The sequence below is a fragment of the Tessaracoccus lapidicaptus genome, from assembly GCF_001693815.1.
GTDB classification, from domain to species: Bacteria; Actinomycetota; Actinomycetes; order Propionibacteriales; family Propionibacteriaceae; genus Arachnia; species Arachnia lapidicapta.
Genome location: NZ_MBQD01000020.1, coordinates 54,194 through 168,761, shown reverse-complemented (window position 1 = coordinate 168,761; position 114,568 = coordinate 54,194). Strand labels below are relative to the sequence as shown.

Sequence of the window (114,568 nt, the reverse complement as noted above, 5' to 3'; positions counted from 1 at the left end):
CGCGGTGGAGGTCAAACGCCGCGGCGAGATCGACGGTGTCGAGCAGCTGACCCGCTATCTCGAGCTCATGAACCGCGACCCCCACCTCGCCCCCGTCCGCGGCATCTTCGCCGGCCAGCAGATCAAGCCGCAGGCGCGCACCCTTGCCAGCGACCGCGGCATCGAGTGGCGGCTCATCGACTACGACGCCCTGCGCGGGCTCGACAACGCCGACGAGCGGCTCTTCTAGTGGCCCGCCGTCCGTCCAAGCACCTCCGTGCGCCGCGCCCCCTCCTCTCGGGCGGCTCGCAGCGGCGGGAGAGCCGGGGCGGCCGCACCTGGATCGTCCGCGACGTCCCCGCGCACCGGGCGGTCAAGGAGTACCGGTGTCCGGGCTGCGACCAGCGCGTTGCTCCGGGGACCCCGCACCTGGTCGCGTGGCCCGACACGCCGCCACTCGGCGCGGAGTCCGGGCTGGAGGTCCGGCGCCACTGGCACCCACACTGCTGGCGGCTGCCGCGATGACGCTGCACGAGATGGTCGTCGGCTCCGGCCCCGCGCACGCCGTGTTCCTCCACGGGCTTTTCGGGCAGGGCAAGAACTTCGGCACCGTCGCGGCACGGCTCGGCGATGTGGCCACCTGTCACCTCGTCGACCTGCCGAACCACGGCCGGTCGTCGTGGACCGAGACGTTCACGCTGGACAACCAGGCCGACGTCGTGGGCGACTGGCTCGAGCAGCGGTTCGGCCATCCGGTGGCGCTGATCGGTCACTCGCTGGGCGGCAAGGTCGCGATGCGGCTGGCGCTGCGGCGGCCCGAACTCGTGGACCGGCTCATGGTGGTCGACATCTCGCCCGCCCGCAACGTCGCGGCCGCGCAGTTCGTCAACCTGGTCGCGGCGCTGCGGACGCTGGATCTCGACTCGCTGACCAGCCGCACGCAGGCCGACGAGGAACTCTCCGAACTCATCCCCGACGACGTCGTGCGGCGCTTCCTGCTGCAGAACCTGCGGCGCAAGGGCGACACCTGGTTCTGGCAGGCCAACCTCGACCTGATGGGCGACTCCCTGCACGCCGTCGGCGGCTGGCCCGCCATCGACGGCCACTTCGACGGCCCCGTGCTCTGGGTCAACGGCGGGCGCTCCCCCTACGTGCAGCCCGAGCACCTGGAACCGATGCGCCGGCTGTTCCCGCGCGTGCTGCAGGTGACGCTCAAGAAGGCGGGGCACTGGGTGCACGCCGACGACCCCGACGGCTTCGTCGCGGTGGTGCGGCACCTCCTCGCGGACGCCTGAGGCGGGCCGCCGTCAGCCCAGGGACACCGACTCGATGCGGGCCTCGGCGTTGGGCGATGTCTGGTCCGTCCCGTCGACGCCCTGCGCAGCGATCCCTGCCACCACGTCGAGTCCGGCCTGATCCATGGTGCCGAACACCGTGTACTCCGGTGGTAGCGGCGTGTCCGCCCATACCAGGAAGAACTGGGAGCCGCCGGTGTTCGGCGGCTGCCGCTTCGCCATGGCGACCGTCCCTGCCGGGTAGGTCGGCGGCGGGTTCAGCTCATCAGGGATGGTGTAGCCGGGCCCGCCGGTGCCGGTGGCCGTCGGGTCCCCGCACTGCAGGATGAAGATGCCGTAGTCAACGAGGCGGTGGCACTCGGTGTCGTCGTAGAACCCCTGCTCGGCCAGGGACACGAACGAGTTGACGGTGCACGGCGCCGTGGCCCGGTCGAGCGTCAGGGAGACGTCCCCGGCGGTGAGGTGCAGCGTGACCCCGACGGTCCCCTGGTCGGACACGTTCTCGCTGCGCGGCGGGTCCACGGGCCGCGCGGGCTCCCCCTCGGGCGGGTACTCACAGGTCACGCCGGCGCCGCCGGCCACCGCGTCGCCTGCCGAGTCGTTGGCGTTCTGACAGCCCGTCGCGAGGAGGGCCAGGACGGCGAGGAGGGCGAGGGGTCGGATGCGCACGGCGTCCAGCTTGGCATAGATTGAGGCCATGGTCACACTGTCGAAGATCTACACCCGCACCGGCGACGCCGGCTCCACGAGGCTCTCGGACAACTCCGAGGTGCGCAAGACGGACCTCCGCGTCGAGGCGTACGGCCAGGTGGACGAGGCGAACGCCACGATCGGCGTGGCCCTGGCCATCGGCGGCCTGCCGCCGCGGGTCGTGGAGATGCTGCAGCTGATCAGCAACGAGCTCTTCGACGTCGGCGCCGACCTCTCGACACCCCTGCATCCGGCGCCCGCCTGGCCGCCCCTGCGGATCGAGCAGTCCTCCGTCGAGCGCCTGGAGGGGTTCTGCGACGAGCTGCAGGAGGGCCTGCCGGTCCTGCGCAGCTTCATCCTGCCCGGCGGCACCCACGCGGGGGCCCAGCTACACGTGGCCCGCACCGTGACGCGCCGCGCGGAGCGGGCGGCCTGGCGCTGCGTCGAGGAGCACGGCACGGACCCCGAGGGGGGCGTCAACATGGCCGCCGTCACCTACCTGAACCGGCTGTCGGACCTGCTGTTCATCATGTCGCGCGCCGCCAACGGCACCGACGGGGAGATCCTCTGGGTGCCCGGCACCGACCGCGAGAAGCCGGAAGGGGCGCGCTAGCGCGGCGAGTCCGCGCTGCCCGGGAGATAGTGGCTGCCGGGCGGGGCGGACTCCAGCCAGCTCATCAGGGCCAGGACCTCGTCGCGCGACATCGCCAGGGTGTGCAGGTGACCCGTCACCCGGTCCTTGACCGTGACGATGATGGAGTCGGCGAACAGCGCGATCGCCTCGAGGCCCTCCGGCTTGCGCTGATGCACGTACGTGGTCCCCGCCCGCTGCAGAACCAGCTTGGGGGTCAACCCGAGGGAGAAGGACCGGAACCACTCGAGGTTCTCGCCACGGTATCGGGCCACGCCCAGGGCCCACCCGTGGCCGGGCGTGTCGTCGCGGACGCGATGGGCGCAGTCGAACAGGCCGCCCTGGCCGGTGAGCCAGCGGCGGCGGAGGTAGAGCAGGGCGAACGGCAGCAGAATCAGCGCGACGATGACGACCGTCGTGACGATGAACTGCCACGGCATGCGGCCCCGATCCTCCTCCTGGGGCACTGCCCCACTATGCGTTCAGGGCAGCCCCCGCGGGGGCCGCCCTGAACGGTGTGCTAGGTCGTGGCTCTCTCGCCGGCGCGGATCTGCGCCTGGAGGATCCTCAGGTGATGGAGCTCGTCGTCGTCCGCGTCGCCCTGCATGGCCCTGGCCTCCAGGGTGGACGCCTCACGCCGCGCCTCCTCCAGCCCGACCTCGTGCCCGAGCGTCGCCACCTGGGCGAGCACGGAGACGCGGTTGTGGGCCACGGAGATGAAGCCCTCGTCGACGGCCAGCGACTCGCTGCGTCCGTCGGCGGTGACGATCTCCACCACGCACGGGACGAGGACGGCCAGCAGCGGCTCGTGGCCGGGCAGGATGCCGATGTCGCCCTCGACGGTGCGCGCGATGATGTTGACCGACTCGCCGGACCAGACGAGCCGGTCCGCCGCGACGACCTCGACTTGCAGCGGGGGTCGCGACACGATCAGTTTTCCTTCTGGATCTTCGACCAGTTGGCCATGACGTCGTCCATGCCGCCCACGTTGAAGAACGCCTGCTCCGCGATGTGGTCCACGTCGCCGCGGGTGATCATCTGGAACGCCTCGATGGTGTCTGCCAGCGGCACCGTCGAGCCGGGGATGTTGGTGAACTTCTCCGCCATGTAGGTGTTCTGCGACAGGAACTGCTGGATGCGCCGGGCCCGGTTGACGACGATCTTGTCCTCCTCGGACAGCTCGTCGACGCCGAGGATGGCGATGATGTCCTGGAGTTCCTTGTTGCGCTGCAGGATCTGCTTGACGCGCACCGCGGTGTCGTAGTGCTCCTGACCGATGTACTGCGGGTCGAGGATGCGGCTCGACGACGACAGCGGGTCGACGGCCGGGTACAGGCCGCGCGACGCGATCTCTCGCGACAGCTCCGTGGTCGCGTCCAGGTGGGCGAACGTGGTGGCCGGGGCCGGGTCGGTGTAGTCGTCGGCGGGCACGTAGATCGCCTGCATCGAGGTGATCGAGTGTCCCCGGGTCGACGTGATCCGCTCCTGCAGCTGACCCATCTCGTCCGCCAGGTTCGGCTGGTAGCCCACGGCCGACGGCATACGGCCCAGCAGCGTCGACACCTCGGAACCCGCCTGCGTGAAGCGGAAGATGTTGTCGATGAACAGCAGCACGTCCTGGTTCTGGACGTCGCGGAAGTACTCGGCCATGGTCAGCGCCGACAGCGCGACCCGCAGACGGGTGCCCGGGGGCTCATCCATCTGTCCGAAGACGAGCGCGGTGTCCTTGAGGACGCCGGCCTCCTCCATCTCGTTGATGAGGTCGTTGCCCTCGCGGGTGCGCTCCCCCACTCCCGCGAACACCGAGGTGCCGCCGAAGTTGTGGGCGATGCGGTAGATCATCTCCTGGATGAGCACCGTCTTCCCGACGCCGGCGCCGCCGAACAGGCCGATCTTGCCGCCCTTGACGTAGGGGGTCAGCAGATCGAGGACCTTGATGCCGGTCTCCAACATCTCGGTGCGCGGCTCGAGCGTGTCGAACTTCGGAGCCGGGCGGTGGATGGGCCAGCGCTCGGTGATCTCGATCGTCGACGGGTCCACGTTGAGGACGTCGCCGGTCACGTTCCAGACGTGGCCCTTGGTGATGTCGCCGACGGGCACGGAGATGGGGGCGCCGGTGTCGCGCACCTCGGAACCGCGGCGCATGCCGTCGGTGGGCTTCAGAGCGATCGCGCGCACGAGGTTGTCGCCGATGTGCAGGGCCGTCTCCATGGTCATGGTGCGCTTCTCGCCCATCACCTCGGTGTCCACGAGCAGCGCGTTGCCGATCTCGGGGATCTGGTCCGCTGCGAACTCGACGTCGACGACGGGGCCGATGACGCGGGCGACACGACCGACACCACCGGTGGCGGCCGGCGGAGTCTGATTGACAGTGGCAGTCATGAGTTCCTCATTCGTTCGAAGGCTCATTCGGACAGCGCCGAGGCGCCGCCGACGATTTCAGTGATTTCTTGGGTGATCTCGGCCTGGCGGGCCTGGTTCGCCTCGCGCGTCAGTTGCTCGATGAGCGACTGCGCGTTGTCGGTCGCGGACTTCATCGCCCGCTGCCTGCTGGCAAGCTCCGACGCGGCCGACTGCAGCAGCGCGCTGTGGATGCGGTTGGCCACGAACAGCGGCAGCAACGCATCCAGCACCGTCTCGGCGTCCGGCTCGAAGTCGTAGAACGGGTTCAGCTCCTCGCTGCCCCGGTCCGGGCCGGCAGGCGCGTCCTCCACCACGAGCGGCAGGAGGCGCACGGCCGCCGCCGTCTGGGTCAGCATGGAGACGAACCTCGTGTACACGACGTGGAGCTGGTCCACCCCGCCGTCCTCCGTCGGCCGGAGGAACTGGTCGAGCAGCACCTTCGAGATCTCGCGGGCGTTGTCGTACGTCGGGCGATCCGAGAAGCCGGTCCAGCTCTGCTGGACGGGACGGCGGCGGAAGTCGTAGTACGCGACGCCCTTCTGGCCCGTGATGTACATCACGACTTCCTGGCCCTCGGCCGTCAGCTTCGCGTGCAGCTGCTCGGCCGCCTTGATGACGTTGGCCGAATAGGCGCCGGCGAGGCCGCGGTCCGAGGTCACGAGCAGGATCGCCGACCGCTTGGGCTGCTCCACGTCGACGAGCAGCGGGTGCTCGATGTCGTGGACGCTCGCCAGCGCCGACACGGCCCGGACGAGTTCCCGCGTGTACGGCAGGGCCGCCCGCGCCGCGTTCTGCGCCTTGATGATGCGCGACGCGGCGATGAGCTCCATGGCGCGCGTGATCTTCTTGGTCGTGCTCACCGACCGTCGACGCTCGCGGAGCTCCCGCAGACTGCTACCCATGGACTCAGCCCCGCTTCTGGCGGACGATCGTCTCCTGGCCGATCTGCTCGTCCGCGAGAGGCTTGTGCTCCTCGTGACCGACCAGAAGCTTGCCCTCGGAGGTGCGGAAGACCCGCTTGAAGTCGGCCAGCGCCTTGGCGGTGGACTCCTTCGCCTCGTCGCCGAAGACATTGGTCTCGGCGATCGACTGCAGCACGGTCGCGTTGTGGCGCAGGTGATCGAGGAACTCCTGCTCGAAGCGCAGCACGTCGTCGACGGGGACGTCGTCGAAGTGGCCCTCGATGCCGGCCCACACGCTGACGACCTGGTCCTCGACCGGGTACGGCGCGTACTGGCCCTGGCGCAGCAGCTCGGTGAGCCGGGCGCCGCGGTCCAGCTGGCGCCGCGTCGCGGCGTCGAGGTCCGAGGCGAACATCGCGAAGGCCTGCATGTCGCGGTACTGCGCGAGGTTGATCTTCAGCGAGCCGGCGACCGACTTCATGGCCTTGATCTGCGCGGCGCCACCGACACGCGACACCGACACGCCGACGTCCACGGCCGGGCGCTGGTTCGCGTTGAACAGGTCCGACTGCAGGAAGATCTGGCCGTCGGTGATCGAGATCACGTTGGTCGGGATGTAGGCCGACACGTCGTTGGCCTTCGTCTCGATGATCGGCAGGCCGGTCATCGATCCGCCGCCCAGCTCGTCGGAGAGCTTGGCGCAGCGCTCCAGCAGGCGGGAGTGGAGGTAGAACACGTCACCGGGGTACGCCTCGCGGCCCGGGGGCCGGCGCAGCAGCAGCGACATGGCGCGGTAGGCCTCGGCCTGCTTGGTCAGGTCGTCGAACACGATGAGGACGTGCTTGCCCTGGTACATCCAGTGCTGGCCGATGGCCGAACCCGAGTAGGGGGCGATGTACTTGAAGCCTGCCGGGTCCGAGGCGGGCGAGTGCACGATCGTGGTGTAGTCGAGCGCACCGGCCGCTTCGAGCGTGCTGCGCACCTCGGCGATCGTCGAGCCCTTCTGGCCGATGGCCACGTAGATGCAGCGCACCTGCTTCTTGGGGTCGCCCGACTCCCAGTTGGCCTTCTGGTTGATGATCGTGTCGATCGCGATGGCGGTCTTGCCGGTCTTGCGGTCGCCGATGATCAGCTGGCGCTGGCCGCGGCCGATCGGGATCATCGCGTCGATGGCCTTGAGCCCGGTCTGCAGCGGCTCGCGGACCTCCTGGCGGTCCATGACGCCGGCGGCCTGCAGCTCGAGGGCGCGACGGCCGTCGAGGTCGGTGATCTCGCCGAGGCCGTCGATCGGGTTGCCCATGGCGTCCACGACGCGGCCGAGGTAGCCGTCGCCGACGGGCACCGACAGCACGTCTCCGGTGCCGTGCACGACGGAGCCCTCGTCGATGCCCTCGGAGTCACCGAGGACGACGACGCCGATCTCGCGCTCGTCGAGGTTGAGGGCGATGCCCAGGGTGCCGTTCTCGAAGCGCAACAGCTCGTTCGCCATCGCGGAGGGCAGGCCCTCCACACGGGCGATGCCGTCGCCCGAGGTCACGACGGAGCCGACCTCGGTCCGGGATGCGGCCTGGGGCTGGTAAGACTGGACGAAGTCGTCCAGCGCACTGCGGATCTCGTCCGGACTGATGGTCAGTTCAGCCATTGCGTTTCTACTTTCGTCTACGAGGTGATGAGTTGACGGCGGACCTGGTCGAGCCGCGCGGCAACGGTTGCTTCGAATACGTCGTCTCCGAGCGCGACGTTGATGCCGCCGAGCACGGAGGGATCGACCTCGACCTGCAGCGCCACGGGGCCGCCGGCCTGGGCTTCCAGTGCCCGCCTGAGCCGAGCGAGGCGCGCCTCGTCGAGGGGCCGGGCGACGGTGACCTTGGCGATCTTCTCGCCGGCCAGGTCGGCCGCCATCTCGAGGATCTCGCCGACGGTGCGGGCGTAGTTGCGCCGCCGGGTCCGCACGGTCCGCGCGGCGAGCGCGCGGGTCACGGGATGCACCTTGTCGGCGATGAGCCGGTCGATCAGCTCCTGCTTGGCGTCGACGGGGTACGTCTGGTTGCGCAGGGTGCCCGCGAGCTCCGGGTTGGAGTCGATGGTCAGGCCGAGCGTGTGCAGTTCGTCCGACACGCGGTCGATGTCGCCGGTGCGCTGGGCGTCGAGCAGCGACAACCGGACGGCCTGCCGCTCCAAGCCCGCAACCATGTCCGCGCCACTGTTCCAGGACGCCTTGACGGCCTCGGTCAGCACCGCCAGCGTGGCGGCCGACACGCGACCCCCCAGCAGGCGCGTGGCGAGCCCCGACCGGTCCTCCACGGAGGCCGACGGGTCCGACAGCGAGCGACGCAGCATCGGCTGGCCGTCGAGGAGGTCGACGACGGCGAACAGCTCTGCGGCCGTGGTGGCATCGGTGGGGATGCCGTCCACGGTCGCGTCGAGTCCAGCGGGTGCGGCGCCGACGGCCATCATCGGGCCTGACCCGCCGACTCGAGCTCAGCCAGGAACCGGTCGACGGTGCGCATGGCGCGCTCGTCGTCGGTCAGGGACTCGCCCACAATCTTGCCGGCGAGCGTGGTGGCGATGCCGCCTACCTCACCGCGCAGGTCGTGCACAAGCTGGGACCGCTCGGCCTCGAGCTGCTGGCGCCCGGCGTCGAGAATCCGCTGCGACTCCTTGGCCGCCTTTTCCCGAGCCTCCGCCACGAGGGCGGCCGACTGGTTCTTGGCGTCCTCGCGGATGCGCGCGGCCTCTTCGCGGGCTGCGCTGAGCTGGTCGTTGTACTCGGCCAGCGCTGCCGCCGCCTTGGCTTCCGCCGCGGCCGCCCGACGCATGCCGCCCTCGATCTTGTTCGTGCGCTCCTCGTACATCTTCTCGAAGGCCGGAACGACGACCTTCCACATGAGGAGGAAGATCACGAGCATCAGCAGGATGCCGGCGATGATCTCCGAGAGATAGTGGGGCATCAGCGGCCCCAGGTCGATCTCGAGAAGCGCCCCGGTGAAGGGGAACATGGCGGGGCTCAGAGGACGAACGCGAGGGCGATGGCGATGATGGCGAGCGCCTCGACCACGGCGAAGCCGATGAAGGCGGTGCCCATCATGGCGCCGCGGGCCTCAGGCTGCCGCGCCGTGCCGTTGATGACCGACGCGAAGATCCAGGCGACGCCGAGGGCGGGGGCGATCGTGGCGATCGCGTAGCCGATCATGTTCAGCGAGCCGGAGATTTCCAGGAGGGACATTGCTTTCCTTTCGGATGGCTGCCCGTCAGCGGTTACTGACGAGGAGTCGGTGGACTCAGTGCGCCTCGGCGATCGAGGACGACACGTACTGGGCGGTGAGGACGGTGAAGATGTAGGCCTGCAGGGCGCCGATGAACAGCTCCAGGCACAGGATGATGATGCTGAACGCGATCGAGACCACGCCGGACACGTTGTAGAAGAGGTTGTCGGCCTGCGACACCAGGTACCCACCGCCGACGACGAACACCAGCACCACGAGGTGGCCGGCGAAGAGGTTGGCGAAGAGACGCAAGGCCAGCGTGATGGGGCGCGTGATGAAGGTGGCCAGGAACTCCAGCGGCACGACCAGCGGGAGGAGGTAGCCGGGGACGCCCTCGGGCACCAGCGACTTCTTGAGGAATCCCCCCACACCCCACTTCTTGAAGCCCGCCCCGACGTAGATCAGCCACGACAGGATGGCCAGGCCGTAGGCGTAGCCGACGTTGGAGAAGGTCGGGTACATGAAGAAGAACATCTCGCCGAACCAGTTGTTGACCAGCAGGAACGAGAAGAGGCCGAGCAGGTACGGCAGGAACTTCTTGAAGTCGTGGTGCAGGATGTCGCGCGCGATGCCGTTGCGCACGAACTCGTAGACGTACTCGGCGAGGAACTGGCCCTTGGTCGGCTGGACCTTCAGGTTCCGCGACGCCCACCACCACAGGCCCATGACGATCAGGGCGCCGATGATGGCCTGGATGAGCGGCTTGTTGACCCAGTCCGGAAAGACGCCCGGCCAGACCGAGTACCACAGGAAGTCCTCGGTGCCCGGCGGATGGTATTCGCCTCCGCCGGTGGTCTCCATCGGAAGTAGCCCCAGTGTCACGTACCGCTCCCGTATCGCTTGATGATGATGTAGATGCTGCTCACCAGACCCAGGATCAGGCCGAGTGGCAACAACCACGAGGTCTGCAAGAAGTAGTCCCCGACCCAGCCGAGACCACCGTAGAAGATGAGCCCGCTGAGCAGATAACTGAGGACGAGCATGCCGTCGTCGGCGCGCCTAGGTCCTTCTGGCGCATTACCCGTCGGTGCGTTGCCCATCTCGTGAGTGAGCCTAGCGGAAACGGGGCGGCGAATCATATTCCACGGCACTCAGTCCGCGACAGGGGGGTGGTACTCCGAGTCGTACACCGGATAGCGCTGGCGGGACGCCACGACGACCACGCCGGTGACCCAGGCGAGCACCGTCGCGACCACGCTGAGGAGGAGCCAGCCCTCGCGCAGGACGGGCCTGATCGCGGGCAGGTCGAGGATGAACCACAGCCCAGCGGCGATGCCGACGACCCGGACCGCGTAGCTCACCAGGACCAGGCCCATGCCCTGCAGGTCGGGCAGTTCCGCGGCGATCACCTCGATGGCCTGGCCCACCGAGTAGAAGATGACGACCGCGGCGAAACCGAGGGCCGCGGTCACGGCCGCACCCCGGCCCCCGAAGCCGAGCGCGCCGCCGATCACGAGCAGCCCGGCCAGGTGCCCGCCGACGAGCCCGCCGACCATCATCTCGCGGGCGCGACGGCTCGCGGGCCCCATCCCCCGCTCAGCCACGGCGGGCTGGATCGACGACGTCGGTGTCCGCAGGCAGTTCCGGCGGCGCGGACCGGACGGGACGCAGGGTCAGCACGACCACGACGACCAGGGCGAGGCCCAGCGCCCAGAGCGTCGGCGTCCCCGGTAACAGCGTGACGACCACCAGCCCGACCGTGACCACGGCGGTCCACCCGTACATGAGGAGAACCGCACCCCAGTGGGAGTGCCCGCGCGCCAGCAGCCGGTGGTGCAGGTGCTGCTTGTCGGGGTGGAAGACGTGCTGGCCGTTCCACGTCCGCCGCACCCAGGCGAGGACGAGGTCGAGGAAGGGCAGCGACAGCGCGGCCAGCGGGAGCAGGATCGGCAGCAGGGCAGGGAGCAGGTTCTCCCCCTGGGCGAGGGCGCCGGGGTCGAGCTGGCCCGTGAACGAGATCGTGCTCATGGCCATGAGCAGGCCCAGGAGCATGGCCCCGGAGTCGCCCATGAACATCTTGGCGGGGTGCACGTTGTGGAGCAGGAATCCGATGGCGATCCCGCAGGTGGCGACGGTGATGAGGCTCGCCGTCGTGGCCCGGATCAGCTCCTGCTCGTAGGCCAGGACGTAGGTGTAACTGAAGAAGGCGCCCGATCCGATGGCCACGATGCCGCCCGCGAGCCCGTCGAGCCCGTCGACGAAGTTGACGGCGTTGACGCACAGAGCGATGAAGAAGACGGTGACCAGGATGCTGGTGGCGTCGTCGAGCGCGACGATCCGGTTCGGCAGGGGGATCCAGTAGATCCGCACCCCCTGCAGGACCGCGACGCCCGCGGCGAGCACCTGCCCGCCGAGCTTGACCATCGCGGGCATGTCGTACTTGTCGTCGAGCACCCCGATGACGGTGATCACGAGCCCCGCCCACAGAACCGCAGACGCGTCGTGCTCGACGGCCGTATACCGGCCCAGGAAGGGCAGCTGGACCGCCAGGAGGAAGGCCATCGCCAGGCCGCCGAACATGGCGACGCCACCGAAGTACGGGATGGGCTGGGTGTGCACATCGCGGCTGCGCACACTGGCGAGCGCGCCGGTGCGGACCGCGATGTTGCGGCACAGGCCCGCCAGCAGGTGGGTCGTGCCGACCGCGACCAGCAGGACCAGCAGGTACTCGCGCATCGGGCGGCTAGCTCAGGTCCTCGACGCCCGGCGCCACCTCGCGCAGGGCCTCGAGCGAGACGGCCCCGCGCCGCAGGACGCGGCCCTCGGGGGTGGCGGCGAAGTCGACGATCGTGGAGGCCACTCCCCCGGTCACGGGACCGCCGTCGAGGTACACCGCGACCCGGTCCCCCAGCTGCTCGCGGGCCTCCGCGCAGTCGAGCGCGGCCGGGCGCCCCGACACGTTGGCGGAGCTGACCGCGAGCGGCCCGGTGCGTCGGAGCAGGGCGCGGGCGCCGTCGTGGTCCGGGACGCGCACGGCGACGGTGCCGCCCGTCTCGCCCAGCGACATGCCCGAGCGCGCCTGTGCCGTGACGATGAGCGTGAGACCGCCGGGCCAGAACGCCTTCGCGACGGCGGCCGCCGCGGGCGGTACGTCGTCGGCGATCGCCCTGAGCATCGAGGGCTCGGCGATGAGGACGGGCGGCGGCATGTCACGGCCGCGCTCCTTGGCGTCCAGGAGGCCTTGGACCGCGTCGGCGCTGAACGCGTTGGCGCCGATGCCGTAGACCGTGTCGGTCGGCAGCACGATGCACTGTCCGGCCCGGACGGCCTCGGCGGCGGCCTCGAGGGCGGCGGCGTCGTCGGTTCTGAGGTCGAAGGTGTTGGTCACGGGGCAATCCTGCCACCATCGGCGCCGCGGACGCCCGTCACGAACCGGGGGCGACCCGTGAGGTCGTACTGCGAGCTCACGTCCTCGAAGCCGGCCCCGGCGACAAGCTCCACGACGTCGGCCGCATGGCTGTCGTCGTGCTCGGTGGCCAGCAGGCCCCCGGCGCGCAGCAGGCGCCCGGCCACGCGGACGACGGTGCGGATGGCGTCGAGGCCGTCGGGTCCTGAGAACAGCGCGAGCCCGGGGTCGTGGTCCACGACGTCGCTGGGCAGCAGCGCCCGGTGCGTCTCCGGGATGTAGGGCGGGTTGACGATGACGAGATCCACTTGGCCGTCCAGCTGGGGCAGCGCGTCGGCCATGTCGCCGTGGACGACGTCGGCGCCCGTGCCGGCGAGGTTGTGCCGCAGGTAGGGCAGCGCGGCGTCGGACAGTTCGACGGCGTGCAGCTCCAGTCCGCCGAGCTCGTGCGCCAGGGACGCCGTGATCGCGCCGGAGCCGGCGCACAGCTCGACGACGCGGCGCCGGTCGGCGGGGCGGGCGGCCAGCTGGTCGAGCGCCCACCCGACCATGACCTCGGTCTCGGGGCGCGGGATGAACACGCCCGGCCCGACGGCGACGGTCTCGTAGCGGAAGTGCGCCTCGCCAGTCAGATGCTGCAGCGGCTCGCCCGCGGCGCGACGTTCCACCAGAGCGTCGATGGCCGCGCGCTGCGCGCGAGTGACGCCGTCGATGCGGATCAGCGACGCGACGTCGACGCCCAGGACGTGCGCGACGAGCTGCCGCGCCTCGGGGCCGGGGCTCGGGGAGCCGGATCGGGCGAGCACGGCGGCGACCTCGAACGCGGCCTCCGTCACCCGCCGACCCCTGCGAGGCGCTCGGCGAGATCCTGCTCGGCCAGGGCGTCGAGCAGCGGCGTCAGCGCGCCGTCGAGCACTTGGTCCAGGTTATGCGCCTTGTAGCCGATGCGATGGTCCGTGATCCGGTTCTCCGGGAAGTTGTAGGTGCGGATGCGCTCGGAGCGGTCGACGGTGCGCACCTGGGACTTGCGCGCCTGCGACGCCGCCGAGGCCGCCTCGGCCTCCGCGAGAGCGATCAGGCGGGCGCGCAGCATGCGCATGGCGGACTCGCGATTCTGCAGCTGGGAACGCTCGTTCTGGCACGACACCACGGTGCCGGTGGGCAGGTGGGTGATCCGGACCGCCGAGTCGGTGGTGTTGACGCCCTGGCCGCCGGGGCCCGAGGAGCGGTAGACGTCGATGCGGAGGTCGTCGTCGTTGATCTCGACCTCGTCCGCCTCGACATCGGGCATCACCAGCACGCCGGCGGCCGACGTGTGGATGCGGCCCTGGGACTCGGTGACGGGGACGCGCTGCACCCGATGGACGCCGCCTTCGAACTTCAGGCGGCCGTACGGCCCGTGCTCGTGACCGGAGGCGGCCTTGATCGCGACCGTCACCGACTTGTAGCCGCCCAGGTCCGTCTCCTGGGAGTCGAGTACCTCGATCTTCCAGCCCACCTGTTCGGCGTAGCGGGTGTACATCTTCAGCAGGTCGCCGGCGAACAGGGCCGACTCGTCGCCGCCCTCCCCCGACTTGATCTCCACCAGCGCGTCGGCGTCGTCGTTCGGGTCGCGCGGCGCGAGCAGCCGGGTCAGGCGCGCCGTGGCGGCCTCCAGCTGCAGGTCGAGTTCGGCCAGCTCGTCGGCGAACGACGGGTCGTCGGCGGCCAGTTCGGCGGCCGCCGCCCGGTCCTCGCTCACCCTGCGGAACTGGTCCAGGCCCTCCACCACCGGCCGCAGCGCGGCGTACCGGCGCCCCACCTTGCGCGACCGGGCCACGTCGGCGTGCAGCTCGGGGTCGGCCAGCTGGCGCTCCAGGTCGCGGTACTCGTCGACGAGGGGCTGGGCGTTGTCGAACACGGGGATCCTTCGGTGGCGTGGCGGGAAAATGCATCGGGCGCCGGGCGGGTGCGAACCCGTCCCGGCGCCCGAGGATGACGCTAGCTGGACTTCTTGGCGTAGCGGCGCTCGAAGCGGGCCACGCGGCCACCGGTGTCGAGGATCTTCTGCTTGCCGGTGTAGAACGGGTGGCACTCGGAGCAGACGTCGGCGCTCAGGGTGCCCTTCGTGCTGGTGCTCTTCGTGGTGAACGTGTTGCCGCAGGTGCAGTGGACCTGGGTCTCGACGTAATCAGGGTGGATGCCCTGCTTCATGATGGATCTCCTCGGGTGAAGGTGGCCGGGTCGCCGGCCCTGAGACGGGCCTGGAGGTACGCGTGAACCGGCGCAGCTACCTATTCTGCCGCGCCGGCCCCGGAAATCAAACTCCGCGCGCTCAGCCCTCGGCCGCGGGGGTGGTCTTCAGGACGCTGAGCAGGAACTCGTGGTTGCTCTGCGTCTTGGCCATCCGCGACTTCAGGGTCTCGAGCGCCTGCTGGTCGTCGAGTCCGGACAGGGCCCGGCGCAGCTTCCAGATGATGTTGAGCTCGTCGCGACCCAGCAGCAGGTCCTCGCGCCGGGTGCCCGAGGCGTCGACGTCGATCGCGGGGAAGATGCGCTTGTCGGCCAGCTCGCGGCGCAGGCGCAGCTCCATGTTGCCCGTGCCCTTGAACTCCTCGAAGATGACCTCGTCCATCTTGGAGCCCGTCTCGATGAGCGCGGTGGCCAGGATGGTGAGCGAGCCACCGTCTTCGATGTTGCGGGCGGCACCGAAGAACTTCTTCGGCGGGTACAGCGCCGCCGAGTCGACACCACCGGACAGGATGCGGCCCGAGGCCGGCGCCGCCAGGTTATAGGCGCGGCCGAGGCGCGTGATGCCGTCGAGCAGCACGACGACGTCGTGGCCGAGCTCGACCAGGCGCTTGGCGCGCTCGATCGCGAGCTCGGAGACCATGGTGTGGTCCTCGGCCGGGCGGTCGAACGTCGAGGCGATGACCTCGCCGGAGACTGTGCGCTGGAAGTCGGTGACCTCCTCGGGACGCTCGTCCACGAGCACCACCATGAGGTGGACCTCGGGGTTGTTCGCGGCGATCGCGTTCGCGATGGCCTGCATGATCATGGTCTTGCCCGCCTTGGGCGGCGACACGATCAGGCCGCGCTGGCCCTTGCCGATGGGCGAGACCAGGTCGATGATCCGGCCGGTGATGTTGTTCTGCACGGTCTCGAGGCGCAGCCGCTCCTGCGGATAGAGCGGGGTGAGCTTGGCGAACTCGGGGCGGCCCTTGGCCTTCTCCGGATCGTCGCCGTTGACCGTGTCGAGGCGCACCAGCGGGTTGAACTTCTCCTTGCGCTCGCCCTCACGCTGCGCGCGGATCGCGCCGGTGATGACGTCGCCGCGGCGCAGACCGTAGCGCCGCACCGTCGACATCGACAGGTAGGCATCGTTGGGGCCGGGCAGGTACCCGGAGGTGCGGACGAACGCATAGTTGTCCTGGATGTCGACGATGCCGGAGATCTGGACGAGCACGTCGCCCTCGCCGACGGTGGGCTCGGCCTCCATGCGCTCCATGCCCCCCTGGCTTCCCCGGGTGGGGCGCCGGTTGGTCTGCCGCTCGCGGTTACGGCGTCGACGGCTGCGGCGCGAGCCGCCCTGATCGTCGTCGTAGCCCACGGGCTCGATGGTGACCGACGCGGGGGCCGGCGGCGCTGAGGCCGCGGCAGCGGGTGCGCGGCCGCCGCCCTTGGCCGCTTCGAGGAGTTCGCCCACCTCGTCGATGACGTCCTGCTGCGGGATGGTGGTCTCGCCCTGGGGGGCGCGGTCGCGGTTACGGCGGCGGCGGTTGCGGCCGCTCGGCTCGCCGTCGCCACGGTCCTGGCGCGGCTCTTCCTGGCGGCGCGGCTCCTCGGAGCGCTGCTCCTGGGCCGCGGGCGCGGCCTCCCCCGCGGGGGAGGCCGGTTCCCCAGCCGGACGCGACGCGGCGCGACGGCTGCGCGGAGGGCGCTGGGGCTCGGCCCCGGCGTCGACGAGCGTCTCCTGGGGGGCCGCCTGCTCCCGCTCGGGGCGGGGCGCTCGGGCGGCGGGGGCGCCGCCCCCGGCGGACTGGATGGCGGAGACCAGGTCACCCTTGCGCATGGCGGATGCGCCCTTGATGCCCAGTCTGGCTGCGACGGACTTGAGTTCGACCAGCTTCATTCCGGACAGGTCAACGGATTCGCTCAAGGAAAGTTCCCTTCATGGAGCCGTGCGGGCAGCCTCTCAATGCGGCCGACGGCGTCAAAGTGGTGGAGTACTGGGCGCGGAAGTGGCCGGGTGGATGATCGCCCCGGCGGCGCCTCGTGGTAAACCGCGCTCCAGCCTAGCAAGTCGGAGGGCCTGCGACCAAAGACGCGCCCGAATCGCCGCGCGCGGCCCGGGGCGGGGCCGTCAGCCGACGTGCAGTTCGACGCCCCCGGCGGGACGCAGCCGGTGCACCGCGAACCCGGCGCCGGGCACGGAGCCGGCCGGATCCAGCTGGTCCGGGAGCCCGACGGCGATCACGGTGGGGCCCGCGCCGGAGATGGCCGCCGGCACACCGGCCGCCCTCAGCCGCAGCATGAGGTCGTAGGCGGGCCGCATGAGGTCCGCCCGGTACTGCTGGTGCAGCCGGTCCGCCGTCGCGTCCAGCAGCAGGTCGGGGCGGAGCGTGAGGGCGAGCGGCAGGGCGGCAGCCGCGATGGCCTGCGCGACGGCGTCAGCCCGCCCCACGGTGTCGGGCAGGACGCGGCGGGCGTCGTCGGTGCGGCACTCGAAGCCGGGCACATACGCCACGGCCCCGAAGCCCTCGGGCAGCGGCAGCTGCACCAGCGACACCTTGCCGTCGCGGGCCCAGGCGAGGATGGCGCCGCCCCACACGGCCGCCCCCGCGTTGTCCGGATGTCCCTCGGCAGCGGTGGCGAGGCGCGTGAGCGCCGCCCGGTCCAGCGGCTGGCCGGGGCGGGCGACGCCCCAGGCCAGCGCGAGGCCCGCGACGATGGCGGCCGCCGACGAGCCCAGGCCGCGCGAGTGCGGGATGGTGTTGTGCGCCGTGAACCGCAGACCCGGGGGGCGCTCGCCCCCGAAGGCGGCCAGGCCCTCGAGGAACGTCGCCACGACCAGGTGCCGTTCGTCGCGCGGCACGTCCGCCGCGCCTTCGCCGGTGACCATGACCTCCAGGCCCGGCGTGTCGTGCGTCTCGAGCGTCAGCTCGTCGAACCAGTCGAACGCCATGCCGACGCAGTCGAACCCCGAGCCCAGGTTCGCGGTGGTCGCGGGGACCCGGACGACGAGCCGGCCCATCGACTCAGAAGCCCTCGACGCGCAGGACGCGCACGTCGGATCCGACGAAGTCGGACCGGCGGAGTTCCTCGACGACGACCGCGAGGTCGCTCTCCCGCGTGAGGTGCGTCATGACGCCGAGCCGGGCGGCGAAACCGCTGGCGTCGGCCCCCTCCCGGTCGGCCAGGTAGCTCTGCTGCACCACCCGCAGCGACACGCCGTGATCGCCGAAGATGCCGGCGCAGCGGGCCAGGATGCCGGGGCGGTCGACGACGTCGAAGCTCACGTAGAACTGCGCCTCGGACTCGCCGATGGGGGCGACCGCACGGCTGCTGGAGCTGGAGCCGCGGTGGCTGGCGGTGCCGCGGTGGCGGTTGCGGGCCACGGTGACGACGTCGCCCATGACGGCGCTGGCCGTCGGAGCGCCACCGGCGCCCTGACCGAGGAACATCAGCTCGCCGGCCTCGCGAGAGTTGACGAAGATGGCGTTGTACGCGCCCGAGACCGTGGCCAGGGGGTGCTTGTTGGCCACCATGGCCGGGTGCACCTTGACGATGACGCGGTCGTCGTCGGTCAGTTTCGCGATCGCCAGCAGCTTGATGGTGCAGCCCATCTGCTCGGCGGCAGCGATGTCGTCCTCGGTGACACCCGTGATGCCCTCGCAGAAGACCTCGTCGCGGCGCACCTCCGTGTGGAAGGCGAGTCCCGCCAGGATCGCGGCCTTGGCGGCGGCGTCGTGGCCCTCGACGTCCGCCGTCGGGTCCGCCTCGGCGTAGCCGAGCTGCTGCGCCTCGGCCAGGGCCGCGTCGAAGCTGCTGCCGTCGCTGACCATCTTGTCGAGGATGTAGTTGGTGGTGCCGTTGACGATGCCCATGACCGCGGTGATGTCGTCGCCGACGAGGGACTCGCGCAGCGGCCGGACGATCGGGATGGCGCCCGCGACGGCCGCCTCGTAGTAGAGATCGACGCCCTTGGCCTCCGCCGCCCGCGACAGCTCCCCGAGGTCGTCGGCCAGCAGCGCCTTGTTCGCCGACACGACGGAGGCGCCGTTGGCGATGGCCGTGAGCAGCAGGGTGCGGGCGGGCTCGATGCCGCCGATGAGCTCGATGACGATGTCGAGGTCCTTGCGGGCCACCAGCGACTCGAGGTCCGTGGTCAGCAGCGCGGGGTCGATGCCGGGGCGCTCGGCCTCCAGCCGCCGCACGCCGATGCCGACCAGCTCGAGCCGGCGACCGATGCGCGCCTCGAGCGTGGGGCCCTCGTTGAGGATGATGCGGGCCACCTGGGACCCGACGACGCCAGCGCCGAGCAGCGCGACCTTGAGCGGCTTGCTCACTCTCCCACGTCCAATCTCATGAGGTCGTCGAGCGTCTCGCGGCGCAGCATCACGCTCGTGGCACCGTCCTTCGCCGAGACGACCGGGGGCTTCGGAATCTGATTGTAGTTGCTGGCCATGCTGCGGGCGTAGGCGCCGGAGCCGGGCACGGCGATGAGGTCGCCGATGGTCACGTCGGCCGGGAGGAAGACGTCGCGGATCAGGATGTCGCCCCCCTCGCAGTGCTTGCCGACGACGCGGCTGAGGACCGGCTCGGCGTCGGAGGTGCGGTTGGCCAGCGCGGCGGAGTACTCGGCCGCGTACAGCGCCGGGCGGATGTTGTCGCTCATGCCGCCGTCGACGCTGATGTACACGCGCGAGCGCCCGCCCTCGAGGTCCACCACCTTGACGGTGCCGACCTCGTAGACGGCGACGCCGGCAGGTCCGCAGATCGCCCGGCCCGGTTCGATGGACAGGTGCGGGCGCTGGAGCCCGAACGCCCGGCACTCGTGGTCGATCATCTCCTCGAAGGCGGCCGCGATGTCGCCGGTCGGCTCCGGGGTGTCGGCGGAGGTGTAGGCGATGCCGAAGCCGCCCCCGAGGTCCAGTTCGGGCAGCTCGACCCCCGTGGCGGTCCGGAACTGCGACGCCAGCCGCATGGTGCGGCGGATGGCCACCTCGAAGCCGTGCGTGTCGAAGATCTGCGATCCGATGTGGCTGTGGATGCCGGCCAGATCCAGGTACTGCGAGCTGTGGCAACGCACCAGGGCGGTCAGGGCCTGCCCGCCCGTGATCGACATCCCGAACTTCTGGTCCTCGTGGGCGGTCGCGATGTACTCGTGGGTGTGCGCCTCGACTCCGGTGGTGACCCGGACCATGACGCGGGCGCGGTGGCCGCCGTCGACGCAGGCCCGCTCGAGGCGTGCGATCTCGTCGAAGGAGTCGACGATGATGCGCCCGACGCCCTGCTCGAGCGCGAAGCGGATCTCCTCGTCGGACTTGTTGTTGCCGTGGAGCCCCAGCCGGGCGGCGGGCATGCCGCCGGCGAGCGCGATGCGCATCTCCCCCATCGTCGTGACGTCGAGCCCCAGGCCCTCCTCCGCGGCCCAGCGGGCGACCCGCCGGGTGAGCAGCGCCTTGCCGGCGTAGTAGATGTCCCAGGTCGGGAACGCGGTGCGGAACTCGCGGGCCCGCGAGCGGAAGTCCTCCTCGTCGATGACGTAGACGGGCGTCCCGTGTTCGCGTGCCACGTCGGTCAGCGGCGCGCCGGCGACGACGATGCGGCCCTGGTCGTCGCGGACCGTGCCCCGCGGCCAGAGCTTGGGGTCGAGCGCGTTGAGGTCGCGCGGTACCTCGAGCCACTGCGGCCCTCCGTGCGCGGCGTCCGCGTGGATCGACCCGGCGATGTGCATGTGCGTCATGGCGCCCAAGCCTGCCAGAGGCCCGCCCCCGGCCGCCATCGGCCGGCTCAGCCCGAGACGACGACGCGATCCAGTCCGCGGAGCACGAGCGACGGCGGATCGGCGACCGGCTCGCCGTCGGCGGTCACGACGAGGTCGCCGCAGGCCCCGCCCACGCAGTCGGAGTCGAGCCGGACCCCCCAGAGCGTGAAGAACTCGCCCAGCGTCACGTCGCGATTGCCTTCGCCCTCGAGCCAGATCTCGCCGCCCGGCGCGTGCGTGTGGACCGGCGCCTGGACCGCGCGCAGCCGGTCCACGCCGATGTACGCCGGTACCTCCACCTCGCGGCCGTCGACGGTCACCGTGAGGTCGAGGATCCAGGGATCGGAATCGGTGTCGAGCGGCTGCTCGGGCAACCCCGCGGCCTCGATGTAGGCCACGCCGTCGCGCGGGGCGTCCCACGGCGGAGCCGAGTCGCGCAGGACCGCCGGGCCGGGGTCGGGGCGCGACACGCAGCCGACAGGCAGTGCGATCAGGATCATCGCCAGCACGGACGTCAGCAGTGGCCTCACGCCGACCACCGTAGCCGGAAACGACAGAACCGCTCACGAGGTGCTAACCTTTCCGGGCCAGCCCCCGTAGCTCAGGGGATAGAGCACCGCCCTCCGGAGGCGGGAGCCGAGGTTCGAATCCTCGCGGGGGCGCTCAGCGCCCGATGGCCCCAGGCCTCGCTGGTAGGAGACGTGAGTCCGTGAGACATGCCGCACCACGAGTCCATCTCCCCCGGACGGCCGTCGCCGGACTCCTCATCGCGGTGTTCATCCTCACCCGCTACGTGTCGTACCGGTTCCTGGAACTGGAGTCGGTGGCGTTCATCGCCAACGACGTCTCCTATTACGGCTACCACCTCTTCCGCCTCGACGAGGGCGAGACCGGCGTCATGGTCGAGTACCCCGTCCCCGCCGTGTGGATCCTGCAGGCGATCTACCGCCTCGGCGGCGGCTGGCAGACGTGGACGTCGGTCTACGCCACGGTGTTCGTACTCCTCGACGCTCTGGTCGCGATCTCCTTCCACCGCCGCGACAACGCCGCCGGCGCGCTGTTCTGGATCCTGTTCACCGGCCTGCAGGGCGCCATCGTCTGGTTCCGCTTCGACCTGATCCCGGCGGCGCTGGTCGCCTGGGCGTGTCTGCTGCTCATCCGGGCGCCCGCCGTCTCCGGAGCACTCGTCGGGCTCGGAGCGGCGATCAAGCTGTGGCCGGCGCTCCTCATCGCGCCGATGCTGACGCCCCACCCTTGGCGCTCCCGGTCCGCTCGCCTGCGGCTGATCGGGTTCGTGGTGGTGGGGTTCGGCCTCGCCGCCGCGTCGCTGGTGAGCAGCGGCTGGGACCGCTCCGCCTCCCCCATCACCTGGCAGTCCGACCGGGGCCTGCAGATCGAATCGGTCCCCGCGACACCGCTCATGGTGTTGCGCACGTTCACCGCCAACCCGTCGTGGGACGTGTTCTTGTCCCCGTACAACGCGCTGGAGCTGAGGGGCCCCCACGCCGACACCATGCTGCTGACCAGTTCGGTGCTCACGGTGCTCTCCGTCGCCGCCACCGGCTATCTGACGCTGCGCCTGGCCCGGGCGCGCGGCCTCCGCGGGCAGGACCGGGAGGTGGCCATCCTGCTGGCCGTCCTCACGATCGTGCTGGCCACCCTCATCAGCAACAAGACGCTCTCGCCGCAGTACGTGCTGTGGCCGGGAGGGCCGGTGGCCGCGCTGCTCGTCGCGCCGCTGGACGGCGGGCTGCGGCGACACGTGCATGTGCAGGCCGCCGGCATGCTGCTCGTGGCGCTACTGACGCAGCTGACCTATCCGTGGGGCGCCTACGGCATCATGGCCATCCCGCTGGGCTCCGGGCCCGAGACGTCGGTCCTCGTCCTGCGCAATCTGCTGCTCGTGGCCCTCACCGGGCACAGCTTCGTGCTCACCCTCCGGGCCACCGGACGGGGAGCCGGCAACACCCCCGTCCGGGGGCGTGCGTCGTCGCCACAGCCCTCGTGAGTGTGGGTAAGCTGCCCAGTAGCAGCAGCCGCAGTCGTCTGCGGCCGACGGGACTCACAGAGGGGATCGTGGCCTCCGCCACTCACACATGTCAGCACCTGACTCACTGGACTCTTTCGGGGCGAATGCATGGCTGATCGACGAGATGCGGGAGGCCTACCAGGCCGATCCCAGCTCCGTCGATCCGGAATGGCGCAAGCTGTTCGAGACTGAGGGGGCTCCCGCGCAGCCCACCGCCGCGCCACCCGCCCCTCAGGCGGCCGAGCAGCCGTCCGAGGCACAGCCCGCCGTGACCCCCGCACCGCCGCAGCAGAGCGCCAAGCCCGTCGAGGCGGCGAAGGGCGATGGGGAGCCCAAGGACCAGCCCGCCGCCGACGGCGAGGCCGCACCGGCCCGGCCCGCGCAGAAGTCCATGGTGGAGCGGCGGCCCAAGGGCGGCGAGCGCCCGGCCAACCCCGGCTCCGGGTCGACGCTGTCGGCCAACGCCCCCAACCCCGCGCTGCGGCCCGAGCCCACCGCCGCGCAGCCGAAGTACACGGTCCTGCGCGGCGCCCCGATGCGCACGGCCAAGAACATGGAGTCGTCGCTGACGGTCCCGACGGCCACCTCCGTCCGCTCCGTCCCCATGAAGCTCGTCATCGACCAGCGCACGGTCATCAACAACTTCCTGCGCACCTCCAAGGGCGGGAAGGTCTCCTTCACGCACCTGATCGGCTACGCGATGGTCAAGGCGCTGGCGGCCATGCCGGATATGAACAACGCCTACGACGTCGTCGACGGCAAGCCCACCCTCATCGAGAACCCCTCCATCAACCTCGGCATCGCCATCGACATCCGCAAGGGCGACACCCGACAGCTGCTGGTGCCCAACATCAAGGGCTGCGAGAACCTCAACTTCTTCCAGTTCTGGTCCGCCTACGAGCAGGTGGTCAAGAAGACCCGCGACGGCGACCTGCAGGTCAGCGACTTCGCGGGCACGACGGCGTCGCTCACCAACCCCGGCGGCATCGGCACCAACCACTCCGTGCCTCGCCTCATGAACGGGCAGGGCGTCATCCTCGGCGTCGGCAACATCGACTATCCGGCCGAGTTCCAGGGCATGAGCCCGTCGAAGCTCACCGAGCTGGGCGTGTCCAAGGTCACGACCCTCACCAGCACGTACGACCACCGCGTCATCCAGGGCGCCACCTCCGGCGAGTTCCTCAAGAAACTCCATGGCCTGCTCCTCGGCGAGGACCGGTTCTACGACGAGATCTTCGAGGCTCTGCGCATCCCCTACGAGCCCCTGCGCTGGTCACCGGACATCTCGGCGCACCGTGACTCGCAGGTGAGCAAGACGGCCCGCGTGCTGGAGCTGGTCAACGCGTACCGCACGTTCGGCCACCTCGTCGCGGACACCGATCCGCTCGAGTACCGGCAGCGGGCGCACGAGGACCTGCGCCTCGAGGCGCACGGCCTGTCGATCTGGGACCTGGACCGCGAGTTCGCGGTCGGGACCTTCGGCGGCAAGGAGCGCGTCTACCTGCCGCTGCGCGACATCATCGGCATCCTGCAGGACTCCTACACCCGCACCATCGGCGTCGAGTACATGCACATCGCCGACCCGCGTCAGCGCGAGTGGTTCCAGCAGCGGATGGAGCGGCCGCACACGCCGCTGACGCACGAGGAACACATGCACGCGCTGGACAAGCTCAACGAGGCCGAGGTCTTCGAGACGTTCCTGCAGACGAAGTTCGTGGGTCAGAAGCGCTTCTCGCTGGAGGGCGGCGAGTCGCTGATCGTGCTGCTGGACGAGATCGCCCAGCGGGCCGCGAACGACTCCCTCGACGAGGTGTGCATCGGCATGCCGCACCGCGGCCGCCTCAACGTGCTCGCCAACGTCGTCGGGAAGAAGTACGCCCAGATCTTCAAGGAGTTCGACGGCCAGGTCGACCGCACCGGCACCGGCGACGTCAAGTACCACCTCGGCGCGGAGGGCACCTTCGTCGCGGCCAACGGCGCCACCATCAAGGCGTCGGTCGCGGCGAACCCGTCGCACCTCGAGGCGGTCAACCCGGTGCTCCAGGGCATCGCCCGCGCCAAGCAGGACACGCTGGCGGCCGACGACTACCCGGTCCTGCCGCTGACGCTGCACGGCGACGCGTCGTTCTCGGGCCAGGGCGTGGTGTTCGAGACCCTGCAGATGAGTCAGCTGCGCGGATACAAGACCGGTGGCACCATCCACGTGGTCGTCAACAACCAGGTGGGGTTCACGACGGCGCCGACGGAGTCGCGCAGCTCGACGTACTGCACGGACGTCGCCAAGTCGATCTCCGCACCCGTCCTGCACGTCAACGGCGACGACCCGGACGCCTGCATCCGGGCCGCCCGCGTCGCGTTCGACTACCGGCAGCGCTACCACAAGGACGTCGTCATCGACCTCATCTGCTACCGCCGCCGCGGCCACAACGAGGGCGACGACCCGAGCTTCACGCAGCCGAACATGTACGACCTCATCGAGCAGAAGCGCTCGACGCGGCGCCTCTACACCGAGTCCCTCATCGGCCGCGGCGACATCTCCATGGCCGACGCCGAGGACGTCATGAACCGGTTCCGCGCCCGCCTCGAGAACGTGTTCCGCGAGGTGCGCGAGACCACCGAGGCCGACGACGACTACCGCAAGGTGCCCTACTACCCGACGAAGCCCGACGCCCGGCTCACCGAGATCACCCCGGAGATGCTCAGGACGATCGCGGAGGTGCACACGCAGTTCCCCGACGGGTTCACGGTGCACCCGAAGGTCATGCCGCAGCTCGAGCGCCGCGCGCACGCGATCCTCGAGGGACCGATCGACTGGGCGACGGCCGAGATGATCGCCATCGGCTCGCTGCTCATGGAGCGCCGGCCCGTGCGGTTGGCCGGCCAGGACTCGCGGCGCGGCACGTTCTCGCAGCGCTTCGCCGCCATCGTGGACCGGGTCACCAACGAGGCCTGGGTGCCGCTCAAGCACCTCACCGAGGACCAGGGCACGTTCGACGTGTTCGACTCGCTGCTCAGCGAGTACGCCGCGCTCGGCTTCGAGTACGGGTACTCGGTGGCACGCCCGGACGCGCTGGTGATGTGGGAGGCCCAGTTCGGCGACTTCGTCAACGGCGCCCAGATCATCTCCGACGAGTTCGTCGCCGCCGGCAACGCGAAGTGGACCCAGAAGTCCGGTGTGGTGCTGCTGCTCCCTCACGGCTACGAGGGTCAGGGCCCGGACCACAGCTCGGCGCGCATCGAGCGCTGGCTGCAGCTGTGCGCGGAGAACGCGCTGGCCGTGTGCCAGCCGTCGACACCGGCCAGCTACTTCCACCTGCTGCGCCAGCACGCCTACGTCAACTACCACCGCCCCGTGGTGATCGCGACGCCCAAGTCGATGCTGCGCAACAAGCTGGCCACGTCCCATCCGGAGGACTTCACCTCCGGCGCCTGGCACCCGGTGCTGGACGACCCGACCATCGACGACCCGTCGAAGGTCAAGCGCCTCATCCTCTGCTCCGGGAAGGTGCGCTGGGACCTCGTCGCCCGCCGAGAGCAGCTCGGCCACGACGGCAGCATCGCGATCGTCGCGCTCGAGCGGCTGTACCCGCTGCCCAGCGAGGAGCTCGCGCGGGCGCTGCAGCGATACGCGCACGTCGACGACGTGCGATTCGTGCAGGACGAGCCGGAGAACCAGGGGGCCTGGCCCTTCCTGTCCGTGCACCTGCCCGGCGACGTCAAGCGCCACCTGCCGGACTACGACCTCACCATGACACTGGTGGCCCGCGAGTGGTCGTCGGCGCCGTCGGTGGGCTCGCTCAAGGTTCACAAGGGCCAGGAGGAGGACCTCCTCACCGCGGCGCTAGGCTGACGGCCGTGTATTTCACGGACCGAGGGCTCGAGGAGCTCACAGACCGGCGCGGCCACGAGGAGGTCACCTTCGAGTGGCTGGCCGAGCAGATGCGCACGTTTGTTGACCTGTTCCCGGAGTTCGAGACTCCGGTCGAGCGGCTGGCCTCCTGGCTCGCGCGCCTCGACGACGACGAGGAGGACTGATGCTCGATCTCGACGCGCTGCGGGCGCGCTACCGGCAGATCACGGAGGCGGAGCCGGAGGGGCTCTGGTTCGCCCCCGGCCGGGTGAACCTCATCGGTGAGCACACCGATTACAACGACGGGTTCGTCCTGCCGTTCGCCCTGGAGCGGAAGGCCGTCATCGCCGGCGGTCGGCGCACGGATGACACGCTCGTCCTGGTGTCGCTGGAACTGGACGACGAGGTGCGCGTGCCCCTCGCCGACCTGGCCCCGGGCACCCAGGGTTGGTCGTCGTACCTGGCCGGGGTGGCCTGGGCGCTGCGCGAGGCCGGCCACGACGTCGGCGGCGCCACGCTGGTCATGACGTCCGACGTGCCGCTGGGGGCCGGCCTGTCCAGCTCAGCGGCCATCGAGTGCGCGACCGTGGCCGCGCTGGCCGACCTCTACGACCTCGACATCGCGAAGATGGATCGGGCGAGGCTCGCCCGCGTGGCGGAGAACGACTACGTCGGCGCCCCCACCGGGCTCCTCGACCAGGCCGCGAGCACGCTGTGCGAGGCGGATGCCGGGCTGTTCCTGGACTGTCGGACGCTCGAGACGCAGCAGGTGCCGCTGCCGATGGCGGAACAGGGCTACGAGATCCTGGTGCTCGACACCAAGACCCCGCACAGCCACGTCGACGGCGAGTACGGCGCCCGGCGCGCTTCCTGCGAGGCGGCGGCCTCGATCCTGGGGATCCCCGCTTTGCGTGACGTCACCGACCTCGACGACGCGCTCGGCCGCCTCGACGACGAGACGCTGCGGCGACGCGTTCGCCACGTCGTCACCGAGAACCAACGCGTGCTCGACGCGTTCGAGGTGGCGCGGTCGGACGACCTCGCCGCGCTGGCGCCCCTGCTCGACGCGTCGCACGTCTCCATGCGCGACGACTACGAGATCACGGTGCCCACCGTCGACCTGGCGGTGGAGGCTGCGCGGGCCGCCGGCGCCCTCGGCGCGCGCATGACGGGTGGCGGCTTCGGCGGCTGCATCATCGCGCTCACCAGGGCGGGCGAGGCCGACGGGATCGGCCGGGCCGTCGCCGACGCGTTCACCGAGGCCGGCTACGGCGCTCCCGAATGGTTCTCCGCGACGCCCGCCCCCGGGGCGGGACGGCTCGCCTGACTCAGCCCACCCGGTCGAGCTCGCGGCGGCCCACGGCCAGCACAGCCGTCACCACCGTCGCGAGCACGACCGGCAACACCAGCAGACTTCCGACGAACTGCGCTCGGTCGGCGGTGGTGAGGAAGCTACCGACCACCAGCAGGTGCAACAGCGAGGACGCCACGACGAGGCCCAGCGCCCAGTGCTGACGCCTCGTCACCGCCCAGGCGACGAGCAGCAGCATGAGGCCGTAGCCCACCAGCACGGCGGCCACGCCGACCCCGAAGGTACGGGCGTTCGCCGCGACGGTGCCCACCCCGATCCCCACGATCGCGAGCCCCGCGACGGCGGTGAGCAACACGGGAACGGCCAACAAGGGGCGGCGCAGCACGTCGGACATGCGTCCGAGCGTGCCGCACGTGAGACGGGGCCACAAATCCGGTCCGCGTTTGCGGGTCGCCCACCCGCAGGCGCCCTCTATTGCCTATCGTTGGTTCGACGAGTAACCTGCATGAGCTTGCTTGCTTCAGCCACGAAACATTCTCCGACCAGAAGGAGCTCAACCATGGATTGGCGCCACAAGGCCGCCTGCCTCACCGAGGATCCGGAGTTGTTCTTCCCGGTCGGAAACACCGGCCCCGCGCTCCAGCAGATCGAGGAAGCCAAAAAGGTGTGCCAGCGTTGCGTCGTCCGCGAGCAGTGCCTGTCCTGGGCCCTCGAGGCCGGTCAGGACCACGGCGTTTGGGGCGGCCTCAGCGAGGACGAGCGACGAGCCATCAAGCGGCGCGCGGCGCGGTCGCGGCTGCGCAACTCCTGAGCCCCGCCGGCGAGCTCCCTGGCGGCACACTGGAGGGTATGGACGACCGGTTCACCGAGGCGTTCGCCACGGCCCCCCGAGCAGACTTCCTCACCGCGCAGCAGCGCCACAACGCTCACATCGACGCGCCGTTGCCGATCGGCCACGGCGCCACCAACTCGCAGCCCTCGACGGTGCTGCTCATGCTGCGCCTCCTGGACCCCCACCCGGGTGACCGCGTGCTCGACGTCGGCAGCGGATCGGGATGGACCAGCGCGCTGCTCGGGGAGCTGGTGGGGCCCACCGGGTCCGTGACCGGGGTCGACATCGTCCCGGCGCTGGTGGCCGTCGGCCGCGCCAACCTCGGCGATCGGTGGCCGTGGGTCCGCATCCGTCTCGCCCGACGCGATGTCATGGGCTGGCCCGACGGCGCGCCCTACGACCGGATCCTCGTCTCGGCCGACGGCGGCTCGGTCCCTCGCGCGCTGGAGGATCAGCTCGCCCCCGGCGGCCGCATGGTGCTCCCGGCCGCGCAGGAGATGACGATCGTCGAGCGCTCCACCGACGGCGCCCTCACCCGGCGGCACGCCCCGGGGCTGTTCTCCTTCGTCCCGCTCCGCTGACGACCCGCCTACGCCACGACTGGCGGCACGGGGACGACGATGGTCGCCACGGCGCCGGGCCCGTCGGGGCGGTTCTCGATGGCGAGGCTGCCGTGCAGGTCCTTGATCAGCGTCGAGATGATCGCCAGGCCCAGCGATTTCTGCCTGCCCAGCTGGAAGTCCGCGGGCAGGCCGTGGCCGTGGTCGGCGATCCGGATCGTCAGCAGATCGCCCACCCTCTCGGGCCGCACCTCCACCGTGCCCGAGGAACTGTCCATGCCGTGCTCGATCGCGTTCTGACACAGCTCGGTCACGACCATCGACAGCGACGTCGCCATCGCGGCCGGCACCACCCCGAAGGATCCGTGGCGCCTGGCCTTGACCGTGCCGTGGGACGCGGCGAGATCGCCCACCATGTCGAGGATCTTGTCGCACACGTCGTCGAACGCCACGGCCTCCCCCAGCGAGTAGCTGAGCGTCTCGTGGACCATCGCGATGGACGAGACGCGGCGCATGGCGTCGCGCAGCGCCTCCTTGCCCTCGGGCGACGACAGCCGCCGAGACTGCATCCGCAGCAACGCCGCCACCGTCTGCAGGTTGTTCTTGACGCGGTGGTGGATCTCGCGGATCGTGGCGTCCTTCGTCACGAGCATGCGGTCGCGCCGGCGCAGGTCAGTGGTGTCGCGGCACAGGACGAGCATCCCCGCCGACGTGTACTCGAGCCACAGCGGCAGCAGCACGAACCGCATGGACGCGCCGCGCGCCTCGACGTCGAACTCCAGCGTCAGGCGGCCGTCGAGGTCCGCCTCCACGGTCTGGCCCATCGACTCGACGCTGGCGCGCAGCTGGCGCGTGAGGTCGCGGAAGTGCTCGCCCTCGATGTCGCCGACCGCCCCGAGGCGCCGGAATCCCGTCACGGCGTTGGGGCTGGCGTAGGAGATGACGCCGTCGGGCTGGACCCGCAGCACGCCGTCGGCGGCGCGTGGCGCCAGGGCCTTGTCCGACGGCGTCACCAGCGGGAACTCGCCGCGCATCAGCATCTGGGTGAGGATCTCGGCGGCCTCCAGGAAGTTCTCCTCCAGGGCGCCCGTGGCCCGCATGCCCATCTGGTTGGTGTGCCGCTCGATGACGGCGATGACGTGGTCGTGGCGCAGCACCGGGATGGCCCACACGTCCACGGGGATGCCCGCGCCGAGCGCGTTGTCCGACGTCTCGGCGATCTCCCGGCTCATGAACGCCACGGTCACCTGGTGGTCCGGCTCGAACTCGATCGTCTCGCCAATGATGTCTTCCTCCAGCGCCGTCGGCCCGGTCACGGGCCGGACCTGCGCGGTGCAGTGGAAGACGTCGCCCTCCCGCGAGGCGGGCTTCCAGAGGACGAGGTCCGAGAAACTGAGGTCCGCCAGGAGCGCCCACTGGGAGACGAAGGCGTCCAGCCACTCGTCGTCGGTCATCTGAGCCACGTCTCGCATCACGCCGCCCAGCTTGCCACGAATGGGCTTTGGCATGCGCGGCGGTCTCTCTGGCACAATGTGGTGTCCCGTAGCCGCAAGAACTGATGAGGAGACCCGCATGGGTAAGACCGGACGCAAGCGTCGCGCGCGCCGCAAGAACAAGGCCAACCACGGCAAGCGCCCCAACAGCTGAGCCTGACGCCGAACGCAATTCAGCCCCCGCGGTCTCCCTGCGGGGGCTGTGTCGTACCTGGGGTCAGCGGCGGGTCGTCACGCGCATCGCCTGGATCCGCGCAGTCAGGGTGGCGGGCGCAGATGCCGCGGTCTCCTGGCTGCGCTGGATCATCTCCGTGATCGTCGATTCGATCTCGAAGTTCTCCATACATCGCTCACAGGCGTGCAGGTGCAGCCGGATGATGTCGGCGTCGCGCTCGACGAGCTCGTTGTGGAGGAAGGAGTGCACGCGCGACAGCGCCGCCACGCACTCGTCCATTTCGTCGTGCTCGTGTGAGAACATGTCGGGATCGGCCATCACCGTCCTCCGCTCCTGCGTCCGATGCCATTGTCCCGGGCATAGTCCGCCAGCAGGTCACGCAGTTGGGCGCGGCCCCGGTTCAGTCGACTCATCACGGTGCCGATGGGGGTACCCATGATCTCGGCGATCTCCTTGTAGGAGAAACCCTCCACGTCGCTCAGCAGCACCGCCATCCGGAAGTTCTCCGGCAGTGCGGCGATCGCCTCGGCGACGGCGCCGTCGGGGGTCTGGTCCAGCGCTTCCATTTCGGCGCTGCGCAGGCCGGCGGAGTCGTGCGACGCCGCGCGAGCGAGCTGCCAGTCACTGACCTCCTCGTCGCCGCTGGTCTGCGGCGAACGCTGGGCCTTGCGGTACGCGTTGATGTAGGTGTTGGTGAGGATCCGGTACAGCCACGCCTTCAGGTTGGTGCCGGGCGTGAACGTGTGGCGGGAAGAGAACGCCTTCGCGTAGGTCTCCTGGACGATGTCCTCGGCGTCGGCCGCGTTGCGGGTCATGCGCATGGCCGCGGCGAAGAGCCGGTCCAGATGGCTCAGCGCTTCCTCCTCGAAGGCCGCCGCGTCGGCGTCCTCGAGGACGTCGGCGGCGTCGGGGGCCGCGAGATCCGGACTGTCCATCAGCGCCCACAATAGCGCCAGCTCGACCATGGACTCCGCCCGGGCCACGGTAGTGGACTCGGCGCAGGCCACGGGGGTGCGGCTCGGGGCGCTGACGGTCATGCCGACGACAACGCCGTCGTGCCCGCGTCTATTCCCCCGGGGGTACAGGAATTTCTTCCGGCTCCTCATCCACCGGCTCGATGAGCTGGGGCCCGTCGGTGCCGACCGTGTTGACCGCGCGCGACACCTTGACCGGGGCGAGGTCGGCGGGCACCTCGAGCAGCGCGACGGCGGCCGCGGCATCGGTGAACGACGGGTCCAACCAGTCCCCCCAGCTCTCGCGGGGGACCGTCATCGGCATGCGGTCGTGCACCCAGCCCAGCTCGTCGGTCGCCTCCGTCGTGACGATGGTCGTCGAGGCGAGCCAGCCCTCCGGACCACGCCAGAACTCGTACAGCCCGGCCATGACGAACAGCCCGGCCGGGCGCCGGAGGAAGTAGGGCTGCTTGACCGGCTTCGGCGCGCCGGGCGGGGTCTCCGACCGCCACTCGTAGTAGCCCAGCGCGGGCAGCAGGCACCGTCGTGCCGCCGCCGCCCGGCGGTAGGCGGGCTTCTCCGCCACCGTCTCCACGCGGGCGTTGATCATCCCCGACCCCGGCGCCTTGGACCAGCTCGGGACCAGGCCCCAGCGCAGGGGGACCAGCTTGCGGACCGGGGCCCCGTCGGTGAGCCGCTCCAGCACCGCGGGGACGTCGTCGGTGGGGGCGATGTTGTAGCGCGGCGAGGCCACGGCGGCCATGTCGTCCTCGATGACGCTGATGTCGAACTCCTCGATCAGCTCGTCAGGATTCGCCGTCGCCGCATAGCGTCCACACATACCCGAAGCCTAGTAGTGTGACGATATGAGTCTGCTGCGGTTCGTTGCCAGGAGTCTGTTCGCCAGCTACTTCGTCGCCGAGGGGGTCCGTGCGGTCACCAAGCCCGCGGAACTCGCCCCGGATGCGGAGAGATTCACGTCGACCGTGACCCCGCTGCTCCAGCGGGTCGTCCCGGCCGACATCGCGGCCTACGTGCCGGAGAAGGCCGAGACGTGGGTGCGTGCCGCCGGCGTCGCGCAGGTCGTCGGGGGCGCCATGTACGCCACCGGCCTCGGCCGCCGCCTCGGAGCCCTCCTGCTCGCGAAGGCGTCCGTGCTCAACCTCGCCATCTCCCTGCCAGACAAGGGCGCGCCCAAGGTCGCCAAGGGCGCCGCCCGCCCAGAGGTCCTCCGCAACGCGGCCCTCCTGGGCGCCGCGGTCCTCGCCGCCCGCGACACCGAGGGCCGGCCCAGCCTGGCCTGGCGCGCGGAGCACACGGCCAAGGTGACCGAGCGCAAGGCCGCCGCCATCGGCGACGACGTGACCCGCTCGGCCCGCAAGGCCGCGCAGCGCACGGAGAAGCAGGCCAAGCACCTGGCCAAGAAGGCGCGGCGCTCCGCCAAGCAGCTGGGCAGGAAACTCGAGGGCACCATCAACTGATGCCCCACCCGCTCCCCTCCGCCCACCGTCCCGTCGAGGGCGAGCAGGTCGTCCCCGGCTCGAAGTCCGAAACCAACCGGGCGTTGGTGCTCGCGGCGCTCGCCGACGGCCCCAGTACCCTGACCGGCGCCCTGGAGTCGCGTGACTCCGCGCTCATGATCGCCGCGCTGCGCCGGCTGGGTGTCACCATCGACCCCGTCGGGGAGACGCTCGTGGTCCGGCCGCCGGAGCGCTTCCGCGGCGCCCGCGACATCGACTGCGGCCTGGCCGGCACGGTCATGCGCTTCGTGCCTCCCATCGCGCTGCTCGCTGAGGGGACCTCCTCCTTCGTCGGCGACCCGCACGCCAGCGAGCGCCCGATGGGCCCGCTCCTCGACGGCCTGCGCCAGCTGGGCGCCACGGTCACCGGCGACGCGCTGCCCTTCACGATGACCCCACCGGCGACGCCGCACGGCACCGCCAACATCGACGCGTCGTCGTCCAGCCAGTTCGTGTCCGGGCTGCTGCTGATCGGGGCGAGACTGCCCACGGGCCTCACGCTGCGGCACACCGGGGACCGGCTCCCCTCGCGGCCGCACATCGACATGACGACCTCCATGCTGCGCGAGGTGGGCGTGTCCGTGGCCGAGCTGGACGACCGGACCTGGCAGGTGTCCCCCGGACGCATCGCCGCCCGCGACCTGACGATCGAACCGGACCTCACGAACGCCGCCGTCTTCCTGGCCGCCGCCGCCGTCACGGGCGGGAGCGTGACGGTCCCGGGCTGGCCCTCCCGCAGCCTCCAGCCCGGCGCGCTGATCCTCGACATCGTCGAGCGCATGGGTGCCCAGGTGACGCGCGGTCGCCGCTCCGCGACCGTCACGGGCGTCGGCCCGCTGGCCGGGCTCGACGTCGACCTCACGACCGCCTCCGAACTCACTCCCGTCGTCGCGGCGCTCGGTGCCCTGGCCGAGGGCCGCACGACGATCCGTGGCGTCGCGCACATCCGCGGCCACGAGACCGACCGCATCGCCGCCCTCGTCGCCGAACTCCGCCGGCTCGGCGCTGAGGCCGAGGAGACCGCCGACGGCCTGACGCTGGTCGGCGCCGGGGAACTGCGGCCCGCGGTGCTCCACACGTACGCCGACCACCGCATGGTCCACTTCGCCGCGCTCCTGGCGCTGCGGGTGCCCGGGATCGCGGTCACGGACCTGGAGTGCGTGTCGAAGACCATGCCGCACTTCGCGCGCGACTGGGCGTCGCTGGTGCGGGCGTGAGGCGCTCGTGAAGTCGCTGCGTGAGGACGACCACAGCGGGTTCGACCGCCCCCGCCGGCGCACCCGGCCCCGCACGAAGGAGCGCCCCGACTACTCGTCGCTGCCCGAGGCCCGCGTCATCTCGATCGACCGCGGCCGCTACCGGTGCGTCCTCGACGGCCGTCCGGTCACCGCGGTGCGTGGGCGGCTCATCGACCGCAAGGGCGTCCTGGTGGGTGACCGGGTCCGGCTGGACGGCGATTCCTCCGGCGAGGTGGGCACGCTGTCGCGGATCGTCGAGGTGCTCGAGCGCACCACGGTGCTGCGGCGCTCCGCCGACGACACCGACACCTTCGAGCGCCCCATCGTCGCGAACGCGGACCAGCTGTTCATCGTCACGGCGCTGGCCGATCCGCAGCCGCGCATGGGGATGATCGACCGGATCCTCGTGGCCGCGTTCGACGCCCGCATCGAGCCGATCCTCTGCCTCACCAAGGCGGACCTGGCGAGCCCCGACGAGCTCCGCGCGGCGTACGAACCGCTCGGGGTCCCGATCCTGGTCACCGATCCCGGCGCCGACCTCGGCCTCATCCGCGACGCGCTGGCCGACCGTGTGACGGTGTTCATCGGGCACTCGGGCGTGGGCAAGTCGACGTTGGTCAATCGCCTGATCCCGGGGGCCGGGCGCGTCACGGCCGAGGTCAGCGAGGTGACGGGTAAGGGACGCCACACGTCCACGTCGGCGGTGGCCATGGAGCTGCCTGGCGGCGGGTGGATCATCGACACGCCGGGCGTCCGGTCGTTCGGCATCAGTCACGTGCAGCCGGCGTCGATCATCGGCGCGTTCCCGGACCTCGAGAAGCTGGCGGAAGACTGCCCCCGCGGCTGCCGGCACGAGACCGGCGCCATCGAGTGCGCCCTGGACGACGCCGTCGCGGCCGGCCGGCTCGCACCGGAGCGGCTCGCGTCGTTCCGGCGGATGAGCGACACCTACATCTGAGCCACCGGGGCGCGGAGGTCAGTCGGCGGAGGGAGCCCTCAGGTACTCGAGGACGGCCTCGTGCAGCAGGCCGTTCGTGGCGAGCGCTCCCCTGCCGCCGACGCCGTCGACGCCGTCGAGGTTGCTGAACCGTCCTCCGGCCTCGCGGACGATGATGTCGAGCGCCGCCATGTCGTAGAGCTCCAGATCGGGCTCGCAGGCCATGTCGACCGCGCCCTCGGCGACCAGCATGTAGCTCCAGAAGTCGCCGTAGGCGCGGGTGCGCCACGCGTCGCGCATGAGGTTGATGAAGCCCTGGCCGCGGTCGGTCTCCACCCACTCGGCGATGTCGGAGTAGGACAGCGAGGCGTCGGCGATGGCCTCGACGCGGCTGACCCGCAGCTCGCTGGCGTTGAGGATCGACCGCCCCGTGTACGCGCCGCCGCCCTGGCTGGCCCACCAACGCCGGTTGAGGGCGGGGGCGGACACGACGGAGGCGGCGATCCGGCCGTCGACCTCCAAGGCGATGAGGGTCGCCCAGACAGGCACCCCGCGCAGATAGTTCTTCGTCCCGTCGATCGGGTCGATGATCCACCGACGGCTCGACTCCCCGGTGTCGCTGAACTCCTCGCCGTGGACCGCGTCGCGCGGCCGAGTGCGTGCCAGCGTCCGGCGGATGGCCTCCTCGACGGCGGTGTCCGCCTCCGTGACCGGCGTGTTGTCCGGCTTGCTGCTGAACCGCAGGTCGAGCGCCTTGAAGCGGTTCATGGTCAGCGAGTCGGCATCGTCCGCCATGAGGTGCGCCAGGCGCAGGTCGTCGGTGAGGTCCTTGGAGACAGCCATGCGCCCAACCTAGAGGACCCGGACCCGCACCGTCTCGTCGAGGGCCTCCAACTCGGCCAGCAGCCCGTCGTACTTCTCCCCCGACACGTCGGTGACCACGTAGCCGAGGTGGCCGCGGGTCGCCAGGGTCTGCGACCCGATGTTCATGTCGTGCGTGGCGAACAGCTGGTTGAGCCGGGCCAGCACGCCGGGGACGTTGTGGTGCAGGTGCACGATGCGCGCCGTCGTGGTCGGCCCGGCGGGAACCTCGGGGAGGTTGACGCTCATGGCCGTGGAGCCGAGCTTCTCGTAGTCGAGCAGCTTGCCGGCGACGAAGCGGCCGATGTCGACCTGCGCCTCCTGCGTCGAGCCGCCGACGTGCGGGGTGAGGATGACGTTGCTCAGGCCCTGCAGTTTCGACACGAAGGGCTCGTCCTTGGACTTGGGCTCGGTCGGGAACACGTCGATGGCGGCGCCCGCGACGTGCCCCGAGACGAGGTTGTCGTAGAGCGCGTCGAGGTCCACCACGGCGCCGCGACACAGGTTGAGGAACAGCGACCTCGGCCGCATCTGGGCGAACTGTTCGGCGCCGAACATCGCCTTGTTCTCGGGACGGCCATCCACGTGCAGCGAGACCGTCTCGGCCTGGGAGAGCAGTTCCTCGAGGCTGTCGACGCGCCGGGCGTTGCCCAGGGCGAGCCGGTCCACCAGGTCGTAGAACAGCACGCGCATGCCGAGGGCCTCGGCCACTACCGACAGCTGGGATCCGATGTTGCCGTAGCCGACGATGCCCAGCGTGCGCCCGCGGACCTCGTGCGAGCCGACGGCGGACTTGTCCCAGACGCCGGCGTGCATGTCGCGGTTGCGGTCGGTGAGGCGGCGGGCCATGGAGATGATCTCCGCGATGGCCAGCTCGACGACGGAGCGGGTGTTGGAGTAGGGCGCGTTGAAGACGGCGACGCCGTGCTGGGTGGCGGCGTCGAGGTCGATCTGGTTCGTGCCGATGCAGAAGGCGCCGACGGCCTGCAGCTGCGGGGCGGACTCGAGGACCTTGGCCGTGACATAGGTGCGCGATCGGATGCCCAGGTAGTCGACGCCCTCCAGGGCGGCGATCAGGTCCCGCTCGGCGAGCGCGCCGGGCCGGCTGTCGACCTCGTAGCCCTTCGCCTCGAGCGCTTTGACGGCGTCGGCGTGGATGTTCTCAAGTAGCAGTGCCTTCACCCTGCGCATTCTAGGGCCGGGGCGCCCGCCGCCTCGACGCCGTCCGTCCGCCATCGGCGAAGCCGGTCAGAGGGTCAGCGTGGCCTCGACGAGCCGCGCGGTGTAGGGATGCGCCGGCGCGTCGAGGACCGTGCGCACCGGCCCCTCTTCGACGATGCGCCCGGAGTCCACCACCACGACGCGGTCGCACATGTGCCGGACGATCGCGAGGTCGTGGCTGACCAGGACGAGCGCGAGGGAGCGCTCGGCCGCCTCGGCCGTGAGGAGGTTGAGCACCTGGGCGCGCACGGACACGTCGAGGGCGGAGACGGGCTCGTCGGCAACCAGCAGCGCCGGGTCGCTGATGAGCGCCCGCGCGATGGCCACCCGCTGCCGTTGCCCTCCCGAGAGCTGATGCGGGTAACGCGTGAGCATGTCCGGATCGAGGCCGACGCCGCGCAGCGCCGCCGCGAGGACGTCGGCGGTGGGTTCCGGGACGTCCCCGCGTCCCCGCAGCACGGGGGACCTGAGCGGCTCGGCGACGATGTCGCGCAGCCGCATGCGCGGGTTCAAGGACGAGTTGGGATCCTGGAACACCATGGATGCCGCCGAACGCAGGAATCCGCGGTGGCGCTCGGGCACCCCGACGATGGAACGGCCGTCGATGAGCACGTCGCCGGCCGACGGCTCCTGCAGGCCGAGCATGAGGCGGGCCATGGTGGTCTTGCCGGAGCCGGAGCCGCCCACGATGCCGACGCGCTCCCCCCGCTCCACGACGAGGTCGACGCCGCTCAGCGCCACGAAGGGCCGACCCGCCCGCCGGAACGTGACCTCCGCGCCACGCAGCTCGACCAGGCTCATGACCGCGTCCCCGGGTAGAAGTCGGCGACGCTGGGCAGCAGGTGGCCCGGCGGGACCTGGTCGATGCGCGCGGACGCGATGAGCCCCTGCGTGTACGGGTGCCGCGGGGCGGCGATGATCTCGTCGATCTCGCCCTGCTCGACGATCTCGCCGTCCAGCATGACCGCCACCCTGCGGCACACCTGGCGCACGACGGCGAGGTCGTGCGACACGAAGACGGCCGCCCGGTCGGCGAGCTCGTCGGCCAGGAGCTGGAGGATCTGCCGTTGGACGAGGACGTCGAGGGCGGTCGTCGGCTCATCGCACAGCACCAGGCCGGGCCGGTTCGCCAGCGCCATCGCGATCAGGACGCGCTGGCGCTGTCCCCCCGACAACTCGTGCGGGTAGGAGTCGGCGATGCGGGCCGGGTCGCTGATCCCCACCCGGCCCAGCCAGACCAGCACCTCGTCGTGGATGCTGCCGCGCCGCTCGACGTGGTGGAGCGCCACGACCTCGCCGACCTGGCGGCCGACCTTCATCGTGGGGTCCAGCGCGGTCATGGGTTCCTGGAAGATCATGGACACCTCGTCGCCGCGCAGGCGCCGCATCTCCCGCTCCGGGAGCCCCACCAGCTCGCGCCCCGCGAGCCGGATGCTGCCCGTGACCCGGGCGTGCACGGGCAGCAGCCCCATCACCGCCAGGGCCGTCACCGACTTGCCGGAGCCCGACTGGCCGATGATCCCGAGCCGCTCCCGCTCGCCGAGCGTGAAGCTGATGCCCCGCAGCGCCGGCCGCTGCTGCCGGCCGAAGCTCACGGCCAGGTCCGTCACCTCGAGGTGGCTCACCGGATCTCCCTCAGCCGAGGGTCGAGGAGGTCGCGGAGCCCGTCGCCCAGCAGGTTGAACCCGAGCGTCGCGACGGCGATCGCGAGGCCCGGCCACAGCGCGAGCTGCGGCTCGCTGAAGATGTAGTTCTGCGCCTCCCTGAGCATGCGCCCCCATGTCGGCGACTCGGGTCCCGAGCCGAGGCCGAGATAGGACAGGCCCGCCTCCGCGAGGATGGCGATGCCGATGCTGACGCTGGTCTGGACCCCCACCGCGGGGGCGATGTTGGGCAGCACGTGCCGCCACGCGACGGCCAGATGGGGCGTGCCGCTGAGCCTGGCCGCCTCGACGTAGCCCTGGCTCATGACCTGCAACGTCGCCGCCCGTGCGATGCGCACGAAGGCCGGCACGGACGCCAGCGCGATGGCCATCATGGCCGTCCAGGTGGATCCGCCCAGCGCGGCGGCGAAGAGGATCGCCAGCAGGAGCGCGGGGAAGCCGTAGAGGATGTCCGCGAGCCGCGCGGGGAGTTCTCCGACCCAGCCGCGGTTCATCCCGGCGAGGATGCCGAGCGGGACCCCGACCGCCGCGGCGGCGGCCACGGACACGATGCCGACCAGGAGGCAGATCTTCGCCCCGCTGAGGAGCCGCGACGCGATGTCCCCGCCCAGCCCGTCAGTGCCGAGCAGGTGGTCCCCGCCAGGGGGCTGGAGCCCGGGTCCGACGACGGCGTCCGGTGGGAAGGGCGTCCAGACGGCGGCCAGCAGCGCCATCGCCACGATGAGGCCGATGAGGGCGGCGCCGACGGCCAGGGTCGCGTGCCTCACCGCGCCTCCGCCCTACGCCGCAGCCGCGGATCGATGACCTGGTAGGCGACGTCGACCAGGAAGTTGATGACGAGCACGGCCCAGACGAGGAGGAGGACGATGGCCTGGACCACGCCCAGGTCACGCTGCGACACCGCGAGCAGCAGCGACGACCCCAGCCCGGGCAGCGCGAACACCTGTTCGATGATGATGGCGCCGACCAGCAGCGTCGCCAATTGGAGTCCGATGACCGTGAGCAGAGAGATGGCGATGTTGCGCAGTCCGTGCCGCCACAGCGCGCCGGTGCGGGACCAGCCGACGGCCCTGGCGGTGCGGAAGTAGTCCTCGTGCAGCACCTCGAGCACGGCGCTGCGGACGTACCGGGAGATGACGCTCGCCTGGACGATCGCCAGGGACGTCACGGGGAGGACCAGATGGCGCAGCCAGTCCGCGACGGACTCCCAGTAGGAGACGTAGCCCCCCGCCGGCAGCCAGCGCAGGTTGACCGCGAACACCACGACCAGCCAGATCCCGGCCCAGAACGCCGGCACGGCGAGCCCCAGCTGGCTGAGCGCGGACACCGCGACGCCGTCGGCGTGGCGCCGGCGGACCGCCGCGTAGGCACCGACCGGCAGCGCGATGAGGATCGCCGCCGCCATCCCGAACACGATGAGCCAGACCGATACCTCGAGCCGCGCGGCGATCAGCGGGGCGATCGGGCGGCCGCTGAGGTAGGACTCGCCGAAGTCGAACTGCACCGCGCCCCAGAGCCATTCGGCGTACCGGGCCAGGAACGGGCGGTCGAGGCCCAGCTCGGCCCGGAGCCGGGCCGCTTCACCGGGGGTCGCGTTGGTGCCGAGGATGACCTGGGCGATGTCGCCGGGCAGCGCGTTGGTGGCCGCGAAGATCAGCAGCGACGCGAGCAGCAGGCTGGCGAGCAACCATCCCAGCCGCCGCCCCACCCGGCGGAGGGCCACGGTCAGCTCCTGGCGGCGATCGTGGTGAGGTCGAACGCGAGGCTGACCTGGTTGGCCTGAATACCCGAGATGTCGGGGGTGGTCACGATGATGTTGGGCAGCAGGAACAGCCAGTCTGCGGCCGCGTCGTCGGCGAGCAGCCGGGCGGCCTCCTGGAGCTTGGTCACCTGCTCCTCGGGCGAGCCGGCGTCCGCCTCCTCGATGAGGCGCTGGAACTCCGGGTTGTCGTAGCCCCAGTAGTAGTCGGGGTTCGCGAACGCCTCGAGGTCCCGGGGCTCGACGTGCGCCACGATGGTCATGTCGTAGTCGAACTTCGTGTACACCAGGTCCAGCCAGCGCGCGGGGAACTCGAGTTCGTCGAGGACGACGTCGATGCCGACCTCCTCGAGCTGGGCGGCGATGAATCGCCCCGCCGGCGGGCCGTACGGCAGGTTCGGCACCCGCAGCCGCAGCGACAGCCCGCTCGCCATCCCGGCCTCGGCGAGCAACGCTTTGGCCTTTTCCGGGTCGTACGGATAGGTGTCGGAGAGGTCTTCGTACCAGGGATCGGTCGGCGGGACCATGGAACCGATCAGCGTGCCCTTGCCGCCCCAGGCCGCGTCGATGAGGGCCTCGCGGTCGATGGCGTGGTTGATCGCCTGCCGGACCCGCAGGTCCTGCAGCGCGGGCGTGCGGTGGTTGAAGCCCAGAACCACTTCGCCGTCGGTCGTGCCCTCGTGGACGGTGTAGGCGGTCTCGTCGGCGAACTGCTCGATGGCCTGCGGGACCGTCAGGTTCGAGATGATGTCGAGCTGGCCCGAGAGCATGGCCGTGTTCATCGCGTTGGGATCCGCGTAGTAGCGGAAGGTGACCGAGTCGAACCGCGGCGGGGTGCCCCAGTAGCCGTCGTTGGCCACCAGTTCGATGGCGGAGCCCTCCTCCCACGCGGCGAACTCGTACGGGCCGGAGCCGGCCGGCGTGGTGTTGAGGTCGGCGTCACCGGTGGGGTCGGTGACGATACCGGCCGGGCCGGTCATCTCGTAGAGCCACTGGTTGGAGGCCTGCGACAGCGTGATCTCGACGGTGTCCTCGTCGACCGCCTCGATGGTGTCGACGACCTGCCACTTGCCCATGATCTGGTCCGTGGCCGCCTCCGAGCGGTTCCGCTCGAAGCTCGCGACCACAGCCTCGGCGGTGACATCGGTTCCGGACGCGAACCGGGCGCCCTTGTCGAGCGTGAACGTGTAGACGGTGTTGTCCTCGCTCATGGTCCACTCGGAGGCCAGCAGCGGGTCGATGTTGCCCTCGCCGTCGAGCTTCACGAGGGTCTCGTAGACGTTGTAGAGGAGCACGAAGGGGGTACCGGCGCCGGACACGGTGATCATGTCCAGCCCAGCGGGCTCCCCCGTCGCTCCGATCTCCAGCGTGCGCTCGGGCTCCTCGACCTGCGGGGGGCGCGTGCACGCCCCGAGCAGCGAGGCGAGGAGTACAACGGCCACGATCCCCAGGGTGCGGGCTCGGCGCATGTTTTTCAGTTCCCTTCCGGAACGGGCAACGGCGCCGCTCAGTTTACCCGCAGCGGACCCCGACCGGCGCCGCCACTCGGGAGCGGCGCACCGCCGCGCGACACGGCAGGATGGACCCATGGCCGACGACGACGAACCGGGCTTCCTGCACGGCACGGGGCGCGCACTCCAGCGAGCGTCGATCCGGGCCTTCGACCTGTCGGAACGCACCGCCCGACGCGGGTGGCGCTCGCAGGTGCGACGCGTGAGCCGGTGGCGGTCGAGGCTGTTCATGATCGTGCAGATCTCGCTGGCCGCGGGCGTCTCCTGGTGGATCGCGCACGACCTGCTCGGCCACTACGCGCCGTTCCTGTCGACGGTGGCCGCGATCATCTGCCTCGGGTTCTCCTTCGGGCAGCGCCTGGGCCGGGTGGTCGAGGTGGCCGTCGGAGTGACCGTGGGCGTCTTCCTGGGCGACCTGTTCGTGGCGATGTTCGGCACCGGGGTCTGGCAGATCGTGCTGGTTGTTGCTGTCGCGATGTCCCTGACCACCTGGCTCGGGGCGCGCACGCTCATGGTGACGCAGTCCGCCGTGCAGGCGGCCGCCGTCCTGACCGTGCTGCCGGGCGTCGACGCAGGCGTCTCGCGCTGGCAGGACGCCCTCGTGGGCTGCGCCGTCGCGCTGGTGTTCGCGACGGTGGCCCCCACGTCGCCGATCACCCGCCCCCGCCTGATCGCCGCCAAGGTGCTGCACGAGGCCGCCTTCTCCGTCCGGGCGATGGTGGAGGCGCTGCGTCGCGGCGACGAGGAGGAGACCGAACAGATCCTGCAGCGGGCCCGGGCGACGGAACAGGAGATGTCGAAGCTCCTGACCGCCACCGCCGAGGGCACGGCCGTGGTGCGGACCTCGCCGTTCCTCCGGCGGCACCGGGAGGAGGCGTTCCAGGTCGCGGATCTCGTCGTCCCTCTGGACCGGTTCATCCGCAACCTGCGCGTCCTCGCGCGCCGGGCCGCCGTCGCCACCTGGCGCGACGAGCAGGTGCCGGAGGAGTACCTGGAGCTCCTGACGGGGCTCGCGCAGGCCATCGACGAGTGCGCCGCCGAGCTGTTCGCCCGTCGGCTGCCGACGGCGAAGCTGGGCATGCTCAGAGAACTCGGCGAGCGGTCGGCTCACATCCCGATCCTGCCGAGGCTCTCGCCCACCGTCATCCTCGCGCAGGCCCGCTCCATGCTGGTCGACCTGATGGAGCTGTGCGGGGAGGACTACACGGACGCGCGCGACCGCGTGCCCGACATGGACTGACCTCTCACCTCCAGCACCGGTTCGACCAGCCTGCCCTGCAGCGTCACACCCGGGTCGGCGAGCCGCTCGAGCAGCAGGTCGAGCGCGGTGCGGGCGACCTCCTCGACGGGTTGCCGCACGCTGGTCAGGTCCATGGACCGCGCGACGGCGGTGTCGTCGAAACCGACCACGGCCGGGCCGGCCAGCCCGCGCTCCCGCCGGAGGGTCTCTGCGCCGAGCGCCAGGCTGTCCGAGGCGCACACGGCCGCCGTGGCGCCGCCGTCGATGAGGCGCGCCATCCCTGAGGCCCCGGCCTCAGCGGTGTCCGGTCCCTCGACGGTCAGCGCTGTGGCGTCGTCGTCCGTGAGCCCCAGCTCGTCCGCCCAGCCGGCGCGGCGGTCCGCACCGACGGGCGACCCGTCCGACCAGCCCAGGAATCCGATCCGCTCGTGCCCGGCGTCGCGGAGGAAGCGGGCCGCCGCCGCAGCGCCCGCGCGGCCATCGACGTCGACCCAGGCGCCGTGGTCCGCGCTCCCCCAGGGCCGCCCGAAGGAGACGAACGGCACCCCAGCCTCACCGAGCCGCTCCGGCCGGTCGTCGTCGGTCCACGTGTCGGTGAGGACGCCCCCATCGATCGCGAGGCTCCCCCGCAGCTCGAGGAGCCGCTCCACCTCGTCCGACCGCGACGTCGCCGGGAAGACGACCACGCGGTAACCGCGGGCGTCCGCCGCCGTCACGATCTCGCGGAGGAAGGCGTCCATGAACGATCCCGAGATCCCGTTGCGGGGTGGGCTGAGGCGGACGCCGATGGCCATGGCGCGCTGGTTGCGCAACGCCCTCGCCGCCGCCGAGGGTCGGTACCCCGAGCGCTGGATGGCGGCTTCGACGCGGGCGCGGGTCTCCGCGCGCACCCGGTCCGGGAAGTTGATGACGTTCGAGATGGTCTGCCGGGACACCTTCAGTTCCGCGGCCAGGCTCGCGAGCGTCGCCTTCTTCATGGGCCCTCCGTGGATCGTTCAAAGATTGGCGCCAATGTTCCAGTGGCCGTCCCAGGGGTGTCAACGGTGGCCCGGCAATCGTTACCGATCTGACACATCGCCCCGCTGCCGGACGCTCGTCCGGGGCGGGATCGCCGCGGCGGCGGGCGGCGCTCAGCGGTCGATCAGCCGCTCGTGGACGTCGCTGTACCGGTGGCCGACCGCCTGAATCTCCGCGCCGTCGATCTCGGCGAGGTCGTCCTCGGTGAGGGCGAGGTCGACAGCGGCGAGGTTCTCCTCGAGCCGGGGAAGCTTCGTGGTCCCCGGGATGGGGACGACATCGTCGCCCTGCGCGAGGACCCAGGCGAGGGCGACCTGGGCCGGCGTGGCGTCGTGCCGCGCCGCGATCCGCCGGATGAGGTCGACGAACGATCTGTTCGCGCGCAGCGCCTCCTCGTCGCTGAACCGGGGCAGCGTCGCGCGGAAGTCCGCCTCCGCGAGCCGGGTGCCCTCGTCGATGGCGCCGGTGAGGAACCCCTTGCCCAGCGGGCTGAAGGGCACGAATCCGATGCCGAGTTCCCGCAGGGTCGGCAGGATCGAGCCCTCGGGTTCGCGCCACCACAGGGAGTACTCGCTCTGCAGGGCGGCGACCGGGTGCACGCTGTGCGCCCGGCGGATGGTCCGAGCGCCGGCCTCGGACAGGCCGAAGTGGCGCACCTTCCCCGCCTCGACCAGGCCCGCCACGGTGCCCGCGACCTCCTCGATGGGCACGGCGGGGTCCACGCGGTGCTGGTACAGCAGGTCGATGCGATCCGTGCGGAGGCGCCGCAGCGACTCGTCCACCCCGCGCCGGATGGTATCCGCGCGGCTGTCGAGCCCGCCCACCGCACCACTGGAGAGGTCGAACCCGAACTTCGTGGCGATGACCACCTCGTCGCGCACCGGCGAGAGTGCCTCCCCGACCAACTCCTCGTTGCCGAACGGGCCGTAGACCTGGGCGGTGTCGAAGAACGTGACGCCGCGGTCCACGGCGTCGCGCAGCAGCCGGAGCATGTCGCCGCGGTCCGGAATCGGGTGGTAGCTCTGGCTCATTCCCATGCAGCCGAGCCCCATGGCGCTGACAGTGAGCGTGCTGCCGAGCGTGCGCGTCCTCATCGACGGATCTCCCAACGTGTCGGTGGTGTGTGTCAGCGACACCGGGACTTGACCCACTCGTCGCGCAGCTCCTGGTCGTCCATCACCAGGTAGACGAGCCCGCAGTCCTGCGGCCCGGTGACGTTCACCTGACACAGGGTGCAGGGGTCACCAGGCCGGAGCGGGCACTTGGCATCGGGACGACGGCGCGGCGGCGTGGGCACGCCGTCCATTATGCGCCTGGCCCCTCGAGCGTCAGAACCGGAGGATCGCCGCGACGCCCGCCTCCGCCGACACCTCCCGCGATGTCGCGTGGACCGTGCCCCCGTTGGCGAGGGTGTCGACGGCGGCGCGATCCACGGCCTCGCAGACCACGAAGCGCTCGTCGGCACCCAACCGGACGACGGGGGTGTCGCTCGGGGCGACCACCTCTTCCCAGCACCACGGATCCGAGCGGATGAACAGCGTGTCGACCCGGCCCTGCGCGGCGGCCTCCGTGATCACGGCCAGGTCGTCGGAGACCTTCCCGCTGCCGGTGAGCGACCGGAACCGGTCGATGAGCGCCGTGCGGTCCGCCCGCAGGCGCGCCTCGACAATGGGCCACGCCAGCCGGTGCAACTCCTCGGCCGACAGGTCGTCGGGGTTACGCAGCACGGCCTCGTCCAGGACGTTGGCATAGCCGTTGAGGTCGCGGTAGGCCGAGACGTTCTGCTCGAGCCCCACCAGGATCAGCGGCGCCGTCTGCCCGGCGAGGATGTCGCGCATGCCCGCGGCCACCTCGCGGAGGAACCGGACGAGGTCCTCCTTCTTGGCGTCGTCGTCGCCGCCACCGTGACCGTAGAACACGGCGCGCCCGCCCCGTCCCCCGGTCAGGGCCCGGGCCATGGGGGCCGAGCGGCCGTCGGGTTCCACGACGTCCGACATGCTGGTGGGGACGTCGTCGAGTTCGATCTGGCGCACGGTGTGCCGGCTGCCGTCCATGAGACGCACCTGCCCCTGGCTGATGGCCATGAGGAGGAAGTGGGCGTCACCCGAGAGGAGCCGCATCAGCGGGCCGGTCACGAAGTGGTCCCCCGCGGTCGCGAGCAGCGGCAGCGACGCCGGGATGCGGTAGGTGTGATGGCCCTGAGGGCTGAGGAACATCGCCAGGCCGTCGCTCATGTGTTGCCACGCCATGCTGTCGTTCTGCAGTTCCCGCGCCGGGGCGAGCAACGCGTCGAGCTCCGAGCGCCGCATCTCGTCGGTCAGCAGCGCGTCGACGGCGCTGACGAGGTTCTTCCATTGCAGCTGATCGCCCTGGACCTCGCCGCCGTAGCGGTGCGTGGGGATGAACATCGACACGTGCAACCCGTCACCCCCGGACGCCGCCAGTGTCTGGATGTCGGTTCGGTTGAGTAGATCCATGCCAGTCCTCCTCGATCCGGTGGATCTTCCACACTACCCGCGCGGGTGCGGCCCCCGAGGCCGTTCGGAGAGTCCGTCCCCGGTCGTCACACGCCCGGCTCAGAGGGGGCGTCCGGGAGGTAACGGTGGACCCAGGCCGCGACGATGTCCGCGACGTACTGGGCGTCCTCGCGCCTGGTCAGGAGGTGGTCCGCGCCGTCGAGGGCCACGAAGGACTTCGGGTGCCGGGCCGCCTCGAAGATCCGGCCGGCGTTGTCGATGCCGACGACGGCGTCGGTGGGAGAGTGCATGACGAGCAGCGCCCGATCGAGCTGCGCGATGCGCTGGCGTTGCGGGTGCTCGTCGATGTCGTCGAGGAACCTGCGGCTGACCCGGAACGGCCGGCCGGCGAGGGTCACCTCGACGTCGTCCCAGTCGGCGTGGCCCGGCAGCTGGTCCCCGAACAGGTGCGTGACGTGCTGCGGATCCGCAGGCGCGGCGATGGTGACGACGGCGCGCGCCTCAGGGATCGCGGCGGCCGCGGCCAGCACGGCGGCGCCGCCGAGCGAGTGGCCGATCAGCAGGCTGGGGGCCGAGAGGGTCGCGCGGAGATGGTCGGCGGCCCGCACCAGGTCGTCGATGTTGGTGCTGAAGGTGGTGTCGACGAAGTCGCCCTCGGATTCGCCGAGGCCGGTGAAGTCGAACCGCAGGACGGCGAACCCCTCGGCGCGCAGCGCCCGGGCGATCCGCGACGCGGCGGCGACGTCCTTGCCGCAGGTGAAGCAGTGTGCGAAGAGGGCGGTCGCCCGGGGCGGCCGGTCCGGCAGCTCCAGGCGCCCCACGAGCGTGCTGCCGTCCGCGCCCGGGAACTCCACGGGTCTCGTCTCGGTCATCCCGGGCTCCTTCCACGAGCTCACAGGGGCCAGCGTAGCGGCGGGAAAAGGGAGAAGGTCCGGGCCGGCCTTATGGCCGATCCGGACCTTCTGTCGTAGCGGGGACAGGATTTGACCCTGTGACCTCTGGACCTCCAGCGCGTGCTCGTCTAGCAACTGGCTTGTTTGACCCCACTTGCCGGCGTGTGCTCTGACCTGCGCAGACGCGCACAAGCCAGCGGCCCGACCCTGCACCGTCTTGATGCTGTCTGCTCGCAATAGAGGGCTTGCGCTGGCGTTTTCGGGACATAAGCGCGGCATGACTCGAATCGCAAGTGGGTTCGGAGAGCCAGGCTCACTACCCGCGTCTATCCATCACCACGATGCTGGGCAACCAGCTGCCTAAAGTCGAGCAGAGGTTTCGGAACGCCCAAGGGCGCGAGCTCCTCACCCACGGTCCAAGCCAGCCCCCACACGAGGTAGAGAAGGCCCCGCATCCAGCGTCAGTGCCCAAGCGACGAGTCCCCGGATCGCCCACGGGCGCGCCACGGGCGACCAGGCCAGAATCGAGCCGCCCAGCGAAAGCGTCACCCCGGCACCCTCAGCTCAGCGGGAGAGGCGAGATCCGAGACTCCCGGTGCGCAGAGGCCGACGGCCCGTGGCCGTCGCGGCGACGTGCACGATCGACCGGGCCTCCTGCCCCTGTTCGTCCCCGTGGTGCTCTGTGGAAGACCAGCACCGTGTCAGGCGCCAACGGCACCGCGGCGAGCAGCGCGAGGCTGACCGAAACCGTCACGGGTGGCACTTCCCCGGGTGTGGCGGCTCCGGAGTAGGCATCCCTTGCCCAGGAACATGAGGGGCACGTCAGAGCGCGGCTACGTCACCGACCACAATGATCGCCGGCGGCTGTACCTCTTCGTTGTCGATCGACTCCCCGAGTTGACTCAAGGTCGTGCGGATGACGCGTTCGCTCGCCATTGATCCGTCCACGACGATGGCCGCGGGCTGACCGGTGTGGCGTCCGCCATCGATGAGGGTCTGGGCGATCACAGCGGCGTTTTGGACGGCCACCATCAGAACGATCGTGCCTCTTGATGCGGCCAGAGCGTCCCAGTTGACAAGGCTGTCAGGGTGGCGGGGCGGTACATGTCCTGAGACGACGGTGAAGTCGTGGACGACACCTCGGTGTGTGACGGAGATTCCCGCCAGCGCTGGTACGGAGATGGACGAGGAGAGGCCGGGGATGACACGGACCGGGACCCCGGCTTGTTGCAGGTGAAGCACCTCCTCGAAACCTCGTCCGAAGACGCAGCTATCGCCTCCCTTGAGGCGGACGACCCTCTTTCCGGCTCGTGCCCGCTCGAGCAGGACGGCGTTGATGTCTTTTTGGGCGGTCAACCGGCTGCGCGGGAACTTGGCGACGTCGATGAGCTCCACATCGGGAGCGAGCCCCGCAAGCAACTCATGAGGCACCAGCCGATCGGTCACGACGACATCCGCGCCGAGCAGCGCCTTGAGGCCGGCGATCGTGATGAGGTCCGGGTCGCCTGGACCGGCGCCGACGAGGGTGACTCCGGCGAAGGAGGCTGGGTCCAGGCAAAGGGCTTGGTCAGGCATGAGCGTCATTGTCCAAGCCACGTGAGGTGGTCGTCGATGCGGGCCACGGCCCCGTTGGGGACGTCGACCCACGGTGCTTCGTGTGGCTTCATGCCTTGGAGGTACGCGACGGCGGACCGTATCGCGTCCCCGTGCGACACCAGGACGGATACGGAACCGCGTTCGAGGTCGCTGAGCACAGCACCCATGCGGTCGTACACGTCCATGAGCGACTCCCCACCCGCGATCGGCTGCGTTGGGTCCGACCAGTCGAAGCCCTCCGCTGCGGCCCAGGTCTCCTCGTAGGTTCGGCCCTCCAGGTCACCCAGATGTTGCTCGCGCAGGCGGGGGTCCGACTCCGGAGTCAGCTGCAGCCGGCGGCCGATGACCGCGGCGGTCTGCGCCGCGCGGGTCAGGTCGCTGCTGACGAGACGGTCAGCGGACAGCCCCACGTCCTTGAGGTCTTCTGCGATCAGCTCCGCCGCTGCGGCCGACTGCGAGCGCCCGAGATCGGTCAGCGGCGGATGAGCGGTCTGTCCCTGGGTCAGGCGGCGGACGTTCCACTGCGACTGGCCGTGGCGGACGAGATAGACCGGGTGAGGCATGGGGGTGATTCTCCCGTAGGCTGCGAACTGCTCGTGGTGCAGGAACCCGGTGAGAGTCCGGGGCGGTTCCGCCACTGTGACGTCGACAAGACGCAGCCAGACACTGGCCATGGGCTTATCCCACCGATTGACGGGGCGAGAACCCCGGAGGAGGAAACCGGCCCATGGCTGCGCCTACCCGCATCGCACTGTTGTCGACTTCCGACACGGACCTGCTGTCTGCTCGCGCCAGTGTCGCCGGCTATGTCTGGGGGAACCCCGCCCGCAGCACCGACGCCGAGCTCACGGCACTCATCGCCGGGGCCGACCTCGTCGTCGTACGCCTGCTCGGCTCGCCTCACGACCTGTGGCCCGGCCTCTCGACCGTGCGCGAGGCCGGCACCCCGCTGGTGATCCTCGGCGGCGAGCAGCAGCCGAACGCCGAGCTGATGGAGCTCTCCACAGTTCCGATGGGGACAGCCGCCGAGGCACACCGCTACCTGGCCGAGGGCGGTCCGGCCAACCTCGCCCAATTGCACGCCTTCCTCTCCGACACCGTGCTGCTGACCGGCGAGGGCTTCGAGCCGCCCGTGGCGATCCCGGCGTGGGGGTACGCCGACCGGCCGTCCGGCCGCGCCGGCGACCTGCCTCGCGTGGGCGTGCTCTACTACCGCGCGCACGAGGCCAGCGGCAATAACGTGTTCGCGCACGCCCTCGCCGACGCGATCGACGCGACCGGCCGAGCGGTCGGCGTCCCGATCTTCGCCGGGTCGCTCCGCTCGGCGCCCGATGACCTCTACGAGGCGCTCGGGACGCTCGACGCCCTCGTCGTGACGGTGCTCGCGGCAGGCGGCAGCGCCCCGGCCACGGCCAGTGCCGGCGGCGACGACGAAGCGTGGGACGTGGAGCGGATGGCAGCCCTCGACATCCCGGTGCTACAGGGCTTGTGCCTGACCAACGGCCGCGACGAGTGGGACGCCTCCGACGACGGGATCAGCCCGCTGGACTACGCCAGCCAGATCGCCATCCCCGAGTTCGACGGCCGGATCACGACCGCGCCGTTCTCGTTCAAGGAGATCGACGCCGAGGGTCTGCCGGCGTACGTCGCCGATCCGGAACGCTGCGCCCGGGTGGCCGGCATCGCGGTCAACCATGCCGTCCTGCGGCGGGTGCCCACCGGCGAGAAGCGGATCGCGCTGATGCTGAGCGCCTATCCCACGAAGCACGCGCGGATCGGCAACGCGGTCGGCCTCGACACGCCGGTCTCGGCCATCCGGCTGCTGCGCCGCCTGCGTGAGGACGGCTACGACCTCGGCGCCGACAACCCGGTGCTGCCGCTCCTCGACCTGCCGGACGACACGGAGGCCGGCGACGCGCTGATCCATGCCCTGATCGCCGCCGGTGGGCAGGACGAGGAGTGGCTCACCAACGCACACCTCACCGATGCGCACGTGCGCATCGGCAAGACGGCGTACGACGCCTGGACGGCCGACCTTCCGGCGTCTCTGCGTGATGCCATGGTCGAGGCGTGGGGCGAGTCACCGGGCGGCCTGTTCGTGAACGATGACGGCGCGATCGTGCTCGCCACCCTGCAGGCGGGCAACGTCGTGATCCTGATCCAGCCTCCGCGCGGCTTCGGCGAGAACCCGGTCGCGATCTACCACGACCCCGATCTGGCGCCCAGCCACCACTACCTCGCGGCCTACCGCTGGCTCGCGGCGGGCGTCGAGGCCGGGGGCTTCGGGGCACACGCGGTGGTGCACCTGGGCAAGCACGGCTCGATGGAGTGGCTGCCCGGCAAGAATGCCGCACTGTCCGCCGCCTGCGGCCCCGACGCCGCGATCGCGAACCTGCCGCTGATCTACCCGTTCCTGGTCAATGACCCGGGCGAGGGCGCGCAGGCCAAGCGACGCGCGCATGCGACGATCGTCGACCACCTCGTGCCGCCCATGGCGCGCGCGGAGTCCTACGGCGACATCGCACGACTCGAGGGTCTGCTCGAGGAGTACGACAAGATCTCCGCGATGGACCCCGCCAAGCTAGCGGCCATCCGGGGTGAGATTTGGCAGCTCATGCACGCCGCCCAACTGCACCGTGACCTCGGCCTGGAGGAGCGCCCCGACGACGAGGAGTTCGACGACTTCCTGCTCCACGTCGACGGCTGGCTGTGTGAGATCAAGGACGCCCAGATCCGCGACGGCCTCCACATCCTGGGCGCGGCGCCGACAGGAGAGGCCCGCGTCAACCTGGTGCTCTCGATCCTGCGCGCCGCGCAGGTGTGGGGCGGCGTCGGCAACGCGGTCCCCGGCCTGCGGGCCGCGCTCGGCCTCAAGGATGGCGCCGATCTCCAGGCGGTCGACGAGACGGAGGCGCGGGCCCGGGCGCTGGTCGAGGCAATGGAGGCGGCTGACTGGGACCCGACGTTCGCGACCACGCTGCATGACGCGCCGGAGGTCCAGCAGGTGCTGAGGTTCGCGGCCGAGCAGGTCGTCCCCCGCCTGGCCGGGACGACCGGCGAGCTCGACGCGGTCCTCCACGCGCTCGCTGGCGGGTTCGTGCCAGCCGGGCCCTCCGGCTCTCCCCTGCGTGGCCTGGTGAACGTGCTGCCGACGGGCCGCAACTTCTACACCGTCGACCCGCGGGCCGTCCCCAGCAGGCTGGCCTGGCAGACCGGCCAGGCGATGGCCCACTCGCTGGTGCAGAAGTACCTCGACGAGACCGGCACCTATCCCACGTCGGTCGGACTGTCGGTGTGGGGCACCAGCGCCATGCGGACCTCCGGGGACGACGTCGCCGAGGTGCTGGCGCTGCTCGGGGTGCGTCCGGAGTGGGACGCCGAGTCCCGTCGGGTCCGCGAGCTGGTCATCGTCCCGCTCGAGGAGCTCGGCCGCCCGCGCATCGACGTCACCGTCCGGATCTCGGGCTTCTTCCGCGACGCGTTCCCGCACGTCGTGGCGATGCTCGACGACGCGGTGCGGATGGTGGCCGACCTCGACGAGCCGGCCGAGGCGAACTACGTGCGCGCCCACTTCGCCGCCGACCTGGCCGAGCACGGCGACGCCCGCCGCGCGAGGACCCGCATCTTCGGGTCCAAGCCCGGGTCGTACGGCGCCGGCATCCTGCAGGTCATCGAGTCCGGCACCTGGCGCGACGACAACGACCTCGCCGAGGTCTACACCGCGTGGGGCGGCTTCGCCTACGGCCGCGACCTCGACGGTGCCCCGGCCGCCGACGACATGCGCGCCAACTACCGCCGCATCAAGGTCGCCGCCAAGAACGTCGACTCCGCCGAGCACGACATCGCCGACTCCGACGACTACTTCCAGTACCACGGCGGCATGGTCGCCACGGTCCGCGCGCTGACCGGTGCCGATCCGAAGGCGTACGTCGGCGACTCCAGTTCGCCGGACTCGATCCGCACCCGCACCCTGTCGGAGGAGACCGCCCGCGTCTTCCGGGCTCGGGTGGTCAACCCGCGCTGGATCGCCGCCATGCAGCGGCACGGCTACAAGGGCGCCTTCGAGCTGGCCGCCACCGTCGACTACCTCTTCGGCTTCGACGCCACCGCCGGGGTGGTGCACGACTGGATGTACGACAAGCTCGCCCAGGAGTACGTCCTCGACGAGACCAACCAGGAGTTCTTGCGCAAGTCGAACCCGTGGGCACTGCGCGGCATCGTCGAGCGACTTCACGAGGCCGCCGAGCGTGGCCTGTGGGCCGAGCCCGACGCCGACACCCTGGCCGCGATGCAGCAGGTCTACCTCGAGGTCGAGGGCGACCTCGAAGACCGCGAGTGAACGCCCGGTGAGGGTCCGCGTTCTCGGCGTCGGCATGGGGCCGCACCACATCACCCCGGAGGTGGCCGACGCGCTCCGGTCGTGTGACTACGTCCTCGCCGCCGAGAAGCGCGAGGACGACGGCCTGCTCTCGGTCCGCCGAGCCATCGCGGCCGAGCATGGTCTCGAGGTGGTCGCGGTCCCCGATCCCGAGCGGGATCGGGCCGATCCGGTCGACTACGCCGGGGCGGTCAAGGATTGGCACGAGGCTCGGGTGGCGGCCTACGAGCGGGTCCTGGGCGAGCGGGGTGGCACGGCGGCGTTCCTCGTGTGGGGTGATCCGTCGCTCTACGACTCGACGATCCGGGTCGTGGACCGGCTCGCCGAGCGGATGCCGCTGGAGTACGACGTGCTGCCGGGCATCAGCGCACCGCAGCTGTTGGCCGCCCGTCACCGGATTGTGCTGCACCCTGTCGGGCAGTCCGTCCACATCACCACCGGCCGCCGGCTCCGCGAGGACGTCGCGGCCGGCCAGACCAACCTGTGCGTCATGCTCACCGGCACCCTCGACCTGGCCGGGCTCGACGACTGGTCGATCTGGTGGGGTGCCAACCTCGGCACCGACTCCGAGGAGCTCGTCGCGGGGCGGGTCGCCGACGTGCTGCCCTCGCTCGAAGCGGCGCGCGAGCGGGCGAAGACAGCGGCCGGCTGGGTGATGGACGTCTACCTGCTGCGGGCTCGGGAGACGCAGCCGTGAGCGGTCTGCTCGTCGCCGGGACGACCTCGGACGCCGGCGAGTCGGTCCTCACCACCGGCCTGTGCCGCGCCTTCGCGAGACGTGGCGTGAAGGTGGCGCCGTACAAGGCCCAGAACATGTCGAACAACTCGATGGTCTGCTCCGCCGCCGACGGCACGACCGCCGAGATCGGCCGGGCACAGTGGGTCCAGGCACTGGCTGCCCGCGTTGCCCCTGAGCCGGCGATGAACCCGGTACTTCTCAAGCCCGACAGCGACCGGCGCAGCCACGTCGTCCTGATGGGCCATCCCGCCGGCGAGGTCTCGTCGGCGGACTGGGAGACCGGCCGACGTCACCTGGCCACGGCCGCACACACCGCGTACGACGACCTCGCTGCGCGCTTCGACGTCATCGTGGCCGAGGGAGCAGGGAGCCCGGCCGAGATCAACCTGCGCGCCGGCGACTACGTCAACATGGGGTTGGCCCAGCACGCATCGCTGCCCACCGTGGTCGTGGGCGACATTGACCGCGGCGGTGTCTTCGCCGCGATGTACGGCACGGTCGCACTCCTGGAGCCCGCCGACCAGAGGCTGGTGGCCGGCCTCGTGGTCAACAAGTTCCGTGGCGAGCTGGCGCTCCTCTCCCGCGGCCTGGACTCCCTGGAGCGGCTGACGGGCCGTCGCGTGTTCGGCATACTGCCGTGGGATCCGAGCCTGTGGCTGGACTCCGAGGACGCCCTCGACCTGGACGGTCGTCGCTCCAGCGGTGAGGCCGCCTTCCGGATCGCGGTTGTGCGGCTGCCGCGAATCAGCAACTTCACCGACGTCGACGCACTCGGGTTGGAGCCCGACCTCGACGTCGTCTTCGTCTCCGATCCCCGCGACGTCGCCGATGCCGATCTGCTCGTGGTGCCGGGAACCCGCTCGACGATCAGCGACCTGGCCTGGCTGCGCGCACGGGGCCTGGATGCCGCGATCCTCGACCACGCCCGCCGAGGTCGCCCGGTGCTCGGCATCTGCGGCGGCTTCCAGATGCTCGGTCGCACCATCAGCGACCCTGCCGGTGTCGAGGGCGTGCCGGGTGCCGGGGTCGAGGGCCTGGGGCTGCTCGACGTCCGCACCGACTTCGCCGCCGAGAAGGTGCTGCGATTGCCCGCCGGCACCGCCCTGGGCGCACCCGCCTCGGGCTACGAGATCCACCACGGCCGGGTCACCCGAGGCGGTGGCGAGGAGTTCCTCGGCGGAGCCCGCGCGGGCAAGGTCTTCGGCACGATGTGGCACGGCAGCCTCGAGGGCGACGCGCTGCGGGGTGCGCTGTTGTCCGAGCTGCTGGGCCGAGAGGCGTCCGCGGTCAGCTTCGGTGCCGCCCGCGACACCCGGCTCGACCGGCTGGGCGACATGGTCGAGGAGCACCTCGACGTCGACGCACTGCTGACACTCGCCCGCGGCGGCACACCCGCCGGCCTGCCCGTCCTACCCCCAGGAGGTTCCGCATGAGGCTGCTGCTCCTGGGAGGCACCAGCGAGGCCCGCGACCTCGCTGCCCGGCTCGCCGACGATCGCGACAGCGGCATCGAGGTGACCAGTTCCCTGGCCGGCCGGGTTGCCGAGCCGCGTCTGCCGGTCGGGAGGGTGCGCATCGGCGGCTTCGGCGGAGTTGAGGGTCTGCGGGCCGCGCTTGCCGAGTACGACGCCGTGGTCGACGCGACGCATCCCTTCGCCCTCGGCATGAGCGCCAACGCCGTAGCCGCCTGTCGCCTCGAAGACGTCCCCCTGCTGCGGCTCGAGCGGCCCGGTTGGGAGCCAGACCCGAGGTGGCACTACGTCGACGACCACGAACGGGCGAGCACGCTGGCCGCCTCGCTCGGTGCGCGGCCGTTCCTCACCGTCGGCCGCCAGGAGCTGGCTCGCTTCGTCCCCGCGCTGTCCGGCCACGCCGTGCTCGCCCGGGTCGTCGACCGTCCCGCCCTCGACCTGCCCGAGACGTGGACGCTGTTGACCAGCCGTGGCCCCTACAGCCTCGATGGCGAACTCGCACTGATGCGGCAGCACGCCATCGACGTCCTCGTCACCAAGGACTCAGGCGGCAGCTACACGTGGCCCAAGATGCAGGCCGCCGCCGAGCTCGACGTCGCCGTGGTCGTCGTACGGCGTCCCGCGTGCCCGGTCGGGGTGCCGACCGTGCACGACGTGGATGATGCCGTCGCCTGGCTCAGGGAGAAGTCGTGAGAGTGCTCGTCACCGGCGGAGTCCGGTCCGGCAAGTCCCGTCACGCGGAGTCGCTCCTGACCGGACCGGTCACCTACCTCGCCCCAGGGCCGGTCCAGGACGACGCCGACTGGGCCGCGCGGATCGCCGCCCATCGGGCGCGGCGGCCTGCCGACTGGACGACCCTCGAGTCCCACGACCTCGTCGGAGTGCTCACGTGCACGGACGGGCACGTCATGGTCGATTGCCTGGGCACGTGGCTCACGGCGGTGCTCGACGAACGTGGCCTCTGGGGCGCGCCGGCGGACGAGATCACCGACGTGATCGGACACGCGGCGCAAGAGACAGCGGACGTCCTCGCTGTTCGCGACCAGGGAGAGGACACCGTTCTCGTCACCAACGAGGTCGGCCTGGGCGTCGTCCCCGAGCACCGGTCCGGTCGGCTCTTCCGGGACCTGCTCGGACTGGTCAACCAGCGCATCGCGGCGGCCTGCGACGAGGTGCACCTCGTGGTCGCGGGCAGGGTGATCCGGCTATGACCCAGCCAGGCACCGCGCTGCTTCTCGTTGGCATGTCCGTCTCCGATGTCGACCGTCGCGACGAGCTGCTCGCGGCGGCCGCCAGCCACCATGCGGGCGTCGCCTTCTTGCAGATGGGCGACCCGTCGCTCTCGCGCGAGCTCACCCGGCTCGCGGACGCCGGCGCCACCACGATCAGCCTCGCCGGCATCAGCCTCGGCCCGCTCGCCCCTGGGCAGTCATGGCTACGGAGGATCGCCTCCCACTGGTGGCGCGAGCGCGCCGGGCACCGCCCGGCGATCGAGGTTGCGACCCGGCTCGCCTCCACGATCGAGGAGATCGAGGTCGCGCTGTTCGACCTGAAGCCGATCTCCGGCGCCGAGCCGGGCCTGACCTCGACCGCCTGGGAGAACGTGACCCGCCACCGGCACCAGGTGCTCATCTGCCGCGGCCCGCGGTGCACGGCCCGCGGATCCGACGAGACGGCCCGCGCGCTGATCCTCGGACTGATGGAGGCCGGGCTCGGCGACCATGACGTGCTGGTCACCCACACCGGTTGTCAGTTCCCCTGCAACCAGGCCCCGGTCGTCAGCGTGCAGCCCGACGACGTCTGGTACGGCGGCGTCGATCCACACGCGGCCCGCCGGATCGTGTCTGACCACCTGCTGGCCGACACTCCCGTGGAAAGCCGCCGACTCCCGCGCTGAGCGCAGGAGCCGACAGGTTGGTTCGCGGGGCGGGCCGTCAGAGGCTCGCGGCTAGCGCGCGCCGCTGCGCCCGCTCCGTCTGCGCGGCGTAGAGCCGACCGACCAGTCCGGTGAGCACCACGCCGATCACGCCCCACATCGTGGCCAGCGTGAACAGTGACGCCCGGCGGAAGAACCAGAGCGTGTCGGCCGGGAAGTCGCCGACCTCGTTGACGGTGGCGAAGAGCTGGCCGGCGACGACCACGACGGCCAGGTAGCCGGCTGCACCGGCGACGACGCCACCGTAGGTGCCGAGGCGGTTGCGCAGCCTCAGCGCGACGTACGTCGCGGCGACGGCCGTCAGGACCGAGACGATCACGAAGCCGAAGTAGAGCGCCGTCCTGTCGCCGATGGTGTCACCACTTCCGACCGCCGGCGGGTTCGCCGGATACTTCAGGAACGGCACCAGGGCGAAGGCGACGAAGCCGAGCAGAGTGATCAGGGCGGTGGACTGGCCGGGCTGGAGCCGGCCCATGCGGCCGATGGTGCCGGCCGCGACGAGGGCGACGATGCCGCCGAGCGCAAGTCCGACGGCGAGGCTGCCGGTGAGCAGGCCCCAGGTCCGCTGGCTGTCCCGGGAGACTTCGGTATCCTCGCCCTCGCCCTCGTCACCGTGAGTGTGGCTGTGCGTGTGGTTGTGGCCACCGGCGGCCTCGTCACCATGGTTGTGGGACGCGTCGGCCGGCCCCTCCTCGGCGGCGGTGCCCGACTCCTCGAGGACGATGGCAGTCTCGACGTGGGGCTCCCCCACCGAGTACGCGACGAAGAACGTGGCGATGCCGGCAACCAGGCCGGCGATCAGACCACGGATGAGAAATGCACGTGCGGTCATGCTGGTTTCCGTTCAGGAAGCAGCGCGGCGCCGACGTCGGCGCCGCGCGCGAGAAGTGTCGTCAACAGCCCCGCCGCGCTTGTTCGGGGTCGCTATCGCGCGGAAGAGCGCTCAGAGCTCGGCCGGGTCCCGGGCTCAGGCCTGGATCCGGGCCGGAATCAGGCTCAGTGGCAGGGGTAGCCGAGGAGGTGGCGTCCGTCGTGGACCCACTCGTGGATGGCCGTGCCGGCCAGGAGGGAGACGGCACCCTGGTCGGTGCTGACGAAGAAGAGCACCAGCGTCCCGAGGAGACCGAAGAACAGCGCCCATGGCGCCAGCTGGCCGAACGGGATGGTGGGAACGGAAGGGGCGCCGGCGACCGGCACCGCAGAGACCTGCGACATGTGTCCTCCTCAGGGATACGTGCGTCCCTGTTCGATGGGATGGATACGGACACTCGGGTCTGACTCCACCGCCCGGAGGCGATGTCACAGTAGCGCGACTGTGCCGGATTCTCACCGGCTTCCTCGTGCCCGTTAGCCGGATGCTATCGCACGCCGGCCCGCTGTGCGCCGAGCCACGAGCAACGCGCCGGATGCCGACACGACCGCACCGATGATGCCAACCCTGCGTGCGAGTCGGGCGGCCCGACCGATGTCCTCGGGTCGTACGGCGCGCCCGTCGCCCATGACGGAACGGTGCTCGAGCCGGCTGCCGTAGTAGCGGTTCGTGCCGCCCAGCCGGATGCCGAGAGCGCCGGCGAAAGTGGCCTCGACGACTCCGGCGTTGGGGCTGGGATGGGCGCCGGCGTCACGGCGCCATGCCTTGGCGGCGGACCGCGCCGTTCCTGGCGAGGCAAGGAACGTGGCGGCACCGGCGATCCGCGAGCCGGGCAGGTTGACCAGATCGTCGAAGCGGGCGGCGGCCCAGCCGAACCGCTCATAGCGGTCGTTGTGGTGGCCGACCATCGCGTCGAGGGTGTTGGCCGCCCAGTAGCCGAGCAGCCCGGGCATCCCGGCCACGGCTCCCCACAGCAGCGGTGCAACGACGGCGTCCGAGGTGTTCTCCGCGACGGACTCCACGACCGCGCGCGCGACCTCCGACTCCTCCAGGGCCGAGGTGTCGCGGCCCACCAGATGGGTGAGGCGTTCACGGGCGGCCGGGAGGTCGCCTGCTCTCAGGAGCGCGTCGACCGCGAGTGCCTCGCGCTCCAGCGAGCGCCCACCGAGCACCGTCCAGGCCACCACGGCGGTGGCCACCGCCTGGGCGACGGGGTTCCGCGCTGCCCGCCCCGCTACGACTCCCACCACGATCGCCGCCCCGACGAGTGCCGCCGTGTGTGCCGCACCCCGCGGCCGCGAGTCGGCGTACAGCCGACGCTCCAGCGCCGCGGCCGCGTTGCCGAAGCCGGCGACGGGATGGAGATGCTGCGGGTCTCCGAGCACGCGGTCCGCGGCGAACCCGAGCAGAAGACCGACGGCTCGGGCGCTCACGAGAGGGCCACCAGCAGGGCGGCGAGCGCCAGCTCGATCGCGGCGCCGAAGACGTCGCCGGTGACGCCGCCGAGCCGCCGCACCGCTCGCGCGACGACGACGGCGACCACGGCGAGTGCCATCGCGCTGGCCAGCGCTCCGCGCCACCAGGCGAGTCCGGACCAAGCGCCGGCGAGCGAGAGAACGGCGGCGCAAGTCAGCCACATGAGCACCACGACCGGCCGGGCCACGGTGCCTGTGTAGGTGTCGCCGAGTCCCCCGGGTCGTGCGGACAGCACGCCCCGGGCGCAGCAGGTGGCGAGCGCGGCGCGGGAGACGCAGAGCGCGCAGCCGGCGAGGACGGCGGCGCGCACAGGGTGCGGTGAGGCCAATACTGCGACCAGGCCTGTGGCCTGCATGCCGAGGACCAGGACCACCGCCACGACGCCGGCCGGACCCGACGTGCCGCTCTTCATCACCGCCAATGACCGCTCGCGGTCGTAGGAGGCCGCCATGCCGTCGACGGTGTCAGAGAGCCCGTCGAGGTGGAAGGCGCGGTTGCCGAGGATGGTTGCGCCCAGCGCCAGCAAAGCCGCCACGGGGATCGGCAGGTCGAGGCCATGCCCGGCCAGGGCCACCAGAGTCACCGCCACCGCGAGCGGCAGGACTGCCAGCGGTGCGAGCACCATGGCCATGCCGGCCCGGCGTCGGTCGACGAGGGCCGGTGGGGCGACGGGGATAGCGGTGAGTGTGCTGAGGGCCAGCCGCCACGCGTCGAGCAGCATCACGCCCGCAGCTCGGACAGCAACGCCACCTCGCGGAGCACGGCGGAGGCGCTGCGGACCACCGGAACGGCCGCGACAGCACCTGACCCCTCCCCCAGCCGCATGCCGAGGTCGAGCAGCGGTTCTCGGCCCATCTTGGCGAGCGCGAGGGACTGGGCAGGCTCGGTGGAGCGGTGCCCGGCGGCGTACCAGGCGGCGGCGCCGGGCTCGATCCGGTCGGCGGTGAGGGCACAGGCCACGCTCATGAGTCCGTCGAGCAGCACCGGTACGCCGTCCTGGGCTGCGGCAAGGAGGTAGCCGGTGGTGGCGGCCAGGTCTGCGCTTCCCAAGGCTGTCAGTGTCTCGACCGGGTCGCCGCCCCTGCGTCGAGGGCCTGCCGGGTCTGCTCCGGCGTGAGCGCGTCCTCGAGATGAATGGCGCCGCTGGACCGACGGACTTTGTGGACGGTCAGCGCCGCGCGAGTCGCCTCGTCGAGATCGGCGAAGTCGTCGTCGACACCGAGGTCTAGCACGCGGACCGCGACGCCGTGGGTGGCTGCCAAGGCATTCACAGCCGCCTTGCCGGCTAGGAAGGTGCGGACCATCGCACCGGTGATCGCGGGCGGGAACGCGGAGACACCGTGCGAGGCGACGCCATGGTCGCCGGCAAAGATGACCAGCCGGACGTCATTCACCGGCTTCGGAGGTACATGGCCCTGGCAGGACGCGAGCCAGATGCCCAGCTCGCCGAGGCGGCCGAGGGCACCGGGCGGGGTGGCCAGCGCGGCCAAGCGCTTGGCCGAATGATCGCGGGCGATGTCGGACGGGGCGGAGACGTAGGGCATGGCGGACCTCACGAGGTGGGCTGGAGAAGGCGGACCGCGTCGAGCGCGGTGAAGAACTGGTTCGTCATCCCCGGTGGACGCACGGCGATGCGGACCCAAGTGGAGTCGAGCCCCGGGAACGTGTCGGCCCGGCGTACGGCGACGCCGCGCTCCCTCAGCGCCGCATGAGCGCCCCGTCCCAGCCGCGCCAGGACGAAGGGCGCCGCCGATGGCGCGTAGTCGATCCCGCGTCCGCGAAGACCGCCTTGGAGGAAGTCGCGCCAGCGCGCCAGCGTGGCCGCGCGGTCGCGGGCCTCGGGGGTCGCTGTCCGGCTGGTGCACGCGATCGTTGCCGCGATGGCCGGTGCCGAGACGGACCAAGGCGTTTGCCGGTCGGCCAACCAACGGACCTGCGTGCGATCGCCGACGATGTAGCCGGCTCGGATGCCCGGGATGGACCAGTGCTTGGTGAGACTCCGGACGACCACCAGGCCCTTGAATCGCTCGCGGGCCAGGGAGCCGGTCTCGCCGGGCACCGCGTCCATGAACGCCTCGTCGACCACGACGAGTCGACCCCTCCGGCGCAGACCGCGGAGCAGGTCTGCGGGGTGGAGGACACCGGTCGGATTGGTGGGATTGCCGATGACGACGAGGTCGGCGTCATCAGGGATCGCGTCGGGGTCGAGCGCGAAGCCATTCTCCGGTCGGCACAGGACCGTCGTCACGGTGTGTCCGGCCTGCTCCAGCGCCGCATGCGGCTCGGTGAACTGGGGGTGTACGACGACGGCGCCGCCATGGGCGCAGCTGGGCGATTAACGTGAACGCCTCCGCGGCGCCGGCGGTCGGAAGGACCTCCTCGAGCTCACGGCCGTGCCGCTGGGCGATCGCGGCGCGGGCCGGCTCGGCGTCGGGGTACCCCGCCGCCGCGGTGAGGCTCTCGCGCAGGGCGCGCTCCAACCAGGCCGGCCGGCCGCCGTCGTAGACGTTGACGGCGAAGTCCAAGAGCCCCTCCCCCGTCTCGACGTCGCCGTGATGGCGCAAAGGGTCGGCCACACGGTCACGGGGTCGCGTGACGGGCACCGCAGGCGGAGCGGGCGAGACCACGTGCATCGGCGCGGCGTAGACGGCGTCGGCGAACCGCTGGGCGAGCTGAGGGTGGCCGGCCCAATGGACGTGGAGGTACGACGCGTGTAGGTTCCCGCTGGCATAGCCGACTGGTTCGTCGTCGATCGCCCAGGCCGCGCTCTCGCCGGCCGCCGGGGAGGTACGGGTGCGGTGGAACTCATGGTCGGTGACCTCCTCCCCTGCCTTGGTGAGGAGCGAATCGGTCGCGGCGACCGCAGCCGGGTAACGCAGCACGAGCCGCCCTGCCATCGCAGCCGTGGCCGGGAGGATGCCCGCCATGGGTGCGCCGTCGAGCGACTCGGCCAGGTAGAGCAACCCGGCACACTCGGCGACCGTCGGGATCCCGGCTGCCACGGCGCTACGCAGATCGTCCAGCAGACCACGGTTGGCGGCGAGCTCGGCGGCGTACACCTCGGGGAACCCGTCGCCGAGGTAGATGCCCTGCGTGCCAGCCGGAAGGGCCGGATCGACGAGCGGATCGAAGGTGACGACCTCGCAGCCGGCAGCGGTCAGGAGCTCTTCGGTCTCCGCGTAGCGGAACGTGAAGGCGCGCCCGCCGGCCATCGCGACGACTGGCCGGTGGTCGCTGGCGCCGACCGACATCACCTCTCGTGCGGGGCTCCACGACTCGGCGTCCAGATGCGGCGCCGAGCGGGCGACCTCGAGGATCGCGTCGAGGTCCAGGTGGCGGGCCACCTGCTCCCCGAGCTGTTCGATCATCCGGATGGAACCGTCCCGTTCGGCGGCGGGGACGAGCCCGAGGTGGCGTGAGGGTGTGGAGAGCCGGACGTCGCGCGGCATCACGCCAAGGACCGGTAGACCCGTTTGCTCGAGCGAGCCGATGATCTCGGCGGTGTTGCGGTCCGATCCCGCCTGGTTGAGGACGACACCGGCCACCCGGACTCCGGCGTCGAACGTCGCCATGCCGAGGGCGATCGCCCCCGCGGAGCGGGACAGCTTGGCGACGTCGATCACGAGCACGACTGGCGTCCGGGTGAGGGTGGCGACGTGCGCGGTGGAGGCGAATCCGTCGGTGCCCAGTCGTCCGTCGTACAGGCCCATGACGCCCTCGATCACCGCGATGTCCGCGCCGGACGCACCGTGCAGCAACATCGGGACGAGCCGCTCCTCGCCCACGAGGTGCGGGTCGAGGTTGCGGCCGGGGCGGCCGGTCGCCAAGGCGTGGTAGCCGGGGTCGATGTAGTCTGGACCGACCTTGTGGCCGCTCACCTCGTGGCCGGCGATCCGCAGTGCCGCCATCAGGCCGGTGGCGATCGTCGTCTTGCCCTGTCCGGTCGACGGTGCTGCAACGACGAGCCGGGGCAGGGCTACCACTCGATGCCCCTCTGGCCCTTCTGGCCGGCGTCCATCGGATGCTTGACCTTGCTCATCTCCGTGACTAGGTCGGCGGCCTCGACGAGTCGGGGATCGGCGTTGCGGCCCGTGATGATCACGTGCTGGTAGCCCGGGCGGTTGGTCAGCGTCTCGACGACGTCCTGGACGTCGACCCAGCCCCACTTCATCGGGTAGGTGAACTCGTCGAGGATCAGCAGGTCGTGGCTCTCGTTGGCGAGGCGCCGCTTGATCTCCTGCCATCCCTGCAGGGCCGCGGTCTCGTGGTCTTCGGCGTCACCCTGCTTTCGGGTCCACGACCAGCCGGAACCCATCTTGTGCCACTCGACGGGGCCGCCTTCGCCGGTCTCCTCGTGCAGCCGGCCCAGACGCTCCAGGACGGTCTGCTCGCCGATGCGCCATTTGGCCGACTTCACGAACTGGAAGACACCGATCTTCCAGCCCTGGTTCCAGCCGCGGAGCGCGAGCCCGAAGGCGGCGGTGGACTTCCCCTTGCCGTCGCCGGTGTGCACCACCAGTAGTGGTCGGTTGCGACGCTGCTTCGTCGTCAGGCCGTCGTCGGGGACGAGGGCGGGCTTTCCCTGGGGCATCAGGCCGCTCCCTTCTGCGTGCGGGATCGGACCGTGCCGGCCAGCGCCTCGGCACTGACCTCGGCCACGGGGAGGTGTTCGGCACGCAGCAGCTCGGCGAGTCGCAGTGCGAGGCCAAGACGCAGGGGGCCGCTCTCGCCATCGATGACGACCGTCGTCACGCCGAGCCCGGCGACGTACTCCGCAGCCTGCTGTGACCGCGCGACAGCGTCCTTTCCGCCCGTCGCGCGACCGTCCGTGACCAGGACGAGGAGTGGTCGCAGCCGTGGATCGCGCATTCGCTCGCGGGTCAGCACGCGAGCGGCTTCGAGCAGCCCTTCGGCCAGCGGCGTACGTCCCCCTGCCGGAACTTCGTCGAGCCGCGCTGCAGCGATGTCGACGGAGTGTGTGGGCGGCAGCGCGACCGTCGCCTCGGCGCCTCGGAAGGTGACCAGGCCGACCTTGTCACGGCGGCGGTAGGCGTCGAGTAGCAGCGAGAGGATCGCGGTCTTGACCTGCGTCATCCGCTTACGCGCGGCCATGGAGCCGGAGGCGTCAACGCAGAAGAGGACCAGGTTGGCCTCGCGGCCCTCGCGTACGGCAACCCGGAGGTCCTCGTTGCGCAGCTCCACGCGTCCGGTCGTGCGGCCGCGCGAGGACTGCTTGCCAGCGGCCGCCAGCAGGGTCTCCGCCAGGTGGAGCGAGCCGGTGGGTCCGTCCGGTCGCCGGGCGCCGACGCGGCGGCCGGTGCTCGCGAGGGCTCGGCTGCGTCGTCCGGCCGCGCCCTCGCCGAGCCCCTGCACCTTCAGCAGCCGCGGTCGGTACGGCGCGGTGGCACGAACCGTCGAACCCGACTCGGTGACTGCGGGAGGCGTCACCGGCGGCTCGCCGTCAGACTCGGGCGGAGTGTCGTCGGTCGCCGGCGCCTGGTCGCTGTCACCGTCAGCGGCCTCGTCCCGCTGTCCGTCACCCTGCGCCTGATCCTGTGTGTTGTCCTCGGGAGAAGTCGGCGGCTCATCCGGGGCCGGTCCCTCCGGCGGCTCGGGCGGTAGCTCGTCGTCGCCGAGGATCTGGTCGAGCAGGTCCTCGTCGAGACCGGGAGCATCGAAGGGGTTGCGGCGGCGCCGGTGCGGCAGCGCCAGCAGCGCGGCGCGTCGGATATCGGCGCGGGTGACCTCGTCGCGACCCTCCCAGGCGGCGTGGGCGACCGCGGTGCGGGCGGTGACGATGTCGGCGCGAAGCCCGTCGACCTCGAATGTGGCACAGACTTCGGCGATCTTCATGAGCGCAGACTCGGTGAGCCGCACCTTGGCGAGACGCTCGCGGGCGGTCTCGACTCGCTCGGTCAGGGCGCGGTCCGTGTCGCGGTAGCGCGCGGTGAACGCTACCGGATCGGCGTCGTAGGCCACCCGGCGCCGCACGACCTCGGCGCGTAGCGCCGGCTCCCGGGGGGCGGCAACCTCGACGGTGAGCCCGAAGCGGTCCAGCAGCTGTGGACGCAGTTCCCCCTCCTCGGGGTTCATCGTGCCGATCAGCACGAACCGGGCCGCGTGCTCGACCGAGACGCCGTCGCGCTCGACGGTGACCTGACCCATCGCCGCGGCATCTAGGAGCAGGTCGACGAGGTGGTCGTGCAGCAGGTTGACCTCGTCGACGTAGAGGATGCCGCGGTGTGCTCTCGCGAGCAGTCCGGGCTCGTACTCCACCTTGCCGTGTGACAGCGCCCGCTCGAGGTGGAGGGAGCCGAGGACTCGGTCCTCGGTCGCGCCAACGGGTAGTTCGACGAGCCGCACCGGACGGACGATGGTCTCCGTCTCGGTGCCGAACGGGCCGTCGGGCGACGTGGCTGCCGGGTCGGCAGGGTCCACGGAGAACCTGTCGCCCGCGTACACATCGATGGGCGGCAGCACGGCGGCCAGCGCCCGCACCGTCGTCGACTTCGCGGTGCCCTTCTCGCCCCGCACGAGCACGCCACCGATCTCCGGCGAGATCGTCGTGAGGACGAGCGCGAGGCCCATGTCGTCCAGGGCGTCGGTCTCGCAACCGAGGACGGCTGAAAATGGGTAGTGCTGTGGCATGTGAGGCTCCCGCTCTGTTCGCCAGCAGTGACTGGTCGGGCGGGAGGCCGGTCTTCGGACTTGCCGAGTCCTCCGCTCAACTCATGAGTGGAGGCTCGGTTCACCGCAGCGGGCCTGTGCCGGAATCTCACCGGCTTCCCAGATTCTCCCCGTCCGCCGTCCCCACCGTTTCCGATGGTTGGGCCGTTGGGGCACCTCTCGCCTTGCGGGGCTCATGATAGCGTCTGCTCGCGTGATCACTGTGGTGGGTATCGGCGCCGAGGGCTGGGACGGTGTGTCGGAGGTCGGCCGGGCCTGGGTCGAGCGAGCCCGCGTGGTGCTCGGTGGGCGCCGGCACCTCGACCTCCTGCCCGACGTGCCGGGGCAGCGCCGCGAGCCCTGGCCCTCCCCGCTGCGTGACCGGTTGCCGGCGCTGCTCGCGTCCCTGGCGGACGAGGCGGCAGGCGGGCATGTCGTCGCCCTGGCGTCCGGCGACCCGCTGGTGTCGGGGATCGCCACGACCTTCATGGACCTGCTCGGGCCTGACGAGGTGACCGTCGTCCCGGGGATCTCCTCAGTCGCCCTCGCACGGGCGGCGATGCGCTGGTCGGCGGAGAGCCATGCGGTCGTGAGCGTGGTGGGTCGCGACGTCGCGCTGGTGCGCCGCGAGCTCGCCCCTGGCCGTCGGATCCTGGTCCTCTCGTCCGATGAACACACGCCGAGGGATGTGGCGGCGCTGCTGGTCGCGGAGGGGTACGGCGACAGTGAGCTCACCGTCCTCGGCGACCTGGGCGAACGCGAGCAGAGCTCCTTCCTGTTCGACAAGGCCGTCATCCTCACCGGCAAGGAGTTCGACCTCCCTCGGCTCAACGTCGTCGCGATTGACTGCGTCGGCCCGAGCCTCGGCGGCTGGGTCGCCGGTCTGCCCGACGACGCCTTCGAGCACGACGGCCAGCTGACCAAGCGCGACCTGCGCGCCAGCGCTCTCGCCCGGCTCTCCCCGACCCCGGGCGAGCACCTGTGGGATGTCGGCGCCGGAGCCGGCTCGGTCGGGATCGAGTGGATGCGCGCCCACCCGTCCTGCACGACGACGGCGGTCGAGGCGGACGCCGACCGTGCTGCGCGGATCAGCCGCAACGCCACGAGTCTCGGTGTGCCGGGGCTCGAGGTCGTGCACGGACGGGCCCCCGGCGCGCTCGCCGGGCTCCGCCCGCCGGACGCCATCTTCGTCGGCGGCGGCGCCACCCGCGACGGGGTGATCGACGCCTGCCTGACGGCGCTGCGACCGGCCGGCCGGCTGGTCGTGCACGGCGTGACGCTCGAGACCGAGATGCTGCTCGGTCGGCTCTACCGGGAGCACGGCGGCGAGCTGACCCGAGTCTCGGTCGAGACCAGTGCACCGGTCGGCGCCTTCACCGGGTGGACCCCGGCCCGTACCGTCACGCAGTGGGCACTGTCGCGCTGACACCGTACCTCTCCTCATGCAGGACGCTCGCCAACGGCGAGCGGTGCCGCCAGCCGTAGCGCTCCAGGTCAGGCACGTCCGGTAGCTCCGAGACGGCGCCGACGCAGAGCCACGCCACCGGCCGTACGTGCTCCGGCATGCCGACGAGGCCGCGCAGGAACTCCTCGCGGTAGAAACTGACCCACCCCACCCCGAGGCCCTCGGCGGTCGCGGCGAGCCAGAGGTTCTGGATGGCGCAGACCACCGAGTAGAGCCCGGCGTCGGCGATGGCATGCCGCCCGAGCACCCTCGGCCCGCCGCGGGTCGGGTCGTAGCCGACCACGATCCCGAGCCGCGACTCGCGGATCCCTTCGACCTTGATCCGCGAGAACGTCTCGGCGCGCTCACCGCTGAGCGTCGCCGCGAACGTGTCCCGCTCGAGCGCGACGTGGTCGGCGAAAGCGCTGAGCGCGTCCGGCGAGCGGACCAGCACGAAGTCCCACGGTTGGCTCATCCCGACACTCGGTGCACAGTGAGCCGCCGACAGCAGCCGCTCCAGCACCTCGGCGGCCAACGGCTCACCTGTGAATTCTCGGCGAGTGTCACGACGACGGTTGATGACGTCGTAGAGCTCCATCAGAGCCCCCGATCGCCGCGTCGCTTCGAGCTCCGGTCGCGGGCCGCGTCGTAGAGATAGGACTCGCCGCCCTCGTGGGTCAGCGCCCAGCCGACCAGGATCACGGCCGCCTGGCGCAGGCCTGCCGCCTCCACCACCTCCGAGATGGTCGCCACCGTGCCACGCAGCACCTGCTCCCCGGGCTGGCTGGCGCGGTAGACGACGGCCACCGGGCAGTCCTCGCCGTACTCCGGTTCGACCTCGGCCATCAGCGCCCGCACTCGCGTGATCGCCAGATGCAGCACGAGCGTCGAGCGGGTCGCAGCGAACGCCGCCAGCGACTCGGACTCCGGCATCGCGGTAGAGCGGGCTTGGGTGCGGGTCAGCACCACCGACTGCGCCACCAGCGGCACCGTCAGCTCGCTCCCGACCAGCGCAGCAGCGGCAGCATAGGCGGGCACCCCGGGCGTCACCGACCAGGCAACCCCGGCGGCATCGAGCCGGCGGGTCTGCTCGTGCAGCGCGGAATAGAGAGACGGGTCGCCGGACGTCAATCGCACCACCGTCTGCCCTGCGCCAGCTGCGCCGACCATCCGCGCGACCATCGTGTCGAGGTCGAGGTCTTGGGTGTCGACGAGCTCTGCGCTCGGGCCGACGTGGGCGAGCACGTCGGGATCGAGGTAGGTGCCGGGATAGAGCACCAGGTCCGCCTGCGCCAGCAGGTGCGTCGCGCGTACGGTCAGCAGGTCGGCCGCGCCCGGTCCGGCGCCGACGAAGTGGACGGCAGCACTCACCGCACGTACCTCGGCGTCCACACGCCGGCGCGGCTCACCCGCGTGCTCTCGGCACCCACGATCAGCAGGCACTTCATGTCGATCGTCTCCGGGTCCAGGTCGGCCAGCGTCGTGACGGTCAGCGACTCCCCGTCGCGCCCGATGTCGCGCCCGACGATGACGACGGTCTCTGGCTTGCGGTGTTCCAGCAGGACACGGTGGGCGGTGGCTATCTGCTCGGTCCGGGAGCGGGAGGCCGGGTTGTAGATCGCTAGCACGAGGTCGGCGTCGGCGATGGCGCGGAGGCGCCGTTCCACGACCTCCCACGGCTTGAGCCTGTCGGAGAGCGAGACGACGGCGAAGTCTGCCCCGATGGGCGCACCGGCACGGGCGGCCACCGCCTGCACGGCGCTGACCCCCGGCAGCACCCGGATCGGCACGCCCGCGTACGCCGGGTCCTCGGCCGCCTCGAAGACGGCTGCTGCCATCCCGAAGACGCCAGCGTCGCCGCCTGAGACGACCGCGACCCTCTCCCCCGCTTTGGCCAGGTCGAGCGCGACACGAGCCCGGTCGACCTCGACGGTGTTGCCCGACGCGTGGCGGGTCAGTCCGGCACGCTGCGGGACGCGAGCCACGTACGGGGCGTAGCCGACCACGTGGTCGACCTCGCCCAACGCCGCCGAGGCTTCTGGCGTGAGCCAGTGGTCGGGGCCGGGACCGAGGCCGACGACCAGGAGTTCAGCGGTCCGCTCGTCGTGTGTCGCGGCGGATCCACTGGGCTCCGCGTCGCGAGCGCGCAGCCGGTCAGCGGTCGGCCGGTTGGCCGTGTCGCCAGGGACGACGATCAGGGAGAAGTAGGGCACGGAGTCCGGGTCGACCTCGGCGACGGGCAGCCAACGCTCCTCGGATTGCGACGCCCGCTCGACGTACCAAGCGCCCTCGAGCCGCCCGGCCTGCGCCAGCGCTGAGCGCACGGCCGGAAACGTCCGGCCGAGCTTCATGATGACGGCGGCTTCCGTGTCCGCCAGCCGTCTCGCAAGCTCCGGCTCGGGCAGGGTTCCGGGGAGGACGGTCAGGACGTCTGTCTGTCGAACCAGCGGGCCAGAGCTACCAGAGATCGCCGCTGTCGCCGCCGCGAAGGCGGGCACGCCCGGCACCACCTCGGTCGGGTAGATCTCCTTGAACCGGTCGTGGAGGTACATCGACGAGCCGTAGAAAAGGGGATCGCCCTCCGAGAGCAGAACCACGTCGCGACCGGCGTCGAGGTGATCCGAGAGCCGCACCGCGCAGGACTCGTAGAAGTCGGCCATCGCTCCGACATACCCACCGGGGTGGTCCGTGGTGCCGGTGGTGACCGGGTAGCGCAGCTCCTCCTCGATGGCGTCGGCCGGAATGACGCCGTCGGCGATGCGGCGTGCGTGGGACTTCTTCTTCACGCCAGCGTGATACGCGACGACGTCGGACGCGCCGATGATCCGAGCGGCTCTCAGCGTCATGAGCTCCGGGTCGCCGGGGCCGATGCCGACAACCGTGAAACGACCGGTCATTCTGCCTCCTGCGCGAGAGCGTTGAGTGCTGACGAGGTCATCGCCGATCCACCGCGACGGCCGCGGACGGTCGCGTAGGGGATGTCGATGCCGTGCTCGGCGTGGAGGTCCACGAGAGCCTGCTTGGACTCGGCAGCACCGATGAAGCCGACCGGGCAGCCCACGATCGCCGCGGGTCGTGGGCCCCCGTCGAGAATCATCTCCAGTAGATGGAACAGTGCAGTCGGAGCGTTGCCGATGGCGACAACGGCACCGTCTAGTCGCGGCCCCCACAGTGAGACGGCGGCGGCGGTACGGGTGGTACGCCACTCGCGGGCCAGCCCGGGCACCCGCGGGTCGTTGAGCAGGCAGACGACGTCGTTGTCCTTCGGCAGTCGGCTCCGGGTGACGCCGGTCGCGACCATGGTCGCATCGCACAGGATCGGCGCGCCCGACTCCAGCGCGGCCCGGGCAGTCGACACCATCTGCGGATGCACGATCAAGTCATCAGCGAGGTCGACCTGCCCGCTGCCGTGGATCATGCGGACGGCGAGCTTCTCGGCATCGGCCGGCACGGCCCGCAGGTCGGCGTCTCGCCGGATGGTGGCGAAGGAGTCGACATAGATGGCGGGTCCGGAGTCGACGTACTCGTAGTGGCGCGTTGGCCTGCGCAGGTTGGTCATCTGCTCTCCTCGGGAATGAGCACGCCACGCCACGGTGTGACAATCACGTGATCGACTGCTGCGGTCAGGTCTTCGATGACCTGTTGGTCGAGACCGGTCTCGGAAACCTCGACATGACGCCCACCGGGCACTGCCCCGAATGGCAACGGTTCCGCCGGGTCAGGGAGGCCTGGATCGGACGCTCTCGGTACGGCGAGGGCCTCGGCCAGCTCCGACACGTGCCAGGCCGCGCCCGGCCCGCGCCCTCGGCATACGACGAACTCATGCGCCAGCTCCGCGATCCGCCCTGCCGCCTCCGCGAGCTCCACGGTCGCCCCCCACCCGGTCCCGATCCGTAGCTGAGCCCAGGTCGAGTCCAGCGCGACCAGCCCCAGGTCGCAGCTGCGAGCCAGTAGATCGCCGCGTCCGTCGTCGAGCACGAACAGGAACCGGCCCGATAGGGCCGCGAGATCCGGGTCAGCGCACAACCGGTCGTCCAGCTCACGTGCAACCGCTCGGAGGTCGGCGCGACCCCCGGCCAAACCGGTTTGCGGCGACACCATCACATTGCGGACCAGTTCATGGGTCCTGCTCGGCAGGAGGCCCGTTCGCTCGAGGGCGGCGAGCGCCTCGGATGACAACCGGCCTTCGAAGCCGGGGAAGGCGCGCACCTGAAGATTCGCCCGCGACGTCGTGTGCACGCGTCCGTCGCCGTACTCCGCAGCGACCTCGACGAGCGACCTCAGCGCTCTCGCGGGAACCCTGCCCCCGATCAGCCGAAGCCGTACGAGAAGGCCGTCCGCAGCCCGCCACGGCCGGAGGGCGCCAGGACACCGGTCGGCGCGAGTGCGGGAGGCTGACACTGCCAGGACCTATCTGGTCAGGGACCCTGTCGCGGAGTCCACGTACGACCTGGCGACGGTTGTCACCAGTGCCAGCAGGTCTTCGGACTCGGGATCAACCGGTGCGAGGCACCTTCCCAGAGCATCGCTCCAGTGGCGTGTTGCCTCGCCCGTCACCCTCACCGCTGCGCGTCAGTCCCGGAATCTCACCGGGTTCCCTGACTCCACGAGTGGAGTACGACTGGCGCCCACACACTAGCGCCTCCCACCACGCGACCGATAGGGCGAGCCCGCGGAGACCTCCGCCCCGCTTGCTGCAGGGCTGTCAGGGTGCGGATCGGCCATCGCCGGGACCGCTCTGACCAGGCAATGGAAGAGGTTGGAAGACAACGAGAGCCAACGAGAACTACGACATCTGATCCCGCGCGGGCTAAGTCCGCCGCGCCTCCAACGGCCCGAGACATCGGCGCCATTCCGGTCACGCCTCGGTTCGCTGGCTATGGACCGCGTCGTCACTCGGGCCCCGTCGGGCCGCGCCTCGCTTCGCGACCAACGGGGTTTCTGGGTCACGAAAGCGCGACACAAGCCGGAATGGTTCAAATGGCGAGTGGCCCGTGACCTGTGTTTCCGCAGGTCACGGGCCAGTTTTCAGTAGCGGGGGCAGGATTTGAACCTGCGACCTCTGGGTTATGAGCCCAGCGAGCTACCGAGCTGCTCCACCCCGCGTCGCTCGATTAACTATACGCATTGTCTGCGGACATACAAAATCGAGCGACGCGGACGTGGGGAATCAGGCCGGGCGGCCGTCGGGCGCGACGGTCTTGGCGGGGTCCCGCTCGACCATGTCGCCGAGCACCTCGTCGATCCTGGACATGAGCTCGTCCGGGATCTCGACACCGCTCGCCTTGACGTTCTCGGCGATCTGCTCGGGGCGCGACGCACCGATGATGGCCGCGGCGACGTTGTCGTTCTGCAGCACCCAGGCGACGGCGAGCTGGGCCATCGTGAGCCCCAGCTCGTCCGCGAGCGGCTGCAGCCGCTGCACCGCGCCGAGGACGTCGTCGCGCATCCAGCGGCTGATCATCTGCTGGCCGCCCTTGGTGTCGGTGGCGCGCGACCCCTCGGGCGCGGGCTGGCCCGGCTTGTACTTGCCCGTGAGCACGCCCTGCGCGATGGGCGACCACACGATCTGCGACACGCCCACCTCTTCGGAGGCCGGGATGACCTGGTCCTCGATGACGCGCCACAGCATGGAGTACTGGGGCTGGTTCGAGACGAACGGGATCTTCAGTTCCTTCGCGTAGCGGGCGGCCTCGCGGATCTTGTCGGCCGGCCACTCCGAGACGCCGATGTAGAGGGCCTTGCCCTGCCGCACGACGTCGGCGAAGGCGATCATCGTCTCCTCGAGCGGGGTCTCCACGTCGTAGCGGTGCGCCTGGTACAGGTCGACGTAGTCCATCTGCAGCCGCGAGAGCGAGCCGTTGATGCCCTCCATGATGTGCTTGCGCGACAGGCCGACGTCGTTGGCGCCCTTGGGCCCGACCGGCCAGTAGACCTTGGTGAAGACCTCGAGCGACTCGCGCCGCTCCCCCTTGAGCGCCTCGCCCAGCACGACCTCGGCGGCGGTGTTGGCGTAGACGTCGGCGGTGTCGAACGACGTGATGCCGTGGTCCAGGGCGGCGCGCACGCAGGCGGTCGCGGTGTCGGCCTCGACCTGCGACCCGTGGGTGAGCCAGTTGCCGTAGGTGAGTTCGGTGATCTTCAGTCCGGAGTTACCGAGATAGCGATACTTCATGCAACAAAACCTACTCCGCCCGTCCAGTCCCCGTGCGCGGCTAGCGTGGGGCCATGAACATGACCTCGCTGCCCTGGTCCGCCGGCACCTGGACGACGCCGCCGGTGGCGGTCGACGACGAGGGCGCGACACTCCGCGTCACGGCCGCCGAGGGGTCCGACGCGTGGCGGGTCACCTCCTACGGCTTCGTCCACGACACCGAGCACACGCTGGTGGCGCCGTTCCCCGCCGGCTCCGCGATGGAGGTCGTCTTCACCGCGGACTTCGATCAGCAGTTCGACCAGGCCGGGCTCTTCGTCACCGCCGGCGCCGATCGCTGGACCAAGGCGGGCGTGGAGTTCGCCGACGGCCACCTCCAGCTGGGCGCCGTCGTCACCGGCCCGCTCTCGGACTGGTCCGTCGCCCCCGTCGACGGGTGGCGGGGTCGTCGCGTGCGGGTCCGTGTGTCGCGGGCCGGAGACGCGCTGACGGTGCGGGCCGGGCTCGACGGCGAGGAGTTGCGGTTGGTCCGGGTGGCGCCCTTCCCACCCGATGCCGAGGCGCTCGCTGGGCCGTTCACCTGCGCCCCGACCCGCGCCGGACTCACCGTCACGTTCCACGCCTGGGCCGCCGGCCCGGCCGACGCAGCGCTCCACTGAGGCCGCGGCCCCGTGGGCTAGCCTTGCGCGCATGACCGAGGCCGCCCTGAGCTATCCCCTGACCCGAGCCCGCCTCGACAACGGACTTCAGGTGGTCGTGGCCCCCGACGCGGCGGCGCCCGGGGTGGCCGTCAACCTCTGGGTCGACGTCGGGTCGGCGGACGAGCAGCCGGGCCGTACCGGGTTCGCCCATCTCTTCGAGCACCTGATGTTCCAGGGGTCGGCCAACGTCGCCAGCGGTGAGCACATGGCCACCGTCGAGGCCCTGGGCGGCACGGTGAACGCCACCACGTCGAGCGACCGCACCAACTACTTCGAGACCGTGCCGCGCGGCGCGCTGGAGCTGGCGCTGTGGCTCGAGTCCGACCGGTTCTCCTCCCTGGCCATCACCGCGGAGAACTTCGAGGCGCAGCGGCAGGTGGTCAAGGAGGAGAAGCGGCAGCGCTACGACAACCAGCCCTACGGCGACCTCCTCGAGCTCCTCACGGCGCAGCACTTCCCCCCCGAGCACCCCTACGGTCACCTCACCATCGGCGCCATGGCGGACCTCGACGACGCGTCCCTCGACGACGTCGCCGCGTTCTTCGACACCTGGTACCGGCCCGCGAACATCCGGCTCGTGCTCTGCGGCCCCGTCACGGGCGACGAGGGCGTGGCCCTGGCCGAGCGCTACCTCGGTGGCCTCCCGGCACGTCCCGGCCGCGCGCCCCGCGACGTGCCCGACCCCCCGCCGGGCCCGCCGACGGTGGTGTCGGTGACCCGGGACGTGCCCCACCCGTTGACGTACCTGTCCTGGGCGACGCCGCCCGCGGCTCATCCGGACCAGCCGGCCATCGACCTCGCGCTCGCCATCCTCGCCGACGGCAACACCTCCCGGCTGCACCGACGGCTCGTGCGGCACGGCGACCTGGCCAACGAGGCACACAGCGCCAGCCTCACCCACCGGTCCACCCGGTCGGTCGCGGCGCTCCTCGCCCGCCCCGTCGAGGGGGTGCCCCTCCCCCGGCTCTCCGACGCCGTGCTCGACGAGGTCGCGCGCTTCGCCCACGAGGGCCCGACCGACGAGGAACTCGCGCGAGCCATCGCGCAGTACGAGCGCGAGTGGCTCTGGGAACTCGCCACCACGGCCGGGCGCGCCGACGCCATCAACGAGGCCTGGCTCTTGCACGGGGACCCCGGCCAGGTCAACCATCACCTCGCGGACGTCCTCGCCCTGGACGCGGGGGCCGTCGCCGCCGCGGCGGGCCGCTGGCTTGCGCCCGCGTCGGCCCAACAACTCCACTACCACGCGGAGGCAGCCGCATGATCCGGCCCGACGTCACGCTGTCGCAGGCGTGGCACTTCCCGACGCCCACCGTCATGTCGCTCCCCACGGGGCTGACGGTGTGGCACTTCCACCTCCCCGGCCAGCACCTGGCCACCTTCGAGCTCGTGCTGCCCGTTGCGCTCGCGGCGGAGCCGCGGGACCTCGAGGGCCTCGGCACCGTCGCGCTGCACGCCATCGACGAGGGCACCGTGAGCCACCCCGACGGCCGGATCGGTGAGTTGCTGGAGGCGCAGGGCGCCACCCTCCACGGAACCGCCCGGCTGCGGTACACGACGTTCGGCGGCCAGGCCCCCACACGCCGCCTGCCGGAGGTGCTGCGCCTCTTCGTCGAGGTGCTCGCCGAACCCGAGTACGCGGAGCGGGACGTGGCGCACCACATCGAGGCACAGGTCGCCGCCTACGACTCCAAGCTGGCGTCGCCGGGTCCGTCCGCGCGCCTCGCGCTGCGGCGCGAACTCTACGGCGCCGAACATCGGGAGGGCCGCCCCGCTGCGGGCACACCCGCGACGCTGGGGCAGCTCACCGCGGCCGACGCGCACGCGTGGCACCGGCGGCACTTCACCCCGGACGGCGCCGTCCTTCTCGTGGCGGGCGACCTTCCGGACCCCGCCCCGCTCTCCAGACTCGCCGACTGGGTCGGGCCAGGTCGGGGATCCGGGTCGACGCCCGCGCCGGCCCCCGACGGCAGGTCCAGGATCGTCGTCGTCGACCGCCCCGGCTCCGTGCAGGCCACCATCCTCATCGGCCGGCGGTCGGTGCCGAGGAGCCATGAGCGGTGGCCCGCGCTGCGGCTCGCCGGGCATGCCGTCGTCGGCGCATTCGCCAGCCGCCTGAACCTGGAGCTGCGGGAGCGCCTGGGCTACAGCTACGGCATCGGCGGTGGGTTCTCCCCCGGCGTGGGCGAGTCACAATTCACCGTCGGCGGCAGCGTCCGGACCGAGGTGGCCGCGGACGCGGTGGCCCGCCTGCTCGACGGGCTCGAACTGCGCGACCCCTTCACCGCCGCCGAGATCGACGACGCGCGCCGCTACCTGGTGGGGGTCGCGCCGCTCGCCAACGAGACGTCGGCCGACATCGTCGGCCAGGCATCTGCCCTGGCCGCCGCAGGCCTGGACGCCGGGTACATGAACCGCCACTTCGCCGACCTCGGCGAGGTTACCCCCGCACAGGCCACTGAGGCCTTCCGCGAGGAGGTGCGGCCCGGCACCCTCACCGTCGCCGTGGCCGGCGCGGCCGAGGAACTGCTCCCGGCCCTGGCCGCCCGCGGGCTGGCCGCGGAGGTCGTCGACCTCCGCGACTGACCTCAGCTCAGCGCGTCGGCCGCCTCCTCGATCTTCGCCTCGGCCGCCTTCACCTTGGCCTGGAAGTCGGCCAGGTCCCCGCTGCGCAGCGCCAGGTCCGCGGCCTCGAACAGGCCCTGGGCCTCGTCGAGCAGGTTGCGGGCCCTGGTCTGGGCGTCCTCGGGGCCGGACGGCTCAGAGGGCACCGCCGGCTCGTCGATCGGCTGTTCGCCCGTCTCCGCCCCGGCATCGCCCTGGAACACCTGGTCGAGTGCCGCCTGCAGCGTGTCCCCGATGCCGATCTCCTCGCCGAACCGCACCACGATGAACCGCAGCGCCGGGTAGGCACCGGTCGTGGCCGTCGTCTGCGTGTAGATGGGCTGCACGTACAGCAGGCCGCCGCCGAGCGGCAGCGTCAGCAGGTTGCCGTAGATCGCGGACGCAGAGGCCCCCTGCCGGTTGAACGGCAGCAGGCTGTCCGCCACCAGCGGGTTGGTCGCGATGAAGTTGTACGTCTGGCCGGGGCCGGCGATCTGCTTGCTGTCGGACAGCTTGAGCACGCGCATCCGCCCGTAGTCCTCACTGGTGGCGTCGGCGTTCACCGCCATGTACACGCTGAGGTTCTCGCGGTCCTTGGGCACGAAGACCGTCGTGTTCGCGAAGTGCGGGTTGGTGTCGCCCGGCCAGCGGATCGTGAGGAAGTACGGAGGCTCCTTGAGACCCTGCTGGCCGCCCCGCACCGGGTCGTTCGGGACCTGCCAGATGTCGGTCTGCGTGTACCAGGTGCTCGGGCTGGTCGTGTGGTAGCGGCCCAGGATCTCGCGCTGCGCCTTGAACAGGTCCTGCGGGTAGCGCAGGTGCTCCAGCAGTTCCGGGGAGATCTCCGACTTCGGGGTCACCGCGCCGGGGAACACCTTCTGCCAGGTCTGCAGGATCGGATCCTCCTCGTCCCACTCGTACAGCGTCACCGTGCCGTCGTAGGCGTCGACGGTGGCCTTGACCGAGTTGCGCACGTAGTTGACCTGCTGGCCCACCAGCAGGCGGTCCGCCTGCGTCCGCGAGTCCGAGATGGCGCGGGTCCAGTCGCTGAGGGTCGAGTTCGGGAAGCTGTCGGTCGTCGTGTAGGCGTCGAGCACCCACACGATGCGGCCGTCGACCACGCTCGGGTATGGGTCGGCGTCGATCGTCAGCCACGGCGCGACCGCCTGGACGCGCTGGGCCGGGATGCGGTCGTGCAGGATCCGCGACTCCTCGTTGACGCGGTCGGAGAGCATGAGGTTGATGTCGCCGAAGCGCATCGCGAACGCGGCCCGCGTGAGCCAGTTCCCGATGGGCACGCCGCCGGTCCCGCTGTAGGTGTACAGCGACTCGGTGCGGCCCTCGCCGCCCGACGGGGTGTCGAGTTCCACCGGCGCCTGACCCTCCGGGGAGCCGACGACGACGTAGTAGTCCGTCGCCTCGCCGAAGTAGATCCGCGGCTCGTGGTCCGGCAGCTGACCGACCGTGGGGATACCACCGGAGAAGAACACCGGCTCGCCGTTGGACTGGCGCTGGTTGCCGAACGCGGCGACCATCCCGTAGCCGTGGGTGTACACGGTGCGGCGGTTGTTCCAGGTGTCGCCCGACTCGACCGAGTTGAGGTCCAGTTCGCGCACCGCGACGACCGAGTCGGTCGGCTTGCCGTCGATGACGTAGCGGTCGACGTCGAGGGTCTCGGGGAACGTGTAGTAGCCGCGCACCTGCTGCAGCTGCTCGAACGCCGGGGGGACGACGGTGGGGTCGATGAGACGGATCGCGGGCAGCGCCGACGCGTCCTGCCGCAGTTGACCCGCGCTGGCCGAGGTCGTGGCCTCGTAGTCCTCGATTTCCACATCCTCGATGCCGTACGCGTAGCGGGTGGCGGTGAGGTTGTTGGCGATGTAGGGCCGTTCCTTCTCCTGCTCGTCCGGCACCACCTCGAAGCTCTGGACGATCCACGGGTACAGCATCGACAGCAGCAGAGCGGACACGACGAGGAGCGCCGTGGCCGCTGCGGGCACGCTCCAGCGCACCTTCCAGGCGTTGACGAACGCCAGGATCGCGACGATCACCGCGATGGAGGCCAGGATCGCGGTCACGGGGGCGCGCGTCGTGAGGTCCGTGTACCCGAGACCGGTGAAGTTGGCGTTCTGGGTCGTGCTCAGCCCGAAGCGGTCGAGGAGGATGTTCGCCGCGATGAGCAGCATGACCACGCCGAAGGTGATCGACAGGTGGCGCTGGGCGCCCAGCCCCGCGGGAGCGTTGCCCGTGCCGCGGAAGGCGGCGGAATTCAGCGCTCCGGTCATGAAGTGGATGGATGCCGCGGCGACGCCGCCCGCGATGACGGCGAACAGCAGGAACCCGACGATGAACCGCAGCCACGGCTGCGTGAACACGTAGTAGCTCGCGTCGAGCCCGAAGTACGGGTCTGTCCAGTCGAACGGCGTGGCGTGCCACCAGGCCAGGAAGGTCTCGGTGGCGCCGGACGCCGCCATGCCCGCCAGGATGCCCAGCGTCACGGACGGGACGGCCATGAGGGCGGTCGAGCGCCGGTCGAGGGCGTCGCGCAGCTGGATCAGGAAGTCGGAGTCGAGGTTGGCGCGCCGCACCTTGGGACGGAGCCGGTAGGCGATCACCTGGCTGAAGAAGACGATGACGAACATCAGCAGCCCGAACCCGATCATGAGGCCGAGCCGCGCGGCCAGCTGGGTCGTGAACACCGACTGGTAGTCGATGCTGCGGAACCACAGATAGTCGGTGACCACCCGGGCCGTGATGACGCTGATCAGCAGGGCACCGCCGACGATGAGGACGGTCCACAGCAAGGGGCCCCGCCTGGTCGAGCCCTCGAAGTCCATCGGCCGGGTGCTCATGCGTCCTCACCCCGGAACGTGTCGGCGAGCGCGTCGGCGAGGCCGGGCACGAGGTCGGCGGCGCCGAGCAGGTCGTCGGGGTTGCTGAGGAGGCGCGCCACCCCGTGCCGACTCCCATCGCGCAACACCCCCACGACGACGCGCACGTCGGTCTTGTGCGGGTGCTTCGCGACGAACTGGGCGGCCTCGTCCGCGTCGTCGGGCACGTCCGCCTCGTACTGCGACGGGAGGAAGGCCCGCTCCATCGCCAGGGCGCAGCCCTCAACGGTATCAGGCCAGAAGATGCCCGACAGCCGCTCGACTACGTCGTGGGTGGCGTGGAACTCGTCCTGTTCGATGGCGGTCAACGCGTCCGGCATGCCGTCGGGCACGCGGCCGCGCAGCTGGGGCTCCACCTCCAGCAGCGTGCTGGTGGTGACGAGGGCGAACAGCCGCGCCGGTTGATCCCACCCGGCAGACGAGACGTGCCTCTCCACGTCCATCAGGCAGGCGACGAGTCTCGATGAGTCAGCCACAGGTGGGCACCTCCGCGGTGTTTCCTTCGTTGATGAGCTGGAGCGCCGCGATGGCGTCCTTGAGCGTGGAGACCTCGACCAGGAGCAGGTCAGAATCGAGGTCACCGATGTCTCCGCAGTTGTCCTCGGGGACCAGGAACACTTCGGCGCCGTCGCGTTCGGCGCCGGCGATCTTCTCCCGGATGGCGCCGATGCGCACGACGCGCCCCCCCGGGCCGATCTCGCCGGTGCCGGCGACGACGCGGTCGTCCATGAGGCCGCCCTCGGTGATGCGGTCGTAGATGCCGAGCGCGAACACGAGCCCGGCGCTGGGGCCCGTCACGTTCTGGTCGACCCCGAAGGTGACCTGAGGCGCGTAGCGAAACCCCGTGTCCAGGCTGATGCCGACGACAGGGCGTTTGGCGTCGGTGTTGCTGGCCGCGGAGGTGACGGACACCGTCTGCTCCAGGCCTTCGCGCAGGACCGTGAAGACGATGACGTCGCCGACGGCGTGACCGGAGATGCGCGCGGCGACGTCGGCGGCCGTCTTCATGGCGATGTCGTCGACGGCGGTGATGAGGTCGCCGGGCATCAGCCGGTCCGCGCTGGGGCCCGAGAGGACCACGCTCTCCACCCGCGGGAGCTCCGTCACGGGCACGCCGGCGGCGCGCAGGGCCGCGACGGTGGCGTTGATGCGCGACTCGTCCATCATCGCGACGGCCTCGCTCTGCACCTGCGTCGACGACTTGCCGGGAGGGTAGATCACCTCGCGCGGCATCGCGTCGGAATCCTCGGCCAGGTGCACGAACACGGCCTCGGGCAGGCTCAGCGTGGAGTCCACCCGCGTCGTCGAGACGGTCGTCATGAGCAGCCGGCCCGGGGTGTCGTAGGTGGGCAGGCCCGCGATGTCGATGACGGGACCGGACGAGGTGGACCCCAGGACGTCGATGGTCTGGCCGGGGCGCCACGCCACGTACGGCACCGGAATGACCACCAGGAGCGCGGCGAGCGTCACGAACAGCAGGGAGGAGACGATCGCCACCGCGTTGCGCGACACCGAGCACTCCCTTCTCCAGATCCGGCTTCACCCTAGCAAGCGGCGGCAAGCCGTCGCGCGGCGCTTGTGCCATGCGGAAGAATGGGCTGCGAGGAGGTCACTCGATGTCCAGCCCCAATCCCTTCGGCCCGTTCGACTTCGAGCAGCTGCGCAGGATGCTCGAGCAGATGGGCCTCGGCGACCCCGAGAACATCGACCTCGAGCAGCTGATGGCGCAGGTGCAGCGCCTGCAGCAGTCCGGCGGCGGCATGATGTTCGGCCTGACGAACGCCGACCGCGACCCCGACGCGGCCTGGCGCACCACGATCACCGCAGCCAAGCAGCTGGCCGCGCAGTCGGGAGCCGACCCGGCGCTGACAGCCGACGAGCGCGCCGCCGTCGTCGACGTCGAGCGCGTCGCGCAGAGCTGGCTCTCGCAGCACACGACGTTCGTGGAGACCGGCCGTCCGGCCCGCGCCGTGACGCGCGCCGCGTGGCTGGACGAGACCGGCGACGGGTGGCGGGCGGTGATCGAGCCCATCATCGACGGCCTGGCCGAGGCGCTGAAGCGCGGCACGACGGAGGGCGGAGAACCCGACCCGATGACGCAGATGCTGGCGCCCATGATGAAGACCTCCGCCTCGCTGATCTACCGCGACCGGCTCAAGCGCGAACTCGCCCAGGTGGCCTGCGACATCCTCACGGGCACCGAGATCGGCTTCAACCTGCTCGGCTCGCACGACGTCGTCCTCATCCCGGCCAACGTGGCCCAGTTCACCCAGGACCTCGACGCGGATGCGCGTGACGTGACGCTCTACCTGCTGCTGCGTGAGGCCGCCCGCCAGCGACTGTTCCACCACGTCGCATGGCTGTCCCCCCAGCTGATGGCGCTGCTGGGGCACTACGCCCGCGAGATCACCATCGACTTCGACGCGATCGCGGGCCAGTTCCAGCCCGAGAACCTGCAGAACCTGTCCATCGAGGAGGTCGTGGCCGTCGGCGAGAAGGTGCGCGGCTCGTTCTTCCAGCCCGCCAGCACCCCGACCCAGCTCGAGATCCTGGACCGCCTCGAGACGCTCCTGGCGCTCGTCGAGGGCTGGGTCGACCACGTCGTCGCCCGGGCGACGGCGCAGTGGCTGCCGAACGCGCCCCAACTCGAGGAACTCGTCCACCGGCGCCGGGCGTCCGCCACTCCGGTGGTCGGCGTGTTCGCCGAACTGCTCGGGCTCGACCTGCGGCCCCGCCTGGTGCGGGACGCGCGCAACCTCTGGGCGGCGGTCGAACACCACCGTGGCGCGGCTGCCCGCGACGCGGTGTGGGGCCACCCCGACCTGTTGCCGTCCACCGAGGACCTGGCTGATCCGCTGCCGTTCGCCTCGGGCGAGGACCGGGAGGACCGGGGCAGCGAAGACGCCATGGACGCCGAACTCCGGCGGCTCCTGGAGGGCCCCGGGGCATGATCCGGTGCCGGATAGCCCTTGACGCGGCTCCGCGCGCCGCGATTAACTTGGCGCCGTGAGTCCCGGTCGGCTCGTTACGCAGGGGAAGGCGGAGCGGGCGGCCCGGGACTCCGCTACGTCAGGGGCGGTGTGTCTCGTTGTGAGTGCACGGCGGCGCCGCCTAGAGTGAACCAGGTTGCTGAATGCATCGGCAGCCCGATTAAGGAGGAAATCAATGGCTACGGAGATCTGGGAAGGCTCCTTCTACTGCGTTAAGTGCAAGGAGAAGCGCGACGCCAAGGGCGAGGTCGTGGTCAACGCCAAGGGCACGAAGATGGCCAAGGGCAAGTGCCCCGAGTGCGGCACGAACCTCAACCGCATCCTCGGGAAGGCCTGAGCCTCACCCACGCAGGACCCCTCGATGGGGCGGCAGCCACCGCGGCGCCGCCCCATCGGTGTTGTCCGGGGCGATCGAGGTGTTGTCCGCAGCACCGCTGACACTGTCTCCTCGCCTCGCCCATGCCGCAGGGTGGCGCCATGGCCACGCCCACCGTCGTCCTCATCGGCCCCGTCGACATGACCACCCCCGTGGAGGCCGCTCTGCGGCGGCTGCCCCTGCGCCCGGCAACCCTGACACCGGCGGCCGCCCTGCGCCGGCCGGGCTGGTGCGTCGGTGCGGCCCTGACGGTGTTCACCTCCCTTCCGGGGGCGCAGCCGACGCTCGAGGCCGAGTGCTACGCGCACGCGACGGGGGCGCTGCACGTCACCTGGGACGACGAGTCGGCGCTGGTCGGCCCGTTCGTCGCCCCGGGCTACGGCCCCTGCCCATCGTGCCTGGCCCAGCCCGCCCATCCCCGCGGGCCGGGTCACGACGCGCTGGCGGCGTGGGCATCGGCCTGGACCGCCCTGCACGCCCTGGCGGTCGTCGAGGGCAGCAGCGACGTCGTGGGCGCCAGCTGGGCGTGGCAGCTGGGCGAGCCGGGGCTCGCGCTCAAAACCTGGAGGAGGCGCCGTGGCTGTCCCGTGGCGGGATGCGCTCAGCCCTGATGTCCCCGGACCACCTCGAGAACCTGATCCCCGTAGCGATCCACCTTGACCCGCCCGATGCCGGGCAGCTTCAGCAGCGCCGCCGCCGTCGTGGGCGCCGCCTCGGCGATCGCCTGCAGGGTGGCGTCGGTGAACACGACGAAGGCGGGCACCGACGCCTCATCGGCCGTCGCCTTGCGCCAGCCGCGCAACGCGTCGAACAGCGCCTCGTCGAACGTCACCTCGCAGGTCTCGTGGCGACTCAGCTTGCGCTCGGCCGCCGTGTGCAGCTGATTGCCGCAGACGCGGCAGGTGCGGGAGCGCACCGACCCCGACCGCTGCCGGGGGGCGCGTCCCACGGTGGCCTCGCCCGTGACCTGGTCCGCGATGAACCGCGACCTAGTGGCGGACCCGCGCCCGGCAGCCCACGTCACCCGCAGATCCCGGCGGGCCCGGGTGAAGCCGACGTACAGGAGTCGCCGTTCCTCGGACAGCGCGGGCTCCTCCTGGCTGAGCACGAACGGCACCAGCCCTTCGCGGACCCCCACGATGGCCACCGACTCCCACTCGAGGCCCTTGGCCGCGTGCAGCGTGGCGAGGGTGACGGCGTCGGCCACGGGCCCCGCCTGCCAGGCGGCCCGCTCGCGGAGCCAGGCGAGCGCGTCCTCGGCGGTCCATCCCTCGCGGCGTCCCGCCTCGTCGACGACCATGCCGCGCAGGGCCGCCAGCGACTCCCAGCGCTCGCGCTGCCTGCCCTGGCCCGAGGGTGCCTCGGAGGTCCAGCCGAGTCGGCCCAGCGCGGTCTCGATCGCGGTCTCCGCCCGGCCCGTGGGGTCCCCGTCGGTCACCCGGCCGTACTCGGCCAGCGCCTGACGCACCTCCGCGCGGTCGTAGAACTTCTCGGTGCCCCGCACCGTGTAGGGGATGTTCCGCTCGGACAGCGCGGCCTCCAGCGACGGCGACTGGGCGTTGATCCGGTACAGGACCGCCATCTCGGACCAGCGCGTGCCGTCTGCGTGCCGCTCCGTGAGCCACCTGGCCGTCTCTGCGGACTCGGTGGCCTCGTCCGGATAGCCGCCGAAGGTGGGGCCCGGACCGCCGGGCCGCGTGGCTTGCAGCGCACCGGCCCCACCCGGCCGGACCCGCAGAACCCGGTTCGCCGACGTGAGCACCTCGGGCGTCGAGCGGTAGTTGCGGAACAGCCGGACGGTCTCGGCGTCCTGGATCTCGTGGCCGAAGCGCAGGAGATACGAGGCGTCCGCGCCGGCGAAGGAGTGGATGGCCTGGTTGGGGTCCCCGACGACGCACACGTCTCGGCGGCCGTCGACCCACAGTGTGACGAGCCGGTGCTGCAGCGCGGAGACGTCCTGGTACTCGTCGACGACGAAGTGGCGGTAGGTGTCGCGGATGGTGGCGGCGATCTCCGGGTGCTCGGTCAGCAACACGGCGTTGCACATGAGGATGTCGTTGAAGTCGACCGTCCCCGCGGCCAGCTTCTGCTTCTCGTAGAGCGTCATCACCGCGGCGACCTGGGCCGGGCTCGCCCCGGACACCGACCGGCCCGCCGCCAGTTCCGGGTAGTGGGCGGCGGTGACGTTGCTGGTCTTCGCCCACGAGATCTCGCTGTCGAGGTCGCGCACCAGCGCCTGATCCGAGGACCCGAGGACCTGATGGGCGGCGCGGGCGACGAGGGCGTAGGTGTTCTCCGCCACGGACGGGAACTCGACGCCGTAGGCGCGCGGCCAGAAGAACTGGCACTGCCTGAGCGCGGCCGCGTGGATGGTGCGGGCCTGGGCGCCGCGGACCCCGAGCCCCGCCAACCGCGACCGCATCTCCCCCGCCGCGCGCGTGGTGAAGGTCACGGCGAGGGTGGCCCCCGGCTGATAGACGCCCTCGCGCACCGCGTGCGCGATGCGGTGCGTGATCGCGCGGGTCTTGCCGGTTCCGGCACCGGCCAGGACGACCACGGGGGCCTCCAACAAGGTGGCGACCCGGCGCTGTTCCGGGTCGAGGGCGTCGAGGATGGGGTCGTCCATCCCCCCATTGTTGCCGGGCCTACCGACAGGTCGCACGTCGAGACCGGGGCGGTCGGTTCTGTCGGTGGTGGCGGCTAAGGTGATCGACGATGTGGACAGGGGGACGCGCATGGCGGTGAGGGCGGTACGGGCCGGGCGCTGGGGCGCGCTCATGGACCGCCTCGCGGAGACGCTCGAGGCCCTGGACCTGGGCCCGTTCGACGCCGCCCGGGTCCTGGTGGCGACACACGAGACCGGCCGCGTGGTCGGTCAGGAGGTGGCGGCCCGGATGGGGGTGTCGGCCGGGATCGCGTACGTTACGCCGCGGGATCTGCTGCGCCACCTCGCCGAGGCTGCCGGGGTCGCCAGGGATCGCGCGCGGTGGCTGGGCACCCCGCTGGACCTGGCCGTTCAGTCGGCGCTGGAGGAGGTGGCCGCGGGCCATCCGCTGCTCCACGCCGCGCTCGGTGCCGGCGCGGGGCGCCCGGGGCGCCGTCGAGCCACGGCCGTCAGGCTCGCCCGCCTGCTGCGCACCTACGCGGACCACGCGCCGGACCTCGTCGAGGCCTGGCTGGGGGGCTCAGACGCCGGCCTGGGCGGCGAGGCGCTGCCCGAGACGGCGGCCTGGCAGCCCGCACTGCTGCGCGCCGCCGTCGAACGCCTGGAGTTGGATCCGCTCGATGTCCAGGCCGCCGTCGCTGACGCCGCCCGGTCCGACACCACTCCCACCGTCCTCGTCGGGGTCGACTGGCTCACCACGCAGGAGGCCCGGGTGGTCTCCGCGCTCGGGGAGGACGGGACCCTCGTCCTGCTCCACCACAGCGGCTCGCCGGGAGCCGCGTGGGCCGAGGGCATCGCCTCGGAGGTCGAGGACGCTCCGGCGATGGAGCCCCTGGTGCCCGCCGTCGACGTGCACGACTCGCACGGGGAGGCCCGCCAGGTGGAGGTGCTACGCGACGAGCTGACCCGCTTGTTCGCCGAGGACCCCACGCTGGAGCCGCGGGAGGTGGCCGTCGTCTGCCCGCAGATGGAGCGGTACGCGCCGCTGCTGGACGCGGCCTTCGCGCCGGTGCCGGCGGGCGAGGCCCACCCTGGGCGCGGGCTGCGGGTCCAGCCCGTGGGCGCCACTCCACCCAATCCCCTCGTGCTGGTCCTGGTGGACCTGCTGCGGCTGGGCTCAACGCGCGCGACGGCCAGTTCCCTGGTGGAGCTGCTGCTGCGGCCCGCGATCGCCCACCGCTGGCGCTTCACCGATCGGGCGGCCCTGGTCGAGCTGGTCGACGGGTCCGGGGTCCGCTGGGGCATGGACGCCGCGCACCGGGCCCAGTTCGGCCTGGGCGACGTGGTCCAGAACACCTGGCTGCGTGGCCTGGACCGCCTGCTCATCGGCTTGGCCGTGGCCCCCGACGAGTCGGCCGGGCTCGGGCTCAGCGGCGCCGACGTGGTCTCGACCACGGACATGGACACGGTGGGGTCGCTGTGCGAGGTCGTGTCGCGGCTGCGGCGCCTCATCGCAGACTCGGCGGATCCCGCCACCGTGCCCCGGTGGGTTGCCACCTGCCGCGCGGCGATCGACTCGCTGGTGGCCCTCCCCCGCGCGGACGAGTGGCAGCTGACCGCGGCGGCCCGCGTGCTCACCCGCCTGGAGCACGACCATGCGGGGGATGAGACCACGCTGACACGGCACGAGTTCTCGCTCCTGCTCGCGGACCTGGCCTCCGGCTACCGACGGCGCCCGGCCGCCGGGAACGGCTCGCTGCTGGTCCTGCCCCTCGGGGAGTTGCCGCACGTGGAGTTCCGCGTCGTGGCGCTGCTCGGGGTGACCGACGACGTGGTGCCGGGGCGAATGGGCGCGCCCGCCGACTGCGTGGACCTGGGCGCCGCCACCCCGGATCCCCGGGAGCGGCGCCGCCGCCAACTGCTGGACCACGCCCGCGCCGCGGAGCGGCTCGTCATCGTGCGGCAGGCACGTTCGGAGCGCACGAACGACCGGGCCGCGCTGCCCGTCGCCGTCAGCTGGCTGCTGGAAGAGCTGGGCGTCGACCCGGCGCCGGTCGCGCATCCGCCCACCGCCACCTCGGAGGGCAACTTCCTGGAGCGCCCCGGGTTCGACGCCGCCGCCCGCGCCGGCGCTCTCGCCCGGCGCTCCCGGCCGCAGCAGCAGCCCTCCCGCCACGCGCGGCGGCGGCAGCAGGCCCGCACCCGTCCGGTCGGACCGCCCCCGGCGCAGGTGACCATCGCCCAGCTGTCCCGCTTCCTCGCGGACCCCGCCAGGGGATTCCTCCAGACCGCGGCCGGCGTGACGCTCCGGGAGGCTCCCGAGCTCACCGACGACATCCCGCTCGAGCCGCGAGGGCTGGAGCGGTGGTCCATCCTCAACGACCTGCTCGAGGCGTGGAAGTCGGGCGAATCGGGCAGCCGCGTGGCCGAGGCGCTCCGGCAGCGCGAGGTGCACCCGCCCCTGGAGATCGGGAGGCTGGCGTTCGAACGGGCCCACGAGGAGGCTGAGGCGCTCTGGTCCCGAGCGGAGGCAGACTGGCACGCTGAGCTCGCCGAGCACCGCCTCGACGTGCAGGTCCCGGTCTCGGGCGGGGTCGTCCGGGTCACGGATCAGGTGCGCACGCGCGGCGGTGCCGCCGTCACCGTCACCGCCAGCAGCGGTGACGAGCAGGTGATCCGGCCGTGGCTGGAGGCCGTCGCTCTCGCGGCTGCGGGCATGCCGGCTCCGGCCCGCCTGCACCGGCTCCTCAACGACTTCGGACGCCTGGTCCCGCGCGTGCACCAGATCCGCGACATCCCACCGGAGGAGGCGATGACCAGCCTCACGTCCGTGGTCAGCGCGTTCTCGCTGGGGCAGCACCGGCTGCTGCCGGTGCCCGCCGCGCCGGCGATCCAGTACGCGCGGGAGATGCACCGCGGCGGCTTCGAGCAGGCTCACTGGTCGGGCCCGTTCCAGGACTACCGGTCGAAGTGGCCGTGGCCCGCCCGCAGCTGGCGCCTGTTCTACGAGGCCGACGTGTCGGAGCTGTTCGCCGACCCGCCGCTGCCGGAGGACCCGCAGACGGCTGGGTCGTCGGCCTTCACCGCCTGGGCGCTGGCGCTCTACGCACCATTGGTGAGGAGCGGCGCATGACCTCCTTCGACCTGACCGGCCCCCTGCCGCGCGCCACCACCCTCCTGGAGGCGAGCGCCGGGACCGGCAAGACCTACGCCATCGCAGCGCTGGCCGCCCGCTACCTCGCGGAGGACGGACTCGACGTCCGCGACCTCCTGCTCATCACCTTCGGCCGGCACGCCACCGGAGAGTTGCGCTCCCGGGTCTTCGAACGCCTGACCAGGACCGTGACTGCCCTTGACGCCGCGTTGGCCGGCCAGCCGCTGCCAGACCCCGAGGACCGGGTGGCCGCCCACCTCGCCGGGGCCCACGCGGACCTGCACCGCGCACGGCTGGCCGAGGCCGTCGCCCGGTTCAACGAGGTGACCATCCTCACGACCCACTCGTTCTGCCAGTCGATGCTCCACGAGCTCGGCATCCTCGGCGACTGGGACCCGGCTGAGGTCGTCGGGGCGGACCCGGTCGACCTGGCCCATCAATGCACCGCCGACACCTACCTCAAGCTGCACCGCATGGACGGGCAGCCGCCCATCGCGCCGCGCGCCGCGCTACGCATCGGGGTGGAGGCCGCGCTCTCGACGCTCGACCTGCTCCCGCCATCGGGGCCGCACCACGAGTTCGCCCGGCAGGTGCGCGAGTTGTATGCCGACCGCAAGGGCGCGGAGGGCATCTGCACCTACAACGACGTCATCTCCCGCCTCCTGCGCATCCTCCAGACCCCGACGACGGGCGAGGCGGTGCGGGACGCCCTGCAGCGCCGCTTCCGGACCGTCCTCATCGACGAGTTCCAGGACACGGATCCGGACCAGTGGGCCATCGTGGAGCGGGCGTTCCTCGGGCCGGACCGCCCGACGATCCTCATCGGGGACCCCAAGCAGTCCATCTACGCGTTCCGCGGCGCGGACCTGCACAGCTACCTCGACGCCAAGGCCACGGCGGACGTCCACACGCTCGCCGTCAATCGCCGCACCGACAAGCCGCTGGTCGACGGCGTCGTCGAGCTCTTCGCCGAGCTCGGGCTGGGCGACGACAGCGTCACCGTGTCCCCCGTCGGCGCGGCCCATCCCGAGCCGCGGCTCGTCGTTCCGCCCGCCGAGCGGCTCTGGCTGCGCACCACCACGCGCCAGGAGCTGCAGCACTGCGCACCGGCCGCAGCCATCGACTCAGACCTCATGGCCATGGTGCGCAGCCTGGTCGGTCGCGCGTCCTTCACGCACCGTGCGGACCCGGCGGTCCGCTACAGCGACATCGCCATCCTCGTCCGCCGCGGCGCCCGCGCGCGGCAACTGCGCGCCGACCTTGACCGGGCGGGGATCCCCGCGGTCCTCACCGGATCCCAGTCCGTCTGGACCCAGCCGGCGGCGCGCGACTGGACGGCCCTGCTGTCCGCGATGGCGGACCCCATGCAGGCCACCATCCGGCTGGCCGCGCTCACCGCGCTGATCGGGTCGGACCTCGGCACGCTCCTGGACCCCGCCGGCCCTGAGCCGGCGCGGGTCTCGTCGCTGGTGCGGACACTGGCCCAGCGCTTCGCCGACGGCGGCATCGCGCGGGTGGTCACCCACCTGCGCGCGGTCGAGCGACTCGACGAACGGCTCCTCGCCGAGCGGGACGGCGAGCGCGAACTCGCGGACCTGCTGCACGTGGCGGAGCTACTCGACGCAAGCGGCGAGCGAACCGTGAGCGGGCTGCTCGCGCTCATCGAGCGGCGCGCCTCAGACGAGGAGTCCGGCGACGCCATCAGGGTCGCCACCGACGAGGACGCGGTGCGGGTCATGACGATCCACGCGGCGAAGGGCTTGGAGTTCCCCATCGTGCTGGTGCCGGAAACCGACGGCGTCAAGGCGGTGCGGAGCCGGCCGTTCACGCTCGTGCACGAGGGCCGTCGCCACCTCTACGTCGGCCCCTCGCCGACGAACGGCGAGCAGCTCGCACGCGACCTCGACGATCAGACCCTGGCCGAGGAGCTGCGGGTCCTGTACGTCGCCCTCACCCGGGCGCAGCACCTGTGCGTCGCCTGGCACGTGGCGGGCGGGGCGGGCGGCCGCCCGGACCCCATGGCCACGCTGGTGCGCGCGTGGGAGAAGCGCCGCGCGGCGCTGGGCGGCGCGACGCCGTCCGCGGTGTTGCGCATGGGCATGGGCCTGTCGGCCCCGCCGTCGCCCGCGCCCGACGCGACCCCCCGGCCCGAGCTGTCGCTCGGTCGCTGGCGCCGCAGCATCGACACAACATGGCGACGCACGTCCTACTCGGGCCTCACGCAGGCGCTGCACGAGCAGGCGCCGGCCCACGTCCTGGCCGACGAATCGGCGACCGTGGACGTCGCGGCGCCCGCCCCCGTCGACGCCGCACTGTCGGCCCTCTCGCCCATGGCGGGGCTCCCGGCCGGGGCGGCTTTCGGGACGCTCGTCCACGAGGCGCTCGAGCGGCTGGCGTGGGAGCCCGGCACGCTCGAGGCATCGGCTCGGGCGGTCACGGCCGAGCTCGGCCCCGAGCACGCCCTGCACCCGGATCTCCACGAGACCCTGGCCGACGCCCTGATCGCCGTCGCCCGCACCCCGCTGCTGCCGCTGACCTCCGCCGCGCTCACCGACCTGCCCACGACGCGCCGGCTCCCGGAGCTGGACTTCGACCTCCCGTTGGCCGACGACGGAACCCCCGCGACGGTCGGGGACCTCGCCGAGCTGATGGCCGCCCATCTGCCGGCCGCCGATCCCCTGGCCGGGTATCCGCACCGGCTGCGCTCCTCGGAGGCCGCCGACTCTGTGCTCAACGGGTTCCTCACCGGATCCATCGACGCCGTCCTGCGCCTGGACGACGGCCGGTTCCTTGTCGTGGACTACAAGACCAACCGGCTCGCCCCGGGTCCGGGGGCGGACCTGATCCTGGGCCACTACGTGGCGCCCGCCATGGCCGAGGCCATGATGCAGGCCCACTATCCGCTGCAGGCCATCCTGTACTGCGTCGCGCTCCACCGCTATCTGGCCCGGCGGCTGCCCGCCTACGAGCCCGCGACGCACCTCGGCGGTGTCGGCTATCTCTTCGTGCGCGGGATGGCGGGGCCGGAGGCGCCGGTCGTCGACGGCGCCAGCTGCGGCGTCATGGCGTGGCATCCACCCGCGGCGCTCGTCGTCGCCGCGTCCGAGTTGTTGGGAGGCCGCCGTGCCTGAGATCCCGATCGCCGCCGACGGCGTCCTGCGCGACTTCTGCGCGGCGGGCATGCTGCGCCCCATCGACTTCCACCTGGCCCGGCGCCTCGCCGCGCTGGCCGGCGAGCCCGACCCCGACGTGCAGTTGGCCTTCGCGCTGGCGGCGCGGGAACTGCGGCTCGGCTCGGTCTGCCTCGACGTCCGGACAGCCCACCTGGACCTGCTCCCGGAGGCCGACCTCGACGGCGCCGACACCGACCAGGCGGCCCTCGCCTGGCCCGATCCGGACGAGTGGCTCACCCGCATCGCCGCCTCCCCCGCCGTCGCCGCACCCGAGTCAGAGGCCCGCCCCTTCCGGCTGCACGACACCCTGCTGTACCTCGACCGGTACTGGCGGCAGGAACGCCGACTCGCCCGGGCGCTGCGGCTCCGCAGCGCACTGTCCCCGCTCGAGGTCACCGAGGCCGCGCCGCTCGCCGTCGGCGAGCACACGGACGCCCGTCAGGAGGCTGCGGTCGCCGCCGCCCTCCGGCACCCCACGACCGTCATCACGGGGGGTCCGGGCACCGGCAAGACGAGCATCGTCGCGCGCATCCTGGCGTCGCTGGCGCCGGCGGAGCCCCGCATCGCCCTCGCGGCGCCCACCGGCAAGGCCGCCGCCCGCCTGCAGTCGGCCGTGGCCGCCCGCCTACCGGGCAGTCCCCACCTGTGGGGCGGGACGCTGCATCGGCTTCTCGGCGCACGGCCCCGGTCCCCCCACGTGGAGTACGGCCCGGGCAACCCGCTGCCCTTTGACGTGGTGGTGGTCGACGAGACCTCGATGGTGTCGCTGGAGATGATGGGCCAGCTGATGGCGGCGCTGGCGCCCGAGACGCGGCTCGTCCTCCTCGGCGACCCGCATCAACTCCGCTCGGTCGAGGCCGGCGCCGTCCTGGCCGACATCGAGCGCGCCGGTGGCCTCGTCACCGCTCCCGGCGGCCACATCGCCCGGCTGACCACGAACTTCCGCTCGAACGCCGAGATCAACGCCCTCGCCGACGCGATCCTCGCCGGCGACGCCGCCGCCGCCCGCGAGGTGCTCGCCTCCGGATCCAGCGTCGAGCTCGTCGACTTCGACGGTTCGGCGGACCCGGTGTCCCTGCCCTCCGTGCGCGAGGACGTCCTGGCGGCGGCCGGGCGGGTGGTCGCCGCGGCCACGGCCGGCGACACCGTCGGCGCGCTCGACGCGTTGGCCGGGCACCGCATCCTGTGCGGGCACCGCGACGGACCCTTCGGCGTGGGCCACTGGGCGCGAGCCGCGCGCAGCTGGCTCGCCACACAGCTGCCCGACTACGGGTTCGAGACCAGGTCCTACGCCGGCCAGCCGCTGCTGCTGCAGCGCAACACCGAGCTGTACCACAACGGCGACACCGCCGTGGTCATCGACGTCGGGGGTGAGCACGTGGCGGTCATCGACCGGCCGGACGGGCCCCTGTCGGTGGCCCCGTCGTTGCTGGACGACGCGGCGGACCTGCACGCCATGACGATCCACAAGTCGCAGGGCAGCCAGTTCGACACCGTCTCCGTCGTGCTGCCGCCGTCGGGTTCGGCGCTGCTCACGCGCGAGCTGCTCTACACCGCCGTGACGCGGGCCCGCGGGCGCGTGCGTCTCTACGGCTCGGCGGACCGGCTCGACGAGGCCATCGCGACCCCGGTCAGGCGGGCCAGCGGGCTGGCCCGCCACTGAACTCAGGAGCCGGAGCGGACCGCCGCGATGGCGTCGGCGACATAGCCGAGGTTCCCGGTGTTGAGCGCGGCCACGCACATGCGGCCCGCGTCGGTGCCGTAGATGCCGTAGTCCGTGCGCAGTGCGATCATCTGCTGCTTCGTCAGCCCCGAGTAGCTGAACATCCCGAGCTGCCCGGCGATGAAGCCCATGTCCGTGACCCCGCGGGCCTCGAGCGCGCCCACGAGCCCGCGCCGCAGCTGCTTGATGCGGTCGCGCATCGCGGCGAGCTCCTGTTCCCAGCCGCGGCGGAGCGCGCCGTCGGTCAGGACAGCGGTCACGAGCGCGGCGCCGTGGGTCGGCGGGTTGGAGTAGTTGGTGCGGATGCAGATCTTGAGTTGGGACAGGACCCGCCGGGCGGCGTCGGCCGACTCGGACACGACCGACAGGGAGCCGACGCGCTCGCCGTAGAGGCTGAACGACTTCGAGAACGAGGTGGACAGGAAGAACTCGAGCCCGGACTCGATGAACCGCGCCACGACGGCGCCGTCCTCCTCGATGCCGAACCCGAAGCCCTGGTAGGCCATGTCGAGGAACGGCATGAGCTCGCGGTCCCGGACGGTCTCGATGACCTGGTCCCACTGCTCGGGGGTCAGGTCGTAGCCGGTGGGGTTGTGGCAGCAGGCGTGCAGCACGACGACCGTGCCGGCGTCCGCGCTGCGTAGATCCGCCAGCATGCCGTCGATGTCGATGCCGTGCAGCGCCGGCTCGTAGTAGCGGTAGCTGTCCACGCGGAACCCCGCTCGGGTGAACAGGGCGCGGTGGTTCTCCCAGCTGGGGTTGGAGATCAGCACGGTGGCCGACGGGTTGATCTGGCGCAGCAGATCCGCCCCGACCTTGAGGGCGCCGGTGCCGCCCAGCGTCTGGACCGTGGCGACGCGGCCGTCTGCGAGGACGTCGGCGCCGTCGCCGAACACCAACGAGCGGACGGCGTCGCGGTAGGCGGGCGAGCCGTCGATGCCGAGGTACCCCTTGGGCTTCGGGTCCGCGGCCAGCCGCGACTCCGCGTCGCGCACGCAGTCGAGCAGAGGCAGCTTCCCGTTCTCGTCGAGGTAGACCCCGACGCCCAGGTTCACCTTCTCGGGCCGCGGGTCGGCGACGAAGGCCTCAGTGAGACCGAGGATCGGATCGGCGGGGGCGAGTTCGACGCGATCGAACAGCGACATGGGAGCACCTCTCTTCCTGGGAGGCCCAGCCTAATGCCCCTCACGCACCGGTCTGGACCTGCGCCCACGGTGTGGCGTCGCGTGTCAGACTGAACGTGCCGCGCATCGCCGGGGCCGTGGAGGAGGGTGCATGCGGATCAGATTCGGGACGTCCGAGCAGTCGACCATCGGGATCGAGTGGGAACTCGCCGTGGTCGACCAGCACACGCTGGAACAGGTCCCGGCCGCCGACGTCATCCTCAGCCGGGTGGCCGACCCGGTGGACGGCCCCATCCGCGGCGAGTACCTGACGAGCATGATCGAACTGGTCACGGGCGTGCACCGCACCGTGCCCTCGGCGGTGGCGGAGATGCGGCGCCACCTCGAGCAGGCGCTGTCGCTGCTGGAACCCAGGGGGCTCACCCTGCTGGGCGCCGGGACCCATCCCTTCGGGGATCCGACGCTCCAGAAGCCGGGCGACAAGGCCCAGTACCGTCGGGTCACGGAGCGCAACGGCTGGTGGGGCAAGCAGATGGCGATCAACGGCCTGCACATCCACACCGGCATCGACCACCGCGACAAGGCCCTGCCCATCGTCTACGGCCTGGCCCGCTTCGCGCCCTACTTCATCGCGCTGTCGGCCTCCTCGCCGTTCTGGATCGGCGAGGACACCCGCTTCGCCTCGCAGCGCACGATGATCTTCCAGCAGCTGCCGACCAACGGCCTGCCGTATCACATGGCCGACTGGGCGGAGCTGGAGCGCTTCGCGTCGCAACTCGAAGGGGTGGGGCTGATCCAGAACCCGTCGGAGATCCGCTGGGACGTGCGCCCCTCGACGTGGGGCACCGTCGAGAACCGATGCATGGACTCGGTGCCGACGCTCATGGAGATCGGGGCCCTGACGGCGTTCAACCAGTGCCTGGTCGAGCGCATGTCGCGAGCCCTCGCCTCCGGCGAACCCATCCACCAGCTCCCGTTCTGGTTCATGCGGGAGAACAAGTGGCGTGCCGCCCGCTACGGCTTGTCGGCCGATGTCATCACGCACCGCAAGGACGAGTACCTCATCCACGTCAGCGACGGCATCCTCCGCTGGGTCGAGGAGCTCACCCCCATCGCCGAGCAGCTGGGCTGTGCGGAGAACCTCGCCGACGTCGGCCGCCTCGTCCGCGGCGGTCCCAGCTACCTGCGTCAACGCCGGGTCGCGGCGGCGCACGACGGCGACACGCACGCCGTGACGCGCGCCGTCGTCGACGAGCTGCGGGCGGGGACCCCCACCTTCAGGGAGGGGCAGTGAGACCCTTCCTGCTGCTCAGCACGCGCCCGGAGGACGACGCCGCCGAGGGTGAGCGCGAGGCGATCGTGCGGCTGGCCGGGCTGCGGCCCGACGAGCTCGTGCAGATCCGCGTGGAGGCCGCCGCTGTGCCATCGCTGGACCCGACGCAGTACGCGGGGGTGTTCCTGGGCGGCGGTCCGTTCAACGCCAGCGACACCGACAAGTCGGCCGTGCAGCTGCGCGCCGAGGCCGACATCGCCCGCGTCCTCGACGTCGTGGTGGCCCGCGACCTGCCGTTCCTGGGACTGTGTTACGGCGTCGGCGCCCTCACCGCGCACTTCGGCGGCGTCGTCGACCGCAGCGTCGGGGAGGACGTGGGCGTCGTCACGTCGACGCTGACGGACGAGGGCCGCGCCGACCCGCTCTTCGACGGCATCCCGGACCGGTTCAGGGCCTTCACGGCACACAAGGAGGGGTGCCGCGTCCCGGCCGCCGGCGCGACCGTCCTCGCGACGGGTGTGGCGTGTCCCATTCAGGCGTTCCGGCTGGGCCGCAACGTCTACGCCACGCAGTTCCACCCCGAGCTCGACTCGGCGGGGCTGGCGGCGCGGATCCGCATCTACCGCGACGCCGGGTACTTCGATCCCGCGGACACCGAGAAGCTGGTCGCGTTCGCCGAGACCTCGACCATCTCGGACGAGGTGCATCTCATGATGACGAACTTCGTCCGGATCGCCCGGGGACGCTGACCCTCCGGGCGGGCTAGCCCGCGGAGTCGCCTAGTCGAGGTAGTCGCGCAGCACCTGCGAGCGCGACGGGTGGCGCAGCTTCGACATCGTCTTGGACTCGATCTGCCGGATCCGCTCGCGGGTGACGCCGTAGACCTTCCCGATCTCGTCGAGGGTCTTCGGCTGGCCGTCGGTGAGCCCGAACCTCATGCTCACCACCCCGGCCTCGCGCTCGCTCAGCGTGTCGAGGACGTCATTGAGCTGCTCCTGCAGGAGCGTGAAGTTCACGGCGTCCGCGGGCACGACGGCCTCGGAGTCCTCGATCAGGTCGCCGAACTCGGAGTCACCGTCCTCACCCAGCGGGGTGTGCAGCGAGATGGGTTCGCGGCCGTACTTCTGGACCTCGACGACCTTCTCCGGCGTCATGTCGAGCTCGACCGCCAGCTCCTCGGGGGTAGGTTCCCGGCCAAGGTCCTGCAGCATCTGGCGCTGGACCCGGGCGAGCTTGTTGATGACCTCGACCATGTGCACGGGGATGCGGATGGTGCGCGCCTGGTCCGCCATGGCGCGGGTGATGGCCTGCTTGATCCACCACGTCGCGTAGGTGGAGAACTTGTAGCCCTTGGTGTAGTCGAACTTCTCCACCGCGCGGATGAGGCCCAGGTTGCCTTCCTGGATGAGGTCGAGGAACAGCATGCCGCGCCCCGTGTAGCGCTTGGCGAGCGACACCACGAGGCGCAGGTTCGCCTCGAGCAGGTGGTTCTTCGCGCGGCGACCGTCCTCGGCGATCCACTCGAGGTCCTCAAGGTCCTCGGGCGACACCGGCTCGTCGACAGAGTTCAGCCGCTCTTCCGCGAACAGGCCCGCCTCGATGCGCTTCGCGAGCTCGACCTCCTCGACGGCGTTGAGCAGGGCGACCTTGCCGATCTGCTTGAGGTAGTCCTTGACGGGGTCCGCGGTGGCACCGGCGGAGACGACCTGCTGTTCGGGCTCGTCGGCGTCGTCGGAGTCCGAGAGCGCGAAGCCCTCCTCCTCGACGAGTTCCTTCGCGAGCGGGGCAGCGCTGGCCTCGTCGAACTGGGCGTCGTCCACCTCGTCCAGGGACCTTTTCTTGCCGCCCACCGTGAGGACCACGTCCTCACCGTCACGTTCGAACTGCACCTCCACCTCCCCGGTGGTCGCATCCGCGATGGTCGGGACATCCGCCTTGGCCGCCTTGCCGCGGCCCCTCGATGCCCGGGGCGCGGCCGGGGCCTTCGCCGCGGCCGTTGTCGTGGCCTTCGCCGCCGGCTTTCCGGTGGCGGCGGGCCGGCGGCTGCGGGTGGGCCTGCCCGTTCCTTCAGCGTCCTGGGTCACGGTGGTCCTCTCGGCGGCAACGATTTCAGCGCGTGCGTCGCCCCGCCTTAGTCAAGGGTGACGCGCCGTCCATTCTTGCACGGCCCGCCAACCCACTCAAACGGCCCTCGGGGTAGGCCCTGACCGCGGTCGGGGTCCGCGGGTCCCGGCGTACGACCCCGGGATGATTTCGCGAATCGATCAGCGCATGTGGGAACCCCGGCGGCGTCCCGTGCGTTGTTGTGGGTGACGACTTCATGAGGAAGGTCTGCACTGATGATCACGACTGTACGCACTCGCAGCACTGACGGTATCGACGGCAAGGACGCGGTGGGGCTCTACCTGGACGCCATCGCGAAGACCCCGCTGTTGTCGGCGGTCGACGAGGTCGACCTGGCCCGGCAGATCGAGGCGGGCCTCTACGCGCAGCAGATTCTGTCCGGGGCGGCGGAGAGCGACACGGACGCGTCGGAGGACGAGTTGCGGGAGATCGCCGCGGTGGGCGAGCAGGCCATGCAGCGCTTCGTCCAGGCGAACCTGCGGCTCGTCGTGTCGGTGGCGCGGAAGTACGGGCGCTCCCAGATGCCGCTCCTGGACCTGGTGCAGGAGGGCAACACCGGCCTGATCCGCGCGGTGGAGAAGTTCGACTACACCAAGGGCTTCAAGTTCTCGACCTACGCCACGTGGTGGGTGCGTCAGGCGATCTCCCGCGGCATCGCGCAGCAGGGCCGGATCGTGCGGCTCCCGGTGCACGTCGCCGAGCAGGTCAACCAGGTCTCGGCGGTGCGCCGGAACCTCGAGCGGCAGCTGGGGCGGGAACCCGAGCTGGCGGAGATCGCGGACGAGCTGGGGCTCGAGGAGCACCGGATCGTGGACCTGTTGCGCTACTCCCGCGACCACGTCTCTCTCGACGCGCCCGTCGAGGCCGACGGCGACACGGCCCTGGGCGATCTGATCGCGCGCGAGACGGCACCCGGGCCGGACGAGATGGTCCTGGACGCCGAGGAGCGCGCCCGCCTCGAGGGCATGCTGTCGGAGCTCGATGAGCGCTCGCAGGATGTCGTCCGGCGCCGCTACGGCCTCGTCGACGGCCGCCAGGCCAAGCTCGCCGACATCGGCGTGCACTGGGGCATCACCGCCGAGCGCGTGCGCCAGATCGAACGACAGGCGCTCGCCACGCTGCGCGCCAGCCAGGGCCTCGCCGCCTGACGCCCGGCCCACGAACCAGCGGCCCTCTCCCCCACCCCCGGGGAGGGGGCCGCTGCCATGTCAGCCCAGGACCCGGATGAGGCCCTCCTGCGCGCACGACGCCACCGCCGTGCCGCCCTGGAACAGCCGACCCATGGCGAAGCCGCGCGCGTGCGACGCCGACGGCGACGTCATGTCGTAGAGCAGCCACTCGTCGACCCGCACCGGCCGATGGAACCACATCGCGTGGTCGATGGAGGCGGCCTGCATCGCCGGGGACAGGAACTCCACCTCGTGGGGCACCGTCGACACGCTGAGGAGCGTGATGTCGGACAGGTAGGCCAGCACCGCGGAGTGGAGCAGCGGGTCGTCGGGCATGGGCTCGCGCGTGCGCACCCAGGCCTTCATGTTGCCGCCGCCCTCGACCAGGTCGGGGCGCGCCGCGAGCCGCACGTCGAGGGCGTCCCATTCCGACACCAGCCGGACGCTGGCCCCGAACCGGCGCTCCAGCACCTCGTGCAGCGAGGGACACGACTCGGGCGCCGCGACGTCGGTCGGCTGCGCGGCCGAGTGGTCGAGCCCGTCCTCCGGCTCCTGGAACGACGCGGTCATCTGGAAGATGACGGTGTCCCCCTGGCGGGTGATGACGCGGCGGTTGCTGAACGTGTTGCCGTCGCGCATGACCTCGACCTCGAAGTCGAGTGGCCGGTCGATGGCCCCCGGCCGCAGGAAGTACGCGTTGAGGGAGTGCACGAGCCGCTCGTCGGGCACCGTCCGAGCGGCCGCGACGAGCGTCTGCCCCAGCACCTGGCCCCCGAACAACCTTTGCAGCAGCGTGTTGGGATGCGGCCCGCGGAACCGGTTCTCCCCGGTGGTCTGCAGGTCGAACAGGGCGGTCAGCTCGGCAACGTCCTTCGGCACCCGCCCATCCTGCCACCTCAGGAGGCGTGCCGGATCGCCTGCCGGATGCGCTTGGCCGAGATGGGGACCGCGGTGCGCAGCTGCTGCGCGAACAGACTGATGCGCAACTCCTCGATGAGGAACGCGATCTCCTCCACCGGCGCCGACAGCGGCCCCGCCGGCTGGGCGGCGGTCAGGTCCGCGTACAGGTCCTCCGTCTCGTCCACCTCAGCCCGGAGCCGGGCGTCGCGCGCCGGGTTCGCCAGGGCCGCCTCGATCCGCGCGACGGCGCCCTGCGCGTACCGCGGCAGGTGGCCGAACCAGGGGTCCGGGGTGGCGGAGATGAAGCGGGGGAAGAACAGGTTGTCGAGCTGGGTCGTAACATCACGGCGCACCGGATCCGCCTCGGCCATCGACCCCAGCAGCAGCCGGGCCCGCGTCAGCGACGTCAGGGCCTGCGCGACGGTCGCCACGACCTGACGGGTGCGGCCCGGGCACTCCTGCCGCACGGCCAGGGCGACGCGGGCGTAGGCCTCCTCGTCGCGGACCTCGACGACGGGGCCCTGCTCCGCGGCGAGCTGCTCGCCGGCCTTCAGCCACGCGTCCGCGAGGAGTTCAGGGACGCTGGGGTAGGGCGAGTTGGCGAGCGCGAGCTTCTCGTCGCGGCCGAGGTGCCCCACGACCCACTTGACCGGGTCCGGGTTCGTGAGCGTCAGGAGCCGGCGCACCCCCAGCACGTGGGAGCGGTCGGCGGTGGCGGGCGCGTCCAGGACCCGCAGCCCGACCGTGGACCCTTCGTCGACGAGCGCCGGGTAGCCGATGACGCCTGCGGCGACCGTGATGCGCCGCGGCACGGCGCCGAAGGTCCAGCTCCGCTGACCGGTGCGGGCGAGGTCGCCCGCCGACCGCGTCAGTTTCGCGGCCACCCGCGGCGCTAGGCGCTCCACGAGGGCGTCGAGGTCCGCCCCGCGCGCCACCTCGCGGCCGTTGTCGGTGACGACGAACGTCGGCCGCAGGTGGCTGCTCAACGCCTCGGGGCGGAAGTCGCCGGGCGCGACGACGGTGCCGGTGAGGGCGGTCAGCGTCGAGGCGAGAGCCTCGCTCAAGGAACCTCGGCCCACGAACCCGCGCTCCGCCATGTGGTCGAGCGCGCGGCGGGCGTAATCCGGTGCGGGGACGAAGCTGGTCCGCTGGGCCTTGGGCAGGGTGCGGATCAGCTCGGTGATGAGTTCGCGACGTAGCCCGGGTACCTGCCAGCTGAACGGCGCGCCGTCGAGTTGGTTGAGCAACTCCAGCCGGACGGTGACCGTCACGCCGTCGCCGCCCGCGCCCGGGTCGAACACGTAGCGGATCGGCAGCCGGTGCTGCCCGACCAGCCAGTGGTCGGGGTAGTCGTCGGGGCGCAGCGCGTCCGCGTCGACGACCGCGTCGTCCAGCGTGAGCCGCGGCCACTCTGCTGGCGGGAGCCCGCGCAGCCAGCGGTCGAACGTGGCGCCCGAGACGACGTCGCCGGGCACCCTGGAGTCGTAGAACTCGAACAGCGCCTCGTCGGAGATGAGCAGGTCGGGCCGACGCATCCGGTCCGTCAAGGTGGTCGCCTCGTCCAGGACGCCCCGGTTGGCGGTGACCAGCTTGTTGCGGGTCTCCCACTCCCCCTCCACGAGCGCGGAGCGCAGGAAGATCTCGCGGGCCTCGGCCGGGTGGTCGGCCGCGTAGTTGGTGCGCCGGCCCGCGACGATGGGCACCCCGAAGAGGGTGAGGCGTTCGCTGGCGATCACCGTGGCGGTCCGCTGCGACCACCGCGGCTCGGAGACCGTCCGCGTGAGGACGTGACCCCCCACGGCCTCGATCCACTCGGGGCGCACCTCCGCGACGGTCCGCGCCCACAGCTGCGAGGTCTCCACGAGCTCGAAGGCCATCACCAGCGGCGGCGTGCGCCGGGCGAGGGACGAGCCGGGCTGGATCGCGAACCTCGCCCCGCGTGCGCCGAGATACATCGTCAGCGGACGCCTCTTCCCGGGCGTGGGCTTGCTCTTGTCCACCTCGGCCAGCCCGACGTTCGACAGCAGGCCGGTCAGCAGACAGGTGAGGACCTCCGACATGGGCCCCGATCCGGAGGTGTCGAGGTCCAGTTCCCGGACCGCCTCCTTCAGCTGCGACACCAGGTCCTCCCACTCCCGGAAGCGGACGAAGCTGAGGTACTCGGCGCGGCACATGCGGCGGAACGCGCTGCCCGACAGCTCGCGGCGACGACGCCGCAGGTAGGTCCACACGTTGAGGAGCACCTCGAAGTCGCCGCCCTCAAGCGGGGCCGCGGCGGCCGCCTCGGGCCGGGTCCCGGTGTGCACCGTGTGTCGGGCCGGCTCCGCGGAGGGAGCGGGCTGCTCGGGCGCGGGGTCGTCTCCGGACCAGAATCGGCGGTGCAGCTGGTCGGCCTGGGCCTGGAACTCGGCGGGGCGCTCGCGGACGTCGGGCACGGTGAGTCCGGCGACGAGGATCAGCACCGTGCCGAGGGTGCGCCGCCGGGAGCCCTCGACGAGCATCCTGCCGAGGCGAGGGTCGACGGGGAGCCGGGCCAGCATGCGCCCCGTGCGAGTCAGCCGGACGTGGTCGTGGCGCTTGCGCGGATGCAGGGCGCCCAGCTCGGTGAGGACGCGCACGCCGTCGTTGATCTGCGACAGCACCGGGGCTTCGACGAAGGGGAAGTTCTCGACGTCGCCCAGGCCGGCCTGCGCCATCAGCAGGATGACAGTGGCGAGGTTGGTGCGCAGGATCTCCGGCTCCGAGTACAGGGGACGCGACGCGAAGTCCTCCTCGCTGTACAGGCGGATCGCGATGCCCGGGCCGAGGCGCCCGCATCGCCCGGCGCGCTGATTGGCCGACGCCTGGGAGACCGGCTCGATGGGGAGGCGTTGCACCTTGGTGCGGGCTGAGTAGCGCGAGATGCGCGCCGTCCCCGTGTCGATGACGTAGCGGATCCCCGGGACGGTGATGGACGTCTCGGCCACGTTGGTGGCGAGGACCACGCGGCGCCCGCCGTGCGGTTGGAACACGCGCTGCTGGTCGGCGGCGGACAGGCGGGCGAACAGCGGCAGGACTTCCAGGCCGGTGCCCAGCTTCTCGACGGCGTCCGCGGCGTCACGGATCTCCCGCTCCCCGCTGAGGAACACGAGGATGTCTCCCGTGGCCGACTCCGTGACGATCTCCTCGACCGCGCCCACGATCCCGTCGATCTCGTCCTCGTCCTCGTTGAGCGGCCGGTAGCGCGTCTCCACCGGGTAGGTGCGCCCTGACACCTCCACGACGGGGGCGTCGTCGAAGTGCGCCGAGAACCGCGCGGTGTCGATGGTCGCCGACGTCACGATGACCCGCAGGTCCGGGCGCGCCGGCAGCAGCTGCCTGAGGTAGCCGAGCAGGAAGTCGATGTTGAGGCTGCGCTCGTGCGCCTCGTCGATGATGATCGTGTCGTAGCGGCTGAGGCGCCGGTCGTGGGTGAGTTCCGAGAGCAGGATGCCGTCGGTCATCACCTTGATGCGGGTCTCGGCCGACACCTTCCGCGTGAACCTGACCTGGTAGCCCACGAAGTCCCCGAGCTCGACGCCGCATTCGGCCGCGATCCGCTGTGCCACGGTGCGCGCCGCGATGCGCCGCGGCTGGGTGTGCGCGATGCGCTCCCTGCCTGCGAGCAGGCAGATCTTCGGCAGCTGAGTCGTCTTTCCCGATCCGGTCTCACCCGCCACGACCACCACCTGGTGGTCGCGGATCAGCGCGGCGATGCGCTCCGCCTCCACCGCGATCGGCAGGGACGGATCGACCTCGACTGTCGGCGCGGTGTGCGCGTCCGTCATCGAGTGATGTAGAGCGGGCACTCGGCGTGCGCCATGAGCCCGCGCAGCAGACCGCCGAGCCCGAAGCCCGGCAGGTGCGACTCGCCCACCCCGAGCACGAGCAGGTCGTAGTTGGCGCTGCGGGTCACCAGTTCGTTGATGGGGCTGTCCGCCGCCACGATGACCTCGTAGCGGACACCCGGGTGCTGCAGCGCGAGCTTCTCCGCCAGTGCCTCGATGCCTCCCTTGGCGAACCGGACCTGCTCGTCGAGCTGAGTCGGACTCAGCTTGCGCGCGAACAGTCCGACGGGGGGCTGGATCGCGTGCACGACCTCGAGCGGCGCGCCGAGCCGCTCGGCCTGGACGAAGCCGGCCTCCAGCACCTTCTCGGAGCCGGGCTCGGTGGTGAGGCCGACCCCGACCAGGCCCTTCTCGCCCACCGGGTTCGGGTGCGCCGCCGCGGAGATGACGACGACGGGGCACGACGCGTTGGCCACGACGGCCACCGACGTCGATCCGACGAACATGCGCTCGAGCCCGGTGGCGGCGCGCCGGCCGACGACGACCAGGTCCGCGACCTCGCTCAGGCGCGACATCACACCGCCGGGCGACCCCATGACGACCTCGGTGCGGATCTTGTCCTCGGTGAGTCCCATGCCGAGCGCGACGTCCTTGGCCTGCTCGTTGGCGGTGACCCCGGCGGCCTGCAGGACCTCGGGGTCGTAGACGACGCCCCAGGCGCCGGCCATCAGGGTGTCGTCGACGGCGTTGACGAGCAGGAGTTCACCGCCGTAGCGCAGCACGGTGCCCGTTCCGAAGCGGACGGCGCGCAGGCCGTCGTCGCTGCCGTCGACGCCGACGACCACCAGGGGTGAGGTGCGATCGGTCATGGTGGACTCCTCTCGATTCACTTCTTCTGGCCGGACACGACGCGCCCCGCGATGGAGGCGGCCGTGATGGCGAGCCCGACGGTGCCGTCGAGCCAACTGACGCTCGACACCTGGCGGTCCGCGGGCCCGCTCTCCCCGCGTACCAGCACGGACCAGCCCGTGGCGGTCTCGGGATCGATCTCGTCGACCTGGAACGCGACCTCGGTGCGCTCCGCGAGGCGGGCGAGGAAGGACTCCTCCGAGGTGTGGAAGACGATGGACCGCTCGACCAGGTGGTAGTTGACCGGGACGACCGAGATCCCGTCGGGCGCGAGCCACGCGATGCGGCCCACGTCGCCCTCCGCGAGCAGCGCCCAGCACTCCTCGGCGTCGAGTCGCGTGAAGTAGCTCACCGGCAGGGGATCGGTCGTCATGTCTCCCACTCTAGTGCTCGGGGCCGTCCGGCGGGCGCCGGTGCGCCGCGCGTCAGAACGTGGTGCGGCCGCCGAGCTTGGTGGCGAGGTCGTCGTCGATGCCGTCCGCGATCTGGCTGAGGTGGGCCAGTGCCTGGTGCAGGTGCGCCGGGACGAACGGTTGCGCCGGCACGGTCAACTGCACGAACACGCGGTCGCGGTGGAGCGCGAACCTGCCGAAGCGGGTCTCCACGTTGAGGTCGTTGAGGACCTCGCACGCCCGGGACCGGCCCTCGACGTCGTGGACGAGGGCGGAGAAGAGCAGGAGTTCGGCCGCGTCGGTGGTGCTCCGCAGGAACACCATGGTGGAGCCGACCCGGATGGCCACGTCGCCCACCTCGTTGCGCAGCGGCGGGTGCCCGAAGACGCGGCGCAGCTCGTCGTCGACGAGCGAGTCGAGTTCCGGCCGGGACCCGGGCATGACGGCGGTCTCCTCCCGCGACAACTTGCGCGGCGTGAGCGGGGTCCAGGCCGCCTCGCCCTGGAGGATCTCGGCGAGCTGGTCCGGGTGCAGGAACACGGGGTGGAGGACGCCGAACACCGACGTGAGCGTGGCGGACGCGAGCGCCGCCAGGCCCGACGACGCCTCCTGATCGGCCTCGGCGTGGAACTGGGGCGCCGCATCGGTGGGCTCCTCCCAGCCGAGTGCGCGCAGCTGCTCGGCCTCGGCGGCGGTCGCGCGGCCCGCGTCCGATCCGGTCACGAACGCCGTGATGCTGCCGGGGCGCACCATCGAGAAGCGGAGGCCCGGGCGGGTGGGGATGTCGTCAGGGCCGGCCGCGGAGATCGTCAGATCCGCGGTGGCGTCCATGACGGACAGCACCTCGTCCAGGCGGAGCGTGAACTCCTCCCATGCGTGCCGCTGCGTGGCGTCGAAGTCGAAGTCGCGGTAGTCGGCCATCTCGGTCACCTCCCTGGCCGTCAACCTAGCAAAGCCCGCGACGCCCCACGAGCGGTCGCGCCCTAGGCTGAGGGCCATGTGGGCGGCGCTGGAGGGATTCGCGACGATCGGGATCGTGATCGCCGTCGGGTACCTGCTCGCCAGGTTCTCGGCCGTGGACCGCGGGGCGCAGAAGGCGCTGGGCGACGTGGCGTTCGTCATCGGCCAGCCCGCGGTGGTGCTGGTGGCCGTGTCCGGGGCAGACCTCGACCTCCTCGTCGGCCCCCACGTCGCGGTGTTCGGCGCGGCGTGCGTGGTGAGCGGCGTCGGGTTCGCCGTCGTGTCCTGGCGGCGCTGGGCGTCCGGGCGGGCCGAGGGGGCGATGGGGTACCTCGCCACCAGCTATGTCAACGCCGGCAACCTCGGCATCCCCGTGTCGGCGTTCGTGCTCGGCGACCCGGCCTGGGCGGCCCCGGCGATCCTCCTGCAGGTGCTGCTGCTGCAGCCGAGTGCGGTCGCGGTGCTGGAGTCGTCCCCGGTGGGGCGCGGCCGCTCCGTCGTGCGGAGCTTCGGGACCCACCCGTTGGTGCTGGGCGGGCTGACGGGGCTCGCGCTCAACCTCACCGGCTGGCAGCCCCCGCCGGTGCTGTGGGGCCCGACCACCCTCCTGGCGGACCTGGGCATCCCCGCGATGCTGCTGGCGTTCGGGATGTCGCTGCACGCCAGCCCCCTGCCGCGACACCTCTCGGCGCGCTCGGTGGCGGCCATCGCGACGAAGACGGTCGTGGTGCCCGCCGTCGCGCTGCTCATCGGACTCGCCGCGGGCGTCAGCGGCGCGTCTCTGCGGGCGGCCGTGGTGCTCGCCGCGCTCCCCACGGCGCAGGTCGTGTTCGTGCACGCGATCCGCTACGGGGTCGGGCTGCAGCTCGTCCAGGCCACGACCCTGTGGTCGACCGCCCTCAGCGTGCCGATCATCGTCGCGGTCGGGGCGCTCCTGGGCTGACGGGTAGACTGGGCCGACCTCCCCCGCCCGGAACGGAAGAGACCGCCCGTGTTCGACCCCACCTCGTGGAACGCACCGTTCGCGGTCGTGGTCGTCGCACTGTTCGCCATCGTCATGGCCCGCGCCAACGCCACGTACTGGCTCGGCCGGGGCCTCGCGGCGGGCGCCGAGCGCACCCGCTGGCAGCGGCTCCTCAGCTCCCCGCACTACGCGAGCGGTGCCCGGTGGCTCAACCGGTGGGGCGCCCCGGCCGTGTCGCTCTCGTTCCTCACCGTCGGGATCCAGACGATGGTCAACCTCGCGGCCGGCGTCACCCGGATGCCGCTGCGGCGCTATCTGCCCGCGGTCACCGTCGGCTGCATCATCTGGGCGTTCATGTACGGCACAGTCGGGTTCATCGGGTGGTACGCCGTCGTGCGGCTCTGGGAGCGGTCCCCCGCCCTCACGGTGGCCGTGCTCGCGGCGGGCGTCGCCGTGGTGGTCTGGGTCGTCACGCGGCGCGACCGAGCCGAGGCAGTGCCGGCCGCGGAGTAGGCTCGGCCCGGGAACGGACCGGGAGGTGCCATGGCGGAGCAGAGCAGATCCACCGAGCGGCTGCTGCGGACGCTTCGCCGACGCACCGGCGCAGCGGCGTCCGGCGCCGTCGAGGAGTCTCCGGCCGGGGCTGCTGACGCCACCGCGCCGCGCACCAACCCCATCGTCGACGCCGGCATCTACGTCGCGGGGCGGCGCATCGCCACGCCCACCAGCTTCGACGAGGCCTTCCGTCTGCTCGCCGCGCACCCGGACGCCTTCGCCTGGATCGGGCTCTACCGCCCGCGCCACGCCGAGATGGAGGCGGTCGCGGCGGAGTTCCACCTCAGCCCCCTCGCCGTCGAGGACACCCTGACGGCGCACCAGCGGCCCAAGTTCGAGCGGTACGAGGACACGCTGTTCCTCGTGCTGCGCGCCGCCCGCTACATCGACCGCTCCGAGACCGTCGACTTCGGCGAGGTGCACGCCTTCGTCGGCGACCGCTTCGTCATCACGGTCCGGCACTCCGAGACGCCGGACCTCACCCGAATCCGCCGGGAACTGGAGTCGACGCCGTCGATGCTGGCGAAGGGGCCCAGCGTGGTGCTGCTGGGGCTCTTGGACGTGATCGTCGACGACTACCTGCCTGTCGTGCTCGGCATCGAGAACGACATCGACGAGATCGAGACGCAGGTGTTCACCGGCAGCTCGCGGGTGTCCAAGCGCATCTATCAGCTGTCGCGAGAGGTCATCGACTTCCAGCGCGCCGTGCGGCCCATCAAGCAGATCATCGACGGCGTCCGCGGCGACCGGGTGTTCGCCAGCGCCGGGGAGCGCCGCCGCCAGGAGTTGCGCGACATCGAGGACCACGCCATCGCCCTCATCGAGCGCGTTGACGTGCTCCGCGAGACGCTCAAGGGCACGCTCGACCTGCACATCTCGCTGCAGGCCCAGCGCCAGAACGAGGAGGTCAGCCACATGACGGCGGCGAGCCTTAAGCAGGCGGAGGACTCCCGTCGCATCGCGGCGTGGGCCGGTGTGCTGTTCGTCCCCAGCCTCGTCACCGGCACCTACGGGATGAACTTCGCCCACATGCCGGAACTGTCCTGGGCGTGGGGCTATCCGTTCGCGGTGGTGCTGATGCTCCTCACGGGCGTCGGCATGTACACCGTGTTCAAGCTCAAGGGCTGGCTGTAGGCCGGCCCTCCCCGCGGCGGCGGGTCAGCCCAGCTTGCGGGCGGCGCCCTTGTCGGCGGACTGCGCCAGCATCCCGAAGATCTTCAGCGCCGTCGACACCTCACGCTCGCGTGCCTTCGGCGCCCACCCGGCGGCGTCCTGGGCGGCACGCCGGGCGGCGAGGGTCTCGTCGTCCACGTTGAGGGTGATCGAGCGCTGCGGGATCGAGATGGTGATGGTGTCGCCGTCCTCGACCAGGCCGATGGCACCGCCCGAGGCAGCCTCCGGGGACACGTGCCCGATGGACAGGCCGGAGGACCCGCCGGAGAACCGGCCGTCGGTGATCAGCGCGCACTGCGGGCCGAGGCCCAGCGCCTTGAGGTACGACGTCGGGTACAGCATCTCCTGCATGCCGGGGCCGCCCTTGGGGCCCTCGTACCGGACGATGACGATGTCGCCGGGCTGGATGCGCTTGCCGAGGATGGCCTCGACGGCGTCGTCCTGCGACTCGGTCACCACCGCCCGGCCGGTGAACTCCCACTGGGCTTCGGGCACTCCTGCGGTCTTGACGATCGCGCCGTCGGGGGCCAAGTTGCCGGTCAGGACCGCCAGGCCCCCGTCAAGGGTGTAGGGGTGCTCGACGGAGCGGATGCAGCCGTTCTCGCCGTCGGTGTCGAGGGTGTCCCAGCGGTTGGTCGACGAGAACGCCTCCGTGGTCCGGACCCCGCCCGGGGCCGCGTGGAACAGTTCGACCGCCTCCGGCTTCGCCTTCCCGCCGCGGATGTCCCAGTCGTCCATCCACTGCTGCAGCGACGGCGAGTGGACGCAGGAGACCTGGGCGTCGAGCTTGCCACCGCGGTGCAGTTCGCCGAGGATCGCGGGGATGCCGCCGGCGCGGTGCACGTCCTCCATGTAGTACTTCGGCGAGTTCGGCGCCACCTTCGCCAGGCACGGGGTGACGCGGGAGATGGCGTCGATGTCGGCCATGGTGAAGTCGACCCCGGCCTCCTGCGCGGCGGCCAGGAGGTGCAGGACCGTGTTGGTGGAGCCGCCCATGGCGACGTCGAGCTTCATGGCGTTGGAGAACGACGCCTTTGTGGCGATCGACAGCGGCAGCACGGTGGCGTCCTCGTCGTCGTACCAGCGGCGCGCGAGCTCGACCACCAGCCGGCCGGCCTCCTGGAAGAGGCCCTTGCGGGCCGCGGCCGTGGCCAGCGTCGAGCCGTTACCCGGCAGCGCGAGCCCGATGGCCTCCAGCAGGCAGTTCATCGAGTTGGCGGTGAACATGCCGGAGCACGAGCCGCACGTGGGGCAGGCGTTGGCCTCGATGCGGTCCAGCTCGTCGTCGGAGACGTTGGGGTCAACCGCCGAGACCATGGCGTCGACGAGGTCGAGCGATCGCACGACGCCGTCCTTGACGACCGCGCGGCCGGCCTCCATGGGCCCGCCCGAGACGAAGACCGTGGGGATGTTGAGCCGCAGCGCCGCCAGGAACATCCCGGGGGTGATCTTGTCGCAGTTGGAGATGCACACCAGCGCGTCGGCGCAGTGCGCGTTGACCATGTACTCCACGGAGTCGGCGATGAGCTCGCGGCTGGGCAGCGAGTAGAGCATGCCCCCGTGGCCCATGGCGATGCCGTCGTCGACGGCGATCGTGTTGAATTCGCGGCCGATGCCGCCGGCCTCGGCGATGGACTCGGAGACGAGCTTGCCCATGTCGCGGAGGTGGACGTGCCCGGGCACGAACTGCGTGAAGGAGTTCGCCACCGCCACGATCGGCTTGCCGAAGTCCGAGTCCGTGATGCCGGTGGCCCGCCACAGGGCGCGTGCGCCCGCCATGTTGCGGCCGTGGGTGGTGGTGCGGGACCGGAGTGCCGGCATGGGGATCCTCCAATGGCGTGGACGTACCCGGCCAAGGATACCGGGCGCGGCGTTGCCGGCCCGCTGCTGTCTTGCCGGTTACGCTCCGGGTCGCCCGACGGGGCCCGGCCTCGCCCACGGGCGCCCTCGGCACGCCGAAAGGACGGCGTGCCTTGCCCGACGCCCGGCCCACCGCGACCGGGCCCCGCCGGTCACCCCTGGGCAGTGCTCACCGGGTGCGCGGCTACTCCCCCGTCGCGACCGGGCGCGAGGTGTGGCTGTACTGGCTCCACGATCCCGAGTACAGCCGCCCGCGGCCGAGGCCCGCGTACTCCATCGCGATGAGGTTGTGGCACGCGGTGATCCCGGACCCGCAGTAGGAGATGACGTCGGCCGCGTCGTCGACGGCGACGAACCGCGCCCGCAGCGCCGCCGGGCTGAGGAACCGGCCCTCCGCGTCAAGGTTCCCAGTCATCGGATAGCTGCGCGCGCCGGGGATGTGGCCGGCCTTGGGGTCGATCGGCTCGGACTCGCCCCGGAAGCGCTCCGCGCCGCGGGCGTCGATGACGAACGCCCCCTCGGAGGCGTCCTCGATGTCGGCGAGCGCCTCGTCCGGCCAGGACCTGACGGCGAACTCCGCTCGCGGGCGGCGCGGCACCTCGGTGGTCAACTGTCCCTCCCACGCCTGGAGGCCCCCGTCGAGGAGAGCCGCCTCCCTGCCCAGGATCCGCAGCAGCCACACCAGGCGTCCCGCCATGGCGCCGCCGGCGTCGTCATAGGCGACGACCGTGTCGGTGTCACCGATGCCGAGATGGGCCAGCCCCTCCGCGAACGTCGAGGGATCCGGAAGCGGATGACGCCCGCGGGCGGCCGACGGCGGGCCCGCCAGCACATCGTCCATCGGCACGAAGACCGCACCCGGCAGATGACCGGCGGCGTAGGCGTCGGCGCCCGAACGGCCGTCGAGGTAGTGCCGCACGTCGGCGACGACAGCGTCCGGGTGGGCGGCCAGCCACGCGGAGTCGACAACAGGAGGGATCACGCGCGCCAGCCTACGCCCAACCGACCCCGGTCAATGCGCACAGAATGTCCGGTCATAGTCTCGGATGACGACCTCAAGGAGGAGGATCCCATGACCGGCTTCACGCACCTGCTCTCACCGATCACGATCGGGGGGCTGACCCTCGACAACCGGCTGCTCATGACCCCCATGGGCACCGAGCTCGGCACGCACGACGGCAGGTCCACGCCCGCCGAGGCCGCCTACTACGCTGCCAGGGCCGCCGGGGGCACCGGGCTGGTCATGACGGGCATCAACTTCGTGTCGGGCACCTTCGACCCCATCGCGCCGGGGCTGGCGCGCATCGACACCGACGAACACACGCCCGGCATCGCCGCCATCGCTGACGCCGTCCACGCCGCGGGGGGCAAGCTGGCCCTCCAGCTCACCATGGGCCTGGGGCGCAACAACCAGTACTGCCAGAGCCTCGGCATGGAGCCGCGCTCCGCATCCGACAACACCTGGGTCTTCGACCCCACGATCGTCTGCTCCCCCCTCACGGTCGAGGAGATCGCCCAGATCATCGCCGACACCGGCGAGGCCGCCCGCCGCGCCCACGAGGCCGGCGTCGACATGATCGACATCCACGGCCATACCGGCTACCTGGTCGACCAGTTCATGAGCGCCTGCTGGAACCGTCGCACCGACCAGTACGGCGGCTCAGTGGAGAACCGGTGCCGGTTCGCGGCCGAGGCCATCACAGCGGTCAAGCGCAACGCGCCGGGGGTTCCGGTGAGCTTCCGCATCTCGGTGGACCACCGCTTCCCGGGCGGCCGCACCGCGGAGGAGACCATCCCGATCGTGCAGGAGTTGGAGCGGGCCGGTGTCGATCTCCTGCTCTGCGACGAGGGTTCCTACGAGGCCATGGACTACGTGTTCCCCCCGTACTATCTGGGCGACAACTGCATGGTGGGCGCGGCGGAGGCCGTGAAACCCCACGTGAACATCCCGGTGGCGGCCTGCGGCAACATCACCCCCGCCGGCGGGGAGGAACTGCTGGCCCGCGGGGCGGCGGACATGATCGGCATCGGCCGCGGCCTCATCGCCGACCCCGACATCGTCGCCAAGATCCGGGCCGGGGAGGAGTCACGGATCCGGCCCTGCATCCGCTGCAATCAGCTCTGCACCGGTAACGCGTTCAACGGCAAGGCGCTGGGCTGCGCCGTCAACCCGGAAGTGAGCCACGAGTTCGAGTGGCGGCTGACGCCGGCCGACGCGCCCAGGCAGATCCTCATCGTCGGCGCCGGACCTGCGGGGCTCGAGGCCGCGCGGGTCGCCGGCCTGCGGGGGCACCGGGTCCACGTCTACGACAAGGGTGACCACCTGGGCGGTGTGCTCTACCCGGCCGCCACGCCGGACTTCAAGCGGGAACTGCGCAAGATGATCGA

The 114,568-nt window shown here is 71.3% G+C and carries 104 protein-coding genes, 2 tRNA genes, 3 pseudogenes and 3 riboswitches (2 of these 112 cut by a window edge); of the genes and pseudogenes, 39 read left to right on the top strand and 70 right to left on the bottom strand.

The genetic code is table 11. From position 1 onward, the window contains the following. The 3 genes in view from nucS to BCR15_RS06105 are tightly spaced (each overlapping or abutting the next) and all read left to right on the top strand, a layout consistent with a single transcriptional unit that may run on beyond the window. Positions 1-229, top strand: partial view of an endonuclease NucS gene (gene nucS, locus BCR15_RS06115; protein ID WP_068751303.1) — the final stretch only. 467 nt of this gene lie to the left of the window's left edge; only the last 229 of its 696 coding nucleotides appear in the window; its start codon lies beyond the left edge, outside the window; its stop codon occupies positions 227-229. Then, entirely contained in the window at positions 166-504 is a 339-nt protein-coding gene (locus tag BCR15_RS15560) for an Rv1322 family protein (protein ID WP_500809112.1), read from the top strand. Before nucS ends, BCR15_RS15560 begins: the two co-directional genes overlap by 64 nt. Beyond that, positions 501-1,274 carry an alpha/beta fold hydrolase gene (locus BCR15_RS06105; RefSeq protein WP_068751301.1) on the top strand — a complete coding sequence of 258 codons (774 nt, stop codon included), beginning with the start codon at positions 501-503 and terminating at the stop codon, positions 1,272-1,274. The genes BCR15_RS15560 and BCR15_RS06105 overlap by 4 nt, the downstream gene beginning before the upstream one ends. Positions 1,275-1,286: 12 nt before the next feature. On the opposite strand, the gene BCR15_RS06100 is transcribed toward BCR15_RS06105, so the two are convergent. Further along, entirely contained in the window at positions 1,287-1,973 is a 687-nt protein-coding gene (locus BCR15_RS06100; protein ID WP_068751300.1) for a peptidylprolyl isomerase, read from the bottom strand. Here BCR15_RS06100 and BCR15_RS06095 point away from each other — a divergent pair. Beyond that, positions 1,972-2,577 carry a cob(I)yrinic acid a,c-diamide adenosyltransferase gene (locus BCR15_RS06095; RefSeq protein ID WP_068751299.1) on the top strand — a complete coding sequence of 202 codons (606 nt, stop codon included), beginning with the start codon at positions 1,972-1,974 and terminating at the stop codon, positions 2,575-2,577. The genes BCR15_RS06100 and BCR15_RS06095 overlap by 2 nt on opposite strands. Here BCR15_RS06095 and BCR15_RS06090 read toward each other — a convergent pair. The 21 genes and pseudogenes from BCR15_RS06090 to BCR15_RS05990 form a co-directional block, all read right to left on the bottom strand. Next, complete coding sequence (locus tag BCR15_RS06090; RefSeq protein ID WP_068751298.1) at positions 2,574-3,035, bottom strand: DUF2550 domain-containing protein; 462 nt, start codon at positions 3,033-3,035, stop codon at positions 2,574-2,576. The genes BCR15_RS06095 and BCR15_RS06090 overlap by 4 nt on opposite strands. Positions 3,036-3,115: 80 nt before the next feature. Next, positions 3,116-3,523, bottom strand: a complete 408-nt coding sequence (locus tag BCR15_RS06085) for a F0F1 ATP synthase subunit epsilon (protein ID WP_068751297.1) — start codon at positions 3,521-3,523, stop codon at positions 3,116-3,118. A 2-nt stretch (positions 3,524-3,525) separates the two neighbouring features. Then, positions 3,526-4,977 (bottom strand): F0F1 ATP synthase subunit beta, encoded by a 1,452-nt coding sequence (atpD, locus tag BCR15_RS06080; protein ID WP_068751296.1) that lies wholly within the window; start codon positions 4,975-4,977, stop codon positions 3,526-3,528. A 23-nt stretch (positions 4,978-5,000) separates the two neighbouring features. Continuing rightward, positions 5,001-5,900: a F0F1 ATP synthase subunit gamma gene (locus BCR15_RS06075; RefSeq protein WP_068751295.1), complete on the bottom strand. Its 900-nt coding sequence runs from the start codon at positions 5,898-5,900 to the stop codon at positions 5,001-5,003. Between the two features lie 4 nt (positions 5,901-5,904). Next, entirely contained in the window at positions 5,905-7,542 is a 1,638-nt protein-coding gene (gene atpA, locus BCR15_RS06070; RefSeq protein WP_068751294.1) for a F0F1 ATP synthase subunit alpha, read from the bottom strand. Positions 7,543-7,559: 17 nt separating this feature from the next. Then, the gene (locus tag BCR15_RS06065) at positions 7,560-8,357 is read right to left on the bottom strand and encodes a F0F1 ATP synthase subunit delta (RefSeq protein WP_068751293.1); all 798 of its coding nucleotides are present in this window, start codon (positions 8,355-8,357) and stop codon (positions 7,560-7,562) included. Next, positions 8,354-8,899 carry a F0F1 ATP synthase subunit B gene (locus BCR15_RS06060; RefSeq protein WP_068751292.1) on the bottom strand — a complete coding sequence of 182 codons (546 nt, stop codon included), beginning with the start codon at positions 8,897-8,899 and terminating at the stop codon, positions 8,354-8,356. Before BCR15_RS06060 ends, BCR15_RS06065 begins: the two co-directional genes overlap by 4 nt. Positions 8,900-8,907: 8 nt before the next feature. After that, a complete protein-coding gene (locus BCR15_RS06055; protein ID WP_068751291.1) occupies positions 8,908-9,126 on the bottom strand; it encodes an ATP synthase F0 subunit C in 219 nt (72 codons plus the stop codon). A 55-nt stretch (positions 9,127-9,181) separates the two neighbouring features. Continuing rightward, positions 9,182-9,967, bottom strand: coding sequence for a F0F1 ATP synthase subunit A (atpB, locus tag BCR15_RS06050; RefSeq protein ID WP_068751290.1), 786 nt, complete (start codon positions 9,965-9,967; stop codon positions 9,182-9,184). A gap of 17 nt (positions 9,968-9,984) precedes the next feature. Then, a complete protein-coding gene (locus BCR15_RS14915) occupies positions 9,985-10,149 on the bottom strand; it encodes a hypothetical protein (RefSeq protein WP_176715193.1) in 165 nt (54 codons plus the stop codon). Between the two features lie 108 nt (positions 10,150-10,257). Beyond that, on the bottom strand, positions 10,258-10,710 hold the full coding sequence (locus BCR15_RS06040; RefSeq protein ID WP_141680050.1) for a hypothetical protein: 453 nt from the start codon (positions 10,708-10,710) through the stop codon (positions 10,258-10,260). After that, positions 10,703-11,842, bottom strand: coding sequence for an MraY family glycosyltransferase (locus BCR15_RS06035; protein ID WP_068751287.1), 1,140 nt, complete (start codon positions 11,840-11,842; stop codon positions 10,703-10,705). The genes BCR15_RS06040 and BCR15_RS06035 overlap by 8 nt, the downstream gene beginning before the upstream one ends. A gap of 22 nt (positions 11,843-11,864) precedes the next feature. Then, positions 11,865-12,455, bottom strand: a pseudogene (locus BCR15_RS06030) (L-threonylcarbamoyladenylate synthase); the annotation flags it as partial. Between the two features lie 35 nt (positions 12,456-12,490). Beyond that, positions 12,491-13,348, bottom strand: coding sequence for a peptide chain release factor N(5)-glutamine methyltransferase (gene prmC / locus BCR15_RS06025; protein ID WP_068751285.1), 858 nt, complete (start codon positions 13,346-13,348; stop codon positions 12,491-12,493). Then, positions 13,345-14,412 carry a peptide chain release factor 1 gene (prfA, locus tag BCR15_RS06020; protein ID WP_068751284.1) on the bottom strand — a complete coding sequence of 356 codons (1,068 nt, stop codon included), beginning with the start codon at positions 14,410-14,412 and terminating at the stop codon, positions 13,345-13,347. Before prfA ends, prmC begins: the two co-directional genes overlap by 4 nt. A gap of 80 nt (positions 14,413-14,492) precedes the next feature. Continuing rightward, a complete protein-coding gene (gene rpmE, locus BCR15_RS06015) occupies positions 14,493-14,705 on the bottom strand; it encodes a 50S ribosomal protein L31 (RefSeq protein WP_068751283.1) in 213 nt (70 codons plus the stop codon). A gap of 121 nt (positions 14,706-14,826) precedes the next feature. Then, the gene (gene rho, locus BCR15_RS06010; protein ID WP_256094463.1) at positions 14,827-16,650 is read right to left on the bottom strand and encodes a transcription termination factor Rho; all 1,824 of its coding nucleotides are present in this window, start codon (positions 16,648-16,650) and stop codon (positions 14,827-14,829) included. A gap of 204 nt (positions 16,651-16,854) precedes the next feature. Beyond that, complete coding sequence (gene thrB, locus BCR15_RS06005) at positions 16,855-17,745, bottom strand: homoserine kinase (protein WP_068751281.1); 891 nt, start codon at positions 17,743-17,745, stop codon at positions 16,855-16,857. 4 nt (positions 17,746-17,749) lie between these two features. Further along, a complete protein-coding gene (locus tag BCR15_RS06000) occupies positions 17,750-19,060 on the bottom strand; it encodes a homoserine dehydrogenase (RefSeq protein ID WP_068751280.1) in 1,311 nt (436 codons plus the stop codon). Then, positions 19,057-20,460: a diaminopimelate decarboxylase gene (gene lysA / locus BCR15_RS05995; RefSeq protein WP_068751279.1), complete on the bottom strand. Its 1,404-nt coding sequence runs from the start codon at positions 20,458-20,460 to the stop codon at positions 19,057-19,059. The genes BCR15_RS06000 and lysA overlap by 4 nt, the downstream gene beginning before the upstream one ends. Before the next feature lie 47 nt (positions 20,461-20,507). Then, complete coding sequence (locus BCR15_RS05990) at positions 20,508-21,011, bottom strand: hypothetical protein (protein WP_068751278.1); 504 nt, start codon at positions 21,009-21,011, stop codon at positions 20,508-20,510. Between the two features lie 60 nt (positions 21,012-21,071). On the opposite strand from BCR15_RS05990, the gene BCR15_RS05985 reads away from it, so the two are divergent. The 5 genes from BCR15_RS05985 (at position 21,072) to galK (ending at position 27,687) form a co-directional block, all read left to right on the top strand. Continuing rightward, positions 21,072-21,143: transfer RNA gene (locus tag BCR15_RS05985), tRNA-Arg, on the top strand. A gap of 47 nt (positions 21,144-21,190) precedes the next feature. Then, positions 21,191-22,489: a glycosyltransferase 87 family protein gene (locus tag BCR15_RS05980; protein WP_068751277.1), complete on the top strand. Its 1,299-nt coding sequence runs from the start codon at positions 21,191-21,193 to the stop codon at positions 22,487-22,489. An 88-nt stretch (positions 22,490-22,577) separates the two neighbouring features. Further along, positions 22,578-26,360, top strand: a complete 3,783-nt coding sequence (locus BCR15_RS05975; protein WP_068751276.1) for a multifunctional oxoglutarate decarboxylase/oxoglutarate dehydrogenase thiamine pyrophosphate-binding subunit/dihydrolipoyllysine-residue succinyltransferase subunit — start codon at positions 22,578-22,580, stop codon at positions 26,358-26,360. 5 nt (positions 26,361-26,365) lie between these two features. Continuing rightward, positions 26,366-26,545 carry a DUF6104 family protein gene (locus BCR15_RS05970; RefSeq protein ID WP_068751275.1) on the top strand — a complete coding sequence of 60 codons (180 nt, stop codon included), beginning with the start codon at positions 26,366-26,368 and terminating at the stop codon, positions 26,543-26,545. Further along, entirely contained in the window at positions 26,545-27,687 is a 1,143-nt protein-coding gene (gene galK, locus BCR15_RS05965; protein ID WP_068751274.1) for a galactokinase, read from the top strand. The genes BCR15_RS05970 and galK overlap by 1 nt, the downstream gene beginning before the upstream one ends. Before the next feature lies 1 nt (position 27,688). Here galK and BCR15_RS05960 read toward each other — a convergent pair whose 3' ends face one another. After that, the gene (locus tag BCR15_RS05960) at positions 27,689-28,066 is read right to left on the bottom strand and encodes a hypothetical protein (RefSeq protein ID WP_068751273.1); all 378 of its coding nucleotides are present in this window, start codon (positions 28,064-28,066) and stop codon (positions 27,689-27,691) included. Positions 28,067-28,231: 165 nt separating this feature from the next. Between BCR15_RS05960 and BCR15_RS05955 the strand changes: the two genes are divergently transcribed. Next, on the top strand, positions 28,232-28,483 hold the full coding sequence (locus tag BCR15_RS05955; protein WP_068751272.1) for a WhiB family transcriptional regulator: 252 nt from the start codon (positions 28,232-28,234) through the stop codon (positions 28,481-28,483). 38 nt (positions 28,484-28,521) lie between these two features. Next, entirely contained in the window at positions 28,522-29,085 is a 564-nt protein-coding gene (locus BCR15_RS05950) for a protein-L-isoaspartate O-methyltransferase family protein (protein WP_068751271.1), read from the top strand. A gap of 8 nt (positions 29,086-29,093) precedes the next feature. On the opposite strand, the gene BCR15_RS05945 is transcribed toward BCR15_RS05950, so the two are convergent. Beyond that, entirely contained in the window at positions 29,094-30,548 is a 1,455-nt protein-coding gene (locus tag BCR15_RS05945) for a sensor histidine kinase (RefSeq protein ID WP_408647390.1), read from the bottom strand. Between the two features lie 88 nt (positions 30,549-30,636). On the opposite strand from BCR15_RS05945, the gene BCR15_RS15545 reads away from it, so the two are divergent. Further along, positions 30,637-30,711 (top strand): 50S ribosomal protein bL37, encoded by a 75-nt coding sequence (locus BCR15_RS15545; RefSeq protein ID WP_385901511.1) that lies wholly within the window; start codon positions 30,637-30,639, stop codon positions 30,709-30,711. A gap of 63 nt (positions 30,712-30,774) precedes the next feature. Here the strand turns inward: BCR15_RS15545 and BCR15_RS05940 are convergent, their stop codons facing one another. From BCR15_RS05940 to BCR15_RS05930, 3 genes are all read right to left on the bottom strand, one after another. After that, a complete protein-coding gene (locus BCR15_RS05940; protein WP_078919580.1) occupies positions 30,775-31,050 on the bottom strand; it encodes a hypothetical protein in 276 nt (91 codons plus the stop codon). Beyond that, on the bottom strand, positions 31,050-31,667 hold the full coding sequence (locus BCR15_RS05935) for a sigma-70 family RNA polymerase sigma factor (protein WP_141680060.1): 618 nt from the start codon (positions 31,665-31,667) through the stop codon (positions 31,050-31,052). Before BCR15_RS05935 ends, BCR15_RS05940 begins: the two co-directional genes overlap by 1 nt. Positions 31,668-31,797: 130 nt before the next feature. Beyond that, complete coding sequence (locus tag BCR15_RS05930) at positions 31,798-32,526, bottom strand: SOS response-associated peptidase (RefSeq protein WP_068751269.1); 729 nt, start codon at positions 32,524-32,526, stop codon at positions 31,798-31,800. A 25-nt stretch (positions 32,527-32,551) separates the two neighbouring features. Between BCR15_RS05930 and BCR15_RS05925 the strand changes: the two genes are divergently transcribed. Genes BCR15_RS05925 through rsgA form a run of 3 tightly spaced genes read left to right on the top strand, consistent with a single transcriptional unit; the run spans position 32,552 to position 35,401 of the window. After that, positions 32,552-33,166 (top strand): DoxX family membrane protein, encoded by a 615-nt coding sequence (locus BCR15_RS05925; protein ID WP_068751268.1) that lies wholly within the window; start codon positions 32,552-32,554, stop codon positions 33,164-33,166. Beyond that, positions 33,166-34,422: a 3-phosphoshikimate 1-carboxyvinyltransferase gene (gene aroA, locus BCR15_RS05920; RefSeq protein WP_068751267.1), complete on the top strand. Its 1,257-nt coding sequence runs from the start codon at positions 33,166-33,168 to the stop codon at positions 34,420-34,422. Before BCR15_RS05925 ends, aroA begins: the two co-directional genes overlap by 1 nt. A gap of 7 nt (positions 34,423-34,429) precedes the next feature. Continuing rightward, positions 34,430-35,401, top strand: coding sequence for a ribosome small subunit-dependent GTPase A (rsgA, locus tag BCR15_RS05915; RefSeq protein WP_068751266.1), 972 nt, complete (start codon positions 34,430-34,432; stop codon positions 35,399-35,401). Between the two features lie 18 nt (positions 35,402-35,419). On the opposite strand, the gene BCR15_RS05910 is transcribed toward rsgA, so the two are convergent. The 7 genes from BCR15_RS05910 to BCR15_RS05880 all read right to left on the bottom strand — a co-directional run bounded on the left by BCR15_RS05910 (position 35,420) and on the right by BCR15_RS05880 (position 42,327). Further along, positions 35,420-36,223 carry an inositol monophosphatase family protein gene (locus BCR15_RS05910; protein ID WP_068751265.1) on the bottom strand — a complete coding sequence of 268 codons (804 nt, stop codon included), beginning with the start codon at positions 36,221-36,223 and terminating at the stop codon, positions 35,420-35,422. Positions 36,224-36,232: 9 nt separating this feature from the next. Next, entirely contained in the window at positions 36,233-37,423 is a 1,191-nt protein-coding gene (gene serA, locus BCR15_RS05905; protein WP_068751264.1) for a phosphoglycerate dehydrogenase, read from the bottom strand. A gap of 66 nt (positions 37,424-37,489) precedes the next feature. Then, entirely contained in the window at positions 37,490-38,263 is a 774-nt protein-coding gene (locus tag BCR15_RS05900; protein WP_068751263.1) for an ABC transporter ATP-binding protein, read from the bottom strand. Further along, positions 38,260-39,087, bottom strand: coding sequence for an ABC transporter ATP-binding protein (locus BCR15_RS05895; protein ID WP_068751262.1), 828 nt, complete (start codon positions 39,085-39,087; stop codon positions 38,260-38,262). Before BCR15_RS05895 ends, BCR15_RS05900 begins: the two co-directional genes overlap by 4 nt. Continuing rightward, a complete protein-coding gene (locus tag BCR15_RS05890; protein ID WP_068751261.1) occupies positions 39,084-39,893 on the bottom strand; it encodes an ABC transporter permease in 810 nt (269 codons plus the stop codon). Before BCR15_RS05890 ends, BCR15_RS05895 begins: the two co-directional genes overlap by 4 nt. Beyond that, positions 39,890-40,849 (bottom strand): ABC transporter permease, encoded by a 960-nt coding sequence (locus tag BCR15_RS05885; RefSeq protein ID WP_385901475.1) that lies wholly within the window; start codon positions 40,847-40,849, stop codon positions 39,890-39,892. Before BCR15_RS05885 ends, BCR15_RS05890 begins: the two co-directional genes overlap by 4 nt. A gap of 2 nt (positions 40,850-40,851) precedes the next feature. Next, on the bottom strand, positions 40,852-42,327 hold the full coding sequence (locus BCR15_RS05880; RefSeq protein WP_228383412.1) for an ABC transporter substrate-binding protein: 1,476 nt from the start codon (positions 42,325-42,327) through the stop codon (positions 40,852-40,854). A gap of 145 nt (positions 42,328-42,472) precedes the next feature. Here BCR15_RS05880 and BCR15_RS05875 point away from each other — a divergent pair, with 145 nt between their 5' ends. Next, positions 42,473-43,636 carry an FUSC family protein gene (locus BCR15_RS05875; protein WP_078919582.1) on the top strand — a complete coding sequence of 388 codons (1,164 nt, stop codon included), beginning with the start codon at positions 42,473-42,475 and terminating at the stop codon, positions 43,634-43,636. Here BCR15_RS05875 and BCR15_RS05870 read toward each other — a convergent pair. The 7 genes from BCR15_RS05870 to BCR15_RS05840 all read right to left on the bottom strand — a co-directional run bounded on the left by BCR15_RS05870 (position 43,597) and on the right by BCR15_RS05840 (position 50,182). Next, positions 43,597-44,613, bottom strand: coding sequence for a LacI family DNA-binding transcriptional regulator (locus tag BCR15_RS05870; RefSeq protein ID WP_068751259.1), 1,017 nt, complete (start codon positions 44,611-44,613; stop codon positions 43,597-43,599). The two genes, BCR15_RS05875 and BCR15_RS05870, sit on opposite strands and share 40 nt — an antisense overlap. A gap of 153 nt (positions 44,614-44,766) precedes the next feature. Further along, positions 44,767-45,747, bottom strand: coding sequence for an aldo/keto reductase (locus tag BCR15_RS05865; RefSeq protein WP_068751474.1), 981 nt, complete (start codon positions 45,745-45,747; stop codon positions 44,767-44,769). A 32-nt stretch (positions 45,748-45,779) separates the two neighbouring features. Then, positions 45,780-45,875, bottom strand: coding sequence for a DUF6767 domain-containing protein (locus BCR15_RS15540; protein WP_408647367.1), 96 nt, complete (start codon positions 45,873-45,875; stop codon positions 45,780-45,782). 106 nt (positions 45,876-45,981) lie between these two features. After that, entirely contained in the window at positions 45,982-47,130 is a 1,149-nt protein-coding gene (locus BCR15_RS05855; RefSeq protein WP_068751257.1) for a baeRF3 domain-containing protein, read from the bottom strand. Positions 47,131-47,216: 86 nt separating this feature from the next. Further along, positions 47,217-48,002: an alpha/beta hydrolase family protein gene (locus BCR15_RS05850; protein ID WP_068751256.1), complete on the bottom strand. Its 786-nt coding sequence runs from the start codon at positions 48,000-48,002 to the stop codon at positions 47,217-47,219. Positions 48,003-48,845: 843 nt separating this feature from the next. After that, on the bottom strand, positions 48,846-49,607 hold the full coding sequence (gene cobA / locus BCR15_RS05845; protein WP_068751255.1) for a uroporphyrinogen-III C-methyltransferase: 762 nt from the start codon (positions 49,605-49,607) through the stop codon (positions 48,846-48,848). Then, positions 49,604-50,182, bottom strand: coding sequence for a histidine phosphatase family protein (locus BCR15_RS05840; protein WP_068751254.1), 579 nt, complete (start codon positions 50,180-50,182; stop codon positions 49,604-49,606). Before BCR15_RS05840 ends, cobA begins: the two co-directional genes overlap by 4 nt. 17 nt (positions 50,183-50,199) lie before the next feature. Next, positions 50,200-50,308: riboswitch (cobalamin riboswitch) on the top strand. 38 nt (positions 50,309-50,346) lie between these two features. On the opposite strand from BCR15_RS05840, the gene cobN reads away from it, so the two are divergent. Genes cobN through BCR15_RS05810 form a run of 6 tightly spaced genes read left to right on the top strand, consistent with a single transcriptional unit; the run spans position 50,347 to position 58,104 of the window. Further along, positions 50,347-53,958: a cobaltochelatase subunit CobN gene (gene cobN / locus BCR15_RS05835; RefSeq protein ID WP_068751253.1), complete on the top strand. Its 3,612-nt coding sequence runs from the start codon at positions 50,347-50,349 to the stop codon at positions 53,956-53,958. A gap of 7 nt (positions 53,959-53,965) precedes the next feature. Next, positions 53,966-54,694, top strand: a complete 729-nt coding sequence (gene cobF / locus BCR15_RS05830; protein WP_068751252.1) for a precorrin-6A synthase (deacetylating) — start codon at positions 53,966-53,968, stop codon at positions 54,692-54,694. After that, positions 54,691-56,169, top strand: coding sequence for a cobyric acid synthase (locus BCR15_RS05825; protein WP_141680049.1), 1,479 nt, complete (start codon positions 54,691-54,693; stop codon positions 56,167-56,169). The genes cobF and BCR15_RS05825 overlap by 4 nt, the downstream gene beginning before the upstream one ends. Next, positions 56,166-56,900, top strand: a complete 735-nt coding sequence (locus tag BCR15_RS05820) for a cobalt-precorrin-6A reductase (protein ID WP_068751251.1) — start codon at positions 56,166-56,168, stop codon at positions 56,898-56,900. Before BCR15_RS05825 ends, BCR15_RS05820 begins: the two co-directional genes overlap by 4 nt. After that, entirely contained in the window at positions 56,897-57,418 is a 522-nt protein-coding gene (locus BCR15_RS05815; RefSeq protein ID WP_068751250.1) for a bifunctional adenosylcobinamide kinase/adenosylcobinamide-phosphate guanylyltransferase, read from the top strand. Before BCR15_RS05820 ends, BCR15_RS05815 begins: the two co-directional genes overlap by 4 nt. A 32-nt stretch (positions 57,419-57,450) precedes the next feature. Then, on the top strand, positions 57,451-58,104 hold the full coding sequence (locus tag BCR15_RS05810) for a (2Fe-2S) ferredoxin domain-containing protein (protein WP_228383413.1): 654 nt from the start codon (positions 57,451-57,453) through the stop codon (positions 58,102-58,104). A 37-nt stretch (positions 58,105-58,141) separates the two neighbouring features. Here the strand turns inward: BCR15_RS05810 and BCR15_RS05805 are convergent, their stop codons facing one another. The 9 genes and pseudogenes from BCR15_RS05805 to BCR15_RS05770 all read right to left on the bottom strand — a co-directional run bounded on the left by BCR15_RS05805 (position 58,142) and on the right by BCR15_RS05770 (position 67,138). Continuing rightward, a complete protein-coding gene (locus tag BCR15_RS05805) occupies positions 58,142-58,975 on the bottom strand; it encodes a CbtA family protein (RefSeq protein WP_068751248.1) in 834 nt (277 codons plus the stop codon). 164 nt (positions 58,976-59,139) lie between these two features. Beyond that, the gene (locus tag BCR15_RS05800) at positions 59,140-59,358 is read right to left on the bottom strand and encodes a CbtB domain-containing protein (RefSeq protein WP_068751247.1); all 219 of its coding nucleotides are present in this window, start codon (positions 59,356-59,358) and stop codon (positions 59,140-59,142) included. A gap of 132 nt (positions 59,359-59,490) precedes the next feature. Further along, positions 59,491-60,447 (bottom strand): cobalamin biosynthesis protein, encoded by a 957-nt coding sequence (locus tag BCR15_RS05795; RefSeq protein WP_141680048.1) that lies wholly within the window; start codon positions 60,445-60,447, stop codon positions 59,491-59,493. Next, positions 60,444-61,211, bottom strand: a complete 768-nt coding sequence (locus BCR15_RS05790) for an adenosylcobinamide-GDP ribazoletransferase (protein ID WP_068751246.1) — start codon at positions 61,209-61,211, stop codon at positions 60,444-60,446. Before BCR15_RS05790 ends, BCR15_RS05795 begins: the two co-directional genes overlap by 4 nt. Continuing rightward, positions 61,211-61,540, bottom strand: a complete 330-nt coding sequence (locus BCR15_RS15255; RefSeq protein ID WP_228383414.1) for a nicotinate-nucleotide--dimethylbenzimidazole phosphoribosyltransferase — start codon at positions 61,538-61,540, stop codon at positions 61,211-61,213. The genes BCR15_RS05790 and BCR15_RS15255 overlap by 1 nt, the downstream gene beginning before the upstream one ends. Positions 61,541-61,545: 5 nt before the next feature. Then, positions 61,546-62,034 carry a nicotinate-nucleotide--dimethylbenzimidazole phosphoribosyltransferase gene (locus tag BCR15_RS15250; protein ID WP_228383415.1) on the bottom strand — a complete coding sequence of 163 codons (489 nt, stop codon included), beginning with the start codon at positions 62,032-62,034 and terminating at the stop codon, positions 61,546-61,548. An 8-nt stretch (positions 62,035-62,042) separates the two neighbouring features. Next, a pseudogene (cobBC, locus tag BCR15_RS05780) lies at positions 62,043-64,473 on the bottom strand (bifunctional hydrogenobyrinic acid a,c-diamide synthase/histidinol phosphate aminotransferase CobBC). Further along, positions 64,467-65,081 (bottom strand): cob(I)yrinic acid a,c-diamide adenosyltransferase, encoded by a 615-nt coding sequence (gene cobO, locus BCR15_RS05775; protein ID WP_068751245.1) that lies wholly within the window; start codon positions 65,079-65,081, stop codon positions 64,467-64,469. Before cobO ends, cobBC begins: the two are co-directional and overlap by 7 nt. Continuing rightward, positions 65,081-67,138 carry a VWA domain-containing protein gene (locus BCR15_RS05770; protein WP_068751244.1) on the bottom strand — a complete coding sequence of 686 codons (2,058 nt, stop codon included), beginning with the start codon at positions 67,136-67,138 and terminating at the stop codon, positions 65,081-65,083. Before BCR15_RS05770 ends, cobO begins: the two co-directional genes overlap by 1 nt. 29 nt (positions 67,139-67,167) lie before the next feature. Continuing rightward, a riboswitch (cobalamin riboswitch) is annotated at positions 67,168-67,314 on the bottom strand. Between the two features lie 56 nt (positions 67,315-67,370). Here BCR15_RS05770 and cbiE point away from each other — a divergent pair. After that, a complete protein-coding gene (gene cbiE / locus BCR15_RS05765) occupies positions 67,371-68,582 on the top strand; it encodes a precorrin-6y C5,15-methyltransferase (decarboxylating) subunit CbiE (protein WP_197971678.1) in 1,212 nt (403 codons plus the stop codon). Here the strand turns inward: cbiE and bluB are convergent. The 7 genes from bluB to BCR15_RS05730 form a co-directional block, all read right to left on the bottom strand. Beyond that, positions 68,557-69,198, bottom strand: coding sequence for a 5,6-dimethylbenzimidazole synthase (bluB, locus tag BCR15_RS05760; RefSeq protein WP_068751242.1), 642 nt, complete (start codon positions 69,196-69,198; stop codon positions 68,557-68,559). The two genes, cbiE and bluB, sit on opposite strands and share 26 nt — an antisense overlap. Continuing rightward, a complete protein-coding gene (gene cobM, locus BCR15_RS05755) occupies positions 69,198-69,971 on the bottom strand; it encodes a precorrin-4 C(11)-methyltransferase (protein ID WP_068751241.1) in 774 nt (257 codons plus the stop codon). Before cobM ends, bluB begins: the two co-directional genes overlap by 1 nt. Beyond that, positions 69,968-71,497, bottom strand: a complete 1,530-nt coding sequence (cobJ, locus tag BCR15_RS05750; protein ID WP_068751240.1) for a precorrin-3B C(17)-methyltransferase — start codon at positions 71,495-71,497, stop codon at positions 69,968-69,970. Before cobJ ends, cobM begins: the two co-directional genes overlap by 4 nt. Beyond that, positions 71,494-72,159, bottom strand: coding sequence for a precorrin-8X methylmutase (locus BCR15_RS05745; RefSeq protein WP_068751239.1), 666 nt, complete (start codon positions 72,157-72,159; stop codon positions 71,494-71,496). Before BCR15_RS05745 ends, cobJ begins: the two co-directional genes overlap by 4 nt. Continuing rightward, positions 72,156-73,001, bottom strand: coding sequence for a ferredoxin-like domain-containing protein (locus BCR15_RS05740; RefSeq protein WP_197971679.1), 846 nt, complete (start codon positions 72,999-73,001; stop codon positions 72,156-72,158). Before BCR15_RS05740 ends, BCR15_RS05745 begins: the two co-directional genes overlap by 4 nt. Positions 73,002-73,057: 56 nt before the next feature. Next, positions 73,058-73,241: riboswitch (cobalamin riboswitch) on the bottom strand. A 391-nt stretch (positions 73,242-73,632) separates the two neighbouring features. Continuing rightward, positions 73,633-73,706: transfer RNA gene (locus BCR15_RS05735), tRNA-Met, on the bottom strand. A gap of 64 nt (positions 73,707-73,770) precedes the next feature. Continuing rightward, positions 73,771-74,775, bottom strand: a complete 1,005-nt coding sequence (locus BCR15_RS05730; RefSeq protein ID WP_068751237.1) for an aldo/keto reductase family protein — start codon at positions 74,773-74,775, stop codon at positions 73,771-73,773. A gap of 53 nt (positions 74,776-74,828) precedes the next feature. Here BCR15_RS05730 and BCR15_RS05725 point away from each other — a divergent pair, with 53 nt between their 5' ends. Genes BCR15_RS05725 through BCR15_RS05715 form a run of 3 tightly spaced genes read left to right on the top strand, consistent with a single transcriptional unit; the run spans position 74,829 to position 78,041 of the window. Further along, positions 74,829-75,413, top strand: a complete 585-nt coding sequence (locus BCR15_RS05725) for a DUF1349 domain-containing protein (protein WP_256094455.1) — start codon at positions 74,829-74,831, stop codon at positions 75,411-75,413. A 31-nt stretch (positions 75,414-75,444) separates the two neighbouring features. Continuing rightward, on the top strand, positions 75,445-76,719 hold the full coding sequence (locus BCR15_RS05720) for a M16 family metallopeptidase (RefSeq protein ID WP_068751236.1): 1,275 nt from the start codon (positions 75,445-75,447) through the stop codon (positions 76,717-76,719). Next, positions 76,716-78,041, top strand: a complete 1,326-nt coding sequence (locus BCR15_RS05715) for a M16 family metallopeptidase (RefSeq protein ID WP_068751235.1) — start codon at positions 76,716-76,718, stop codon at positions 78,039-78,041. The genes BCR15_RS05720 and BCR15_RS05715 overlap by 4 nt, the downstream gene beginning before the upstream one ends. A 2-nt stretch (positions 78,042-78,043) precedes the next feature. On the opposite strand, the gene BCR15_RS05710 is transcribed toward BCR15_RS05715, so the two are convergent. The 3 genes from BCR15_RS05710 to BCR15_RS05700 are packed head-to-tail and all read right to left on the bottom strand — an operon-like array spanning position 78,044 to position 82,462. Beyond that, positions 78,044-80,911 carry a UPF0182 family membrane protein gene (locus BCR15_RS05710; protein ID WP_068751234.1) on the bottom strand — a complete coding sequence of 956 codons (2,868 nt, stop codon included), beginning with the start codon at positions 80,909-80,911 and terminating at the stop codon, positions 78,044-78,046. Next, a complete protein-coding gene (locus BCR15_RS05705) occupies positions 80,908-81,426 on the bottom strand; it encodes a PPA1309 family protein (RefSeq protein WP_068751233.1) in 519 nt (172 codons plus the stop codon). The genes BCR15_RS05710 and BCR15_RS05705 overlap by 4 nt, the downstream gene beginning before the upstream one ends. Then, a complete protein-coding gene (locus BCR15_RS05700) occupies positions 81,419-82,462 on the bottom strand; it encodes a YlbL family protein (protein WP_068751232.1) in 1,044 nt (347 codons plus the stop codon). Before BCR15_RS05700 ends, BCR15_RS05705 begins: the two co-directional genes overlap by 8 nt. Before the next feature lie 104 nt (positions 82,463-82,566). Here BCR15_RS05700 and BCR15_RS05695 point away from each other — a divergent pair, with 104 nt between their 5' ends. From BCR15_RS05695 to BCR15_RS05690, 3 genes are all read left to right on the top strand, one after another. Further along, positions 82,567-83,901: a zinc-dependent metalloprotease gene (locus BCR15_RS05695; RefSeq protein WP_068751231.1), complete on the top strand. Its 1,335-nt coding sequence runs from the start codon at positions 82,567-82,569 to the stop codon at positions 83,899-83,901. A 214-nt stretch (positions 83,902-84,115) separates the two neighbouring features. Next, the gene (locus BCR15_RS14910) at positions 84,116-84,277 is read left to right on the top strand and encodes a DUF5679 domain-containing protein (protein ID WP_176715192.1); all 162 of its coding nucleotides are present in this window, start codon (positions 84,116-84,118) and stop codon (positions 84,275-84,277) included. Between the two features lie 140 nt (positions 84,278-84,417). Continuing rightward, positions 84,418-84,927, top strand: coding sequence for a hypothetical protein (locus tag BCR15_RS05690; RefSeq protein WP_068751230.1), 510 nt, complete (start codon positions 84,418-84,420; stop codon positions 84,925-84,927). Here BCR15_RS05690 and BCR15_RS05685 read toward each other — a convergent pair. Further along, positions 84,918-86,942, bottom strand: coding sequence for an ATP-dependent DNA helicase UvrD2 (locus BCR15_RS05685; RefSeq protein WP_068751229.1), 2,025 nt, complete (start codon positions 86,940-86,942; stop codon positions 84,918-84,920). The genes BCR15_RS05690 and BCR15_RS05685 overlap by 10 nt on opposite strands. Positions 86,943-87,021: 79 nt before the next feature. Between BCR15_RS05685 and BCR15_RS05680 the strand changes: the two genes are divergently transcribed. From BCR15_RS05680 to recD, 3 genes and pseudogenes are all read left to right on the top strand, one after another. Next, positions 87,022-90,054: an exodeoxyribonuclease V subunit gamma gene (locus BCR15_RS05680; RefSeq protein ID WP_176715191.1), complete on the top strand. Its 3,033-nt coding sequence runs from the start codon at positions 87,022-87,024 to the stop codon at positions 90,052-90,054. Between the two features lie 38 nt (positions 90,055-90,092). Continuing rightward, a pseudogene (locus BCR15_RS05675) lies at positions 90,093-93,206 on the top strand (UvrD-helicase domain-containing protein); the annotation flags it as partial. Continuing rightward, positions 93,199-94,911 carry an exodeoxyribonuclease V subunit alpha gene (gene recD / locus BCR15_RS05670; protein WP_068751226.1) on the top strand — a complete coding sequence of 571 codons (1,713 nt, stop codon included), beginning with the start codon at positions 93,199-93,201 and terminating at the stop codon, positions 94,909-94,911. The pseudogene BCR15_RS05675 and the gene recD, both read left to right, overlap by 8 nt. A 2-nt stretch (positions 94,912-94,913) precedes the next feature. On the opposite strand, the gene BCR15_RS05665 is transcribed toward recD, so the two are convergent. Further along, entirely contained in the window at positions 94,914-96,116 is a 1,203-nt protein-coding gene (locus BCR15_RS05665) for an amino acid aminotransferase (RefSeq protein ID WP_068751225.1), read from the bottom strand. 130 nt (positions 96,117-96,246) lie between these two features. Here BCR15_RS05665 and BCR15_RS05660 point away from each other — a divergent pair, with 130 nt between their 5' ends. Both BCR15_RS05660 and BCR15_RS05655 read left to right on the top strand, forming a co-directional pair. After that, a complete protein-coding gene (locus BCR15_RS05660) occupies positions 96,247-97,389 on the top strand; it encodes a glutamate--cysteine ligase (RefSeq protein ID WP_068751224.1) in 1,143 nt (380 codons plus the stop codon). Continuing rightward, the gene (locus BCR15_RS05655) at positions 97,386-98,117 is read left to right on the top strand and encodes a glutamine amidotransferase (protein WP_068751223.1); all 732 of its coding nucleotides are present in this window, start codon (positions 97,386-97,388) and stop codon (positions 98,115-98,117) included. Before BCR15_RS05660 ends, BCR15_RS05655 begins: the two co-directional genes overlap by 4 nt. Positions 98,118-98,147: 30 nt before the next feature. Here the strand turns inward: BCR15_RS05655 and BCR15_RS05650 are convergent, their stop codons facing one another. Further along, on the bottom strand, positions 98,148-99,452 hold the full coding sequence (locus BCR15_RS05650) for an RNA polymerase sigma factor (protein ID WP_176715190.1): 1,305 nt from the start codon (positions 99,450-99,452) through the stop codon (positions 98,148-98,150). 255 nt (positions 99,453-99,707) lie between these two features. On the opposite strand from BCR15_RS05650, the gene BCR15_RS05645 reads away from it, so the two are divergent. Continuing rightward, complete coding sequence (locus BCR15_RS05645) at positions 99,708-100,640, top strand: sigma-70 family RNA polymerase sigma factor (RefSeq protein WP_068751221.1); 933 nt, start codon at positions 99,708-99,710, stop codon at positions 100,638-100,640. 60 nt (positions 100,641-100,700) lie between these two features. Here BCR15_RS05645 and BCR15_RS05640 read toward each other — a convergent pair whose 3' ends face one another. Genes BCR15_RS05640 through BCR15_RS05620 form a run of 5 tightly spaced genes read right to left on the bottom strand, consistent with a single transcriptional unit; the run spans position 100,701 to position 107,598 of the window. Continuing rightward, positions 100,701-101,540, bottom strand: a complete 840-nt coding sequence (locus BCR15_RS05640; RefSeq protein WP_068751220.1) for an acyl-CoA thioesterase — start codon at positions 101,538-101,540, stop codon at positions 100,701-100,703. A 17-nt stretch (positions 101,541-101,557) separates the two neighbouring features. Next, a complete protein-coding gene (hrpA, locus tag BCR15_RS05635; RefSeq protein ID WP_068751219.1) occupies positions 101,558-105,367 on the bottom strand; it encodes an ATP-dependent RNA helicase HrpA in 3,810 nt (1,269 codons plus the stop codon). After that, complete coding sequence (locus tag BCR15_RS05630; RefSeq protein WP_068751218.1) at positions 105,364-106,236, bottom strand: universal stress protein; 873 nt, start codon at positions 106,234-106,236, stop codon at positions 105,364-105,366. Before BCR15_RS05630 ends, hrpA begins: the two co-directional genes overlap by 4 nt. A 17-nt stretch (positions 106,237-106,253) precedes the next feature. Further along, positions 106,254-106,649, bottom strand: a complete 396-nt coding sequence (locus BCR15_RS05625; protein WP_061620375.1) for a pyridoxamine 5'-phosphate oxidase family protein — start codon at positions 106,647-106,649, stop codon at positions 106,254-106,256. Positions 106,650-106,701: 52 nt separating this feature from the next. Next, positions 106,702-107,598 carry a T3SS (YopN, CesT) and YbjN peptide-binding chaperone 1 gene (locus BCR15_RS05620; protein ID WP_068751217.1) on the bottom strand — a complete coding sequence of 299 codons (897 nt, stop codon included), beginning with the start codon at positions 107,596-107,598 and terminating at the stop codon, positions 106,702-106,704. Positions 107,599-107,665: 67 nt separating this feature from the next. On the opposite strand from BCR15_RS05620, the gene BCR15_RS05615 reads away from it, so the two are divergent. Genes BCR15_RS05615 through BCR15_RS05605 form a run of 3 tightly spaced genes read left to right on the top strand, consistent with a single transcriptional unit; the run spans position 107,666 to position 110,281 of the window. After that, positions 107,666-108,571 (top strand): AEC family transporter, encoded by a 906-nt coding sequence (locus tag BCR15_RS05615; protein ID WP_068751216.1) that lies wholly within the window; start codon positions 107,666-107,668, stop codon positions 108,569-108,571. A 48-nt stretch (positions 108,572-108,619) separates the two neighbouring features. Continuing rightward, positions 108,620-109,105: a DedA family protein gene (locus BCR15_RS05610; protein WP_228383419.1), complete on the top strand. Its 486-nt coding sequence runs from the start codon at positions 108,620-108,622 to the stop codon at positions 109,103-109,105. Between the two features lie 30 nt (positions 109,106-109,135). Then, complete coding sequence (locus BCR15_RS05605; protein WP_068751215.1) at positions 109,136-110,281, top strand: magnesium and cobalt transport protein CorA; 1,146 nt, start codon at positions 109,136-109,138, stop codon at positions 110,279-110,281. Positions 110,282-110,305: 24 nt separating this feature from the next. Here BCR15_RS05605 and ilvD read toward each other — a convergent pair whose 3' ends face one another. Both ilvD and BCR15_RS05595 read right to left on the bottom strand, forming a co-directional pair. Then, complete coding sequence (ilvD, locus tag BCR15_RS05600) at positions 110,306-112,141, bottom strand: dihydroxy-acid dehydratase (protein WP_068751214.1); 1,836 nt, start codon at positions 112,139-112,141, stop codon at positions 110,306-110,308. Positions 112,142-112,364: 223 nt separating this feature from the next. Beyond that, complete coding sequence (locus BCR15_RS05595; RefSeq protein ID WP_068751213.1) at positions 112,365-113,162, bottom strand: sulfurtransferase; 798 nt, start codon at positions 113,160-113,162, stop codon at positions 112,365-112,367. Positions 113,163-113,252: 90 nt separating this feature from the next. On the opposite strand from BCR15_RS05595, the gene BCR15_RS05590 reads away from it, so the two are divergent. Further along, positions 113,253-114,568: the 5' portion of an oxidoreductase gene (locus BCR15_RS05590; protein WP_068751212.1), read on the top strand. 619 nt of this gene lie beyond the right edge of the window; only the first 1,316 of its 1,935 coding nucleotides appear in the window; the start codon lies at positions 113,253-113,255; its stop codon lies beyond the right edge, outside the window.

Coding starts and splice junctions, on each gene's coding strand:
- BCR15_RS06105 (WP_068751301.1), top strand. CDS start 501: ATGACGCTGCACGAGATGGTCGTCGGCTCCGGCCCCGCGCACGCCGTG.
- BCR15_RS06095 (WP_068751299.1), top strand. CDS start 1,972: ATGGTCACACTGTCGAAGATCTACACCCGCACCGGCGACGCCGGCTCC.
- BCR15_RS06100 (WP_068751300.1), bottom strand. CDS start 1,973: ATGGCCTCAATCTATGCCAAGCTGGACGCCGTGCGCATCCGACCCCTC.
- BCR15_RS06090 (WP_068751298.1), bottom strand. CDS start 3,035: ATGCCGTGGCAGTTCATCGTCACGACGGTCGTCATCGTCGCGCTGATT.
- atpD (WP_068751296.1), bottom strand. CDS start 4,977: ATGACTGCCACTGTCAATCAGACTCCGCCGGCCGCCACCGGTGGTGTC.
- BCR15_RS06075 (WP_068751295.1), bottom strand. CDS start 5,900: ATGGGTAGCAGTCTGCGGGAGCTCCGCGAGCGTCGACGGTCGGTGAGC.
- atpA (WP_068751294.1), bottom strand. CDS start 7,542: ATGGCTGAACTGACCATCAGTCCGGACGAGATCCGCAGTGCGCTGGAC.
- BCR15_RS06065 (WP_068751293.1), bottom strand. CDS start 8,357: ATGATGGCCGTCGGCGCCGCACCCGCTGGACTCGACGCGACCGTGGAC.
- BCR15_RS06060 (WP_068751292.1), bottom strand. CDS start 8,899: ATGTTCCCCTTCACCGGGGCGCTTCTCGAGATCGACCTGGGGCCGCTG.
- BCR15_RS06055 (WP_068751291.1), bottom strand. CDS start 9,126: ATGTCCCTCCTGGAAATCTCCGGCTCGCTGAACATGATCGGCTACGCG.
- atpB (WP_068751290.1), bottom strand. CDS start 9,967: ATGGAGACCACCGGCGGAGGCGAATACCATCCGCCGGGCACCGAGGAC.
- BCR15_RS14915 (WP_176715193.1), bottom strand. CDS start 10,149: ATGCTCGTCCTCAGTTATCTGCTCAGCGGGCTCATCTTCTACGGTGGT.
- BCR15_RS06035 (WP_068751287.1), bottom strand. CDS start 11,842: ATGCGCGAGTACCTGCTGGTCCTGCTGGTCGCGGTCGGCACGACCCAC.
- rpmE (WP_068751283.1), bottom strand. CDS start 14,705: ATGAAGCAGGGCATCCACCCTGATTACGTCGAGACCCAGGTCCACTGC.
- thrB (WP_068751281.1), bottom strand. CDS start 17,745: ATGGGCCGGCTCGTCGTCCGGGTCCCCGCGACCACCGCGAACCTGGGC.
- lysA (WP_068751279.1), bottom strand. CDS start 20,460: ATGACGCACATGCACATCGCCGGGTCGATCCACGCGGACGCCGCGCAC.
- BCR15_RS05975 (WP_068751276.1), top strand. CDS start 22,578: ATGTCAGCACCTGACTCACTGGACTCTTTCGGGGCGAATGCATGGCTG.
- galK (WP_068751274.1), top strand. CDS start 26,545: ATGCTCGATCTCGACGCGCTGCGGGCGCGCTACCGGCAGATCACGGAG.
- BCR15_RS05960 (WP_068751273.1), bottom strand. CDS start 28,066: ATGTCCGACGTGCTGCGCCGCCCCTTGTTGGCCGTTCCCGTGTTGCTC.
- BCR15_RS05955 (WP_068751272.1), top strand. CDS start 28,232: ATGGATTGGCGCCACAAGGCCGCCTGCCTCACCGAGGATCCGGAGTTG.
- BCR15_RS05950 (WP_068751271.1), top strand. CDS start 28,522: ATGGACGACCGGTTCACCGAGGCGTTCGCCACGGCCCCCCGAGCAGAC.
- BCR15_RS05940 (WP_078919580.1), bottom strand. CDS start 31,050: ATGGCCGATCCCGACATGTTCTCACACGAGCACGACGAAATGGACGAG.
- BCR15_RS05935 (WP_141680060.1), bottom strand. CDS start 31,667: ATGGACAGTCCGGATCTCGCGGCCCCCGACGCCGCCGACGTCCTCGAG.
- BCR15_RS05930 (WP_068751269.1), bottom strand. CDS start 32,526: ATGTGTGGACGCTATGCGGCGACGGCGAATCCTGACGAGCTGATCGAG.
- BCR15_RS05925 (WP_068751268.1), top strand. CDS start 32,552: ATGAGTCTGCTGCGGTTCGTTGCCAGGAGTCTGTTCGCCAGCTACTTC.
- aroA (WP_068751267.1), top strand. CDS start 33,166: ATGCCCCACCCGCTCCCCTCCGCCCACCGTCCCGTCGAGGGCGAGCAG.
- BCR15_RS05910 (WP_068751265.1), bottom strand. CDS start 36,223: ATGGCTGTCTCCAAGGACCTCACCGACGACCTGCGCCTGGCGCACCTC.
- BCR15_RS05900 (WP_068751263.1), bottom strand. CDS start 38,263: ATGAGCCTGGTCGAGCTGCGTGGCGCGGAGGTCACGTTCCGGCGGGCG.
- BCR15_RS05875 (WP_078919582.1), top strand. CDS start 42,473: ATGGCCGACGACGACGAACCGGGCTTCCTGCACGGCACGGGGCGCGCA.
- BCR15_RS05870 (WP_068751259.1), bottom strand. CDS start 44,613: ATGAAGAAGGCGACGCTCGCGAGCCTGGCCGCGGAACTGAAGGTGTCC.
- BCR15_RS05865 (WP_068751474.1), bottom strand. CDS start 45,747: ATGAGGACGCGCACGCTCGGCAGCACGCTCACTGTCAGCGCCATGGGG.
- BCR15_RS05855 (WP_068751257.1), bottom strand. CDS start 47,130: ATGGATCTACTCAACCGAACCGACATCCAGACACTGGCGGCGTCCGGG.
- BCR15_RS05850 (WP_068751256.1), bottom strand. CDS start 48,002: ATGACCGAGACGAGACCCGTGGAGTTCCCGGGCGCGGACGGCAGCACG.
- cobA (WP_068751255.1), bottom strand. CDS start 49,607: ATGACGCTCATGCCTGACCAAGCCCTTTGCCTGGACCCAGCCTCCTTC.
- BCR15_RS05840 (WP_068751254.1), bottom strand. CDS start 50,182: ATGCCTCACCCGGTCTATCTCGTCCGCCACGGCCAGTCGCAGTGGAAC.
- cobN (WP_068751253.1), top strand. CDS start 50,347: ATGGCTGCGCCTACCCGCATCGCACTGTTGTCGACTTCCGACACGGAC.
- BCR15_RS05820 (WP_068751251.1), top strand. CDS start 56,166: ATGAGGCTGCTGCTCCTGGGAGGCACCAGCGAGGCCCGCGACCTCGCT.
- BCR15_RS05810 (WP_228383413.1), top strand. CDS start 57,451: ATGTCCGTCTCCGATGTCGACCGTCGCGACGAGCTGCTCGCGGCGGCC.
- BCR15_RS05805 (WP_068751248.1), bottom strand. CDS start 58,975: ATGACCGCACGTGCATTTCTCATCCGTGGTCTGATCGCCGGCCTGGTT.
- BCR15_RS05800 (WP_068751247.1), bottom strand. CDS start 59,358: ATGTCGCAGGTCTCTGCGGTGCCGGTCGCCGGCGCCCCTTCCGTTCCC.
- BCR15_RS05790 (WP_068751246.1), bottom strand. CDS start 61,211: ATGCTGCTCGACGCGTGGCGGCTGGCCCTCAGCACACTCACCGCTATC.
- BCR15_RS15250 (WP_228383415.1), bottom strand. CDS start 62,034: ATGCCCTACGTCTCCGCCCCGTCCGACATCGCCCGCGATCATTCGGCC.
- cobO (WP_068751245.1), bottom strand. CDS start 65,081: ATGCCCCAGGGAAAGCCCGCCCTCGTCCCCGACGACGGCCTGACGACG.
- BCR15_RS05770 (WP_068751244.1), bottom strand. CDS start 67,138: ATGCCACAGCACTACCCATTTTCAGCCGTCCTCGGTTGCGAGACCGAC.
- bluB (WP_068751242.1), bottom strand. CDS start 69,198: ATGGAGCTCTACGACGTCATCAACCGTCGTCGTGACACTCGCCGAGAA.
- cobJ (WP_068751240.1), bottom strand. CDS start 71,497: ATGACCGGTCGTTTCACGGTTGTCGGCATCGGCCCCGGCGACCCGGAG.
- BCR15_RS05745 (WP_068751239.1), bottom strand. CDS start 72,159: ATGACCAACCTGCGCAGGCCAACGCGCCACTACGAGTACGTCGACTCC.
- BCR15_RS05730 (WP_068751237.1), bottom strand. CDS start 74,775: ATGAAGTATCGCTATCTCGGTAACTCCGGACTGAAGATCACCGAACTC.
- BCR15_RS05725 (WP_256094455.1), top strand. CDS start 74,829: ATGAACATGACCTCGCTGCCCTGGTCCGCCGGCACCTGGACGACGCCG.
- BCR15_RS05720 (WP_068751236.1), top strand. CDS start 75,445: ATGACCGAGGCCGCCCTGAGCTATCCCCTGACCCGAGCCCGCCTCGAC.
- BCR15_RS05715 (WP_068751235.1), top strand. CDS start 76,716: ATGATCCGGCCCGACGTCACGCTGTCGCAGGCGTGGCACTTCCCGACG.
- BCR15_RS05710 (WP_068751234.1), bottom strand. CDS start 80,911: ATGAGCACCCGGCCGATGGACTTCGAGGGCTCGACCAGGCGGGGCCCC.
- BCR15_RS05695 (WP_068751231.1), top strand. CDS start 82,567: ATGTCCAGCCCCAATCCCTTCGGCCCGTTCGACTTCGAGCAGCTGCGC.
- BCR15_RS14910 (WP_176715192.1), top strand. CDS start 84,116: ATGGCTACGGAGATCTGGGAAGGCTCCTTCTACTGCGTTAAGTGCAAG.
- BCR15_RS05690 (WP_068751230.1), top strand. CDS start 84,418: ATGGCCACGCCCACCGTCGTCCTCATCGGCCCCGTCGACATGACCACC.
- BCR15_RS05685 (WP_068751229.1), bottom strand. CDS start 86,942: ATGGACGACCCCATCCTCGACGCCCTCGACCCGGAACAGCGCCGGGTC.
- BCR15_RS05665 (WP_068751225.1), bottom strand. CDS start 96,116: ATGTCGCTGTTCGATCGCGTCGAACTCGCCCCCGCCGATCCGATCCTC.
- BCR15_RS05660 (WP_068751224.1), top strand. CDS start 96,247: ATGCGGATCAGATTCGGGACGTCCGAGCAGTCGACCATCGGGATCGAG.
- BCR15_RS05645 (WP_068751221.1), top strand. CDS start 99,708: ATGATCACGACTGTACGCACTCGCAGCACTGACGGTATCGACGGCAAG.
- hrpA (WP_068751219.1), bottom strand. CDS start 105,367: ATGACGGACGCGCACACCGCGCCGACAGTCGAGGTCGATCCGTCCCTG.
- BCR15_RS05630 (WP_068751218.1), bottom strand. CDS start 106,236: ATGACCGATCGCACCTCACCCCTGGTGGTCGTCGGCGTCGACGGCAGC.
- BCR15_RS05625 (WP_061620375.1), bottom strand. CDS start 106,649: ATGACGACCGATCCCCTGCCGGTGAGCTACTTCACGCGACTCGACGCC.
- BCR15_RS05615 (WP_068751216.1), top strand. CDS start 107,666: ATGTGGGCGGCGCTGGAGGGATTCGCGACGATCGGGATCGTGATCGCC.
- BCR15_RS05605 (WP_068751215.1), top strand. CDS start 109,136: ATGGCGGAGCAGAGCAGATCCACCGAGCGGCTGCTGCGGACGCTTCGC.
- ilvD (WP_068751214.1), bottom strand. CDS start 112,141: ATGCCGGCACTCCGGTCCCGCACCACCACCCACGGCCGCAACATGGCG.